Annotated in this window: 98 protein-coding genes (1 of these 98 running past the window's edge); 35 read left to right on the plus strand and 63 right to left on the minus strand. The window is 71.3% G+C overall.

Annotated elements, in window-relative coordinates:
* Nucleotides 1-136 precede the first annotated feature (136 nt).
* Nucleotides 137-1129, plus strand: a complete 993-nt coding sequence (locus AC3ETA_RS25665; protein WP_432195254.1) for a small ribosomal subunit Rsm22 family protein — start codon at nt 137-139, stop codon at nt 1127-1129.
* Between the two features lie 18 nt (nt 1130-1147).
* Here the strand turns inward: AC3ETA_RS25665 and AC3ETA_RS25670 are convergent, their stop codons facing one another.
* Complete coding sequence (locus AC3ETA_RS25670) at nt 1148-1339, minus strand: DUF6243 family protein (protein WP_432195255.1); 192 nt, start codon at nt 1337-1339, stop codon at nt 1148-1150.
* A gap of 106 nt (nt 1340-1445) precedes the next feature.
* Between AC3ETA_RS25670 and AC3ETA_RS25675 the strand changes: the two genes are divergently transcribed.
* Together AC3ETA_RS25675 and AC3ETA_RS25680 are read left to right on the plus strand one after the other, a co-directional pair.
* Complete coding sequence (locus tag AC3ETA_RS25675; protein WP_432195256.1) at nt 1446-2090, plus strand: TetR/AcrR family transcriptional regulator; 645 nt, start codon at nt 1446-1448, stop codon at nt 2088-2090.
* Between the two features lie 165 nt (nt 2091-2255).
* Complete coding sequence (locus tag AC3ETA_RS25680; RefSeq protein ID WP_432195257.1) at nt 2256-2990, plus strand: bifunctional DNA primase/polymerase; 735 nt, start codon at nt 2256-2258, stop codon at nt 2988-2990.
* A 13-nt stretch (nt 2991-3003) separates the two neighbouring features.
* On the opposite strand, the gene AC3ETA_RS25685 is transcribed toward AC3ETA_RS25680, so the two are convergent.
* From AC3ETA_RS25685 to AC3ETA_RS25715, 7 genes are all read right to left on the minus strand, one after another.
* Nucleotides 3004-3996, minus strand: a complete 993-nt coding sequence (locus tag AC3ETA_RS25685) for an SCO2278 family lipoprotein (RefSeq protein WP_432195258.1) — start codon at nt 3994-3996, stop codon at nt 3004-3006.
* Nucleotides 3956-4828 carry an iron uptake transporter permease EfeU gene (efeU, locus tag AC3ETA_RS25690; RefSeq protein ID WP_432195259.1) on the minus strand — a complete coding sequence of 291 codons (873 nt, stop codon included), beginning with the start codon at nt 4826-4828 and terminating at the stop codon, nt 3956-3958. The genes AC3ETA_RS25685 and efeU overlap by 41 nt, the downstream gene beginning before the upstream one ends.
* A gap of 3 nt (nt 4829-4831) precedes the next feature.
* Nucleotides 4832-6094 carry an iron uptake transporter deferrochelatase/peroxidase subunit gene (efeB, locus tag AC3ETA_RS25695; protein ID WP_432195260.1) on the minus strand — a complete coding sequence of 421 codons (1263 nt, stop codon included), beginning with the start codon at nt 6092-6094 and terminating at the stop codon, nt 4832-4834.
* Between the two features lie 10 nt (nt 6095-6104).
* Complete coding sequence (efeO, locus tag AC3ETA_RS25700; RefSeq protein ID WP_432195261.1) at nt 6105-7271, minus strand: iron uptake system protein EfeO; 1167 nt, start codon at nt 7269-7271, stop codon at nt 6105-6107.
* A 126-nt stretch (nt 7272-7397) separates the two neighbouring features.
* Nucleotides 7398-8216 (minus strand): heme ABC transporter ATP-binding protein, encoded by an 819-nt coding sequence (locus tag AC3ETA_RS25705; RefSeq protein ID WP_432195262.1) that lies wholly within the window; start codon nt 8214-8216, stop codon nt 7398-7400.
* 358 nt (nt 8217-8574) lie between these two features.
* Nucleotides 8575-9663 (minus strand): FecCD family ABC transporter permease, encoded by a 1089-nt coding sequence (locus tag AC3ETA_RS25710; protein WP_432195263.1) that lies wholly within the window; start codon nt 9661-9663, stop codon nt 8575-8577.
* Complete coding sequence (locus AC3ETA_RS25715) at nt 9660-10667, minus strand: heme/hemin ABC transporter substrate-binding protein (protein ID WP_432195264.1); 1008 nt, start codon at nt 10665-10667, stop codon at nt 9660-9662. The genes AC3ETA_RS25710 and AC3ETA_RS25715 overlap by 4 nt, the downstream gene beginning before the upstream one ends.
* 110 nt (nt 10668-10777) lie before the next feature.
* Here AC3ETA_RS25715 and AC3ETA_RS25720 point away from each other — a divergent pair, with 110 nt between their 5' ends.
* The 4 genes from AC3ETA_RS25720 (at nt 10778) to AC3ETA_RS25735 (ending at nt 15358) form a co-directional block, all read left to right on the plus strand.
* Entirely contained in the window at nt 10778-12190 is a 1413-nt protein-coding gene (locus tag AC3ETA_RS25720; RefSeq protein WP_432195265.1) for an HtaA domain-containing protein, read from the plus strand.
* An 82-nt stretch (nt 12191-12272) separates the two neighbouring features.
* The gene (locus AC3ETA_RS25725; RefSeq protein WP_432195266.1) at nt 12273-13787 is read left to right on the plus strand and encodes an HtaA domain-containing protein; all 1515 of its coding nucleotides are present in this window, start codon (nt 12273-12275) and stop codon (nt 13785-13787) included.
* A gap of 64 nt (nt 13788-13851) precedes the next feature.
* Nucleotides 13852-14496, plus strand: coding sequence for a PhzF family phenazine biosynthesis protein (locus AC3ETA_RS25730; protein WP_432195267.1), 645 nt, complete (start codon nt 13852-13854; stop codon nt 14494-14496).
* A 40-nt stretch (nt 14497-14536) separates the two neighbouring features.
* Nucleotides 14537-15358 carry a hypothetical protein gene (locus AC3ETA_RS25735; protein ID WP_432195268.1) on the plus strand — a complete coding sequence of 274 codons (822 nt, stop codon included), beginning with the start codon at nt 14537-14539 and terminating at the stop codon, nt 15356-15358.
* Nucleotides 15359-15370: 12 nt separating this feature from the next.
* On the opposite strand, the gene AC3ETA_RS25740 is transcribed toward AC3ETA_RS25735, so the two are convergent.
* Both AC3ETA_RS25740 and map read right to left on the minus strand, forming a co-directional pair.
* Complete coding sequence (locus tag AC3ETA_RS25740; RefSeq protein ID WP_432195269.1) at nt 15371-16018, minus strand: biliverdin-producing heme oxygenase; 648 nt, start codon at nt 16016-16018, stop codon at nt 15371-15373.
* 125 nt (nt 16019-16143) lie between these two features.
* A complete protein-coding gene (map, locus tag AC3ETA_RS25745) occupies nt 16144-17001 on the minus strand; it encodes a type I methionyl aminopeptidase (protein ID WP_432195270.1) in 858 nt (285 codons plus the stop codon).
* 69 nt (nt 17002-17070) lie between these two features.
* On the opposite strand from map, the gene AC3ETA_RS25750 reads away from it, so the two are divergent.
* Nucleotides 17071-17301: a hypothetical protein gene (locus AC3ETA_RS25750; protein WP_432195271.1), complete on the plus strand. Its 231-nt coding sequence runs from the start codon at nt 17071-17073 to the stop codon at nt 17299-17301.
* Between the two features lie 10 nt (nt 17302-17311).
* On the opposite strand, the gene AC3ETA_RS25755 is transcribed toward AC3ETA_RS25750, so the two are convergent.
* Together AC3ETA_RS25755 and AC3ETA_RS25760 are read right to left on the minus strand one after the other, a co-directional pair.
* Nucleotides 17312-18658 (minus strand): MFS transporter, encoded by a 1347-nt coding sequence (locus AC3ETA_RS25755; protein ID WP_432195272.1) that lies wholly within the window; start codon nt 18656-18658, stop codon nt 17312-17314.
* Nucleotides 18659-18842: 184 nt separating this feature from the next.
* A complete protein-coding gene (locus AC3ETA_RS25760) occupies nt 18843-19445 on the minus strand; it encodes a hypothetical protein (protein ID WP_432195273.1) in 603 nt (200 codons plus the stop codon).
* 131 nt (nt 19446-19576) lie between these two features.
* On the opposite strand from AC3ETA_RS25760, the gene AC3ETA_RS25765 reads away from it, so the two are divergent.
* The 3 genes from AC3ETA_RS25765 to AC3ETA_RS25775 are packed head-to-tail and all read left to right on the plus strand — an operon-like array spanning nt 19577 to nt 21652.
* Nucleotides 19577-20650, plus strand: a complete 1074-nt coding sequence (locus AC3ETA_RS25765; RefSeq protein ID WP_432195274.1) for a sialidase family protein — start codon at nt 19577-19579, stop codon at nt 20648-20650.
* Nucleotides 20651-20687: 37 nt separating this feature from the next.
* Nucleotides 20688-21413 carry an NADPH-dependent F420 reductase gene (gene npdG, locus AC3ETA_RS25770; RefSeq protein WP_432195275.1) on the plus strand — a complete coding sequence of 242 codons (726 nt, stop codon included), beginning with the start codon at nt 20688-20690 and terminating at the stop codon, nt 21411-21413.
* Nucleotides 21414-21466: 53 nt separating this feature from the next.
* Nucleotides 21467-21652: a hypothetical protein gene (locus AC3ETA_RS25775; RefSeq protein WP_432195276.1), complete on the plus strand. Its 186-nt coding sequence runs from the start codon at nt 21467-21469 to the stop codon at nt 21650-21652.
* Between the two features lies 1 nt (nt 21653).
* Here AC3ETA_RS25775 and AC3ETA_RS25780 read toward each other — a convergent pair whose 3' ends face one another.
* Entirely contained in the window at nt 21654-22451 is a 798-nt protein-coding gene (locus AC3ETA_RS25780) for a site-2 protease family protein (RefSeq protein WP_432195277.1), read from the minus strand.
* On the minus strand, nt 22448-23995 hold the full coding sequence (locus AC3ETA_RS25785; RefSeq protein WP_432195278.1) for a recombinase family protein: 1548 nt from the start codon (nt 23993-23995) through the stop codon (nt 22448-22450). Before AC3ETA_RS25785 ends, AC3ETA_RS25780 begins: the two co-directional genes overlap by 4 nt.
* Before the next feature lie 121 nt (nt 23996-24116).
* On the opposite strand from AC3ETA_RS25785, the gene AC3ETA_RS25790 reads away from it, so the two are divergent.
* Nucleotides 24117-27557: an AfsR/SARP family transcriptional regulator gene (locus tag AC3ETA_RS25790; protein WP_432195279.1), complete on the plus strand. Its 3441-nt coding sequence runs from the start codon at nt 24117-24119 to the stop codon at nt 27555-27557.
* On the opposite strand, the gene AC3ETA_RS25795 is transcribed toward AC3ETA_RS25790, so the two are convergent.
* The 6 genes from AC3ETA_RS25795 to AC3ETA_RS25820 form a co-directional block, all read right to left on the minus strand.
* The gene (locus AC3ETA_RS25795) at nt 27514-28335 is read right to left on the minus strand and encodes an ABC transporter permease (protein WP_432195280.1); all 822 of its coding nucleotides are present in this window, start codon (nt 28333-28335) and stop codon (nt 27514-27516) included. The two genes, AC3ETA_RS25790 and AC3ETA_RS25795, sit on opposite strands and share 44 nt — an antisense overlap.
* Entirely contained in the window at nt 28332-29357 is a 1026-nt protein-coding gene (locus AC3ETA_RS25800; protein WP_432195281.1) for an ATP-binding cassette domain-containing protein, read from the minus strand. The genes AC3ETA_RS25795 and AC3ETA_RS25800 overlap by 4 nt, the downstream gene beginning before the upstream one ends.
* Nucleotides 29358-29557: 200 nt before the next feature.
* Nucleotides 29558-30781, minus strand: coding sequence for an MFS transporter (locus AC3ETA_RS25805; RefSeq protein WP_432195282.1), 1224 nt, complete (start codon nt 30779-30781; stop codon nt 29558-29560).
* Nucleotides 30782-30927: 146 nt separating this feature from the next.
* Nucleotides 30928-31980, minus strand: a complete 1053-nt coding sequence (locus AC3ETA_RS25810; RefSeq protein WP_432195283.1) for an endonuclease/exonuclease/phosphatase family protein — start codon at nt 31978-31980, stop codon at nt 30928-30930.
* Nucleotides 31981-32168: 188 nt separating this feature from the next.
* Nucleotides 32169-32798 (minus strand): TetR/AcrR family transcriptional regulator, encoded by a 630-nt coding sequence (locus AC3ETA_RS25815; protein ID WP_432195284.1) that lies wholly within the window; start codon nt 32796-32798, stop codon nt 32169-32171.
* Between the two features lie 83 nt (nt 32799-32881).
* Nucleotides 32882-34468, minus strand: coding sequence for an MFS transporter (locus tag AC3ETA_RS25820; RefSeq protein WP_432195285.1), 1587 nt, complete (start codon nt 34466-34468; stop codon nt 32882-32884).
* Between the two features lie 181 nt (nt 34469-34649).
* On the opposite strand from AC3ETA_RS25820, the gene panB reads away from it, so the two are divergent.
* Entirely contained in the window at nt 34650-35525 is an 876-nt protein-coding gene (panB, locus tag AC3ETA_RS25825; RefSeq protein WP_432195286.1) for a 3-methyl-2-oxobutanoate hydroxymethyltransferase, read from the plus strand.
* Between the two features lie 112 nt (nt 35526-35637).
* Here panB and AC3ETA_RS25830 read toward each other — a convergent pair whose 3' ends face one another.
* The 3 genes from AC3ETA_RS25830 to AC3ETA_RS25840 form a co-directional block, all read right to left on the minus strand.
* Nucleotides 35638-37578 (minus strand): S53 family peptidase, encoded by a 1941-nt coding sequence (locus AC3ETA_RS25830; protein ID WP_432195287.1) that lies wholly within the window; start codon nt 37576-37578, stop codon nt 35638-35640.
* Nucleotides 37579-37780: 202 nt separating this feature from the next.
* On the minus strand, nt 37781-38407 hold the full coding sequence (locus AC3ETA_RS25835; RefSeq protein WP_432195288.1) for a DUF305 domain-containing protein: 627 nt from the start codon (nt 38405-38407) through the stop codon (nt 37781-37783).
* Nucleotides 38404-39087 (minus strand): thioredoxin-like domain-containing protein, encoded by a 684-nt coding sequence (locus tag AC3ETA_RS25840; protein ID WP_432195289.1) that lies wholly within the window; start codon nt 39085-39087, stop codon nt 38404-38406. The genes AC3ETA_RS25835 and AC3ETA_RS25840 overlap by 4 nt, the downstream gene beginning before the upstream one ends.
* Nucleotides 39088-39279: 192 nt before the next feature.
* Between AC3ETA_RS25840 and AC3ETA_RS25845 the strand changes: the two genes are divergently transcribed.
* Complete coding sequence (locus AC3ETA_RS25845; RefSeq protein WP_432195290.1) at nt 39280-39714, plus strand: Rrf2 family transcriptional regulator; 435 nt, start codon at nt 39280-39282, stop codon at nt 39712-39714.
* 45 nt (nt 39715-39759) lie between these two features.
* On the opposite strand, the gene AC3ETA_RS25850 is transcribed toward AC3ETA_RS25845, so the two are convergent.
* Entirely contained in the window at nt 39760-40950 is a 1191-nt protein-coding gene (locus tag AC3ETA_RS25850; RefSeq protein ID WP_432195291.1) for a globin domain-containing protein, read from the minus strand.
* A 324-nt stretch (nt 40951-41274) separates the two neighbouring features.
* Here AC3ETA_RS25850 and AC3ETA_RS25855 point away from each other — a divergent pair, with 324 nt between their 5' ends.
* Entirely contained in the window at nt 41275-42636 is a 1362-nt protein-coding gene (locus AC3ETA_RS25855; protein WP_432195292.1) for a glutamine synthetase family protein, read from the plus strand.
* Between the two features lie 90 nt (nt 42637-42726).
* On the opposite strand, the gene AC3ETA_RS25860 is transcribed toward AC3ETA_RS25855, so the two are convergent.
* Both AC3ETA_RS25860 and AC3ETA_RS25865 read right to left on the minus strand, forming a co-directional pair.
* Entirely contained in the window at nt 42727-43170 is a 444-nt protein-coding gene (locus tag AC3ETA_RS25860; protein ID WP_432195293.1) for a VOC family protein, read from the minus strand.
* On the minus strand, nt 43170-43697 hold the full coding sequence (locus tag AC3ETA_RS25865) for a pyridoxamine 5'-phosphate oxidase family protein (protein WP_432195294.1): 528 nt from the start codon (nt 43695-43697) through the stop codon (nt 43170-43172). Before AC3ETA_RS25865 ends, AC3ETA_RS25860 begins: the two co-directional genes overlap by 1 nt.
* 159 nt (nt 43698-43856) lie before the next feature.
* On the opposite strand from AC3ETA_RS25865, the gene AC3ETA_RS25870 reads away from it, so the two are divergent.
* Nucleotides 43857-46856 (plus strand): bifunctional [glutamine synthetase] adenylyltransferase/[glutamine synthetase]-adenylyl-L-tyrosine phosphorylase, encoded by a 3000-nt coding sequence (locus AC3ETA_RS25870; protein ID WP_432195295.1) that lies wholly within the window; start codon nt 43857-43859, stop codon nt 46854-46856.
* 62 nt (nt 46857-46918) lie between these two features.
* Here the strand turns inward: AC3ETA_RS25870 and AC3ETA_RS25875 are convergent, their stop codons facing one another.
* Together AC3ETA_RS25875 and AC3ETA_RS25880 are read right to left on the minus strand one after the other, a co-directional pair.
* Nucleotides 46919-47884 carry a phosphatase PAP2 family protein gene (locus AC3ETA_RS25875; protein WP_432195296.1) on the minus strand — a complete coding sequence of 322 codons (966 nt, stop codon included), beginning with the start codon at nt 47882-47884 and terminating at the stop codon, nt 46919-46921.
* Nucleotides 47885-48026: 142 nt separating this feature from the next.
* The gene (locus AC3ETA_RS25880) at nt 48027-49061 is read right to left on the minus strand and encodes a LacI family DNA-binding transcriptional regulator (protein ID WP_432195297.1); all 1035 of its coding nucleotides are present in this window, start codon (nt 49059-49061) and stop codon (nt 48027-48029) included.
* A 380-nt stretch (nt 49062-49441) separates the two neighbouring features.
* On the opposite strand from AC3ETA_RS25880, the gene AC3ETA_RS25885 reads away from it, so the two are divergent.
* From AC3ETA_RS25885 to AC3ETA_RS25925, 9 genes are all read left to right on the plus strand, one after another.
* Nucleotides 49442-50713, plus strand: a complete 1272-nt coding sequence (locus tag AC3ETA_RS25885) for an extracellular solute-binding protein (RefSeq protein WP_432195298.1) — start codon at nt 49442-49444, stop codon at nt 50711-50713.
* Between the two features lie 127 nt (nt 50714-50840).
* A complete protein-coding gene (locus AC3ETA_RS25890) occupies nt 50841-51845 on the plus strand; it encodes a carbohydrate ABC transporter permease (protein ID WP_432195299.1) in 1005 nt (334 codons plus the stop codon).
* Nucleotides 51846-51858: 13 nt separating this feature from the next.
* Nucleotides 51859-52764 (plus strand): sugar ABC transporter permease, encoded by a 906-nt coding sequence (locus tag AC3ETA_RS25895; protein ID WP_432195300.1) that lies wholly within the window; start codon nt 51859-51861, stop codon nt 52762-52764.
* A 173-nt stretch (nt 52765-52937) separates the two neighbouring features.
* Nucleotides 52938-54614 (plus strand): glycoside hydrolase family 13 protein, encoded by a 1677-nt coding sequence (locus tag AC3ETA_RS25900; protein ID WP_432195363.1) that lies wholly within the window; start codon nt 52938-52940, stop codon nt 54612-54614.
* 125 nt (nt 54615-54739) lie between these two features.
* Nucleotides 54740-55585, plus strand: coding sequence for a tetratricopeptide repeat protein (locus tag AC3ETA_RS25905; RefSeq protein ID WP_432195301.1), 846 nt, complete (start codon nt 54740-54742; stop codon nt 55583-55585).
* Nucleotides 55586-56197: 612 nt separating this feature from the next.
* Complete coding sequence (locus AC3ETA_RS25910; protein WP_432195364.1) at nt 56198-57520, plus strand: alpha-amylase; 1323 nt, start codon at nt 56198-56200, stop codon at nt 57518-57520.
* A gap of 115 nt (nt 57521-57635) precedes the next feature.
* On the plus strand, nt 57636-63050 hold the full coding sequence (pulA, locus tag AC3ETA_RS25915) for a pullulanase-type alpha-1,6-glucosidase (protein WP_432195302.1): 5415 nt from the start codon (nt 57636-57638) through the stop codon (nt 63048-63050).
* 71 nt (nt 63051-63121) lie between these two features.
* A complete protein-coding gene (locus AC3ETA_RS25920; protein ID WP_432195303.1) occupies nt 63122-64825 on the plus strand; it encodes a SpoIIE family protein phosphatase in 1704 nt (567 codons plus the stop codon).
* Between the two features lie 28 nt (nt 64826-64853).
* Entirely contained in the window at nt 64854-65210 is a 357-nt protein-coding gene (locus tag AC3ETA_RS25925) for a 5-carboxymethyl-2-hydroxymuconate Delta-isomerase (protein WP_359096750.1), read from the plus strand.
* A 10-nt stretch (nt 65211-65220) separates the two neighbouring features.
* Here AC3ETA_RS25925 and AC3ETA_RS25930 read toward each other — a convergent pair whose 3' ends face one another.
* From AC3ETA_RS25930 to AC3ETA_RS25950, 5 genes are all read right to left on the minus strand, one after another.
* Nucleotides 65221-65910 (minus strand): TetR/AcrR family transcriptional regulator, encoded by a 690-nt coding sequence (locus AC3ETA_RS25930; RefSeq protein WP_432195304.1) that lies wholly within the window; start codon nt 65908-65910, stop codon nt 65221-65223.
* Nucleotides 65911-65966: 56 nt separating this feature from the next.
* Nucleotides 65967-67025, minus strand: a complete 1059-nt coding sequence (locus AC3ETA_RS25935; RefSeq protein WP_432195305.1) for a PDR/VanB family oxidoreductase — start codon at nt 67023-67025, stop codon at nt 65967-65969.
* Nucleotides 67025-67921 (minus strand): metal-dependent hydrolase, encoded by an 897-nt coding sequence (locus AC3ETA_RS25940; protein ID WP_432195306.1) that lies wholly within the window; start codon nt 67919-67921, stop codon nt 67025-67027. The genes AC3ETA_RS25935 and AC3ETA_RS25940 overlap by 1 nt, the downstream gene beginning before the upstream one ends.
* A gap of 107 nt (nt 67922-68028) precedes the next feature.
* The gene (locus tag AC3ETA_RS25945) at nt 68029-69954 is read right to left on the minus strand and encodes a hypothetical protein (protein ID WP_432195307.1); all 1926 of its coding nucleotides are present in this window, start codon (nt 69952-69954) and stop codon (nt 68029-68031) included.
* A gap of 235 nt (nt 69955-70189) precedes the next feature.
* Nucleotides 70190-70687 carry a tetratricopeptide repeat protein gene (locus tag AC3ETA_RS25950; RefSeq protein WP_432195308.1) on the minus strand — a complete coding sequence of 166 codons (498 nt, stop codon included), beginning with the start codon at nt 70685-70687 and terminating at the stop codon, nt 70190-70192.
* Between the two features lie 122 nt (nt 70688-70809).
* Here AC3ETA_RS25950 and AC3ETA_RS25955 point away from each other — a divergent pair, with 122 nt between their 5' ends.
* The gene (locus AC3ETA_RS25955; RefSeq protein WP_432195309.1) at nt 70810-71208 is read left to right on the plus strand and encodes a hypothetical protein; all 399 of its coding nucleotides are present in this window, start codon (nt 70810-70812) and stop codon (nt 71206-71208) included.
* Between the two features lie 111 nt (nt 71209-71319).
* Here AC3ETA_RS25955 and AC3ETA_RS25960 read toward each other — a convergent pair whose 3' ends face one another.
* The 9 genes from AC3ETA_RS25960 to AC3ETA_RS26000 form a co-directional block, all read right to left on the minus strand.
* Nucleotides 71320-72879: a DUF1996 domain-containing protein gene (locus tag AC3ETA_RS25960; protein ID WP_432195310.1), complete on the minus strand. Its 1560-nt coding sequence runs from the start codon at nt 72877-72879 to the stop codon at nt 71320-71322.
* A 202-nt stretch (nt 72880-73081) separates the two neighbouring features.
* Nucleotides 73082-73735: a LuxR C-terminal-related transcriptional regulator gene (locus tag AC3ETA_RS25965; protein ID WP_432195311.1), complete on the minus strand. Its 654-nt coding sequence runs from the start codon at nt 73733-73735 to the stop codon at nt 73082-73084.
* Nucleotides 73720-74997, minus strand: a complete 1278-nt coding sequence (locus tag AC3ETA_RS25970) for a sensor histidine kinase (protein WP_432195312.1) — start codon at nt 74995-74997, stop codon at nt 73720-73722. The genes AC3ETA_RS25965 and AC3ETA_RS25970 overlap by 16 nt, the downstream gene beginning before the upstream one ends.
* Before the next feature lie 53 nt (nt 74998-75050).
* On the minus strand, nt 75051-76073 hold the full coding sequence (locus AC3ETA_RS25975) for an SDR family oxidoreductase (RefSeq protein WP_432195313.1): 1023 nt from the start codon (nt 76071-76073) through the stop codon (nt 75051-75053).
* A gap of 82 nt (nt 76074-76155) precedes the next feature.
* Entirely contained in the window at nt 76156-76707 is a 552-nt protein-coding gene (locus AC3ETA_RS25980; protein WP_432195314.1) for a winged helix-turn-helix domain-containing protein, read from the minus strand.
* A gap of 291 nt (nt 76708-76998) precedes the next feature.
* Complete coding sequence (locus tag AC3ETA_RS25985) at nt 76999-77919, minus strand: DUF6891 domain-containing protein (protein WP_432195315.1); 921 nt, start codon at nt 77917-77919, stop codon at nt 76999-77001.
* A gap of 106 nt (nt 77920-78025) precedes the next feature.
* Nucleotides 78026-79057, minus strand: coding sequence for a glutamine synthetase (gene glnII / locus AC3ETA_RS25990; RefSeq protein ID WP_432195316.1), 1032 nt, complete (start codon nt 79055-79057; stop codon nt 78026-78028).
* A 271-nt stretch (nt 79058-79328) separates the two neighbouring features.
* On the minus strand, nt 79329-80030 hold the full coding sequence (locus tag AC3ETA_RS25995; protein WP_432195317.1) for an RlpA-like double-psi beta-barrel domain-containing protein: 702 nt from the start codon (nt 80028-80030) through the stop codon (nt 79329-79331).
* Between the two features lie 118 nt (nt 80031-80148).
* Nucleotides 80149-80514, minus strand: coding sequence for an arsenate reductase family protein (locus AC3ETA_RS26000; RefSeq protein ID WP_432195318.1), 366 nt, complete (start codon nt 80512-80514; stop codon nt 80149-80151).
* A gap of 280 nt (nt 80515-80794) precedes the next feature.
* Here AC3ETA_RS26000 and AC3ETA_RS26005 point away from each other — a divergent pair, with 280 nt between their 5' ends.
* Nucleotides 80795-81121 carry a hypothetical protein gene (locus AC3ETA_RS26005; protein ID WP_030956242.1) on the plus strand — a complete coding sequence of 109 codons (327 nt, stop codon included), beginning with the start codon at nt 80795-80797 and terminating at the stop codon, nt 81119-81121.
* Between the two features lie 89 nt (nt 81122-81210).
* Here the strand turns inward: AC3ETA_RS26005 and AC3ETA_RS26010 are convergent, their stop codons facing one another.
* On the minus strand, nt 81211-82401 hold the full coding sequence (locus AC3ETA_RS26010) for a winged helix DNA-binding domain-containing protein (protein WP_432195319.1): 1191 nt from the start codon (nt 82399-82401) through the stop codon (nt 81211-81213).
* A 426-nt stretch (nt 82402-82827) separates the two neighbouring features.
* Between AC3ETA_RS26010 and AC3ETA_RS26015 the strand changes: the two genes are divergently transcribed.
* Entirely contained in the window at nt 82828-84177 is a 1350-nt protein-coding gene (locus AC3ETA_RS26015; protein ID WP_432195320.1) for a DUF2252 domain-containing protein, read from the plus strand.
* Nucleotides 84178-84184: 7 nt separating this feature from the next.
* On the opposite strand, the gene AC3ETA_RS26020 is transcribed toward AC3ETA_RS26015, so the two are convergent.
* A complete protein-coding gene (locus AC3ETA_RS26020; protein ID WP_432195321.1) occupies nt 84185-84907 on the minus strand; it encodes an alpha/beta hydrolase in 723 nt (240 codons plus the stop codon).
* Between the two features lie 252 nt (nt 84908-85159).
* Between AC3ETA_RS26020 and AC3ETA_RS26025 the strand changes: the two genes are divergently transcribed.
* Nucleotides 85160-85459, plus strand: a complete 300-nt coding sequence (locus tag AC3ETA_RS26025) for a hypothetical protein (RefSeq protein ID WP_432195322.1) — start codon at nt 85160-85162, stop codon at nt 85457-85459.
* Nucleotides 85460-85500: 41 nt separating this feature from the next.
* Here AC3ETA_RS26025 and pspAB read toward each other — a convergent pair whose 3' ends face one another.
* From pspAB to glnA, 4 genes are all read right to left on the minus strand, one after another.
* Nucleotides 85501-86085 (minus strand): PspA-associated protein PspAB, encoded by a 585-nt coding sequence (pspAB, locus tag AC3ETA_RS26030; protein WP_432195323.1) that lies wholly within the window; start codon nt 86083-86085, stop codon nt 85501-85503.
* Nucleotide 86086: 1 nt separating this feature from the next.
* Nucleotides 86087-87004, minus strand: a complete 918-nt coding sequence (gene htpX, locus AC3ETA_RS26035; RefSeq protein ID WP_432195324.1) for a zinc metalloprotease HtpX — start codon at nt 87002-87004, stop codon at nt 86087-86089.
* Nucleotides 87005-87120: 116 nt separating this feature from the next.
* Complete coding sequence (locus tag AC3ETA_RS26040; protein WP_432195325.1) at nt 87121-87393, minus strand: SCO2583/SCO2584 N-terminal domain-containing protein; 273 nt, start codon at nt 87391-87393, stop codon at nt 87121-87123.
* A gap of 108 nt (nt 87394-87501) precedes the next feature.
* A complete protein-coding gene (glnA, locus tag AC3ETA_RS26045; RefSeq protein ID WP_330353796.1) occupies nt 87502-88911 on the minus strand; it encodes a type I glutamate--ammonia ligase in 1410 nt (469 codons plus the stop codon).
* Nucleotides 88912-89110: 199 nt separating this feature from the next.
* Between glnA and AC3ETA_RS26050 the strand changes: the two genes are divergently transcribed.
* Nucleotides 89111-89578 (plus strand): RDD family protein, encoded by a 468-nt coding sequence (locus tag AC3ETA_RS26050; RefSeq protein WP_432195326.1) that lies wholly within the window; start codon nt 89111-89113, stop codon nt 89576-89578.
* Between the two features lie 155 nt (nt 89579-89733).
* Here AC3ETA_RS26050 and AC3ETA_RS26055 read toward each other — a convergent pair whose 3' ends face one another.
* The 4 genes from AC3ETA_RS26055 to lipB form a co-directional block, all read right to left on the minus strand.
* Complete coding sequence (locus tag AC3ETA_RS26055) at nt 89734-90435, minus strand: DUF4191 domain-containing protein (RefSeq protein ID WP_030944413.1); 702 nt, start codon at nt 90433-90435, stop codon at nt 89734-89736.
* Nucleotides 90436-90482: 47 nt separating this feature from the next.
* Nucleotides 90483-90683 (minus strand): SCO2195 family GlnR-regulated protein, encoded by a 201-nt coding sequence (locus AC3ETA_RS26060; protein ID WP_432195327.1) that lies wholly within the window; start codon nt 90681-90683, stop codon nt 90483-90485.
* 256 nt (nt 90684-90939) lie between these two features.
* A complete protein-coding gene (gene lipA / locus AC3ETA_RS26065) occupies nt 90940-91929 on the minus strand; it encodes a lipoyl synthase (RefSeq protein ID WP_432195328.1) in 990 nt (329 codons plus the stop codon).
* Between the two features lie 105 nt (nt 91930-92034).
* The gene (gene lipB / locus AC3ETA_RS26070; protein WP_432195329.1) at nt 92035-92832 is read right to left on the minus strand and encodes a lipoyl(octanoyl) transferase LipB; all 798 of its coding nucleotides are present in this window, start codon (nt 92830-92832) and stop codon (nt 92035-92037) included.
* A 281-nt stretch (nt 92833-93113) separates the two neighbouring features.
* Here lipB and AC3ETA_RS26075 point away from each other — a divergent pair, with 281 nt between their 5' ends.
* Nucleotides 93114-94592: an NsdA family TPR-like regulatory protein gene (locus tag AC3ETA_RS26075; RefSeq protein WP_432195330.1), complete on the plus strand. Its 1479-nt coding sequence runs from the start codon at nt 93114-93116 to the stop codon at nt 94590-94592.
* Nucleotides 94593-94695: 103 nt separating this feature from the next.
* Here the strand turns inward: AC3ETA_RS26075 and AC3ETA_RS26080 are convergent, their stop codons facing one another.
* Entirely contained in the window at nt 94696-96084 is a 1389-nt protein-coding gene (locus AC3ETA_RS26080) for an NAD(P)/FAD-dependent oxidoreductase (protein WP_432195331.1), read from the minus strand.
* 172 nt (nt 96085-96256) lie between these two features.
* The gene (locus AC3ETA_RS26085; protein ID WP_432195332.1) at nt 96257-97162 is read right to left on the minus strand and encodes a TIGR01777 family oxidoreductase; all 906 of its coding nucleotides are present in this window, start codon (nt 97160-97162) and stop codon (nt 96257-96259) included.
* Nucleotides 97163-97233: 71 nt separating this feature from the next.
* On the opposite strand from AC3ETA_RS26085, the gene AC3ETA_RS26090 reads away from it, so the two are divergent.
* A complete protein-coding gene (locus tag AC3ETA_RS26090) occupies nt 97234-97746 on the plus strand; it encodes a GNAT family N-acetyltransferase (RefSeq protein ID WP_432195333.1) in 513 nt (170 codons plus the stop codon).
* A 48-nt stretch (nt 97747-97794) separates the two neighbouring features.
* Here AC3ETA_RS26090 and AC3ETA_RS26095 read toward each other — a convergent pair whose 3' ends face one another.
* Entirely contained in the window at nt 97795-98979 is a 1185-nt protein-coding gene (locus tag AC3ETA_RS26095; RefSeq protein ID WP_432195334.1) for a MarP family serine protease, read from the minus strand.
* 1503 nt (nt 98980-100482) lie between these two features.
* On the opposite strand from AC3ETA_RS26095, the gene AC3ETA_RS26100 reads away from it, so the two are divergent.
* Nucleotides 100483-101229 (plus strand): peptidoglycan recognition protein family protein, encoded by a 747-nt coding sequence (locus tag AC3ETA_RS26100; RefSeq protein WP_432195365.1) that lies wholly within the window; start codon nt 100483-100485, stop codon nt 101227-101229.
* Nucleotides 101230-101275: 46 nt separating this feature from the next.
* Here the strand turns inward: AC3ETA_RS26100 and AC3ETA_RS26105 are convergent, their stop codons facing one another.
* Entirely contained in the window at nt 101276-102415 is a 1140-nt protein-coding gene (locus AC3ETA_RS26105; protein ID WP_432195335.1) for a lipid II:glycine glycyltransferase FemX, read from the minus strand.
* Nucleotides 102416-102581: 166 nt separating this feature from the next.
* Here AC3ETA_RS26105 and AC3ETA_RS26110 point away from each other — a divergent pair, with 166 nt between their 5' ends.
* Entirely contained in the window at nt 102582-102785 is a 204-nt protein-coding gene (locus tag AC3ETA_RS26110; RefSeq protein WP_432195336.1) for a hypothetical protein, read from the plus strand.
* 14 nt (nt 102786-102799) lie between these two features.
* Here the strand turns inward: AC3ETA_RS26110 and AC3ETA_RS26115 are convergent, their stop codons facing one another.
* The 7 genes from AC3ETA_RS26115 to AC3ETA_RS26145 all read right to left on the minus strand — a co-directional run bounded on the left by AC3ETA_RS26115 (nt 102800) and on the right by AC3ETA_RS26145 (nt 113443).
* Nucleotides 102800-103318 (minus strand): DUF4240 domain-containing protein, encoded by a 519-nt coding sequence (locus AC3ETA_RS26115; RefSeq protein ID WP_432195366.1) that lies wholly within the window; start codon nt 103316-103318, stop codon nt 102800-102802.
* Nucleotides 103319-103374: 56 nt separating this feature from the next.
* Nucleotides 103375-104370, minus strand: coding sequence for a helix-turn-helix transcriptional regulator (locus tag AC3ETA_RS26120; RefSeq protein ID WP_432195337.1), 996 nt, complete (start codon nt 104368-104370; stop codon nt 103375-103377).
* Nucleotides 104371-104447: 77 nt separating this feature from the next.
* Nucleotides 104448-107150 (minus strand): pyruvate dehydrogenase (acetyl-transferring), homodimeric type, encoded by a 2703-nt coding sequence (gene aceE, locus AC3ETA_RS26125; RefSeq protein WP_432195338.1) that lies wholly within the window; start codon nt 107148-107150, stop codon nt 104448-104450.
* Between the two features lie 261 nt (nt 107151-107411).
* Complete coding sequence (locus AC3ETA_RS26130; protein ID WP_432195339.1) at nt 107412-108041, minus strand: GntR family transcriptional regulator; 630 nt, start codon at nt 108039-108041, stop codon at nt 107412-107414.
* A gap of 356 nt (nt 108042-108397) precedes the next feature.
* A complete protein-coding gene (gene sucB / locus AC3ETA_RS26135) occupies nt 108398-110191 on the minus strand; it encodes a 2-oxoglutarate dehydrogenase, E2 component, dihydrolipoamide succinyltransferase (protein WP_432195340.1) in 1794 nt (597 codons plus the stop codon).
* A gap of 59 nt (nt 110192-110250) precedes the next feature.
* A complete protein-coding gene (gene lpdA / locus AC3ETA_RS26140; RefSeq protein WP_432195341.1) occupies nt 110251-111639 on the minus strand; it encodes a dihydrolipoyl dehydrogenase in 1389 nt (462 codons plus the stop codon).
* A 256-nt stretch (nt 111640-111895) separates the two neighbouring features.
* Nucleotides 111896-113443 (minus strand): leucyl aminopeptidase, encoded by a 1548-nt coding sequence (locus AC3ETA_RS26145; RefSeq protein ID WP_432195342.1) that lies wholly within the window; start codon nt 113441-113443, stop codon nt 111896-111898.
* A 353-nt stretch (nt 113444-113796) separates the two neighbouring features.
* Between AC3ETA_RS26145 and AC3ETA_RS26150 the strand changes: the two genes are divergently transcribed.
* Nucleotides 113797-114686 carry the beginning of a hypothetical protein gene (locus AC3ETA_RS26150; protein ID WP_432195343.1) on the plus strand. Its footprint extends 1144 nt past the window's final position, so 890 of the gene's 2034 nt are visible here — the first part of the coding sequence; it begins with the start codon at nt 113797-113799; its stop codon lies beyond the right edge, outside the window.

The following is a 114686-nucleotide window of genomic DNA, read 5'->3' on the forward strand; positions in this document are numbered from 1 at the left end:
CTGGGTATGTCAGCCCCTCCGGCGTTTGAGGAGCGGGGTCTGGGGCGGAGCCCCAGAGGGACGGGACGGGTAGGGGCGGCGGGGGCGAGAAAAAGCCGGCCGCGACCACCCGCGCCCGCCCTCATAGAATCACCGCGTGAACGCCCCCGTCCCCCCGTCGGCCGAGACCCTGCGCACCGCCCTCGCCGCCCTCCTCGACGACCTCCCGCCCCGCCGGGCCGCCCAGGCCGTCGACCGGCTGATCGCCAGCTACCGGGGCGCCACCCCCACCGACGCCCCCATCCTGCGCGACCGCGCGGACGTGGCGGCCTACGCCGCCTACCGCATGCCCGCCACCTTCGAGGCAGTCCACTCCGCACTGGAGGCGTTCGCCCGGACCGTCCCGGACTGGACCCCCGCGACCCACACCGACGTGGGCGGCGGAACCGGCGCGGCGACCTGGGCCGTCTCCGCCACCTGGCCCGGCGAGCGCAGCGTCACCGTGCTGGACTGGGCCGAGCCCGCCCTGGCCATCGGCCGGGAGATCGCGGCGGCCGACCCCACGCTGGACAAGGCCCGCTGGCAGCGCGCCCGCATCGACTCGACGCTCACCCTGGACCCCACGGACCTGGTCACCGTCTCCTACGTCCTCAACGAACTCACCGCCCCGGACCGCGCCGCCCTCCTCGGCACCGTCGCGTCCGCGGCCCGGACCGTGGTGATCGTCGAACCGGGCACCCCGGACGGCTACACCCGCGTCATCGAGGCCCGCGACCGCCTCATCGCCGCCGGCTTCCGCATCGCCGCCCCCTGCCCGCACAGCGCCGCCTGCCCCATCGTCCCCGGCACCGACTGGTGCCACTTCTCGGCGAGGGTCAGCCGCTCCTCCCTGCACCGCCGGATCAAGGGCGGCTCCCTCGCCTACGAGGACGAGAAGTTCAGCTACGTCGCCGCCACCCGCCTGCCCGCCACCCCGGCCCCCGCCCGGGTCGTCCGCAAACCCCAGATCCGCAAGGGCCAGGTCCTGCTCGACCTCTGCGAGACCGACCCGTCCCTGCACCGCACGACGGTCACCAAGCGGCACGGCGACCTCTACAAGGCGGCTCGCGACACGGAGTGGGGCGACACCTGGCCGCCGGAGGCGCCGTAACACCCCCGGCGGTACCGGCTAGGACGTCTCCTCGCCCTGCGTCTCCGCTTCCGCCCGCCTCTCCTGGAGCTTGCGCAGCAGCTCCCGTTTCTGGGCCTGAGGGTCGAGGCCGCCGCCGATCCTGCCGTTCCGTCCGCCGCCGCGCAGGGCCTTGCGGCCGAGGTTCCGGCGTGTGCCGCCGACTCCGAGCATGTTTCCGCCTCGGGACATGTGAGGCTCCTTTCGGTACCAGAACGTAAACGAGACGTATCGTCTCACTGAGCCCTCCCAGGGTCCGGCGAGACGCTCCGTCTTGTCAACCTGATAAATTCGGGCCATGGCAGCTCAGAAGTCCGCTCCGAAGTCCGAGGCGCCCGCGCCCAGCTCCGCCCGCCGCAGCGAGAAGTCCCGGCGGGCCATCTACGAGGCCGCCCTCGCGCTCGTCGTGGAGGTCGGTTACCCCAGGACCACCATCGAGGGCATCGCCGCCCGGGCCGGGGTCGGCAAGCAGACGATCTACCGGTGGTGGTCGTCGAAGGCCGAGGTGCTGATGGAGGCGTTCCTCGATCTGGGTGAGCAGTCCACGCAGGCCATGGGGCACGAGCCGTACGCCATCCCGGACACCGGCGACCTCGCCGCCGACCTGAAGGCCGTCCTGCGGGCCACCGTGGACGAGCTGAAGGACCCCCGCTTCGAGGCGCCGTCCCGCGCCCTAGCCGCCGAGGGCGTGGTCGACGAGCAGCTCGGGCGGGAGTTCGTGACCAAGCTCCTCGAACCCTCGCTCCAGCTGTACGTCGAGCGGCTGCGCACCGCGCAGGAGGCCGGTGACGTGCGCCCGGACGTCGACCCGCGCATCGCGCTCGAACTCTTCGTGTCGCCGCTCGCCCAGCGCTGGCTGCAGTACACGGGCCCGATCTCGTACGAGTACACGGACACCCTCGTCGACTACGCGCTGCACGGCCTCGCGCCGCGCACCCGGTAAGTCGGGCAAGTCCGTAAATCCTGCCAAAGTGGCGCATAACCCCTGATCGCGGGGCTGCACACACCTCGCCCCACCTGGCCCGGTTGTCCGCTACGGCCCCCCGAGGCGCACGATGGTGGGACCATAGGGCATGCTGTTCCGCACGACAGCGAGGCGAGGGGATAGATGAGCGCGGAGTTGGGCGGCCGGACCGGACTGCAGGGCAAACTCACCCAGTGGCTGCGCGGACGCCGCCCCAAGGACACCGCCGACGACGGCGGCCGGGAGGCCCTGCTGCTCGCCACCGCTGCGGCGGGACTGCCGCTGGCCCCCGCGGCGCACCCGGCCGGCTTCCGCTGCTCCTGCGATCGGGTCGGCTGTCCCACCCCGGCCCGGCACCCGGTGTCCTTCGCCTGGCAGACGCAGTCCACCACCGATCGAGGACAGATCGAGCGCTGGGCCCGGCACCAGCCGCAGGCCAACTTCATCACCGCCACCGGCATGGTCCACGACGTGCTCGACGTCCCGGTCGAGGCCGGGCGCGAGGCGCTGGAGCGGCTGCTCGACGCCGGCATCGAGGTGGGACCCGTCGCCGAGAGCGACGACGGCCGCCTGCTGTTCTTCACCGCCACCCGCGGCACCCCCGAGGACGAGGACGAGTGGTGGCCCTGTGAGCTGGACTGCCACCCCGAGACCATGGACGAGCACCCGGGGCTGCGCTGGCACTGCCGCGGCTCCTACGTCCTCGTACCGCCCGCCAGGCTGCCCGGCGAGGATCGGACCGTGCACTGGGTACGAGGTCCCGAGCACCCGCTGCCCGACCCGCTGAGCCTGCTGGAAGTCCTCACCGACGCCTGCGCCCGCTACGCCGGCGAGGAGCCCGACCACGCATCCGCGGCCTGGCCCCTGCGCCGCCACTGAGCGGGCGCGGGGATCACTCGCCCTTCGCGGACGTCAGCCCCTGGATCCGGCCGAGCACGTTCACCGTCCCGGAGCCCTTCGGATCCAGCGCCACCTGGTTGGAGACGAACTCCATCGTGAGCGACTGCTTGATCTCGCCCTCCGTCAGCGCCTCCACCGCCTTGCCCGGCGAGGGGACCGAGGTGCCCGCGTACGCCGTCCGCTTCTCGTAGTAGCGGGTGGTGAAGAACACCAGCGCCCCGCCGTCCGCGGTGCGCAGCGCCAGCGGGGCGTAGTCCCCGTCGGTGAGCGGCTCGTCGATGAACTGGCTGACCAGGCCGGGCCGTTTGGCGTCCTTCTCCCGGTCCGCGCGCCAGGTGCTGGTGTGCGGGCCCTGCGCGAACTTGTCGCCGCCGTCCTTGAGATAGCCCGCGTAGTCCTTGCTCAAGTCCCCGGGCGGCACGGCCAGTTCGGTCGAGTTCGCGGGCACCGCCTCGGCCCAGCCGTCCTTGTCCGTCTGGAACTTCGGCATGCGGCCGGGGGCCGTCAGCGTCAGATACGCCGCCTCCCACGGATCGTCCAGGCCGCCGCGGGTGAACACGAAGACCCAGCGCGCCTTGCCGCCCTTGTTCGCGGCCGTGTCGGCGACGAACCAGCGCGGCCAGCCCGCCTTCTTCGGGATCGTGATCCTGGCGTCCGACAGCACCAGCGGGGTGTGCGAGGCGTTGCCCTCGGGGCTCAGCGCCTTGCCCGCCTTCAGCCGGGCCCCGTCGATGTCGCTCAGCGCGCCGGTGACGTGGTCGGCGTACAGGGAGTTGTCGTACGCCTTGTCCGCCTTGTTGTACGCGGAGATGAACTCCTTGAGGGCCTCTTCGGCCTCCGCCTTGGTGGCCGAGGGGAGGATCTCCCGCTCCCCGTGGACCACCACGCATCCGCTCGCCGTCAACGACAAAGCGGTCGCGCCGGCCGCTATCAGTGCCCTCCGGTCAAGCCTGCGGAGCCTTAGAGGGCCGCGTTCCCTGCTCATCAGGTTCCTTCACCTTCCCCTTCCCGGAGGCGAACCCTACCGGGGCGAGGAACAGCGCGAGCGTCGGGACCAGGTACAGCAGCCACACCGTGACCTGGAGGACGGTCGGGTCCGGCTGGAAGTTGAACACGCCCTTCAGCAGGGTGCCGTACCAGCTCGACGGGTCGATGGTGTCACTGATGTCGAAGGCCTTGTTGCTCAGGCCCGGCAGCCAGCGCGCCTCCTGGAGGTCGTGGAAGCCGTACGCCAGCACACCCGCCGCCACGACGACCAGCAAGCCGCCGGTCCAGGTGAAGAACTTGGCGAGGTTGATGCGCAGGGCGCCCCGGTAGAACAGCCAGCCCAGGACGACCGCGGTGGCGATGCCGAGGGCCGCGCCGATCAGCGGGCGCGGGGTGCCGTCACCGGCCGCGCGCACCGACGTCCACACGAACAGGGCCGTCTCCAGGCCCTCCCGGCCCACCGCGAGGAACGCGGTCGCCACCAGCGCGCCGGTGCCCATCAGGAGGGCGGCGTCCAGCTTGCCGTGCAGCTCGGCCTTCAGGTGCCGGGCGGTGCGCCGCATCCAGAACACCATCCACGTCACCAGGCCCACCGCGATGAGCGACAGGGACCCGCCGAGGGCCTCCTGCGCCTCGAACGTCAGCTCCTGGGAACCGAATTCGAGCGCGCAGCCGAAGCCGAGCGCGAGGGCGACCGCGACACCGATGCCGGTCCAGACGGGCTTCAGCGCGTCCCGGCGGTCCGTCTTCACCAGATAGGCGATGAGGATGCAGACGACGAGGCTGGCCTCCAGGCCCTCGCGCAGTCCGATCAGGTAGTTGGCGAACACGGGCTACGCCTCCTTGCCGAACAGCGTGCTGCCCCACCAGTCGTCCTTGCCGCGGACGCCGGGCGGGACGGCGAACAGCGCCGAACCCACGTGCTGGATGTACTCGTTGAGCGAGTCGATGGCCAGGTTGCGCTGGATCCGGATGAACCCGGTGCGCGGGTCGCGCTGGTAGGCGAGGAAGAACAGGCCCGCGTCCAGGCGGCCGAGGCCGTCGGTGCCGTCGGTGAAGGAGTAGCCGCGGCGCAGGATCGTCGCCCCCTCGTTGGAGTCGGGGTGCGCGAGCCGGACGTGCGCGTCGGGCAGCATCGCCTTCAGGAACGGCTTGTCACGCTCCTTGGCCTTGCCGACCGGGGCGCCCTCGCCCTTGTCGCGGCCGAAGATGTCCTCCTGCTCCTGCAGCGAGGTGCGGTCCCAGGTCTCGATGTGCATCCGGATGCGCCGGGCGACGAGATAGGAGCCGCCCGCCATCCACTCGGGCCCGTCCTTCTCGCCGACCCACACGAACTTCTTCAGCCGGTCGGTCTCGGTCCCCGCGATGTTGCGGGTGCCGTCCTTGAAACCCATGAGGTTGCGCGGGGTCTGCTCCTCGGGGGTGGTGGAGGAGGTCTTCCCGAAGCCCAGCTGGGACCACTTGATGACGACCTTGCCGAAGCCGATGCGCGCCAGGTTGCGGATCGCGTGCACGGCGACCTGCGGGTCGTCCGCGCAGGCCTGCACGCACAGGTCGCCGCCGCTGCGGTTCCTGTCGAGGTTGTCGCCGGAGAAGTGCGGCAGCTCCACGAGGGCCTCGGGGCGCTGAGCGGCGAGGTCGAACTTCTCGAACAGCGACGGACCGAACCCGATGGTGAGCGTCAGCCGCGACGGCTTCAGGCCCAGTGCCTCACCGGTGTCGTCCGGCGGTGCCTCCGCGAGACCGCCGTACGCGCCCTCGCCGACGGCCTGTCCGGCGGTCATCCGGCGCGCGGCCGCCGTCCAGTCCTTCAGCATCTGCACGAACTGGGCGCGGTCCTCGGTCTTCACGTCGAACGCGGCGAAGTGCAGGCGGTCCTGCACCGGGGTGGCGATGCCCGCCTGCCGCTCGCCGTGGAAGGGGATCGCGGCGCCCGTCCCGGCGGCGGCCGGAGCCACGTCGTCGCCGGTGCGGGTCATCGCCACGGCACCGCCGGCCGCGACGGCGCCGAGCGCGAGCCCGGCACCGCCCCAGCCGATCAGCGAACGCCGGGAGGGAGCGGGAGTGCCCGTGGTCTCTTCGGTCTGTTCCGTCATGACCGTGCCCCTACTTCGCGACTACGGCGGCGGCGAGCTGGGACAGCGGCTCCGCGAGTGCGTTGACGCCGTCCGACAGCTCCTTGCGGTCGTCCTTGCCGACCTTGTCGTACGAGATGAAGTCGTACTGCGCTGCGTTCGAACCGTCCGCACGGAACTTGTCCAGCAGCGTGTTCAGCGCGCCGAACTGCTTGTCGAGCTCGGTGACCAGCGTCGGGTCGTTCTCCTTGGCGACCGGCTTCAGCAGCTCGTACGCCTTCTGCGCGCCCTCGACGTTGGCCTTGAAGTCGACCAGGTCGGTGTGCGAGTAGCGCTCCTCCTCGCCGGTGACCTTGCCGGTGGCGACCTCGTCCAGCAGCTCCTTGGCGCCGTTGGCCATCGAGGTCGGGGTGATCTCGGCCTTGCCGACCCGGTTCTGCCAGTCCTTCAGGTCGGTGATGAGCTGGTCGGCGAGCTCCTTCTCACGGTCGCCGATCTTCTTGTCCTGCCACAGGGACTTCTCCAGCCGGTGCCAGCCGGTCCAGTCCGTGGCCGGGTCCTGGCCGTCCTCCAGGCCGTCCTCGCGCACGTCGACCTTCGGGTCGATGTCGCCGAAGGACTCGGCGACCGGCTCGGTGCGCTCCCAGCCGATGCGGGAGGTGGCGTAGGCCTTCTTCGCGGCTTCCAGGTCGCCGTCCTTGACCGCCTTCGCGAACGCCTCGGCGAGCGGCAGGGTCTCGTCGGCCTGCTCCTGGGCGTACTTGCGGTAGGCGGCCACGGCCTCGTCCAGGCGCGGGTCCCGCTGGGCGGCGGTGTCCTTGCCGGTGGCCTTGACGGTCTGCCGGATGCCGTCGCCCTTCATGCCCGGCTTGCAGGCGATCGTGTACTCGCCCGCCTTCACCTCGGCGGTGACGCGCTGCTTGGTGCCGGGGCCGATGTTCTCGCGCTCGGTGACGATGCGGTCGTCCGGGAAGAGGATGTAGACCTCGGTGACCTTGGAGCCCTTGTTCTCGATGGCGAGCTCGACGTGCCCGGCCGGGAACTCCTTCTTCGAGACCTCGCACTTGTCGTCCGTCGAGGTCACGTTGACCACCCGGTCGCCGCCCTCGGTGCTCCCCTTCTCGGTGCACCCCGTGACGGCGGTCAGAGCCGCCACGGCGGCTATGGCGGTGGTGACGGGGAGTCTGGCGGTGCGCATGAAGGCTCCATGAGGTGGCCGGAAAGAGTGCGTGACGGGCCTCACATACCAAGGTGAGGCTCGCCTAACGGAGATAAGGATTACCTAAGTGGCCAAAATCGACCCCATGGAAAAGTCAAAGGATGGTCAAAGGTTCCGTCGCGGGGTCACCAGCGGCTCTCCTGTCCGAGGATGCGAAAGGACGTCGACCGGCTGGTCGTAGACCTCCGACAGCAGCCGCTCGGAGAACACCTCGGCGGGCGGTCCGTCGGCCGCGACCCGCCCGGCGCGCAGGATCGCGACACGGTGCGCGTACGCGGCCGCGAGCCCCAGGTCGTGGAGTACGACCACCACCGCGTCCCCGGCCCGCGCCCGCTCCCGGCACACCCGCAGCACCGACTCCTGGTGCTTCAGGTCCAGGGCGGCGGTCGGCTCGTCGAGCAGCAGCAGCGGGGTTCGCTGCGCGAGCACCCGGGCGAGCGCCACGCGGGCCCGCTCGCCGCCGCTGAGCGCGGAGAACGGCCGTGGCGCGAAGCCGCTCACCTCGGTGGCCGCCATCGCCTCGGCGACGGCGAGGTCGTCCTCGGCGGGGGAGCCGGCGTGGGGTGCGCGGCCCATCCGCACGACGTCCTCCACCGTGAAGGGGAACGAGAGCGTCGCCGACTGCGGCAGCACCGCCCGACGCAGGGCGAGTTCGGGCGCGGTCCACTCGGCCGCCGGCCGCCCGTGAATCCGTACGACCCCGCCGGCGGCCGGCAGATCCGCGGCGAGCGCACCCAGCAGCGTCGACTTCCCGGCCCCGTTGGGCCCGACGAGCGCGAGCACCTCACCGGCGAGGGCGGCGACGGACACCCCGCACAGCACCTCACGGGATCCGAGCCGGACATGAAGATCCACCGCCTCGGCGAGGGCGTCGCCGGGTTCGGCGGGGGAGGGGTACGAGGGCCGAGGCCGGAGCAGTCTCATGCACGGGCTCCCTGAAGGGTCGGTCGGGGGCGGTTCGGCACCGCCGAAGAGGTCGTCGGGGCTGAGCGCCGTTGCGGCGGAAGGGCGGGGTGGTGCGGGTGAGGGGCGGAAGGGCCGGTTCGGTGGTGGGAGAGGCGGGCCGGAGTCCGTGACGGACGGATCGCTGCCGGCGCCGGGTCGGACAACGCCCGCAAGGGGCACGGGGAACTGCGCGACCAGCGCCCACCGGCCCGCACCCGGCCCGCGACCCGCAGGCCCGCACCCGCCCGCACCCGGCCCGCGACCCGCAGGCCCGCACCCGCCCGCACCCGGCCCGCGACCCGCAGGCCCACACCCGCCCGCACCCGGCCCGCGACCCCTACGCCCACCCCCCTTGCCGCCGCCGGGTCCTCCGCAGCAGCCAGAAGAAGAACGGGCTGCCCAGCAGAGCCGTGAGCACACCGAGCGGCAGCTCCGCCGGCGCCGCCACCGTCCGCGCGGCGAGATCCGCCGCGAGCAGCACCACCGCCCCGCCCAGCGCACTGCCCGGAATCAGGAACCGATGCCCCGGCCCCGCGGCCATCCGGAGCAGGTGCGGCACGACGAGCCCGATGAACCCGATGACCCCGGAGACACTGACCGCCGCGGCCGTCAGCAGGGCGACCACCAGGATCAACGCGACCCGCATCCGCTCCACGTCCACCCCCAGATGCCGCGCGGGCCGGTCGCCGAGCGCGAGCAGGTCCAGCCGGCGTGCGTACAGCGGCGCCACCACCAGCCCGACGACCGCGCACGGCAGGACCGCCGTCACCTTCGGCCACGTGGACTGGGCGAGGGAGCCGAGCTGCCAGAACGTGATCTGGTTCACCGCCGCGGTGTCCGCGAGGAAGATGAACAGGCCGATCAGCGCCCCCGCGAACGCGTTGACCGCGATCCCCATGAGGATCAGGGTCACGACCTCCGTACGCCCGCCCGACCGGGACATCGCGTACACCAGCAGCACGGTGCCGAGCCCGGCGACGAAGGCCATCGCGGGCAGCGTCCAGTTGCCGAGGAAGGTCAGCCCGAGCGAGATCGCGGCGACCGCCCCGACCGCCGCGCCCAGGGAGACACCGATCGTGGCCGGCTCGGCCAGCGGATTGCCGAACACGCCCTGCATCAACGCCCCGGCACACCCCAGCGACGCCCCGATGAGCAGCGCGAGCACGATCCGCGGGAAGCGCACGTTCCACAGCACCGACTCGGCGACCCGGTCCAACTCGCCCCCGCCGAGCCCCGCTCTGTGCTGGATGGACGCGAGGACGTCCCCGACCGGGATCGGGTAGGCGCCGATCCCGGCGGCGACCGGCACGAGGACGAGCAGCCCGAGGCTCAGCCCCACGGTCAGCAGCCAGACCGTGGTGTGCCGGCGGCGCGACGGCGTCCCCGTCACGGCCTCGGACGGCGCGCCCTTCTCCAGTACGGTCATGCCGCGTCCCCCTCGTACAACTGGGCCACGACCGACTTCAGCACCTGGTCGGTGCGCGGCCCGTAGCTCAGCAGCGCACCGTCCTCGATCGAGACGATCCGGCGGTCCGCGCCGGCCGGCGTCTCGGCGACGCCCGGGATCTGCACCAGTCCGTCGACGCCGCCGACCGACTGAAGTCCCTTGCTCATCACGAGGATCGCGTCCGGCGCCGCCTTCGCCAGGGCCTCGCTGGTGATGGTGGTGAAGTCCTTCGCGAGGCCCGAGTCGGCCCCGGCGTCGACCCCTCCGGCCGCCTCGATGAGGGAGGTGGCGCCGGATCCCCTGCCGCCGATGAGATAGACGGAGGCGGAGCCGCGCAGATAGAGGAAGGCGACCCGCGGCTTGTCCTTCTCGCGCGGAACGTCCTTGCGTACGGCGGCGATCCGTCGTTCTGTCCGCTCGGTGAGCGCCTTGCCCGCCGCCGGCACTCCGAGCGCGGCGGCGACGGCCTCGATGCGCGGGTCCACGTCGTCGAGTCCCCGCGCCGGGGCGACGACCAGGACCGGGACGCCCGCGGCGCGGATCTGGTCCATGGCCTCGGCGGGTCCTGTCGTGGTCTCGGCGAGCACCAGGTCCGGCCTGAGCGACAGCACGCTCTCGGCCGAGACGTCATGGCCCCGGGTGACGACGGGCAGCTTCGCCGCCTGCGTGAAGGTGGCGGTGATGTCGCGGGCGACGACGTGGTCGCCGAGCCCGAGCGTGAAGACGAGTTCGCCGAGGCCGCCGGAGAGCGGGACCACGCGGTCCGCCTTCCCGACGGTCACCTTCCCGCCGTCGGCGGAGCGGACGGTGACCGGGAGGTCGGGGTCCGGTTTCCCGGCGAGCGGCTCGACCCGGTTGGCGCCGGCCTTCGCACCGGTGCTCTCCGCGCCGGTCCCCGCCTGGCTCGCGGCTCCGCAGCCGGCCGTCGTGAGGGCGAGCACCGCCAGCAGCGCGCCCGTAAGTCGTGTGCGCAAACGTCGCACGGTCCCGTCCGTTCCTCTCGGTCCACTGCCGTTCCAGCCGGGCAAAGCTTAGGTTAGCCTTACCTTCGTTCGCTACCGGTCGTCGTGTCCGTCGTCTCGGAGGACCACTCATGTCTGCCCACCCACGAGCCCTGGTCGCCGTTCTCTGCGCGGCCGTCCTGGGCGCCCTGCTCCCGGCGACCGCCGCCCGTGCGGCGAGCGGGGCCGTGCAGGGCGGCCGACTGGACTGGGGCGTCAAATCCTCCTTCCAGAGCTATGTCACCGGCCCCATCGCGAAAGGGAGTTACTCCCTGACCGGCGGCGCGGCGACCGTGGGCGGCGGCGGCTTCCGCTTCCACTCGGCCGCGGGGACGTACGACGGCGACACGGGCGCCTTCCGGGCCTCCTTCTCCGGCGGTGTCCACTTCGTCGGGCACCGCACGGACGCCGGTGCCCATCAGCTCGACCTCACGCTGAGCCGTCCCACCGTCCGCATCTCCGGCTCCACCGGAACCCTGTACGTGGACGTCACCAGCAAGGCGAAGGGCACCGGGACGGTCACGACGTCCACTCAGGTGCCCTTCGCCTCCCTCGCCCTCGGCGGGATCGACATGCGCGGCGGCGGCGACGCGGTCGTCCTCAACAACCTCCCCGCCACGCTCACCTCCCAGGGCGCCCGCTCCTTCGCCGGGTACTACACCGCCGGGACCGCCCTCGACCCGGTGAGCCTGTCGGCGGACGTCGTCGCGGCCAGGACCACCGAGCCGAAGCCCGCGCCCAGCGCCACCAAGTCCCCGGCGAAGAAGGAGACTTCGGGCGGCAAGCTGGTGGACGGTGCCGTCGACTGGGGTGTGCGCCGCACCTTCCGGGAGTACGTCACCGGCGACATCGCCCAGGGTGAGTGGACGCTGTCGTCCGGCGCCGAGGACGGCGGGGCGCTGTTCCGGTTCCCCGACGGGCGGGGGACGTGGAAGGACGGCGGCCTTCGGGCGGCGTTCAAGGGCGCGGTCCGCTTCACCGGGGCGCACGGCCTGGACCTGAGGCTGAGCGGCGTCCGGGTCACCGTCGAGGACGGCAAGGGCACGCTCTACGCCGATGTGAGCGCGGCCGGCTTCACCGGCGACAAGGTGCCGCTGGTCACCTTCACGGCCGAGGACCTGAAGGTGAAGGACGGCCTCGCGAAGGTCACCGAGGCCCCCGCGCAACTCACCGCCGAGGGCACGAAGGCCTTCGGCGGGATGTACCGGGCGGGCACCGGGATGGACCCCGTCTCCCTGGCCGTCGCCACCACCGCCGACGCGGAGCTGCCGGCCCTGCCCGACCTGGGCAGCACCCCCACGCCCAGCGTGTCACCGACGCCGTCCGAGCCGTCCGCCGAACCCGTCGCGAGCACCCCCGACGACGACGGCGTCCCCGCTCCGCCGATCGGCCTCGCGGCCGGGTCCCTGCTGCTGGTCGCGGCCGCCTTCGCGTTCGTCGCCGTACGCAGGCGCCGTACCCGTCCGGCCGCCGCGGCCGCCGCCCCCACGTCCGACACGGACTGATCCCCCCATGCCCCATGCCCCGTCCGCCGGGCCGCGATCGGCCGCGGCGGACCACCCACCCAGTGCAAGGAGAACCCCTGCCATGCCCACCAACGACCGCAGACGCCGTCCCGTCGTCCTGGCCGCCGCCGTCGCCACCGCGGCCACCCTGGGCGCCACCGCGCTCGCCGCCCTCGGCGCCGGCACCGCCTCGGCGGCCGAAGTCCCGCTCAGCGGCTACGAGTTGACCTGGGGCATCAAGCAGTCCTACCGGACCTATGTGACCGGCATGGCGGCCGGCACCTTCACCGCGACGGACGGCGCCTCGCAGGCCGCCGGCAACGGCGCGTTCACCTTCACCGAGGGCTCCGGCACCTACGACTCCACCGCCCACACCGTCGACCTCGGCTTCAAGGGCAGCGTGCGGATCGTCTCCCAGGCGCACGGCTTCGACATCACGCTGTCCGACGTGCGGTTCGACAGCGCGGCGGCCGAGATCACCGCCGATGTCACCAAGTCCGGTACGACCACGCAGGACGTGCCGCTCGCCGACGTCACCGTGACCCGGGCGATGACCGACATGACGACCAGGCTGACCAAGGAGGCCGCGGACACCCTCGGCAGCCCGGGGTACGAGGGGGCGGAGGGGGATCCGTTGACGGTGGTGCAGAAGACCTCGCCGTCCCCGACGCCGACGGCCACGGCAACCCGGTCCCCGACGCCGACCGCGACTGCCACGGCCACGGCCACGGAGTCGGCGACCCCGACCGCCTCCGCGACCGAGTCCGCCTCGCCCACCACGAGCACGGCCCCCTCCGAGCCCGTCGCCGAGGCCCCGGCCCGGGGCGGCATAGCCGACGGCACGCTCGGCTGGGGCGTCAAGCAGTCCTTCCGTTCGTATGTCGTGGGCGGTGTCGCCAAGGGCGAGATCACGACGTCGGGCGGCGCCTCGCAGGCCGCGGACAACGGGGTCTTCACCTTCACCGAGGCGACGGGTGAGTACGACACCGATGCCGGCACCCTCTCCGCGGACTTCAAGGGCGCCGTCACCTTCAAGGGCCACCAGGGCCAGGGCGAGGACGGCGGTCACGGCCTCGACCTCACCCTGACCGCCCTCCGCGTGAGCCTCGACGAGGGCGTCGGCGAACTCACCGCCGACGTCACCAGCCTCGGCGAGAAGACCGAGGACGCGGTCCTGGCCGACCTGAAGGCGGACGAGCCGGACCTGGTCGCGCAGGACGACGTCATCACGGCCGACGGCGTGACGGCCATCCTCACCGACGCCGGCGCGAAGGCCTTCGGCGGTTTCTACCCCGCCGGCACCGAACTCGACCCGGTCGACCTGGCGGTGGCCCTCACGGCCGACGCCGAACTGCCGGACGGCGGCGGCGCGGGCGGCCCGACGGGCGGTGGCTCGGGGAACGGCGGTTCGGGCAGCGGCGGTTCGACCGGTGGCTCCGCCGGTACGACGGGCTCGACGACCGGCGGCGTCACGGGCGGTCTGGCCAGCACCGGGTCGGATGTGCCGGTGGCCGCGCTGGGCACGGCGGCCGCGGTCACGGTGGCGGCCGGCGCGGGCGTGGTGATCGCGATGCGCAGGCGGCGTACCGAGGCGTAGGACACCCACCCCCGTGAACCCGGGGCCGGCGCTGCCGGCCCCGGGCAGGTGCTTGAATTCCCTTGTGACTGACTACGACGTCCTCCGCGTCTTCTGCGGGCCGAGCGGCGGGTACGGCAACGAGCTCGGTGTCGTCCGCGAGGGATCCGTGATGCCGGAACCCGAGGAACGACAGGCGTTCGCGGCGAAACTCGCCTTCAGCGAGACCGTTTTCGTGGACGACCCCGAGCGCGGGGTCATCGACATCTACACGCCCTCCGTGCGGATGCCCTTCGCCGGGCACCCGTGCGTCGGTACGGCCTGGCTGCTCGACGTGCCCGAACTCGTGACGCCCGCCGGAGTGGTCGGCGCCCGGATCGACGGGGAGTTCTGCTGGATCGAGGCCCGGCCGGAGTGGGCGCCGCCGCGCACCCTGCGGCAGTACGGCAGCGCGGGTGAGGTCGACGGGCTCGCCGTGCCGCCGGCGGGGGAGTGGGTCTACGCCTGGGCTTGGGAGGACGAGGCCGCCGGGCGGGTGCGTGCGCGGGGGTTCCCCGGGCGGGGCGACGGCGTCGCGGAGGACGAGGCGACCGGTGCCGCGGCCATCCAGCTCACGCATCGGCTGGGCCGCGCGCTCAACATCACCCAGGGCGCGGGATCGCAGCTTCTGACGGCTCCTCAGCCCGGGGACTGGGTCGAGCTCGGCGGCCGGGTGGTCCTGGAGCGCTGACACCTGGTGCGGGTCGCCGGATGCGGTCACACTGGGCCCGTTGGCGGGCACAGGGGGGCATCCGGTGCGGACCGTGATCGTGGTGCTGGTCGTCGTGGGGTGCGGGCTGCTGTTCTGGCTGCTGCGCTATCCGTGTGTGCCGGGGAGACTGCGCTACGCCTTCTCGTTCGGCGCCGAGGAGCGCGCGGCGCGGCGGGCGCTGTCCGACGCCCGCGGTGAACGGCGGTCCGCCTGCGAGAAGGCGGACCGGAGCGTGGCGGAGGCGGAACGGCGCTGGTCGGACCGGGTCGCGCCGTTCCGGCAACGCGTGCGGGAGTTGGAGGCGGCCCGGGCGGCACTGCCGAAGCCCGGGCAGGGCCGGGCGGTGCGTCCGAAGCGCTGGCTGCCGCCGCTGGAACTCCACGAGCACGTCCTGCTGTTCATGAAGAACGAGGCAGCCGGGGGTGAGGACGCCGCCCGGACATCGGTCGAGGAGGAGCTGCCGCTGGCCGGCCTCGCCGTCGACTTCGGCCACACCCGCGACAACGTCCACATCCGGGTGACCCGCCCCGACGGCACCTCCCGCACCGAGCACTACCCGCGGGACCGCGAGGTCGCCGTGTACGACCTGGTGGAGGACGTCCGCAACCAGGTGCTGCGGCACCAGCAGTTCCTTGCCCGGCAGGAGGCCCGGGAGGCCGAGCTGGTCACGGAGACCAAGCGGGCCGAGGCCGATCTGGCGCAGGCCGGGGAGGCGGGCCGGCCCGAGCTCGACACGGTCAGGGAAGCCGCCCGCACCCGCCGGGCCCGCGCCGACGCACTGCTGCGCGCCGCCCGCGACGGCTGGAAGACGGACGCGGGCGGTCTGCGGCCCTGGCGGTGAGGAAGCCGGCGCTCACGCCGACAGCGGGAACTCCTCGCCCAGCGCCCGGAACACCGCCGTGTTCAGCGCGAACGCCCGCTTGCACTCCGCCACGATCCGCTGCTTCTCCAGGTCGTCCGCGCGCACCTCGTCCAGCAGCTCCCGGTAACTCCGCTTGAACGCGGCCGGGTTGGAGATCTCTTCGAAGACGTAGAACCGGACCCCGTCGCCCTTGCGGGTGAAACCCCAGGTCTTCTCGGCCTTGTCGCGGATGATCTGGCCGCCGGAGAGGTCGCCGAGGTAGCGGGTGTAGTGGTGGGCGATGTAGCCGGCCGGCCAGTCGTCGGCGCATTCGCGCACCCGGTCCGCGTAGGCCCGGGTGGCCGGCAGGGCGGACACCAGCGAGCGCCACTCGGGGCCCCGCAGATGCGCCAGGTCCCGCTCCAGCGACGCCAGCCGGAACAGCTCCGGCCGGATGAACGGACCGGCCACCGGATCCGACGCCAGCCGCCCGGCACCGGCCTCCAGCGCCTCGTACACGAACCACAGCTGCTCGGTGTACCGCGCGTACGCGTCCACGCCCAGCCGGCCGCCGAGCATGTCGCTCATGAACGTCGAGGTCTCCGCCTGCACGTGCTCTTCGTGGGAGGCGGTGCGGATGACTGTCGAGAAGGAGTCCATGCGGGTATTTTCTGAGGTTAGGCTTACCTAAGTCAATAGGTTTGCCGACGTCATGTCGGTAAAAGCGTACCGAGAAAACCCGCCCTCCGCAGAGGACGGGTTCCGGTGGTCTTCGAGGGGGTCGGCTACGGCAGCGTGAGGATCTCCGTGCCGGTCTCCGTCACCACCAGTGTGTGCTCGAACTGCGCGGTGCGCCTGCGGTCCTTCGTGACGACCGTCCAGCCGTCGTCCCACATGTCGTACTCGTGCGTGCCCAGTGTCAGCATCGGCTCGATCGTGAACGTCATCCCGGGCTGGATGACCGTCGTCGCGTGCGGGCTGTCGTAGTGCGGGATGATCAGGCCCGAGTGGAACGACGAGTTGATGCCGTGGCCGGTGAAGTCACGGACCACGCCGTAGCCGAAGCGCTTGGCGTACGACTCGATCACCCGGCCGATGACGTTGATCTGGCGGCCCGGCTTGACGGCCTTGATCGCGCGGGTCAGGGACTCGCGGGTGCGCTCCACCAGCAGCCGGCTCTCCTCGTCCACGTCACCCACCAGGTACGTGGCGTTGTTGTCGCCGTGCACCCCGCCGATGTACGCCGTCACGTCGAGGTTGACGATGTCGCCGTCGCGCAGGACCGTGGAGTCCGGGATGCCGTGGCAGATGACCTCGTTGAGGCTGGTGCACAGCGACTTCGGGAAGCCGCGGTAGCCGAGCGTGGAGGGGTAGGCCCCGTGGTCGCACATGTACTCGTGCGCCACCCTGTCCAGCTCGTCCGTGGTCACGCCGGGCGCGATCAGCTTGGCCGCCTCGGCCATCGCCCGCGCGGCGATACGGCCGGCGACCCGCATCGCCTCGACGGTCTCCGGGGTCTGCACCTCCGGACCCTTGTACGGCGTCGGCGCGGGCTTGCCGACGTACTCGGGCCGGCGGATGTTTCCGGGCACGGAACGGGTGGGAGACAGCTCCCCTGGTACGAGCAGCGACTGGCCAGACATGCCAGCGAGTCTAAGACAGCGCTCATGGGGGACCATGACCATGGCGAGCTCAGTCGAAAGGAGCGGGTCATGGCCCTGTTCAAGAAGCGCACGGTCGGCAAGCCGGGTGAGTGGTACTACTGCCTCGTCCACAAGAAGGTCGAGGAGGGCCCGGAGTGCCCGGCCAAGGACCGCTTCGGGCCGTACACCACCCGGGCCGAGGCCCAGCACGCGATGGATCTGGCGCGCGAGCGCAACCTGGAGTGGGAGAACGACCCGAGGTGGCACGACGCGCCGACGGGCCCCCCGGACGAGAAGTGATCCCGGCCGGTCAGCCTCCAGCCGGAGCAGCAGTCGGCGCAGCAGCGGGCGCCGGCGCGGCTGCCGCCGCCCTGCGCTGCTCCCGCAGCCGGACGGCGTGCTCGTTCGTGCGCGCGTCGTACGTCATCAGCTTCGGCAGGCACAGCGCCAGCAGCCCCACCGCGCCCACGCACAGCAGCCCGCCCGACCAGACGGACGTCCGCACGCCCTTCCAGGCCGCGACGCCGCCCGTGTAGGTCTGGCCCAGCTGCGGTCCCACCGAGTACGACAGCAGTTCGATCCCGGCGAGCCGGCCGCGCAGCTCGTCCGGGATCGTCTGGTTCCACATGACCCCGCGGAAGACGCCGCTGACCATGTCGGCGGCGCCGCCGAGCGCCAGGAACAACAGCACCAGCCATACGCTCCGGGAGACACCGGCGGCCGCCACGGCCACGCCCCACAGCACGGCCGCCAGCACCACGGCCCGCCCGTGCCGGTGCACCCGTGAGGTCCAGCCGCTGGTCAGGCTCACGACCATCGCACCGGCCGGCATCGCGGCGTACATCAGGCCCAGCGACCAGGGGGCGTTCAGCTCGTCGGCGAGGAACGGCAGCACGGCGAGCGGCAGCGCGAAGAGCATCGCCGCGATGTCGACGACGTACGTGCCGAGGAGCTCCTTGCGGCTCCAGGCGTAGCGGGCGCCCTCGGCGATGGCCTTCAGGGACGGTTTCGCGGCCTCGTGGGAGGCGGGGGAGGAGGAGAGGCCGACGGCGAGGGCGACGGAGACGACGAACGTCACCAGGTCCGCGCCGTACGCCCAGCCGAGCCCCGCGTACGCGACGACCACGCCGGCCAGGGCGGGACCCGCGACACCGCCGACCTGCCAGCGCAGCGCGTTGAGGGAGGCGGCCGCCGGAAGGTGGTCGTGGGCGACGATCCGGGGCAACAGGGCGTCCAGGGCCGGACGTTGGACCGACACCAGCGCGGAGGACAGGGCGGCGACGACGTACAGCGGCCAGATCGCCGGGGTCGGCAGCAGCGCGTTGACCAGCAGCGCCGCGCTCAGCACCGCTTGGCCGGCCTCCGTCCACAGGATCAGCTTCCGCTTGTCGAGCGCGTCGGCGAGCGCGCCGCCGTACAGCCCGAACACGATCAGCGGCACCAGCTCCACGGCCCCGATCGCGCCGACCGCCGCGGCGGACCCGGTGAGCTCCTTGATCTGCACGGGCAGCGCGACGAACGTCAGAAAGCTGCCGAAGGTCGTCACCAGCCCCGCCAGCCACAGCCGCCGGAAGTCGGCGGAGGCCCGCCAGGGCGCCAGATCGGGGAGCACGGCGCGCAGGCGGGAGCGTGGCGCCGGGGTGGGGGAGTCGGTCACGAGAGGTCATGCTCGGGTCGGACAGGTGGCGAGGGCAACCGGATTTCGAGTGCGGCCGACGTGCTGGCAACGCCCTTTCAGGGGCGCGGGGCTGTGTCGATGTGCGGCTCCGGCGCGTGGGCGTGACCAGCCCCCACAACAGAAGCCCGCCCGACAACAGAAACCACCCCGACCCTCCGGCGCGTCACCACCGCGCCGGTGGCGGTGCCGTCAAGGATTCCGCCAGTCTCGACAACCGGTCCCGGAACCTCCGCCGCCCCCGCCCGGAGGGCACCGTGTTCTCGCCCGCCGCCGCGCTGACCAGGTGCTGCACGGTGTCCAGGTCCAGCTCCGCGCCCTCGGGCACGACCAGCCTCTCGTGGGCCATGGTCGTCAGCTCCCCCTCGCCGGTGCCGAGCGCCAGCACCGTCGCCCCGGCCCGCCGGGCGTCGTGCACTCTTTCCAGCAGCGGCGCCCCCGGCCGGTCCGGCGACACCACCAGCAGCGTCTCGCCGCGCCGGGCCGCCGCCAGCCGCCCGAGCCCGACCGCCAGATGCGCCGGATCCGAGGCGCGCGCGTCATGCCGTACGAGAGTGGGCGCGAGCTCCGGCGTCCCCGACCACGCGGCCTCGTCGACCAGATGCGCCGTCAGATGCCACGGCTCGTACTCCCGTGTGCCGACCAGCAGCAGCCCGCCCCCGTGCGCCACCGCCGACGCCCGCAGCGACCCCGCGAACCGCCGGGTCGCCCCCAACCACTCCGTTCCGGCGAGTACTTCGCGCAGCAACGCGACACGTACGGCATCCATGCGACCGCATCCTGCCGCAACCGACCAGTCGTGACCCGGAGTTCACCACGAATTCGCCCAACCTGGGCAGACGCATTCGTTATCCCGCACAACCACCTTCCGCGGTGATACAGGCCATCCGAGGAGCCCGCATGACAGAGACCAGCGTCCCCTTCCGGGCCGGCCAAGAGGGCTACGCGAGCTTCCGCATCCCGGCCGTCGTCACCACCTCCACCGGCACCGTTCTCGCCTTCTGCGAGGGCCGGGTCGACTCCGCCGGCGACCACGGGCACATCGACATCGTGCTCAGGCGCTCCACGGACGGCGGCCGCACCTGGGGCCCCCTCGCAGTGGTCGCCGACAACGACTGGCACCTCGCCGGCAACCCCGCCCCCGTCGTCCTGGACACCGGCCGCATCCTGCTCGTCCACATCCGCAACCACGCCACCGCCACCGAGGCCGGCATCCTGCGCGGCGAGGTGAGCGACGCCGACGGCCGCCGGATCTGGGTGCGGCACAGCGACGACGAGGGCGTCACCTGGTCGAGCGCGAAGGAGATCACCACGCAGGTCAAGAGGCCGGGCTGGCGCTGGTACGCCACCACGCCCGGCCACGCGATCCAGCTGAGCACCGGCCGGGTCGTCGTCGCCGCCAACCACACGATCCCGCCCGTCGGCGACGACATCGGCACCGAGCCCAGGTACAACAGCGGCCACTGCCTGCTCAGCGACGACCGCGGCGCCACCTGGAGGATCGGCTACGTCGACGAGAACGCCGACGACTACGTCAACGTCAACGAGACCACCGCCGCCGAACTCCCCGACGGCCGCGTCTACTTCAACACCCGCAACGACTCCGTCTCGCCCGGCAACCGCGCCGACGCCTACTCCGAGGACGGCGGCACGACCCTGACCCAGCCCTTCCGCCCGCAGGCCGGCCTGGTCGCCCCCATCTGCGAGGGCAGCGTGCTCCAGCTCCGCGACCCCGACGTGCTCCTGTTCTCCGGCCCCGCCGACCCCGGCGCCCGCGCCCTGATGACGATCCGCGCCTCCACCGACCACGGCGTCACCTGGCGGTCCGCCCATCCGGTGGACGGGCTGCCGGCCGCGTACTCGGATCTGGTCCGCATCGACGAGGACACGGTCGGACTCCTCTACGAGACCGGCGACTTCGGCCCGTACGAGAGCATCACCTTCCGGCGGGTGCCCGTGAACCGGCTCACCTGACTCGTCGGCACCGGCGGGACGGACGTAAAGTCGGCCCATGACCTCTACCGACAGTGCACAGCAGCCCGCCGACGCGCCCGCGAAGGCCCCGGCCAAGGACCCCTGGGACCTCCCGGACGTCTCCGGGCTCGTCGTCGGCGTGCTCGGCGGGACCGGGCCGCAGGGCAAGGGCCTGGCCTACCGGCTCGCCCGGGCCGGCCAGAAGGTGATCATCGGCTCGCGGGCCGCCGAGCGCGCCCGGGCCGCCGCCGAGGAACTCGGGCACGGCATCGAGGGCGCCGACAACGCCGAGTGCGCGCGGCGCAGCGACATCGTGATCGTCGCCGTGCCGTGGGAGGGCCACGGCAAGACTCTGGAAGCGCTGCGCGAGGACCTCGTCGGCAAGCTGGTCGTCGACTGCGTCAACCCGCTCGGCTTCGACAAGAAGGGCGCCTACGCCCTCAAGCCGGAGGAGGGCAGTGCCGCCGAGCAGGCCGCCGCCCTGCTGCCGGACTCCCGGGTGACGGCCGCCTTCCACCATCTGTCGGCGGTCCTGCTGGAGGACCCGGAGATCGACGAGATCGACACCGACGTCATGGTGCTCGGCGAGGTCCGCGCCGACGTGGAGATCGTCCAGGCGCTGGCCGGCCGGATCCCCGGGATGCGCGGCGTCTTCGCGGGGCGGCTGCGGGGCGCCCACCAGGTGGAGGCGCTGGTCGCGAACCTGATCTCGGTGAACCGCCGCTACAAGGCGCACGCGGGGCTCCGCGTCACGGACGTATGAGCTCATGGGGGACACTGTCCGGGTAGCAGTGTCCCCCGAAGGAGCCGAGTGAAATGCCCCGCCTTGGTGTCTATGCCCTGATCGTCTGTGTGCTGGCCGTGGTCGCGGCCGTGGTCTCCTTCGCGCAGGGCAGCTGGCTGGGGATCGTGTGGGTGCTGCTCGCGGGGCTGTCGTCGAACATGACCTGGTACTACTTCAGGCGTGCCAGGGACGAGCGGCGCGGCTCCGCCACCGGCTGAGTCAGCCGGCGACCGAGCAGAGCTCGTTCGAGTCCCGCCAGAAGCGGAACAGGTCGTAGCCGCAGTAGGTGTCGAAGTCGCTGATGCCGAGGCCGCGCAGGACGGCGTCGATCATGTCGAAGAACGCGCTGTTGACCGACGGCACCCACAGCAGCGCGAACACGAACAGCAGGCCGAACGGGGCGAACGGCTCCACCTGGCGCTTGACGTCGTACGACAGCCAGGGCTCGATCACGCCGTAGCCGTCCAGGCCCGGAATCGGCAGGAAGTTCAGGATCGCGGCCGTGACCTGGAGCAGCGCGAGGAAGGCGAGCGCGAAGCGGAAGTCCCGCGGCACGCCGTCGAGCGCGTCCAGCCAGAACGGGGCGGTGCACACGACGGCGAACAGCACGTTCGTCAGCGGGCCCGCCGCCGAGATCAGGCTGTGCCGCCAGCGCCCCCGGATCCGGCCGCGCTCGATGAAGACGGCACCACCCGGCAGACCGATGCCGCCCATGATCACGAAGATCACCGGGAGCACGATGCTGAGCAGCGCGTGCGTGTAGGCGAGAGGATTCAGGCTCAGGTAACCCTTCGTGCCGACAGTGATGTCGCCCGCGTGCAGCGCTGTGCGGGCGTGCGCGTACTCGTGCAGGCACAGAGAGACCACCCAGGCCAGAGTGACGAAGAGGAAGACGGCAAGCCCTGGCGGCGATGCGAAGCCCGTCCACACCGCCCACCCGGTGACCCCTGTGACAGCGGTGATCCCGAGGAAGACAGGGCTGATCCTCTGGTCACTTCGGCGAATGGTCGTGGTCATGGGCGGGGCTCCTGGTCCGTGGCGGCCGATCCGGAGGGGGTATTCGACCGTGATGGTGAACGTGAGGACAACGCTTCGCGAGGCCGTGAGTCCCCGGGAGAGGCGGTCGGAGTGCCTGCCCGCCCGTCGTGGGATCTCGACTGTGCCAGGGATTTGGCATGCCGTTCCCGGAAGTCTTCAGGGATCTCCAGGACATGGCCACCGCGTTCTGCGGGGTGACACCTGACCGTGATGCCCGCGCGGATCAGATCCTTGCCGATCTCTGTGAGCTCCATGCTCCGCCACCGTTCGGCGAAGGTCGTTCCGACCGGCACGAACTGCCAGTGATCCTCGTGGACATCGAATGGTGGATGCTTCAGCTCCCCGCTGGTCTTGGCTCGTTGGACGTATTCACGGCGGGTGACGGGTGTGGCTCCGACTGCGCGGACCAGCATGCCCAGCACAGGGGTGATGATCTCCTCCTCGGGGCGGAACACATACCCGGGGCATGCCGGGGAGCCGACGCGTGAAAGGCAGCGGATCCTTTCGGTGACCCGGTAGGTCCCGTCCTTGCGTCGTTTCCTGGTCGTATGCAGCTGAAGGTTCTTGCCGCAGCCGCCACACTTGATCACATTGAGGAGTGGGGTCCTGGGGTCTGCGGAACGCCGGAGGATCGGGGAGGCGGAATCGGTCAGTGTGTCCTGAAGGCGGTCGAAGGTCTCCTGGTCCAGCACACCTTCGGCCATGCGGACGGGAAGGCCGTCCTGATCGTGAACCAGGACGCGCTGCTTGTATTTCTTGCCGGGAACGTCCTCACTGCGTGTCTTTTGGCCCAGCAGGGTGGGGGAGGTGAGGATTCCCTTCAGCGTGCGGGGGTACCAGACGAAGTCCTTCCCCGACTTGTTGCGCTGATACGTGTCCGCGGGTGAAGGCACGCCCCGTTCTTCGAAGTCCCGGCAGATGGCGTTGACGGGTTCACCATCGATGACGCGCCGAGCGGCTTCACGGACGATATCCGCCGTTGTCGGATTGATCTCCAGGTAACGGGCGCCGTCCTTCGCGTAAGTGCGATAGCCGAAGGGTGGTGAACTGCCGCCCCACCGCGCGGATGTGAGGAGGTGCGCGCGTGATGAGGCGACCCGCTCGGCGGCGGCGTGGGCCTCCATCTGGGCGAAGGTGGCGATCATGGTGGCCATCGCCTTGCCTGTCGCGCTCGTGAGATCGAACGGCTCGGTGGCGGACACCAGCCCCTTCTCTCCGTGCCTCTCGGCCCACGTGATCATTTGGTGCAGGTCACTGACGCGCCGAACGAAGCGATCGAGCCGCCAGAAAACGATGACGTCGAACTCAGGGGCGCGATCGTCGAGCCACCGGGACAGTCCCGGACGTTTCCACGGCGGCACCGCAGTGGCGGACACAGAGAGGTCCCTGGCAACGCCGACGACATCCCACCCGCGCCGCTCACAGAAGGACTTGCACTCTGCGATCTGCCGCTCAGGGCTGGTCGTCGATTCGGTCCGGACGGCCAGCCGGACGGTGATGAGGGCCCGCGGAGGTCTTCCCATGGAACCGGAGGTTAGCGTAACCGTATCTAAGCTCCTTAGAGTTCTCTGACTTATCCCTCTGGTCTCCGACTCTCTGCAGGGCGAGGTATGCCTGGGCCGGCGGGGTTGCGAGAATGCCCCCGTGCGCTATTGCGTCCTCGGTACGACCCAGGCACTCCGCCCCGACGGCACGACCGTTCCGATCGGCGGGGCAAGGCTGCGCGCCCTTCTCACCGTGCTGGCTCTGCGGGGCGGTCGGAGTGTGCCCGCAGGGCTGCTGGTGAACGAGGTGTGGGATGGTGATCCGCCCACCGACGCGCACGGTGCGCTGCAGGCGCTGGTGGGCCGGCTCCGCCGGGCGCTCGGCGCGGACGCGGTTGCCTCGGTCGAAGGGGGATACCGGCTCGTGGCTGCCCCCGACGACATCGACCTGCACCATTTCGAGCGGCTGGTCGGCGAGGGCCTGCGTGCTCTGGCCGACGGCGACCCCGCCAAGGCGGCCGGCGCCCTCGACGACGCTCTCGCCCTGTGGCGCGGCCCCGCCCTCGCCGACCTCCCCGACCGCACCGCCGAGGCGGCCCGCCAGGAGACCCGCCGCCTCGACGCCCTGCGCGCCCGGCACGCCGCCGCCCTCGCCCTCGGTCACGCCGATCAGTCCCTGCCCGAGCTGACCGCCTTGTGCGACACCCATCCGCTCGACGAACCCCTCCAGGCCCTGCGTCTGCGCGCCCTGCGCGACACGGGCCGTACTGCGGAGGCACTTGCGGCCTACGAGGGCGTACGCGACCTTCTGGCGGACCGGCTCGGCTCGGACCCGGGACCGGAACTGCGGTCCCTGCACGGGGAGCTGCTCCGGCCGACGCAGGACGCGTACCGAGGAGGGACCGGTTCGCGTACGCGCGGTGCCATCGCCTACGAATCGGTACACGCCGCTCGCATCCGTCACGACATCGACACCGGAGCAGTGGCTCACGACCCGGGGCCCGCCGACACGGACATGCCCGCACCACCTCCACCCACCGGCAACCTCCGCGCCCGCCTCACCTCCTTCGTCGGTCGCGAGAGCGACATCGATGCCCTTCGTGGCGACCTCACCGCCGCCCGGCTGGTCACCCTGCTCGGCCCCGGCGGTGCCGGGAAGACACGGCTGTCGCAGGAGGCCGCCGAGCGCGTGCGGGACGGGGCGCCGGACGGGGTGTGGCTGGCCGAGCTCGCGCCGGTCGACGATCCCGGGGCCGTGCCGGAGGCCGTGCTCACCGCCGTGGGCGCCCGCGAGACCGTGCTGTACGGCGCCGGCGCCGAGGCCATGCGGGCCGGATCCGACCGGTCCGACGACCCCGTCGAGCGGCTCGCCGAGCACTGCGGCAAACGCCGGATGCTGCTGATCCTCGACAACTGCGAGCATGTCGTCGAGGCCGCCGCCCGCCTGGTGGAGGAGCTGCTGGAGCGCTGTCCGGGGCTGACCGTCATGGCCACCAGCCGCGAACCCCTGGGCGTACCGGGGGAGTTGCTGCGCCCCGTGGACCCGTTGCCCGAGCCGGTCGCGCTGCGGCTGCTCGCCGACCGGGGATCCGCGGCGCGGCCGGGGTTCCGGATCGAGGACGACCCGGAGGGCTGCGCGGAGATCTGCCGGCGGCTCGACGGTCTGCCCCTCGCCATCGAACTCGCCGCCGCCCGCCTGCGCATGCTCACGCCCCGCCAGATCGCCGACCGCCTCGACGACCGCTTTCGGCTGCTCACCTCCGGCAGCCGTACCGTCCTGCCCCGCCAGCAGACGCTGCGGGCCGTCGTCGACTGGTCCTGGGAGCTGCTCGACGAGGACGAACGCGAGGTGCTGCGGCGGCTGTCGGTCTTCGCGGGCGGCTGCGACCTCACCGCCGCCGAGGCCGTGTGCGGGCCGTCCGCCCTGGAGGCGCTCGGCTCCCTCGTCGACAAGTCGCTGGTCGTGGCCGCTCCCTCGGGCGACGGCGAGATGCGCTACCGGCTCCTGGAGACCGTCGCCGAGTACGCCGGTGAACGGCTCGACGAGGCCGGGCAGCGCGCGCAGGCCGGGCGCGCGCATCTGACGTACTACCGCGAACTCGCCCGCACCACCGACCCGCTGCTGCGCGGCCCCGGCCAGCTCGCCGCCGTCGAGCGGCTGGAGCGCGAGTACGAGAACCTGCGCACCGCCCTGCGCCACGCCGTCACCGGCCGCGAGGAGCAGGAGGCGCTGTGCATGATCCTGTCCCTGGCCTGGTACTGGCAGCTGCGCGATCTGAAGATCGAGGCCCGCAACTGGTCCCGGGAGGTCATGGTCCTCGGCCCCGACCCGTTCCCCGCGACCCCCCGCCCCGCCGCCTCCGTGTGGGAGCGCTGCACCGACAGCCCGCCGCCGTGGACCGGGGAGGTCCTCGCCGAGGCCCGGCGCGGTCTGCATCTGGTGCATCTCGCCTGCATGGACACCGAGCTGGACGCCTGGCAGTCCCCCGAGGCGCAGACGAAGCTGCGGTCCATCGCCGCCACCTACGAGCCCGGCCAGCCACAGACCTGCCGCGTCCCCGGCATGCTCTGGTTCTTCGCCGTGATGCTCTCCGGGGACGTGCCGCGGCTGCGCACGGTCGTCGACGCCACCGTCCGCACCTCCCGCGAGACACCCGGCTACGAGTGGGAGCTCGCCTCCGGCCTGCAGTGGCGGGCCAACCTGTACGCCAACCGCAGCGACTGGGCGGGCGACGCGACCCGGGACGCCGAGGAGTCGCTGGAGATCTTCCGGCGGCTCGGCGACCTGTGGGGCACCGCCGAGGCGTTCTCCGCGCGGGCCGAGGCCTACGAACGCAAGGGCCGGCACGACCTGGCGGCCGAGGACTACCGGGCGGCGATCGAGATCGCCGAGCGCCTCGGCGCCCGCGCCCAGCAGTCGGTCCTCAAGGCCCGGCTCGGCAGCGCGCTGATGGAGACCGGCGAGCCCGAGCAGGGCGAACTGCTGCTGCGCGAGGTGATCGCGGGCCAGGAGGGCGCGGCCAACGAGGCGATGCCCGCCGCGCGGCTCTTCCTCGCCGGGTGGCTCGCCATGACCGGCCGGACCACCGAGTCGCGTGAGCAGATCCGGCTGCTGCGCGAGCAGTTCAAGATCGCACACTTCGTCATCTTCGACGGCTTCATCCTCGGCATGGAGGCGTTCGTGGAGGTCGCCGACGACTGCTACGAGGCCGGCCTGGCCAAGATCCGCCTCGCCCTGGAGCGGGCGGAGGAGCCGCTGTCGCAGGCCATCGCCCCGCACATGCCCGCGATGTACCTGCACGTCGCCGCGGTCGCCATGGCCGGCGCCGACGGCGGGAGCCGCGCCCGCGACGGGGCCCGCTGCCTCGCCGCCGGCGACGCGCTGCTGCCGCACAACCACGCCCCGACGACCGTGGAGCGCGAGACCCGCGCCAGGGCCACGAAGGTGCTGCGCGCCGCACTCGGCGAGGAGGCGTTCGAGGCGGCGTACGCGGAAGGCGGCGGACTCTCCCCCCAGGAGGCCGCCGCCCTCGTCCGACCCGTCCGCGAGGACGACGTCAGCTCTTCGTACGGAACTTGTGGATCGCGACCGGCGCCATGACCGCCGTGATCGCCACCGACCAGCCGAGCGTCACCCACAGGTCGTGCGCGACGGGCCCGCCCACCATCAGGCCGCGCGAGGCGTCCGCGAGGGTGGACAGCGGGTTGTAGTCGGTGAAGCGCTGGAGCCAGCCCGGCATCGAGTCCGTCGGCGCGAAGATCGACGAGCCGAACTGCAGCGGGAACAGCACCAGGAAGCCCATCGCCTGCACGGACTGCGCGCTCTTCATGATCACGCCGAGGGTGAGGAACACCCACATGATCGACGAGGCGAACGCCGTGGACAGGGCCACGGTCGCGAACAGGCCGGGCCAGCTGGCGATGTCGAAGCCGACCAGGACGGCGACGATCATCAGTACGGCGGTGGCGAACAGCATCCGCAGCAGTTCCACGGAGATCTTCGCGAAGAGCACCGAGCCGCGCCCGATGGGCAGGGACCGGAAACGGTCCATGACACCGGAGTTGAAGTCCTGGCTGAAGCCGGTGCCGACGCCCTGGGAGAGCGTCATGCTCATCATCGCGATCATGCCGGGGATCACGTACTGCACGTACTGGTCCTGGCCGCCGCCCAGAGCCTGCCCGATCGAGCCGCCGAAGACGAACACGAACAGCAGGGTGAAGATGACCGGCATCAGCAGCGCGTCGGCCATCGACTCCGGGTCCTGCCGGATCCACAGCAGGTTGCGGCGCACGAGCGCGCCGGTGTGCCGCAGGTGCCCGCGCAGCGGGATGCGCGCGTCGCCCTTGATGTCGGCGTGGGTCATGGTGGTGGCGCTCATACGGCGACCTCCTCGCGGTCGTCGGTGGGCACGGTGTCCTGCGGGGCACTGGCGCGGTGGCCGGTGAGGGACAGGAACACCTCGTCGAGGCTGGGCAGTTCGGTGGTGATGGAGGCGAGCGTGACGCCTCGGGAGGTGATGGCGCCGACGACGGCCGTCAGCTGCTCGTCGCTGAGGATCGGGACCAGCAGGCTGCCGCCCGTGGTGTCCACGGTGGTGGCGGCCAGCCCGGTGATGCCGAGGTCGTCGAGGTACCCGGCGAGCGGGCGCAGCTGGAGCGGGTCGACCGGGCGGACCCGGAGCGTGCGCCCGCCCACCTTCGCCTTGAGCTCCTCGATGCCGCCGCCGGCGACGACCTTGCCGCGGTCGACGACGGTCAGCTCGGTGGCGAGCTGCTCGGCCTCCTCCATGTACTGCGTGGTCAGCAGCACGGTCACCCCGTCCCCGACCATGGCCTTGACCTCGTCCCACACCTCGTTGCGGGTGCGTGGGTCGAGCCCTGTCGTCGGCTCGTCGAGGAACAGCACGGCCGGCCGGCCGATCATGGAGGCGGCCAGGTCGAGCCGGCGCCGCATCCCGCCGGAGTAGGTGGAGGCCGGCCGCTTGGCCGCCTCCGTCAGCGAGAACCGCTCCAGCAGTTCGTCGGCACGTGTGCGGGCCTCCTTGCGCGGGAGGTCGAGCAGCCGCCCGATCAGATACAGGTTCTCCCACCCCGGGAGCTTCTCGTCCACGGAGGCGTACTGCCCGGTCAGCCCGATCACGCGGCGCAGCTGCCGCGGCTGGCGCACGACGTCGTACCCGACGACGGTGGCCTGCCCGGCGTCCGGCGCCAGCAGCGTCGACAGGATCCGCACCAGGGTGGTCTTGCCCGCCCCGTTCGGTCCCAGCACCCCCATGACGGTGCCCTCACGTACTTCCAGGTCCACACCGTCCAGAGCCTTGGTCTCGCCGTAGTGCTTGACCAACCCCCGCACGGAGACGGCGCTGGCCGCGCCGCCCGGCTTCATGTCGATTCGCGTCATGGCAACGACAGTGCCAGTCGCCACCGACAAACCACCGACAGCCCACCGACAGACAGCCAAGAGACCTGAGAACAACGCCCCCGAGGGCCCCGCAGGAGCCCAAAAGGGGCGCGGGGAACCGCGCGACCAGCCACGACGGCGCGGCACCCGACCGACGGCTCACCGTGCCACATCCGTAGTCGCGCCCTACCCGGACGACCTCAGCGCTGAACCGTTTCGGCCGGCCGCGGAACCCGCCCGGCAACCACCCGCTCCCGCCCGGAGGACTCAACACCGCGCCGCCGGTCCACGGCATACGCCGCACCGGCCACGCCGAGCCCCAGCACCGCCAGCACCGCCCCCGCCAGCGCCGGGGACGTCACCCCGAAGCCCGCCGCGAGGGCCAGCCCGCCGATCCAGGCGCCGCCGGCATTCGCGAGGTTGAAGGCCGCCTGGTTGGCCGAGGACGCCAGCGACGGGGCCGACGCCGCCTTCTCCATCACCATCAGGTTCAGCGGCGAGCCGGTCACGAACGCCGCCATGCCGAGCAGGGCCACAGCCAGGGCCGCAGTCCACGCCGTGGACATCAGCAGCGGGAACAGCGCCAGGACCGCCGCCAGCGAGATCAGACCCGCGAACAGCGTGCCTCGCATCGCGTGGTCCGCCAGCCGCCCGCCCAGCAGGTTGCCGGCGGTCGCACCCACACCGAACAGCGCCAGCAGCAGCGTGACACTGCTGTCGGCGTACCCGGCGGCGTCCGTCAGCATCGGCGTGACATAGCTGTACGCGGCGAAGAGCGCCCCGAAGCCCGCGACCGTCGTGCCGAGCGCCAGCCACACCGGCACCGAGCGCAGCGCCGCCAGCTCGCCGCGCAGCCCGGCGGGCGGCGCCGCGCTCTGCTGCGCGCGCGGGATCAGCAGCGCCAGCGACGCCATCGCCGCCAGACCGATCGCGCTCACGCCGAGGAACGTGGCCCGCCAGCCCAGGTGCTGCCCCATGAGGGTGCCCGCGGGCACGCCCGCGATGTTGGCCACCGTCAGGCCCAGGAACATCAGCGACACGGAGCGGGCCTTGCGCTCCGGCGCGACCATGCTCGTCGCCACGACCGCGCCGACGCCGAAGAAGGCGCCGTGCGGCAGGCCGCTCAGGAACCGGGCGGCCACCAGCCAGTCGTAGTCAGGCGCGAACGCCGACAGGGCGTTGCCCGCGACGAACAGGGCCATCAGGCCGATCAGCACGGTGCGGCGCGGCATCCGTGCCGTGACCGCGGCGAGCAGCGGGGCGCCGATGACGACGCCGAGGGCGTAGGCCGAGACCAGATGCCCGGCGGTGGGGATCGAGATGTCCAGGTCGTCCGCGACTTCGGGCAGCAGGCCCATCATCACGAACTCGGTCGTACCGATACCGAACGCGCCCACGGCGAGGGCGAGCAGGGCCAGGGGCATGGAGTGCCTTTGCCTTTCGGGGTGTCGAGAGCGGTGTTCCACGACTTCGTATGTTCAAGTACGGAACAAAGTCTCTCAGGCGCAGTATTCCGGGAGATGACAGCCCGGTTGCGCACAGCCGTCCAGACGGCGCTGACCTGGGATTCTCAGGACGCGGATGTGTCGACCTTCACACGCGCGGCGATCGGTAGATGGTCGCTGCCCGTCTCCGGCAGCGTCCACGAGCTCATCGGCTCGATGCCCTTCACCATGATCTGGTCGATCCGCGCCATCGGGAACGAGGCCGGCCAGCTGAATCCCATCCCGCTGCCCGAGGCGCCCTGCGTGGAACGCATCTGGGCGGTGATGGCCCGCAGCGCGCGGTCGTTCATCGTGCCGTTCAGGTCGCCGAGCAGGACGACTTTCTGAAGCGGCTCGTCGACGATGGCCTCGCCCAGCGCGTCGGCGCTCTTGTCGCGCTGCCGGGCGGTGAACCCGGCCTCCATCTTCACGCGTACCGAGGGCAGATGGGCCACGTACACCGCGACCTGCCCGGCCGGCGTGGTCACCGCGGCCCGCATGGCGCGGGTCCATCCCAGCTGGATGTCGACGGACCGGACGCCGTTCAGCGGGTACTTGCTCCACAGCCCGACCGTGCCCTGCACCGAGTGGTACTTGTACGTCGACGCCAGCGCCTTCTCGTACGTCGGCACCGCGTCGGCCGTCAGCTCCTCCAGCGCCACGACGTCCGCGCCGGACGCGGCCACGTCCTGGGCGGTGCCTGCGGGATCGGTGTTGTCGGCGTTGACGTTGTGCGTGGCCACCGTCAGATCGCCGCCGGAGCCGGTCTTGTCGCTGAGCTGGCCGCCGAAGAGATTCAGCCAGACGATCGCCGGGAGCAGCACCGCGATCAGCGCGGTCGCCGACTTGCGCACCAGGCCCAGCAGCACGAGTACCGGGATGAGCAGGCCCAGCCAGGGCAGAAACGTCTCGGTCAGGGAGCCGAGGTTGCCGATGGCGTTCGGGATCCGCGCGTGCAGCCCCATGACCAGGGCGAGGACCACCGCGACGGCGGCCAGCAAGATCCCGCGCCGCCAGATGCGCGGGTCGCCGCGCCAGCCCGAGACCAGGCGTCCTGGCAGGCGCCGGAGCCCGGATTCCCGGCGGCCGGGCTCCGAGCCGCCGCTGTCCGTCTCCGTCACGTACGCCTGCTGCGCCATACCGTCGCCTCACTACCTGCCGTGCACACCGTCGTCCCCCCGCGCCCAAAGAAACCCTAGGGGATGATCGGCTCCGTTCATGCCGTACTCATGACGGCCGTACGGGGGCGAGGACGTACAAGTCGGCTCGCCGAGTTCCAGTGACCGGCGGGGAAAGCGCGCTCTGTGACGAAACGCGCACATGCGTACTACGGAGTGCGCGAACTGACGGGCCGTAGACCTTCGAGCACGGCGTCGACCATCTGCTCCGACAGCCCTTCGGGCAGGTCGGCGTCCGGGCGCATGACGGCACGCACCAGCATCGGGCCGAAGATCATGTCGTTCATCACGTCGACGTCGATGTCCGTGCGCAGTTCGCCGCCCTCCTGCCCGCGGCGCAGGATCGCGTGCTGTGTCCTGCGCCGCGGCTCGACCACGATCGAGTGGTAGGCGTCCCAGATCTTCGGGCTGCGCTTCATCTGGGCGATGACGTTGTGCAGGAGCACCGACGAACGGGTCATCAGGCCGCGCCTGCGCAACTGCTCCAGCAGCGTCACGAGATCGTCGCGCACCGAGGTGCCGGGCAGTTCGGGGTCCGGGGGCTCGGCGGCGCGCACGACGTCGACGAAGAGCTCCTCCTTGCCGTTCCAGCGGCGGTAGATGGTGGCCTTGCCGACGCCGGCGGTGCGGGCGATGCGCTCGATGGACAGCTCCGCGAGCGGCACGCCCTCCTCCAGCAGTCTGATGACGCCCTCGATGATGGACCGCTCCACGGCCTCGCTGCGGGGGCGGCCCAGGCCGGGGCCGCCCGGCCGGGGATGACTGTCGGCGAGGCTCACTTGCTCGGTCCTTTCCGTGGGCTGTGCTGATTGTCCCCCGGGTACGGCACCGTGGCGCGCGCCGGCCGCATGAGCGCGTTGCGCTACTCCGAGGCCACCAACTCCTGCTCCTCCTCGCTCTTCTGGGCGGCGGCGGGCCGCCCCGGCAGGAACAGCGCCACGACCACCGCGCCGAGCACCGCGATCCCGGCGCCCCACAGCGCCGTGATGTGCATGGCGTGCAGGAACGCGTCGTGCGCCGGGCCGATGAGCGCCTCGCCGCGCGGGCCGAGCCGGTCGGCGACGCCGAGCGTGGCCTCGATGGACTCGCCCGCGGTGTGCCGCAGGCCCTCCGGCAGCGCCGTGAGCCGGTCCTCGATGTCGCCCCGGTACGCCGTCGACAGGACCGAGCCGAGGACGGCGATGCCGAGGGCGCCGCCGACCTGGCGGAAGGTGTTGCTCAGTGCGGAGGCGGAACCGGCCTTCTCGCGGGGCAGGGCCTGCATGATGACGACGCTGATGGGCGTCATGATGTGGGCCATGGCGGCGCCCATGAGGAAGAACACGACCTCCAGCAGCCAGATCGGCGTGTCCGCCTCGAAGGTCGCGAACGCGGCCAGCGTGAGCGCGATCAGGAGCATGGCGCCGGTCGTCGTGGCCCGGTTGCCGAACCGGTCGACCAGCAGCCGGGCGCGCGGTGCGAAGATCATCTGCGCGGCGGCCAGCGGCAGCATCAGCAGACCGGTCTCCAGCGGCGAGTAGCCGCGCACGCTCTGGGTGTAGAAGACCGAGAAGAAGGTCACGCCCATCAGCGCGAAGAAGACCAGCGCGATGACGCCGATCGCGGCCGAGAAGACCTTGTTGCGGAAGTAGGTGATGTCGATGGACGGATGGTCGCTGCGCTTCTCGAACACAACGAAGGCGGCGAGCACGGCGAGACCGGCGGCGATCGTCGTGAGGACCGTCACGTCGGTGAAGTCGGCGAGCTGGCCGCCCTTGATGATGCCGTAGACGAGCAGGACCAGGCCGACGACGGAGAGCACCACGCCGACGGGGTCGATCCGGCCGGGGTTCGGGTCGCGCGAGTCCGGGACCAGCCACAGCATCAGCCCGAGGGCGAGCAGCACGATCGGCACGTTGATGAGGAAGACCGAGCCCCACCAGAAGTGGTCGAGCAGTACACCGCCGGTGATGGGGCCGATGGCGATGGCGAGTCCGACGCCGCCGGCCCAGATGCCGATGGCCTTGGGCTGCTCGTCCCGCTCGAAGACGTTCATCAGCACGGCGAGGGTGGCCGGCATGACGAAGGCCGCGCCGAGGCCCATCACCGCGCGGAAGGCGATCAGCTCACCGGGGGAGCCGGAGAACGCGGCGAGCGCGGAGCCGATGCCGAACACGGCGAGTCCGCCGAGCAGCACCTTCTTGCGGCCGAGCCGGTCGCCCAGGATGCCCGCGCTGAACAGCAGGCCCGCGAAGACGAGGGTGTAGGCGTTGATCGCCCACTCCAGCTCGCTCTGCGTGGCGCCGAGGCCGGTGGGCGCGGGGGTCGAGATGGTCTTGATGGCGACGTTCAGGATGGAGTTGTCCAGCACGACGATCAGCAGGCTGAGCATCAGCACGCCGAGGATTGCCCAGCGGCGCCGGTGCACCGCTTCGGGTATGCGGGTTGCTGGAGCGGCGGGAGAAGTCATGCGCTCGAAGCTACCTTATTTACGATACGGAACCGTCTCGTATCTTAATTTCTTACCGAGAACTTACGCGGGGGTGGAACTCACACGAGGGGGCCTGGCCCCGACTGGCACGAGGTGCCACCATGGAGAGGATCCGGGGACGCCGTCAGGGCGCCTCGAGATGACAGAAGGAGCCGTTGCAATGACGCAGCTTTCGGCTGCCCAGACGCCTCAGGCGAAGACCTCCGACGGCAGCAAGGCGCTGTACGGGGGCAAGGGCACGCGGCGCATCACTGTTCGGGACATCGCCCTCGCCAAGGAGCGAGGTGAGAAGTGGCCCATGCTCACCGCCTACGACGCGATGACCGCGTCCGTCTTCGACGAGGCCGGCATCCCGGTCATGCTCGTCGGCGACTCGGCGGGCAACTGCCACCTCGGCTACGAGACCACCGTGCCCGTGACGCTCGACGAGATGACCATGCTCTCGGCGGCCGTCGTACGCGGCACCTCACGCGCCCTCATCGTCGGCGACCTGCCCTTCGGCTCGTACCAGGAGGGCCCGGTGCAGGCGCTGCGCTCGGCGACCCGGCTGGTCAAGGAGGCCGGCGTCGGCGCGGTCAAGCTGGAGGGCGGCGAGCGCTCGCACCGCCAGATCGAGCTGCTCGTCGAGTCCGGCATCCCGGTGATGGCGCACATCGGCCTGACCCCGCAGTCCGTCAACGCCATGGGCTACCGCGTCCAGGGCCGCGGCGAGGAGGCGGCCCAGCAGCTGCTGCGCGACGCCAAGGCGGTCCAGGACGCGGGCGCGTTCGCGGTCGTCCTGGAGCTGGTCCCGGCGGAGCTGGCGGCCGAGGTGACGCGCGTCCTGCACATCCCGACCGTCGGCATCGGCGCCGGCCCGGAGACCGACGCACAGGTCCTGGTATGGACGGACATGATGGGCCTGACCGGCGGCCGCGTCCCCAAGTTCGTCAAGCAGTACGCCGACCTGCGCCGGGCCATGGGCGACGCGGCGAAGGCGTTCGCGGACGACGTCGTGGGCGGCACGTTCCCGCTGGAAGAGCACTCCGTCCACTGAGCCGGACCTTCCGGCACCTCTGAGCTCGGTCCGCCGCCACCCCTGAACCACTGCGGCACCAAGCGCCCCGCCGATCTTCCCCCGTCGGCGGGGCGCCTCCTTCTGCCGGTGATCAGCGGCGCCTGTACGACTCCACATAGCCGCCCGCGGGCGTGCCCACGCCCGTCACGTCGTCGTAGCCCTTCACGGCGCTCAGCGAACTGTCCTTGCCGAGGCTGCGGACGGACGTGCTCAGGCCGCCCGTCGCGTCATGGCCGTTGACGAAGTCGACGCGGGCCACCGCGAGTGACGAGCCCGTCGGGTTGTCCGTGACGTCGTGGTACGCCTTCGAGCCGTACCGCGCGTAGATCGCGGGGTTGGCGAAGCCGAGAGGCTTGCCGGCCGCCTCCTGCGCGAGGGCCTGCACGGCCGCGACGACCGGCGCGGCCAGCGAGGTGCCGCCGAGGCGGTACTCGTCGTAGGCCTGCGTCCTGCCGTCCGGCAGGGTCTGCGTCTGGCCCACCAGGAACCCGGTGTTCGGGTCGGCGATCGCCGCGATGTCCGGCACCACCCGGTTGCCGTCGGCGCTGTTGGCCTTCGCCAGCGCGGGCGGGACGACGCCCTGCTGGTAGTAGGGCTCGGCGACCGTCCTGCTGGTGCCGCCGCCCGCGCCCGAGGTGAACGCGCCCGGGAAGCCGGTCCAGCTCTTCCCGTCGGCCGAGAGGGTCGCCTTCTGCGTGCCCCAGCCGGTCTCCCACAGGTACTTCTCGCCCTTGCCGACCGCCAGCGAGGTGCCGCCGACCGCCGTCACCCAGGCCGAACTCGCCGGGATGTCCGTCTGCTTGGTGCCGCTGGCGGCCACCTCGTCGCCGTCGTCGCCGGAGGAGTAGTAGAAGCCGATGCCCTCCACCGCGCCGAACTGGAAGACCTGGTCGTAGGCGGCCGCCAGGTCCGGGGTCTGCGCGTCCTCGGTCTCGCCCCAGGAGTTGGAGACGATGTCGGCGAGATGGTTGTCGACGATCTTGCTCAGCGAGTCGAGCAGGTCCTCGTCGTAACAGGAGGCGGCGCCCACGTACGTGATCTGCGCACCCGGCGCGACCGCGTGCGCGGACTCGACGTCCAGGGTCTCCTCGCCGTACCAGCCGGCCGCCGAGCACTCCTTGGTCCGTGTGTACTTCGCGGGCAGGACCTGCCGCAGCTGACCGGTGCTCCAGGCCGCGTCCCCGTTGCGCTTGGCGTAGGTGGCCGCGTCGAAGGCGATGGTCGGGGAGGCGTACGCGTCGGTGATGGCGATGCGCACGCCCTTGCCCGTGCGCTTGCCCGCGCCGTACGCGGCGCGCAGCTGCTTGCCGGTGTAGCCCTTCACGGCGTACGGGACCTTCGTGCCGTACGCGTCCGGCAGCGTCTTCGCCACGTTCGAGCCGTGGTACGTCGAGAACGGCCCGGCGTTGCGGAACACCGTCTCCGGCGGCGGGAGCTGGTCCCGGTGGCTCGCCAGGTGCGGCGCGTCGTCGAGGCCGGTGACGGTCAGGACCGCGTCCTTCACGGCATCCGGCACCGAGGCCGCGGTCGCCGGGGCACGGTAGGTCCGGGCGCCCTTGGTGTAGTCGTGCAGCTGGGTGCCGAACGCCTTCTCCGCGGCGGCCACATCGCCGCCGACGGCGACATAGTGCCGCGTGACGCCCGTGACCTTCAGCCCGGCGGCCCTCAACCAGCTCTTGACGGCGCCCACTTGGGCCTTCGTCGCGCCGAAGCGGGCCTGCGCCTGCCCGGCGCTCAGATACTTGCCGTAGGACTCCGAGGCCGGGTCCGACACGGCCTTCGCGTACGCGGCGAGGCCGGCCGCGTCGCGGCCCGCGAGGTAGACACGCGCGGAGACCCGCGCGCTGTCCGAGGTCGCGCCCTTGTCCGCCCGGGCCGTGGCCCACGCGGGCTTGGTGCCGGCGAGCCGGTCGCGGCCCGGGGCGTCGGCGGCGTGCGCCGCCGGTATGCCGATGGCCAGCGCGCCGGTGAGGAGAGGCAGTGTCGCCGCCAGACTCACCGAGGTGCGCAGCGCGGCACGTCGAGATCTCATGGAACCCCCTGTGCGATTCGTGTGCGAGTGGATCACCCGACGGTGGCCACTTAAGCGACGAACCGTTCACGCCAGGGGAATGCGCGGCTCAAGAAGGTCCCAACTAACGCAATGACAAGGCCATTTCAGCAGCTGTGAGCGAGGCTTCGCGGCAGCTGGGTGCGAGGCTTCAGAGGCAGCTAGGAGCGCGGCTTCGAGGCAGCTAGGAGCGCGGCTTCGCGTCCCGCTCCTTCAGCATGTCCGCCATCAGCTCGATCTCCGACCGCTGTCCGTCCACCATGCCCTGCGCGAGCCGCTTCTCCACGCCGACCGCGCACCTGTCGACACAGCCCTCGGCCATGTGGATGCCGCCCTTGTGATGCTCCGTCATCAGCTGCAGATAGAAGACCTCCGCCTGCCTGCCGCTGAGGCCCTGGAGCTTCTTCATCTCCGCGTTCGTCGCCATGCCCGGCATCAGGGATCCGTCCCCGGCGGAGGGCATGTCACCCATGCCCATCCAGCTCATCGGAGGCTTCGACGACACCTTCGGCAGCTCCCACAGATCCAGCCACCCCAGCAGCATCCCGCGCTGGTTGGCCTGCGTCTGCGCGATGTCGTACGCCAGCAGCCGCACGTCCTTGTCGTCCGTGCGGTCGCGCACGATGTACGACATCTCCACGGCCTGCTGGTGGTGCACCGCCATGTCCCGGGCGAACCCGGCGTCCGCGGAGTCCGCGGCCGGCGTACCGCTGGATCCGCCGCCGTCCTGGGCGACGGCGTAGGTGAGCGCGCCGACCGCGACGAGCAGTGCCGCCGCGGCCCCCGCGATCCAACCGACGTGCTGCTTCACTCCGACCTACCGCCCGTGCACGCCGCGCCCGGCTCGGGCGTCTGCTTGCCCTGGACGTAGGTCTCGAAGAACTTGCCGACGTTCGGGTCCTGCGCGCCGGTCACCGTGCGCTGCACGCCCCACGCGGTCAGCACGATCGGATCCTGCTGGCCGTCGTCCGGGCTCATCAGCGTGTACGGCGTCGCCTTCACCTTCGCCGCCAGCGCCTCGACGTCGGCCTTGGGCGCCTTGGAGTTGTACGTCACCCACACGGCGCCGTGCTCCAACGAGTGCACGGCGTTCATGTTGTTGACGGCCTTGGTGTAGACGTCGCCGTTGCAGTTCATCCAGACCCGGTCGTGGTCGCCGCCGACCGGGGGCTCCACCGGGTACTTCACGGTGGTGGTGACGTGGTTGCGGCCCAGCGTCCCCTTCCAGGACTTCAGACCGTCCTCGTCCGCGACGAGCTTGCCCGCGGTCTTGGTCTTGTCGTCCTTCTTGTCCATGCCGTCGTTCGCCTCGGCCTTGTCGGCCTGGGACTGCACGACGAAGACACCGCCGACGACGAGGCCCGCGACCACCACGCCGCTGGCCACTATCGTCAGGATCCGGTTGCGCCGCTCACGGGCACGCTCGGCGCGCCGCATCTCCTCTATGCGCGCCTTGCGCGCCGCGTTGCTCTGGTTCTTGGCGGAGCCCATGAGGTCATGTCCTTCGGGGGGAAAGGGACGGTCGGGTCCGCTGATCGTAATGGGGAAGGAGTGACCTCTCGTAGAGAGGTGACAGGGAAAGGCCGGAACGGGGCGACCCGGTCCACCGGCGGCAGCCCGGCGGCTCCGCGGCCCGGCGGCCATATTTTGAACCGCGGATGCGCATTATCTACGCTTCTTCGCATGCGGCTGTTGCGCTCCACCGATCTGGCACTGCGCCTCCTGATGCGGCTCGCCGTCCTCGGGGACGCCACGCCGACGACCCGTGAGATCGCGGCGGACATGGAGGTGCCGTACACCCATGCCGCGAAGGTCGTCGCCGAGCTCCAGCACATGGGCCTCGTCGACGCCCGCCGGGGCCGCGGCGGCGGGCTCTGGCTCAGAGACAGGGGCCGTACGGCCTCGGTCGGCGCGATCGTGCGCGCCTTCGAGGGGGAGGGCGACGTCGTCGAGTGCGAGGGCGACCACCCCTGCCCGCTCAACTCCGCGTGCCGGCTGCGCGGCGCGCTGCGGCGGGCCCAGGAGGCGTTCTTCGCCTCGCTGGACCCGCTGACGGTGGCCGACGTGACCGCGGACCCGACAGGGCCGCTGCTGCTCCAGATCGGCCGGGCGCCTTAGCCCCGGTGCGGTTTCCCGGCCGCGTGCCCTGCGCCCCCTGCGGCCTCAGGCCGCCCGGGCCAGCCAGAGGTCCGGCCCGAACACCTCGTAGTGGATGTCGGCCGGTGCCACGCCCCGGTCGATCAGCTGCGTGCGCACCGCCCGCATGAAGGGCAGCGGGCCGCATAGGTACGCGCGCGTGCCCCGCGGTACGTCGACGCCGGTGAGGTCGACCAGGCCGGTGCGGTGGGCCGCCTCGGCGCCGTCCTCGTACCAGAAGCGGACCGACGCGTCCGCCAGCTTCCCGGCGTACGCCTCGTGGTCCGCGCGCAGCGCGTGCTCGGCGGGGGAGCGGTCACCGTGCACGACCAGCACCGGACCCTCGTGCCCCTGGTCCGCGAGCTGGCCCAGCATGGCGACCATCGGCGTCACACCGATGCCGGCGGAGGCGAGGAACAGCGGCGCGTCGGCCGCGAGGTCGGTGAGCACGAGATCGCCGTACGGCGCCGACAGCCGCAGCCGGTCACCGGCCGCCACGCGCGCGTGGAGGTGGTTGGAGACCTCGCCGTCGGGCCCCGCCTCGCCGTGCACCCGCTTCACGCTGAACTGGCGGACCGGTGAGCCGGGCGCGGCGGAGAGGCTGTACTGGCGTATCTGCCGGGCCCCGTCCGCCAGCTCCACCTGGACCGATACGTACTGCCCGGCCCGGAAGCCGGGTACCGGGCCGCCGTCGGCCGGGCGCAGCCGGAAGGTGGCGACGTCGGCGGTCTCCTCGACGCGCTCGACGACCTCCCACTCCCGCCACTCGTGCCCGCCCTGCTCCTCGTACAGCCGCTTCTCGATCGCGATCAGCGCGTTCGCCATCAGCCAGTAGACCTCGTCCCAGGCGGCCGCGACCTCGGGCGTGACGGCCTCGCCGAGCACGTCGGCGATGGCGGTGAAGAGGTGCTCGTGGACGATCTCGTACTGCTCCGCCGTGACGCCCAGGGAGGCGTGCTTGTGGGCGATCCGGCTCAGCATCGCGTCGGGCCGCTCGTCGGGGCGGGCCACCAGGTGCGTCGCGAAGGCGGCGATCGACCCCGCGAGCGCCTGGCGCTGGGTGCCGGCCGCCTGGTTGCCGCGGTTGAACAGGTCGCGCAGCAGCTCGGGGCGGGCGGCGAACATCCCGGCGTAGAAGCGCTCGGTGATCTCGCCGATGGCCGCGCCGACGACGGGAAGGGTGGCGCGGACGGTGGCGGCGGACTGCTCGGACAGCATCAGGTCTCCTCAGGCTCGGTCGGGTGCCGTGCCTCCATTAAAACTTGCATCCAAGATGCAAATTAAAGCGGGGTGGGTCCTGGGGGGCCGGGCATTACGAATGGGGGTGCGAGCAGGCAAGATGGGCGGCGGAGCAGTACACCGGCATACCGGGGCCGTGACGGGACACCTGTCGTAGGCCGGACGTTCGACCCGGGGTCGCCCCGGCGATCAAGGTCCGCAACGCGCCTGAAACGGTGTTGTGGTGTGATGCTCAGGTGCCCGACCGCCTCCTGCGGGACACGGAGACAGGCGGCCTGACCAGCAAGGATGGGGAAGCGGAAGATGGACAAGCAGCAGGAGTTCGTGCTCCGGACGTTGGAGGAGCGCGACATCCGTTTCGTACGCCTGTGGTTCACGGACGTGCTGGGCTTCCTCAAGTCCGTGGCCGTGGCCCCTGCCGAACTGGAGCAGGCCTTCGACGAGGGCATCGGCTTCGACGGCTCGGCGATCGAGGGCTTCGCCCGTGTATACGAGTCGGACATGATCGCCAAGCCGGATCCGTCGACGTTCCAGATCCTGCCCTGGCGCGCCGAGGCCCCCGGCACGGCCCGCATGTTCTGCGACATCCTCATGCCGGACGGCTCCCCGTCCTTCGCGGACCCGAGGTACGTGCTGAAGCGCGCCCTGGCCCGCACCTCCGACCTGGGCTTCACCTTCTACACCCACCCGGAGATCGAGTTCTTCCTGCTGAAGGACCGCCCGCTCGACGGCACGCGCCCCACCCCGGCCGACAACTCCGGCTACTTCGACCACACCCCGCAGAACATCGGCATGGACTTCCGCCGCCAGGCGATCACCATGCTGGAGTCCATGGGCATCTCGGTCGAGTTCTCCCACCACGAGGGCGCGCCGGGCCAGCAGGAGATCGACCTGCGCTACGCCGACGCGCTCTCCACGGCCGACAACATCATGACGTTCCGCCTGGTCATGAAGCAGGTGGCGCTGGAGCAGGGCGTGCAGGCGACGTTCATGCCGAAGCCGTTCTCCGAGCACCCGGGCTCCGGCATGCACACCCACCTGTCCCTCTTCGAGGGCGACCGCAACGCGTTCTACGAGTCGGGCTCCGAGTACCAGCTCTCCAAGGTCGGCCGCTCCTTCATCGCGGGCCTGCTGCGGCACGCGGCGGAGCTCTCGGCCGTCACCAACCAGTGGGTGAACTCCTACAAGCGCATCTGGGGCGGCTCGGAGCGCACGGCCGGCGCCGGCGGCGAGGCCCCCTCCTACATCTGCTGGGGCCACAACAACCGCAGCGCCCTGGTCCGCGTCCCGATGTACAAGCCCGGCAAGACCGGCTCCGCGCGCGTGGAGGTCCGCTCCATCGACTCCGGCGCCAACCCGTACCTGGCGTACGCCGTCCTGCTCGCGGCGGGCCTGAAGGGCATCGAGGAGGGCTACGAGCTCCCGCCGGGCGCCGAGGACGACGTCTGGGCCCTGTCCAACGCCGAACGCCGCGCCATGGGCATCGAGCCCCTGCCCCAGAACCTCGGCGAGGCCCTCACCCTCATGGAGAACAGCGACCTGGTCGCCGAGACCCTGGGCGAGCACGTCTTCGACTTCTTCCTGCGCAACAAGCGGCAGGAGTGGGAGGAGTACCGCTCGGAGGTCACCGCCTTCGAACTGAGGAAGAACCTGCCGGTTCTTTAGGGCCTGATCGCCGAAGGGGTGCGGGTCGCAGGGCGAGTGCGGCCCGTCCCTGGGCCGGTCGCGCAGTTCCCCGCGCCCCTTCGAGGCCGGCTAGCTCGACGCCTGCTTCGACAGGTGCTCGTGCAGCGGCTCCGTGGCCCGGCGGCGGTACTCCTGGATCGACCAGCCGTTGCCGTCCGGGTCGGTGAAGTACATGAAGGTGGCGCCGTCGTCGGGGGAGTACTGGACCGGCTCGGAGATGTCCAGGCCGCGTTCGGTCAGTTCGGCACGGGCCGCCTTGATGTCGGCCACGCACAGCTGGAGGCCCTGGTAGGAGCCGGGCTCCGGCTTGGTCTCGCCCTTGGTCATGTCCCAGATGCTGTCGCCGAGGGCGATCGAACAGCCGGAACCCGGTGGGGTCAGCTGGACGATGCGCATGCCCGGCATGACCTCCTGGTCGATGTCGACGTGGAAGCCGACCTTGTCCCGGTAGAAGTCGCGGGCCCGGTCGATGTCGCTCACGGGCAGCGGGATCACTTCGAGGGTGAAGTCCATCAGTGGTGGTCCTCCCTGGTGAATCGCCAGCGGGTCTGGCTGAACGGCTCACCCTTACCGAAGCCGAAAACCGTACGCGGCGCCACCGAAAAGACGTAGGCGTGCCCCGATCCGTGGCGGAATGCGCCGTTCCGCACCTCGAAGTGCCAGAAAGGCCCGTATTTCGTCTGCCACGCCACCGCCAGCTCGTGCAGCCGGGCGTCGTCGGTGATCCGTTCCGCGACCCCCTCCACCACCAGGTCGTAGCCCTCGTTCCAGAGGTTCGTGCCGGTCGTCAGCACCAGATTCGGGTTCTCCTCAAGGTTGCGCGCCTTGCGTTCCTCGGGGCCCGTGCAGAAGTGCAGCGCGCCCCGCGACCACACCGCCGGCAGCGGGGTCACATGCGGACGCCCGTCCGGCCGTACCGTCGAGATCCAGAACAGCTCGGCCTCGGACAGCAGCTTCTCCGCCTCGGACCAGGGGGTCGCCGTGGCCTTCTCGTCGCTGTAACGCGCGTCCAGTCGGGTCTGTGGTTGGTTGTCGGACATCGGGCGCCCTCCAGATGTGTCGCCGGACCTCTGCCGCTACAGGGCAGACCGCTCGCACCGCAGGAACTCATCGGCGCCACTTCCAGGGTCTGCGGATAGGCTCGATCGCGTACGACCTTGATCGGGTGCGTACGACCCCGATCGGACGGGAGGGCGAGCATGACGGCGCCGGGGCGCAGGAGCAGTACCTTCACGCGGCTGCTGCGGCACGGATTCACCGACCCGTCGGCCGCCGAGCGGCTCCTGGAGAGCCCCGAGCTCGCGCCGATCCGCAACGATCCGGTGCTGCTGGAGGCCCTCGGCGCCACCGCCGACCCCGACCTCACCCTGGACGGCCTGGTCCGGCTCGTCGAGGCCCAGCCGGACCCCACCGCACAGCGGGAACTGCTCGACACGGTGATAGCGGCCAAGCCGCTGCGCGACCGGCTGCTCGGCGTGCTCGGCGCCTCCGCCGCGCTCGCCGACCACCTCGCCCGCCACCCCGGCGACTGGCAGGCCCTGGCCATGTACGAACCTCGGGACCTGCACCCCGAGGTCGAGGAGTTCGAGCAGGGCCTCGCCGACGCCACCGACCCGGTGTCGCTGCGCGTCGCCTACCGCCGCTGCCTGCTGTCCATCGCCGCACGCGACGTGTGCGGCACCACCGACCTCGCGCAGACCGCCGCCGAGCTCGCCGACCTCGCCACCGCGACCCTGCGCGCCGCCCTCGCCATCGCCCGCGCCGCCGCGCCCGAGGACGCCTCGCAGTGCCGGCTCGCGGTGATCGCGATGGGCAAGTGCGGCGGCCACGAGCTGAACTACGTCTCCGACGTCGACGTCATCTTCGTGGGCGAGACCGCCGACGGGGCCGACGAGGGCAAGGCCCTGCGCTCGGCCACCAGGCTCGCCTCGCACATGATGCGGATCTGCTCCGAGACCACCGTCGAGGGCTCCATCTGGCCCGTGGACGCCAATCTGCGCCCCGAGGGCAGGAACGGCCCGCTGGTGCGCACGCTCAGCAGCCATCTCGCCTACTACCGGCGCTGGGCCAAGACCTGGGAGTTCCAGGCCCTGCTCAAGGCCCGCCCGGTGGCCGGCGACATCGAGCTCGGCGAGGAGTACGTCGCCGCCCTCGAACCACTCGTCTGGAAGGCCGCCGAGCGGGACAACTTCGTCGCCGACGTGCAGAAGATGCGGCGCAGGGTCGTCGAGAACATCCCCGTCTCGGAGCTGGACCGGCAGCTCAAACTCGGCCCGGGCGGGCTGCGGGACGTCGAGTTCGCCGTGCAGCTCCTGCAGTTGGTGCACGGCCGTGACGACGCCTCGCTGCGCAGCGGCACCACCCTGGACGCCTTGCAGGCGCTCGCCGCGGGCGGCTACGTCGGGCGGGCGGACGCCGCGCAGCTCGACACCGCCTACCGCTTCCTGCGCTCCATGGAGCACCGCATCCAGCTCTACCGGCTGCGGCGCACCCACCTGGTGCCCGAGGACGACGCCGACCTGCGGCGCATCGGGCGCTCGCTCGGGCTGCGCGTCGACCCGGTCGCCGAGCTGAACCGCGAATGGCGACGGCACTCAAGTGTCGTACGGCGACTGCACGAGAAGCTCTTCTACCGGCCGCTGCTCGACGCCGTCGCCCAACTCGCCCCCGGCGAGGCCCGGTTGAGTGCCGGAGCGGCACGCGAGCGGCTGATCGCGCTCGGGTACGCCGACCCGGCCGCGGCCCTGCGGCACCTGGAGGCGCTGGCCTCCGGCGTCACCCGCAAGGCGGCGATCCAACGCACCCTGCTGCCCGTCCTGTTGGGCTGGTTCGCCGACTCGGCCGATCCGGACGCGGGGCTGCTGAACTTCCGCAAGGTGTCGGACGCGCTCGGCAAGACCCCTTGGTATCTGCGGCTGCTGCGGGACGAGGGGGCCGCCGCCGAGAACCTCGCCCGGGTGCTGTCGGCCGGCCGCCTCGCCCCCGACCTGCTGATGCGGGCACCGGAAGCGGTCGCGCTGCTCGGCGACGGCGACGGCGGCACCGGTCTCGAACCCCGCTCGCGGACCCATCTGGAGCAGGAGATCCTCGCCGCGGTCGGCCGCGCGGACGGCGGCGTCCAGGCCGTCACGGCGGCGCGCGGCGTACGGCGCCGTGAACTGTTCCGTACGGCCGCCGCCGACATCGTCGACTCCTACGGCACCGAGACCAAGCCCGCCGAGGCCGACCAGGGCGCACTGGTGGACCGGGTCGGGGCCGCGGTGTCCGACCTGACCGCGGCGACGCTCGCGGGCACCCTGCGGGCGGTCGTCCGGGAGGGATGGGGGGACACCCTGCCGACCCGGTTCGCGATCATCGGCATGGGGCGGTTCGGCGGGCACGAGCTGGGATACGGCAGCGACGCCGACGTCCTGTTCGTGCACGAGCCGCGGGACGGGGTCGACGAGCACGAGGCCGCCGCGGCCGCCAACCGGGTCGTCAGCGAGATGCGGCGACTGCTCCAGGTCCCCAGCGCGGATCCGCCGCTGCTGATCGACGCCGACCTGCGGCCGGAGGGCAAGTCCGGGCCGCTGGTGCGCACACTGAAGTCGTATACGGCCTACTACCGGCGGTGGTCGCTGGTGTGGGAGTCGCAGGCGCTGCTGCGGGCCGTACCGGTCGCGGGCGACGCGGAGCTCGCGGGGCGGTTCATCGAGCTGATCGATCCGCTGCGCTATCCCGTCGAGGGGCTCGGCGACGACGCCGTACGCGAGATCCGGCGGCTGAAGGCCCGCATGGAGACCGAGCGGCTGCCGCGCGGCTCCGATCCCAAGCTGCACTCCAAGCTCGGGCCGGGCGGGCTGTCCGACGTGGAGTGGACCGTGCAACTGCTCCAGCTCCAGCACGGCTGGGCCGAGCCGGGGCTGCGGACCACACGGACCCGGGAGGCCCTCGCCGCCGCCTGTGCGGCCGGGCTCATTCCGGCCGAGGAGGCGGCGATCCTGGACGAGGCGTGGGTGCTGGCCACGCGCGTGCGCAACGCCGTGATGCTGGTGCGGGGGCGGGCCGGGGACACCTTCCCGTCGGACGCCCGCGAGCTGGCGGCCGTGGGGCGGTACCTGGGGTACGAGCCCGGTCATGTGGGCGACATGCTCGACGCGTACCGGCGTACGACTCGGCGGGCCCGGGGTGTGGTGGAGGAGCTGTTCTACGGGGGGTGACGACCGGGGCTGCGGTGATGCCTGCGGCGGACCGTCGCGGTGTGGGCGGGTGCGCCGAGCGCCTACGGTCTTGTGGGGGTGCGGGGCCGCGCCGGGGAGTGTCCGTCCTCGGTCGGGCGGTTGCTGCCGGAGAGGCTGTTCTGTTCCTTGACGCCCGCCGCCGCGGGCGGACACCCCCCGGCACGGCCCCTTCCCGTCGTACGCGGCTTGGGCACCGTCCGGGGAAGCGAGTACGGCAGCGCTCCGTACCATATGCGTGCCACCGTGTAGCCGATCGCCAGGCAGATGAGGCCGCCCACCGCGTCCAGCCAGAAGTGGTTGGCCGTTGCCACGATCACGATGAGGGTGGCCGTGGGGTAGAGCAGACCCAGGATCCGGACCCAGGGGGTCCGCGTCAGGGCGAAGATCGTCAGGCCGCTCCAGACCGACCAGCCGATGTGCATCGACGGCATCGCGGCGTACTGGTTCGACATGTTCTTCAGGTCGCCCGAGGCCATCGAGCCCCAGGTGTCGTGGACCAGGACTGTGTCGACGAAGGTGGTGTTGGTCATCAGGCGCGGGGGAGCGAGCGGATACAGGTAGTAACCGATCAGGGCCGCGCCCGTGGTCGCGAAGAGGACCAGGCGGGTCGCCGCGTAGCGGCCGGGATGGCTGCGGTAGAGCCAGACCAGGACGGCGAGGGTGATGATGAAGTGCAGCGTCGCGTAGTAGTAGTTCATGCCGACGATGAGCCAAGTCACGCCATTTATGGTGTGGTTGATCGACTCCTCCACGGCGAGGCCGAGGTGGTGCTCCAGTTTCCAGAGCCAGTCGGCGTTGCGCAGCGCCTCGGCCCTCTGCTCCGGGACCGCGTTGCGGATCAGTGAGTACGTCCAGTAACTCACCGCGATCAGCAGGATCTCGAACCAGAGACGAGGGCGGCGGGGGGTGCGCAGGCGGCGCAGGAACCCCTGCCCCGTCTCGTCCGCGACGGGGTGCACAACGGCCGCTTCCCGGCCCTCCAGTGTCGTCACGGTCGCGTCACCCATAGGCACAGAGTCTGCCAGAAAAGACTTCCCCGTCCGATCATCCCGCGGTTGGGTCCAGGACGCACGTTCTACTGCCCGGGTACCGGTCCGTTCTCCTGCCAACGCAGGGGCGGGCAGGGTGATTCTCCGTCCTGCGGACGACTTACGGACGAACCCTGTCACCGGGTGCCGAAGCGGTCGAACCGCGCACCACCAGCTCCGGCATGAACACGAACTCGCTGTGCGGTGCGGGAGTCCCGCCGATCTCCTCCAGCAACGTGCGGACCGCGGCCTGGCCCATCGCCGGGACCGGCTTGCGGACCGTCGTCAGGGGCGGGTCGGTGAAGGCGATCAGGGGGGAGTCGTCGAAGCCCACGACCGAGATGTCGGTGGGGACCTCCAGGCCGTGCCGGCGGGCCGCCCTTATCGCGCCCAGCGCCATCATGTCGCTGGCGCAGACCACCGCGGTGCAGCCGCGCTCGATGAGCGCCGTGGCCGCCGCCTGGCCGCCCTCCAGGGTGTAGAGGGAGTGCTGGATCAGCTCGGTCTCGATGTTGTCCGGAGGGAGGTTCAGCTGGTCCTGCACCGCGCGGACGAAGCCCTCGATCTTGCGCTGGACCGGGACGAAGCGCTTGGGGCCCAGTGCCAGGCCGATGCGGGTGTGGCCCAGGGAGGCGAGGTGCGTCACCGCCAGGGTCATCGCCGCGCGGTCGTCGGGGGAGATGAACGGTGCCTGGACCTTGGGGGAGAAGCCGTCCACCAGCACGAAGGGGACGCCCTGGGCGCGCAGCCGCTCGTAGCGCTGCATGTCGGCGGTGGTGTCGGCGTGGAGGCCGGAGACGTAGATGATGCCGGCCACTCCGCGGTCGACGAGCATCTCGGTGAGCTCGTCCTCGGTGGAGCCGCCGGGGGTCTGGGTGGCCAGTACGGGGGTGTAGCCCTGCCTGGTCAGTGCCTGTCCGATGACCTGGGCGAGAGCCGGGAATATCGGGTTCTCCAGCTCCGGGGTGATCAGGCCCACCAGGCCCTCGCTGCGCTGGCGCAGCCTCACCGGGCGCTCATAGCCGAGTACGTCGAGTGCGGCCAGCACGGACTGGCGGGTGGTGGCGGCGACGCCCGGCTTCCCGTTGAGGACGCGGCTGACGGTCGCTTCGCTCACCCCCGCCTGCGCAGCGATGTCCGCAAGCCGTGTGGTCACGGCACTGGACTGTACCGGCCGTATGTCGCCTTGCACACCAATCGGACGCCGTGGGCGACCTGTTGACCGGCCGCGCCCGGGCTGCTGCGTCATCGCGCTCCCTCGTGAAAGTGATGGCAAGAGCTTGCAGAGTCTTGCACAAGCGGTCCGTGTACCGCTCCACCGCTGTAAAGAAGCGTCTCACGGCGGTCGCACAGCGGTCACGTGCCGGTAACTTCCGTGGTCTCTTGCACTTTTTTTCTGCAAGGTCTTTCGCAAGTCTTTCAGCGCTGTTACGTTCACGTCGCCCGGCGGCTCCATCGGCGCAGTCGGCAAGACGGCAGGGCTCGGCAGACGGGGCCGCCCTGCATCACACGGGCTTTCACCCTCAAGGAGAACTCATGCGGCGTGGCATAGCGGCCACCGCGCTGGTGGCGTCCCTCGCCCTGGCGGCGACGGCCTGCGGCGGCGGGGACGACAGTGGCAGCGACTCGAGCGGGCCGGTGACCATCACGTGGTGGGACACCTCCAACGCCACCAATGAGGCGCCGACGTACCAGGCCTTGGTCAAGGAGTTCGAGGCCGCCAACAAGGACATCAAGGTCAAGTACGTCAACGTCCCCTTCGACCAGGCGCAGAACAAGTTCGACACCGCCGCCGGTTCCAAGGGCGCCCCGGACATCCTCCGCTCCGAGGTCGGCTGGACCCCCGCCTTCGCCAAGAAGGGCTTCTTCCTGCCGCTGGACGGCACCGAGGCCCTGGCCGACCAGGCCAAGTTCCAGCCCAGCCTGATCGAGCAGGCCAAGTACGAGGACAAGGTCTACGGCGTTCCGTTCACCACGGACACCCTCGCCTTCGTCTACAACAAGGACCTGTTCAAGAAGGCCGGCGTCGAGGCCCCCAAGACCTGGGACGACCTGAAGAAGGCCGCCGCCACGATCAAGGACAAGACCGGCGTCGACGGCTACTGGGGCTCCACCCAGGCCTACTACGCCCAGACGTTCCTGTACGGCGAGGGCACCGACACCGTCGACGCCGACGCCAAGAAGATCACCGTCGCCGGCGCCGAGGCCAAGAAGGGCTACGGCACCTGGCTGAGCCTCTTCGACGGCAAGGGCCTGCACAAGGCCGACACCACCGCCGACGCCTACGCCCACATCCAGGAGGCGTTCGTCAACGGCAAGGTCGCCTCGATCATGCAGGGCCCGTGGGAGATCACCAACTTCTACAAGGGCTCCGCCTTCAAGGACAAGGCCAACCTCGGCATCGCCACCGTCCCGGCCGGCTCCTCCGGCAAGGCGGGCGCGCCGACCGGCGGCCACAACCTCTCCGTGTACGCCGGCTCCGACGAGGCGCACCAGAAGGCCGCGCTGAAGTTCGTGAACTTCATGACCTCGGTGAAGGCCCAGGAGACCATCGCCCTGAAGAACAACACGCTGCCCACCCGCGACGACGCCTACACGGCCGAGGTCAAGGCCGACCCGGGCATCGCCGGTTACCAGGGCGTCCTCGCCGCCGCCCAGCCGCGCCCGGCGCTGCCCGAGTACAGCTCCCTGTGGGGCCCGGTGGACGCCGAGCTGCTGAAGATCGCCGGTGGCAAGGAGTCCCTGGACAAGGGCCTGAGCACCGCCGAGACCTCCATCGCCAAGCTGGTCCCGGACTTCACCAAGTGATACCGAGTGGCCGCCGGATCTCCCCCGGAGGGGGCACCCCCACCTGATCATGGGGGGAAAGATCCGGCGGCCACCGGCCGTGCGCCGTACACCCTGATCCGTCGATCCTCATGAAGGTTGTCGAACCATGACAGTCGCCATCGACCGCGCGACCGGGAAACCCCGAGGCGAGCGCGGGCCGCGCCGCGGGCTCGGCCAGCGCCTGAAGCAGGGCTACCAGAAGCACTGGTACGCCTACGCGATGATCACTCCGGTGGTGATCGTCCTCGGCGTCCTCGTGCTCTACCCGCTGGTGTACGGCCTGTACCTCACGCTCACCGACGCCAACAGCCTCAACAGCGCCCGCACCATCGGCGCGAACCACATCGACGCCACCTACAAGTTCATCGGCCTCGACAACTACGCCGACATCCTGTGGGGCGACACGGCGTACGACCGCTTCTGGTCGCACTTCATCTGGACGATCTTCTGGACGGCGGCCTGCGTCACCCTCCACTACACGATCGGCCTGGGCCTGGCCCTGCTGCTCAACCAGAAGCTGCGCGGGCGCACCCTGTACCGGCTGATCCTGATCCTGCCGTGGGCCGTGCCGACCTTCGTCACCGTGTTCGGCTGGCGGTTCATGCTCGCCGACGGCGGCATCATCAACTCGTTCCTGGAGACACTGCACCTGCCGACGCCGCTGTGGCTGGAGGACACCTTCTGGCAGCGGTTCGCCGCGATCATGGTCAACACCTGGTGCGGTGTGCCGTTCATGATGCTCTCGCTGCTCGGCGGGCTCCAGTCCATCGACTCCTCGCTGTACGAGGCCGCCGAGATGGACGGTGCCGGCAGGTGGCAGCAGTTCCGGTACGTCACCCTGCCGGGCCTGAGGTCCGTCAGCTCCACCGTCGTACTGCTCGGCATCATCTGGACCTTCAACCAGTTCGCCATCATCTTCCTGCTGTTCGGCGACACCGCCCCGGACGCGCAGATCCTGGTCACCTGGGCCTACTACCTCGGCTTCGGACAGCAACCGCGCGACTTCGCGCAGTCGGCCGCCTACGGCATGCTGCTGCTGGCCATCCTGATCGTCTTCACCTCCTTCTACCGCCGCTGGCTGAACCGCAATGACCAGCAGCTCGCGATCTGAGGCGGGAGTCCCCATGACTACGACCACTGTTGAGAACCCGGTGACCGAGAAGGACTCCGCGAAGCCGGCCCGCACGCGCACGGTGCGCCGCGGCGAGAACAGCCGCGGGACGTCCGTCGTCTCCCACGGCATCCTGATCGTGGCGAGCCTGATCGCACTCTTCCCGGTGGCCTGGCTGGTCTTCCTGTCGCTCGGCCCGGACAAGGACGACTACCTGCACCCCGGCGGCATCTGGAAGAAGATGACGCTGGACAACTACACGTTCGTCCTTCAGGAGACGAAGTTCTTCGACTGGCTGACGAGCACGCTGATCGTCACGCTGGGCACCACGCTGATCGGCGTGGTGATCTCCGCGACCACCGGCTACGCGGTCTCGCGGATGCGTTTCCCGGGCTACAAGAAGTTCATGTGGGTGCTGCTCGTGACCCAGATGTTCCCGGTGGCGGTGCTGATGGTGCCGATGTACCAGATCCTGTCCGAGGTCCAGCTCATCGACAACTACCTCGGTCTGATCCTCGTCTACTGCTCGACGACCGTGCCGTACTGCGCCTGGCTGATGAAGGGCTACTTCGACACGATCCCCTTCGAGATCGACGAGGCGGGGCGCGTCGACGGACTGAGCCCGTTCGGCACGTTCGCGCGGCTGATCCTGCCGCTCGCCAAGCCGGGCCTCGCGGTCGCCGCGTTCTACAGCTTCCTGACGGCCTTCGGTGAGGTCGCGTTCGCGTCGACGTTCATGCTGTCCGACACGAAGTACACCTTCGCGGTGGGTCTGCAGACCTTCGTCAGCGAGCACGACGCGCAGCGCAACCTCATGGCCGCGACGGCGGTGCTGATCGCCATACCGGTGTCCGCGTTCTTCTACTTCGTGCAGAAGAACCTGGTGACCGGACTCACCGCGGGTGGGACGAAGGGCTGACGCGCCGCTGTGGCTGGTCGCGCAGTGCCCCGCGCCCCTGACAGGGCGCTTCGCCCCTGAAGCTCGAGGCGGCCGCCGTGTCCATCCGACCCCGCTGTCACTGCGGCCGCCTCGTCATCCCCGCCGTATGCACACCTGACCCCATGACCCTTCCCCACCGCACCAAGGACGCCATGAGCCAGCAGCACTCCGCCATCGCCCCGGCCCCGAACCCCGCCAAAGCCAAGCGCGGCGACTGGTGGCGGGACGCGGTGATCTACCAGGTCTATCCGCGCAGCTTCGCCGACAGCAACGGCGACGGCATGGGCGACCTGGAAGGCGTACGCTCCCGACTCCCGTACCTGCGCGACCTCGGTGTCGACGCCGTGTGGCTGAGCCCCTTCTACGCCTCGCCGCAGGCCGACGCCGGCTACGACGTCGCCGACTACCGGGCCGTCGACCCGATGTTCGGCAATCTGCTCGACGCGGACGCGCTGATCCGTGACGCGCGCGAGCTGAGCCTCAGGATCATCGTCGACCTGGTCCCCAACCACTCCTCCGACCAGCACGAGTGGTTCAAGCGTGCCGTCGCCGAGGGGCCCGGCTCCCCGCTGCGCGACCGCTACCACTTCCGTCCCGGCAAGGGCACGGACGGCGAACTGCCGCCCAACGACTGGGAGTCCATCTTCGGCGGCCCCGCCTGGACGCGGGTCACCGAGCCCGACGGCACCCCCGGCGAGTGGTACCTGCACCTCTTCGCCCCCGAGCAGCCCGACTTCAACTGGGAGCATCCGGCGGTCGGCGACGAGTTCCGCTCGATCCTGCGGTTCTGGCTCGACATGGGCGTCGACGGCTTCCGTATCGACGTCGCTCACGGCCTGGTGAAGGCTCAGGGGCTGCCCGACCTCGGATCCCATGATCAGCTCAAACTGCTGGGCAACGATGTCATGCCGTTCTTCGACCAGGACGGTGTGCACGAGATCTACCGCCAGTGGCGCACGATCCTCGACGAGTATTCCGGTGAGCGCATCTTCGTCGCCGAGGCGTGGACCCCGACCGTCGAGCGCACCGCCCACTACGTCCGCCCGGACGAGCTGCACCAGGCCTTCAACTTCCAGTATCTCGCGACTAATTGGGACGCGGAGGAGCTGCGCGAGGTCATCGACCGCACCCTGGAGGCCATGCGCCCCGTCGGCGCCCCCGCCACCTGGGTGCTCTCCAACCACGACGTCACCCGGCACGCCACCCGCTTCGCCAACCCGCCCGGTCTCGGTACCCAGATCCGCACCGCCGGCGACCGCGAGCTGGGCCTGCGCCGCGCCCGCGCCGCCTCCCTGCTGATGCTCGCGCTGCCCGGCTCGGCGTACATCTACCAGGGCGAGGAACTGGGCCTGCCGGACGTCGTCGACCTGCCGGACGAGGTCCGCCAGGACCCGGCGTACTTCCGGGGCGCCGGCCAGGACGGCTTCCGCGACGGCTGCCGGGTGCCGATCCCGTGGACGCGCACGGGATCGTCGTACGGCTTCGGCGCCGGTGGCAGCTGGCTGCCGCAGCCGGCGGGCTGGGGAGAGCTGAGCATCGAGGCGCAGACCGGTGACGCCGACTCCACCCTGGAGCTGTACCGCTCCGCGCTCGCCGTCCGCCGTGCCCGGCCCGACCTGGGCGCCGGCGCATCGGTGGAGTGGCTCAAGGCGCCCGAGGGCGTCCTCGCCTTCCGGCGCGGGGAGTTCGTGTGCGTCGCGAACACCACGGGTGAGTCGGTGACGACACCTTCGTACGGCCGTGTCCTGCTCAGCAGCGGCGAGGTGGCGGAGGTCGACGGCGAGGCGAAGGTGCCCGCGGACACGACGGTGTGGTGGGTCACGGCGTAGCCCGAGGCCTCCGCGGCTCTTCCTGCCAGGGCCCGTCGTCCGTTCGCGGGCGGCGGGCCCCTGCCTTTGTCCGGGACGCGGCCGAATCTGTTCTTGACAGGCAACTTCACGTAATCTCGCGGCCCGTGAAGATCGCACGGATGACACGCGGCCGCTCGCGGGCAGTGGCCACCTTGCACCGACTCGGCCACCTGTGGCGGGAGGGCAAGTACGAGGAGGTCGAGGCCGGGGCCCGGGCGCTGGAGGCGGAAGCGGCTCGGCTGCGCCGGCGGGGGCTGCGGCTGTCGGTGGGCTGGCACGCCAAGGCGCTGGCCACGGCAGCGGCCTGTGCCCACGGGCGCGGGGCGCACGTGCTGGCCGAACTGGAGACCCTCGCGGCGGACCTGAAGGGGATGACCGGGGCCGGGCGGACGCTGCTGCTGATGGTCCGGAACAACCGCGTGATGGTTCTCGGCCAACAGGGGCGGTGCGGCGAGGCCGAGGCGGAGGCGCTGGACCTGCTGCGTGAACTGGCCCGCATCAAGCATCTGGCCCCGGTGTGGGAGATCGAGCTGTGCGCGTTGGGCAACCTGGCGGACGCGCTGTACTACCAGGATCGCCACGAGGAGGCCGAGGCCATCGCCCGGGGGAACCTGCCCCGCGCCGAAGGGGCGGCGCTCGCTTCCCTGCACTGCACCCTGGTGCGCAGCCTGAGCGGACAGGGGCGGTACGACGAAGCGCTGACCGAGGCGCGCCGGTTCACCCCGCGGTGGGACCTCGGGCAGAGCGGCAGCCTGGACCTGGCCACGGCCGGCGCCCTGCACGGCCTGGGGCGCCTCGGCGAGGCGGAGGCGGCGGCGCGTCAGGCACTGACCGACTGCGAGCGGTTCCTGCATCCGGTTCACCCCCGTATCCAGGAGGTCCGCGCCCTGCTGGCCCGCATCACCGCCGACGAGCCACCGACATCGGCAGCCGGAGAGGCCGCTCGCTGATCGCACGCCTCTCCGGGAGCGGGGCGGGGCCGGTCACCGCCGGGCGGCGTCGGCGGTGCGACCCGGCGAACTGCCGGTCGTGCAAGAGCGGTCGGTGCCGGACTCCCACGTCAGGACACCGAGTCGGCCGGCGGCAGCACACCCGGGGCCGGCAGTGACTCCAGGTCGCTCACGTTCCCCTGGAACGCCGACTCCACGCGGCTCGTGTACGTGAGGTCCAGGACGTCGTGTCCGTCAACCGCGCCCGGATCGTGTCGAGGCCGGCGACCGGCATGTCCTCGGCCGCGGCGACGCGGAACCCGTCCACGCCCAGCGCGATCCGCCCGAGTAGGGCTGGTCGAGGTCCGGGCCACGGCCCGGATGACGTCGGATGTCGATCGCAGGCCAGAGGGGCAACCACGAGTGAGCGTGCCGGAGTTGAGAAGGGCACGTCAAGGTTGCGGATGAAAGTACTTGCTATGACTTTCAACTCTCTTGCTGTAAACCTTTCGTGGCGGTACGGTCACGCCGGCGCCCGGCAACGACGCCTGGCCGTCATCGCAAGGAGTCACGCCTGTGATATCGAGATGGTCCGTCACCGCAACCGCGCTGGCCGCCACTTCGGCGGCCCTGATGGCCCCCGCCACCCCCGCCTCCGCGGCTCCGCCCGGCACCAAGGACGTCACCGCGGTGATGTTCGAGTGGAACTTCGCCTCGGTCGCCAAGGAGTGCACCAACACCCTCGGCCCCGCCGGCTACGGCTACGTCCAGGTCTCCCCGCCCGCCGAGCACATCCAGGGCTCGCAGTGGTGGACCTCGTACCAGCCGGTGAGCTACCGGATCGCCGGCCGCCTCGGCGACCGCACCGCCTTCCAGAACATGGTGAACACCTGCCACTCGGCCGGCGTCAAGGTCGTCGTCGACACGGTCATCAACCACATGTCGGCGGGCAGCGGCACCGGCACCGGCGGCTCGTCGTACACGAAGTACAACTACCCGGGCCTGTACTCGTCGTTCGACTTCGACGACTGCACCAGCCAGATCAGCAACTACCAGGACCGCTGGAACGTCCAGCACTGCGAACTGGTCGGCCTCGCCGACCTGGACACCGGCGAGTCCTACGTCCGCGGCGCCATCGCCGGCTACATGAACGACCTGCTCTCGCTCGGCGTCGACGGCTTCCGCATCGACGCGGCCAAGCACATGGACGCCGCCGACCTCGCCGACATCAAGTCCCGGCTCGGCAACCCGTCGGTGTACTGGAAGCAGGAGGTCATCTACGGCAGCGGGGAGGCCGTCCAGCCCACCGAGTACACCGGCAACGGCGACGTCCAGGAATTCCGCTACGCCTACGACCTCAAGCGGGTCTTCAACAACGAGAACCTCGCCTACCTGAAGAACTACGGCGAGGGCTGGGGCTACATGAGCAGCGGCGTCTCCGGTGTCTTCGTGGACAACCACGACACCGAGCGCAACGGCTCCACGCTCAACTACAAGGACAACGCCAACTACACCCTGGCCAACGTCTTCATGCTCGCCTACCCCTACGGCGCGCCCGACATCAACTCCGGCTACGAGTTCTCCGACACGGACGCCGGCCCGCCCAACGGCGGCTCGGTGACCGCCTGCTGGCAGAACGGCTGGAAGTGCCAGCACAACTGGCCGGAGATCAAGTCGATGGTCGCCTTCCGCAACGCCACGCGCGGCCAAGCCGTCACCAACTGGTGGGACAACGGAGGCGACGCCATCGCCTTCGGCCGGGGCGGCAAGGGCTACGTCGCCATCAATCACGAGTCGGGCAGCCTGAGCCGCACCTACCAGACGTCCCTGCCGGCCGGGACGTACTGCAACGTGCAGAACAACACGAGCGTGACCGTGAACTCCAGTGGCCAGTTCACCGCCACCCTCGGCTCCAACACGGCACTGGCGATCTACGTCGGCAAGTCGAGCTGCTGAGCGGCCAACTGAAAGTTTTTGCCGATGGTTTCAAGCCTCTTGCTGTAAGTGTTGCGGCGGCGATACGGTCGCGCGGGGTCGGACCCAAAGAGCCGTAATCGCAAGGAGCCCATCTGTGATACCGAGATGGCCGACGCCGTCGAGGCGCCGAACCGCCCATGCCGGACGGGTCGCTGCGGTCACCGTGACCGCGCTGGCCGCAGCGCTCGTCCAGCCCCTCGCGGCGCGGGCCGACACACCGCCCCCGCCTCCCTCCGACGCCAGGCTCGCCGCGGAGCCGGCCCGGCACGACGCCACCCGCGACCAGTTCTACTTCGTTCTGCCGGACCGTTTCGCCAACGGTGACACCGGCAACGACAAGGGTGGCCTGACCGGTTCCCGCCTGTCCACCGGGTACGACCCCACCGACAAGGGTTTCTACCAGGGCGGCGACCTGAAGGGCCTGACGAAGCGCCTCGACTACATCAAGGGCCTCGGCACCACCGCCATCTGGATGGCGCCGATCTTCAAGAACCAGCCCGTGCAGGGCACGGGGAGCGACGCCTCCGCCGCCTACCACGGGTACTGGATCACCGACTTCACCCAGGTCGACCCGCACTTCGGGACGAACAAGGACCTCGAAACCCTCATCTCCAAGGCGCACGCCAAGGGCATGAAGGTCTTCTTCGACGTCATCACCAACCACACGGCGGACGTCGTCGACTACGAGGAGAAGTCCTACGGCTACCTCGCCAAGGGCGCCTTCCCGTACCTGACCAAGGACGGCAAGCCCTTCGACGACGCCGACTACGCGGACGGAAAGTCCGCCTTCCCGGCCGTCGACAAGGACTCCTTCCCGCGCACGCCCACCGTGCCCGCCGCGAAGAAGAACACCAAGGTCCCGTCCTGGCTCAACGACCCGACGATGTACCACAACCGGGGGGATTCGACCTTCGCCGGCGAGAGCTCCGCCCAGGGCGACTTCTCCGGGCTCGACGACCTGTGGACCGAGCGTCCCGAGGTCGTCGGCGGCATGGAGAAGATCTATCAGCGCTGGGTGCGGGACTTCGACATCGACGGCTTCCGGATCGACACCGTGAAGCACGTCAACATGGAGTTCTGGACCCAGTGGGCCACGGCCCTCGACTCCTACGCCGCCAAGCGGGGCCGTGACGACTTCTTCATGTTCGGCGAGGTCTACTCCGCCGACACCTCCATCACCTCGCCGTACGTCACCGAGGGCCGCCTCGACGCCACCCTCGACTTCCCCTTCCAGGAAGCCGCACGGCAGTACGCCTCCCAGGGCGCCGGCGCGGGCAGGCTCGCGGCCGTCCTCGGCGACGACTACAAGTACACGACCGACAAGGCCAACGCCTACGAGCAGGTCACCTTCCTCGGCAACCACGACATGGGCCGCATCGGGTACTTCCTGAACCAGGACAACCCGAAGGCCACGGACGCCGAGCTGGTGAAGAAGGCGAAGCTCGCCAACGAGCTGATGTTCCTCAGCCGCGGCAACCCGGTCGTCTACTACGGCGACGAACAGGGCTTCACCGGCTCCGGCGGCGACAAGGACGCCCGCCAGACCCTGTTCGCCTCGAAGACCGCCGACTACCTCGACGACGACCAGCTCGGCACCGACCGCACCCACGCCGACGACGCCTACGACACCAAGGCCCCGCTCTACCGGCAGATCAGCGCCCTCTCGCAGCTCCGCAAGGCCAACCCGGCCCTCGCCGACGGCGTCCAGACCGAGCGCTACGCGGCCGACGGCGCCGGCGTCTACGCCTTCTCCCGCACCGACGCGAAGACGGGTAGGGAGTACGTCGTCGCGTTCAACAACGCGGGCGACGCGAAGACGGCGACCTTCGCGACCGGTTCGGCCGGAATGACCTTCAAGGCGATCCACGGCACCGACGGCTCCCTGAAGAGCGGCGCCGACAAGAAGGTCACCGTCACCGTCCCGGCCGGTTCGGCCGTCGTCTACAAGGCGGCCGGCAAGCTCGCCAGGCCCGCCACCGCGCCGACGATCACCCTGAAGGGACCGGCCGCCGGAGCCACCGGCACCGTCGAGATCGACGCCGGCGTCGACGGCGGACAGCTCAACCGCGTCGTCTTCGCCGCCCAGGTCGGCGGCGGCAAGTGGAAGACGCTCGGCTCCGCAGACCACGCCCCGTACAAGGTCACCCAGGTCATCGGCGAGGACGTACCCGCCGGCACCGCCCTGCGCTACAAGGCCGTCGTGATCGACTCGGCGGGCCGCACGAAGAGCGCCACGGCGGCCTCCACGACGGGCACCCCGCCCGCGCCGGAGACCCCCATCGCCTCCTCCCGCGACTACGCGGTCGTCCACTACCAGCGCGCCGACGGCGACTACGCGAACTGGGGCGTGTACGCCTGGGGCGACATCGCGGAGGGCGAGTCCACCACCTGGCCGGACAGCCACCCCTTCACCGGCCGTGACTCCTACGGCGCCTTCGCCTACGTCAAGCTGAAGCCGGGCGCCTCGTCCGTCGGCTACCTCGTCATCGACAAGAACGGCAACAAGGACGTCCCCACCGACCGCACGATCGACGTCACCAAGACCGGCGAGATCTGGGTCGAGCAGGGCAAGGAGGCCGTACTCACCGAGAAGCCGGCCGCCGACTACCCGGCACCGGACAAGTCCAAGGCCGTCCTGCACTACCACCGCGCCGACGGCAACTACGACGGCTGGGGACTGCACACCTGGACGGGTGCCGCGAACCCCACCGAGTGGTCGAACCCCCTGAAGCCGGTGAAGACTGACAGCTATGGTGCGGTCTTCGAGGTACCGCTCACCGACGGTGCCACCAGCCTCAGCTACATCCTCCACAAGGGCGACGAGAAGGACCTGCCCGCCGACCAGTCGCTCGACCTCACGGCGAACGGCCACGAGGTGTGGCTGTTGAGCGGCCAGGAGAAGTACCTGCTCCCGCAGCCGGCCGGGTCCGCGGCCGCGCTCGACCTGACCACCTCCAAGGCGGTCTGGATCGACCGGAACACCCTCGCCTGGAACGGCTCCGAGGCCGCCGCCTCCACCCAGCTGCTGTACAGCCGCGACGGCGACATCGCCGTGCGGGACGGCGCGCTGACCGGCGACGCCAAGTGGCTGCGGCTGTCCAAGAGCTCTCTCACCGACGCCCAGAAGGCGAAGTTCCCGCACCTGAGGGACTACACCGCCTGGACCGTCGACCCACGCGACCGCGACCGGGTCCGCGAGGCCCTGAACGGTCAGGTCGTGGCCTCCCAGCGTGCCGTGGGCGGCGCCGTGCTCGCCGCGACCGGTGTCCAGATCGCCGGCGTCCTCGACGACCTGTACCCCGCCGCGACGAAGGCGGACCTCGGACCGGTCTTCGACAAGGGCCGTCCGACCTTGTCCGTCTGGGCGCCCACGGCACAGTCCGTGAAGCTGGAGATCGGCGACTCCACCGTCGCCATGAAGCGCGGCGACAGCACCGGCGTCTGGTCCGTGACCGGCTCCAGGTCCTGGAAGAACAAGCCGTACCGGTACGTCGTGAAGGTATGGGCGCCCAGCGTCCGCAAGGTCGTCACCAACAAGGTCACCGACCCCTACTCGGTCGCCCTCACCGCGAACTCCGAGCGCAGCCTCCTCGTCGACCTCGACGACCGGACCCTGGCGCCCGGCGGCTGGTCCACCTACACCAAGCCCAGGGCCGTGCCGCTGAAGGACGCGCAGATCCAGGAACTGCACGTGCGGGACTTCTCGGTGGCGGACAAGACGGTGCCCGCGCAGGACAAGGGCACCTACCTCGCCTTCACCGACAAGCTCAGCGACGGCTCCAAGCACCTGAGGAAGCTGGCCGAGGCGGGCACGTCGTACGTCCATCTGCTGCCGGCCTTCGACATCGCCACCATCCCCGAGAGGAAGTCCGACCAGGAGAGCCCCGACTGCGACCTGGCCTCCTTCCCGGCCGACTCCGACAAGCAGCAGGAGTGCGTGGCGAAGACCGCCGCGAAGGACGCCTACAACTGGGGCTACGACCCGTACCACTACACCGTCCCGGAGGGCTCCTACGCCTCCGACCCGGACGGCACCGCGCGTACCGTCGAGTTCCGCAAGATGGTCAAGGCGCTGAACGAGGACGGCCTGCGCGTCGTCATGGACGTCGTCTACAACCACACGGCGGCCGCCGGCCAGGCGGACACCAGCGTCCTGGACCGCATCGTCCCCGGGTACTACCAGCGGCTCCTGCCCGACGGCTCGGTCGCGAACAGCACCTGCTGCGCCAACACCGCGACCGAGAACGCCATGATGGGCAAGCTGGTCGTCGACTCCATCGTCACCTGGGCCAAGAAGTACAAGGTCGACGGCTTCCGCTTCGACCTCATGGGCCACCACCCGAAGGCCAACATCCTGGCGGTCCGGGGGGCCCTGGACGCGCTGACCCTCGCCAAGGACGGCGTCGACGGCAAGAAGATCATCCTGTACGGCGAGGGCTGGAACTTCGGCGAGGTCGCCGACGACGCCCGGTTCGTCCAGGCCACGCAGAAGAACATGGCCGGCACCGGCATCGCCACCTTCTCCGACCGGGCCCGTGACGCGGTGCGCGGCGGCGGCCCCTTCGACGAGGACCCGGGCGTCCAGGGCTTCGCGTCCGGGCTGTACACCGAGCCCAACTCCTCGGAGAACAACGGCACCGAGGCGGAGCAGAAGGCACGCCTGCTGCACTACCAGGACCTGATCAAGGTCGGGCTGTCCGGCAACCTCGCCGACTACCGCTTCACCGACACCGACGGCAAGGAGGTCAAGGGCTCCGAGGTCGACTACAACGGCGCACCCGCCGGCTACGCGGCCGCCCCCGGCGACGCCCTCGCCTACGCGGACGCGCACGACAACGAGTCTCTGTTCGACGCGCTGACGTACAAGCTGCCCGCGACGACGAGCGCGGCCGACCGCGCCCGGATGCAGGTCCTCGCCATGGCCACCGCGACCCTGTCGCAGGGCCCGGCACTCTCCCAGGCCGGCACCGACCTGTTGCGCTCCAAGTCGCTGGACCGCAACTCCTACGACAGCGGCGACTGGTTCAACGCCATCCACTGGAACTGCGCCGACGGCAACGGCTTCGGGCGGGGGCTGCCGCCGGCGGCCGACAACGCCTCCAAGTGGCCGTACGCGGGGCCGCTGCTCGGCACCGTGAAGGTCGGCTGCGAGCAGATCGACGGCGCGTCGGCGGCCTATCGCGACCTGCTGCGCATCCGTTCGACGGAGAGCACCTTCTCCCTCGACACCGCCGAGCAGGTGCAGTCGAAGCTCTCCTTCCCGCTGTCCGGCAAGGAGGAGACGCCCGGCGTGATCACCATGCGGCTCGGTGACCTCGTCGTCGTCTTCAACGCGACGCCGGAGCGGCAGGAGCAGCGCGTGGCGTCACTCACCGGCGACGGGTACCGGTTGCACCCGGTGCAGAGCTCGGGCGCGGACCCTATCGTCAAGTCCGCCTCCTTCGACGGGAAATCGGGCACGTTCGCCGTTCCGGGGCGTACTGTCGCGGTCTTCACCCGATCCCTCTGATACGGCACTAGCTTGAGTGGGGCGGGCCCGGTCACCGGGTCCGCCCCACTCGTATCCGAGGGCTGCCGCGGATGAACAATGACGTCAAGCAGTCGGGCACGACCGTGATGGTCGTCGACGACGTCCCGACCAACCTCCCCCACGCTCGGCTTCGCTCGCGCGGGGGGACCCCCATCGCCATGGGCGCGGTGCTGCGCAGCGCGGGCCACCATGTCGTACCGGTCGCCAGCGCGGGCGAGGCACTGAGCGAACTGGACGTACGGCTGAGAGCGGGCGCCCTGCCGGACGTGGCCCTCGTCAACGTCGGACTGCCGGACATGAGCGGCTTCGAACTGTGCCGCCGGGTCAAGTCCATGCCGTCCACGGCCGCGCTGCCCGTCGTCCACTTCTCCGCGACGGCCGTGGACGCGAAGGACCGGTGCCGGGGACTGGACGCGGGCGCCGACGCGTTCCTGCCCGTGCCGGCCGAGCCGAGGGAGATCCAGGCGGTCGTCCACGCGGCGGTCCGCAGGGCGCGCCGGCGCACCGACGCCGAGGCACTCGCCCGCCGGCTGACGCTGCTGTCCCAGGCCATCATCACCGTGCAGACCGCACGCTGCCCGGGTGATCTGGCTGATGCGGCCGCGTCGGGCGCGGACCGGCTCTCGGGCACGCCCGCGGTGGTCTTCGTCATCGGCCCGGACGGGGAGACCCATTGCGGGACGTCTCGCAGCAGGCTCGCACTTCCCGACGCCACGCGGTTGATCACTCGGCTCGCGGAGTGCCGCACCGTGGGGCGCGCCGGCGTGCACAGCACCGTGGTCCCGGCACCCCTGTGCCCGACGGGCCTCTTCCGTCCCGGCACCCAGGACGCCCTCCACCTGGTGCTGGCTTCGGCCAAGGAGGGCCGGGTCCGGGTCGGCGTGGCAACACCGGCCTCCGCAGCGTCCCGAAGGGGCGCGGGGAACTGCGCGACCAGCCGCAACGGACCCGCGGACACGCGACGGCATGACGTGGCACCCCCGGTGGCGCTCCTCGTGGCGCGTCTCGCGCAAGCCACCGCACTCGCGGCCGAACCACTCCTGATGTACCAAGCGGAGCGGGAAGTCGCCCTCACGCTCCAGCACAGCTTCCTGCCCCAACCGCACCGGCTGCCCGACCTGCCGGGTGTCGGCCTCGTCGTCCGGTACGTGCCCGCCTCCCGCCAGACCGAGATCGGCGGGGACTTCTACGCCGCCCTGCCCACCCGCGACGGCGTGCTCACCGCGGTCGGGGACGTCGTGGGGCACTCACTGGACGCGGCCACCGTCATGGTCGAGATCCGCCACGCGCTGCGCGCCTACTGCGTCGAGGAGAGCGATCCGCGGGCCCTTGCCGAACGGCTCGACCGGATGCTGCTGCACTACCACCCGGAGGTCACTGCCACGGTCTGCCTGGTCCTGGTCGACCCCGGCACCGGGCGGGTCCGGATCGCGAACGCGGGCCACATTCCGCCGGTGGTCGTGCGGGCGGAGGGCAGGGCCGAGTACGTGGACGTGGGCGGTCCGCTGCTCGGGCTCGCCCTCGAAAGGCCCGAGCCGAGCGAACTGGTGCTGAACCGGGAGGACCGGCTCCTCATGGTCACCGACGGACTCATCGAGACCCGCGGCATCGACCTGTCCACCTCCATGGAGCAGCTGCGCACGGCCGCCGCGGGGGCACCGCCCGGCCTCGACGCGCTGTGCGACACCCTGCTGGGCTGCTTCGGGCAGGACAGGGAGGACGACATCGCGTTGCTGGCGCTGCGGTTAGGGTGAGCGCTGCCGACGTAGAACAGGAGTGCTCATGCCGCAGATCACCGTCGACCACTCGAAGACGATCTCCTTCGACCGGGCCGCCTTCGCCCGCGACCTGCACACCGCGACCGTCGAGATCGCGGCGGCCAAGCCCGAGGCGTGCAAGACGCAGTTCCGGCCTGGCGACTTCACTGCCTTCGGCTACGAGGACCCCGAGGAGCAGCGCCACGCGGTCGTCCACGTGACCCTCGGCCTGCTCGCCGGCCGCAGCGACGAGACCAAGGCGAAGCTCACCGAGACGGTCCTGGAACTGCTGCGGGGACACATCGAGGACGACGGCATCGTGCTGCACGCCTCCGCCGAGATCCGCGACCTCGACCCGTCGTACCGCAAGTTCGAGCGCTAGGTAGGGCTGTCTAGGACGCCAGCGAGATCAGCCGGGTGACCAGGTCCGCGAACGGGCCGTCGGCCGGCTCGTCCTTGAGCATGCCGCGCAGCAGCGTGCCCATCTCCTCGTCCTGAGCGGCGCTGACGGCGGCCAGCGCGGCGAAGTCGTGCACGAGCTGGACCTCCAGCTCGCCGCGCGGGATGCGCCGGCCGTCCAGCCAGATCAGCGCCGTCGACTCGGCGAGCGAGATCCAGGAGCGGACGACCAGTTCCAGCCGCGCGGGCGGATCCTGCACGCCCAGATGCGAAAGGATCTGGACATACGCGGCCTGCCGCACGGAGTCGATGAGCGCGTTGGTCGCCGAGGAGCCGACGGCCGGGCCGCCGCGCATCAGCGCCGAGAAACCGGGGCCGTGCTCGTCGACGAAGTCGAAGAACCGCCGCATCACCCGCAGCAGCCGCGCCCCCAGCGGCCCCTCGTGCGGTTCGACGAAGCGGCCCGCGAGATCCTCCGAGGCACGCTTCAACGCGGCTTCGTACAAGCTGAGTTTGCCGGGGAAGTAGTGGTAGACCAGCGGGCGCGAGATGCCGGCGGCCGACGCTATCTCGTCGATGGAGACAGCGTCGGGCGAGCGCCGGCTGAACAGGTCGAGAGCGACGCCGATCAACTGCTGCCGTCGCTCCTCGACGCCCATCCTTCGCCGCACCCCGGTAGTCATGCGAACACCTTACCGATCGATTCCGGCCCCGAACGGACCGGACCGACCATGGACGTTCACATGTCCAGTACGAGTCGATCACCCCGGGCCCGGGACACGCAGATCAGCATGGAGTCGGCGCGCTCCGCGTCGGTCAGCAGTTCGTCCCGGTGGTCGACCTCGCCCTCCAGCACCCGCTGTTGGCAGGTCCCGCAGAAACCCTGCTCGCAGGAGTACAGGGTGTCCGGCAACTCGGCGCGCACCGCGGCCAGTACGGTCGAGTCGGCGGCGACGCTCAACGTCCTTCCGCTGCGGCGCAGTTCGACCTCGAAGGCGTCCCCGCCCGAGGCGCGGGGCGCGAACCGCTCCAGCCGGACCCGCGGGACGCGCTCCTCCACCGCGGCCATCAGCCCTTCAGGGCCGCAGCAGTAGACGGCGGCGCCCTCGGGCACGTCCGCGAGGAACCCGTCGAGGTCCGCCGGCCCCTCCACGACCGTCACCCTTCCCCACTCTCGGCTTCGCTCGAGCGGGGGGACCCCCATCCGGCCCAGCTTCCCGATGTCCTCCAGGAACGGCATCGACGCCCGGTCCCGCCCGCAGTACAGCAGCCGCCACTCCACGCCGTCCGGCAGCGCCCGCAGCATCGGCAGGACGGGCGTGATCCCGATGCCGCCCGCGACGAAGACGTACGACTCCGCCTCGACGAGCGGGAACCGGTTCCGCGGCCCCCGCACCTCCAGCTCCATGCCCGCCCGGATCTGCTCGTGCACCTCGCGCGAGCCGCCCCGCCCGTCCGGCACCAGCCGGGTCGCCACGGTGTACGACGAGTCGTCCTCCGGGTCGCCGCACAGCGAGTACTGCCGCACGAGGCCCGACGGCAGCACGAGGTCGAGATGCGCGCCGGGCTCCCAGCCCGGCAGATCGTGCCCCTCCAGCCGGAGTTGTACGACCCCCTCGGCGACCTCCTCGCGCGCGGCCACCAGCACGCGCAGCGCCCGCGAGCGCGGCCGCCCCGAGACCGGCTCCTGCAGGGCGGGCATCGGCCACAGCGGCGAGGTCCGGACACGGCGCCGCATCGCCCGCCGGACGAGCAGGGCGGTACCGGCGACGACGGCCACGGTGCGGAGCTTCGGCATCAGGCGGCACCCTTCGCGGACTGCTCGGCCCTCGCGGCGGCCAGAGCGGCGGGGGAGGAGGCCAGATAGGCGACGGCCCGCTCGGTGGAGCCCTCGTGCGAGGGGTGGTACGCGCGGCTCAGGTACCGCGGGATGGACTTGAGCATCTCCCCGGTCGCGGGCAGCGTGCCGTGCCGGCCCCGGATGTAGAAGTCCTTGAAGGTGGCGCGGCCGTCGATCAGCGTCGGGTCGTTCTCCATGAAGAACCGCGCCCCGCGCTGCCAGAGGAAGACCAGGGCCGTGAACGCGGTCGCCCAGGTCCGCACCCGGCGCCGGTAGCCGCCGTCGACGTGCATGAACAGATCGAAGGCGACCGAGCGGTGCTCGACCTCCTCGGCGCCGTGCCAGCGCAGCAGGTCCAGCATGGTCGGGTCGGCGCCGCGGCGGTCCAGCTCCTCGGCGCCCAGCACCCAGTCGCCGAGGAAGGCGGTGTAGTGCTCGATGGCGGCGATCAGCGCCACGCGCTCCATCAGCCACCAGCGGCGGGCCCGGCCCGGCGGCAGCGTACGGTCGCCCAGCAGCTTCTCGAAGAGCCAGTCGACCTGCGCGGTGTACGGCGTCGGATCGAGCCCCTGCTCCCGCAGATGCGGCAGCACCTCGTCGTGGGCCTGCGAGTGCATCGCCTCCTGCCCGATGAACCCGAGCACGTCCTCGCGCAGCTGATCGTCGCGTATGTACGGCAGCACCTGCTTGTAGACGTGCACGAACCAGCGCTCACCGGCCGGCAGCAGCAGATGCAGCACGTTGATGGTGTGCGTGCTGAACGGGTCCCCCGGCACCCAGTGCAGCGGGGTGTCGTCCCAGGAGAAGGACACCTTGCGGGCCTTGAGGGGCACGCGGTCCGGCGTGTTAGACATGGCGTCAATGTACTGACGGGTAGGGCTCTGGTGAACCCTCCTGCACGCCCTTATTTACATTTCCGTCAGCAGGGCGGGTTCCCGTGTCGCACCGGGGCGCCCCGGTCTCACTGGAGCCCGTTGATCACGCGGCCGCTGTTCAGCGTGCCCTTCAGCTTGGCCTGGGCGCCCTGCTTCGCCTCGGTGGCCAGGAGGTTGTTCCGCGCGGTGCCGCGGACCCCGCCCGTCGCGGTGATCGACGCGGTGTCGGCGGTGCCGGCCGCCAGCAGGTACCAGCCGCCCGCCTTCGCCTTCCACAGCACCCCGGCCAGCACATGCGGGTCACGCGCTCCGCACGCCGGAACGTTCTGCGCCTTCGCCGCCACCGCCCCGAGCTTCGAGCCCGGCGTGCGGAACTGCGCCAGCACCCGCTCACCGCCGCCCCGCCAGGTCTCGGCGCGGGTGCACACCCAGTCCGCCGCACCGGTGCCGTCGGGCAGCGGCTGCGCGGCGAACGACCAGGCGTTCACCGAGCGCACGCCCGCCGAGCGCATCGCGCCGAGCCAGCAGGAGTACGGCGCCCACGTGTGCAGCGCCTTCGCCCCGGTCACGTCCTCGGCCGCCCCGGGACGGCCCGTGGTGAGCCGGGCCGGCACCAGTTCGGCGAGGTCGGTCAGCAGCCGTGTGCCCGAGCTGTCGGTCACCTGAAGGACGTTCCACGACGAGCACGCCCCGGTCTGCTGGCGGATCGGGCTGGACAGCGGCGAGGTGATGCCGTCCCGCACCCCGAGATCCATCGCCCCGGCACCCGGCTTCAGCAGGTCCCGCTCCGCCGCCTCCTTCACCCAGGGCGCCAGCAGATAGCGGACATTGCCGTCGGCCCGGCTCAGCACCACCGCGCTCGCCTCCGCCCGGCCCGCGCCGTCGACCCGGGAGAAGTCCAGGGCGGCGCCGGCCGTGCCGTCCGTCGGCTCGGCATAGCGGGCGATGCGCAGACCGTCGTAGAGGATCACCACGCGCGCGGTGTCGACCGTCCCCGCGTACAGCAGCTGCGGTGCGCCGGGCGGGCCGCCCGCCGGGGTGCCGGGGGTGGCCGAGACGGTGACCGTCGCGCCGGGGCGGGCCCACACGGCGAGGGCGCGGCGCAGCAGGGCCGAGTCGCCGGTGAGGTCGCCGCGCGCCGGCCACACGGAGAAGTCGGTGCGGGTGGCGGACTGCCAGGCCAGCGCCGGGACCTTGGTCAGCTGGGCCGGGTCGAGAGCGGCCTCGGCCGCCGGGTTCTGCGCGTACGAGGGCGCGGCGGGACCGTCGGGGGCCCAGCCCTCGCCGGGCAGCCCGAGCAGCGCCCCGCACACGAGCAGGGCGGCCCCGGCGGCGAGCGCGGCCCGCAGATGCTGCCTGCGCCGCATCAGATCGGTGGGCCGGGCCTGGAGCGAGCAGGGGTCGAACTCGGGGGAGTCGAGCAGCGCGTACTGCGCCGGTACGGCGTCGGCCTCCTCCAGCGCGTCGTCCGCGTCCCCGACGCCGGCCGCGGTCAGCACCTCGCGTACGTCACCGTCCGGGAGCTTCTCCAGGCCGCGCAGGACGTACGCCGCCCGTGCCGGGCCGGACAGCGCCGACAGCCGCTGGTCCAGGGCGAGTTCGTCGGCGCCGCCCGACCGGGGGAAGAGGCGCAGACCCCAGACCTGGGGCAGCAGGGGCGGCAGTTGGGAGCGCTTGGGCCAGGCCGCGCGCTTGAGCGTCCAGCCCGCCTCCAGCGCCGTGCGCAGCACGCGCAGCCGCAGGAAGGCGTACCCGGGGTCGCTGTCGCGGCCGGTCGACTGCGCCGGGATCACGGGAGTCGCCGCCGTCCGGCCGCGGGGCAGCGCGCGCTGGGTGAGGGAGTGCGCGGTCACCACGCGCCGGTTGCGCCCGAGGCTCGGCGGCAGCACCAGGTAGGCGAGCCGGACCAGCCGCGGGTAGTGCTCGACGAGCGCGGCCTCGGCCCGTTCGAGGTCGACGACCGGATCGACGGACTCGGGTGCGGGGCGCGGGGCGACATCCTGTGACTGCACGTTCAGCAGAACGAGCGAATGGACGGTAAGTCACCACCCGCGGTTCCGGCGGAGCCGGTCAGGGGCGCGGGGAGCTGCGCGATCGACCGCGACGGTCCCGCAGACGCCCGACGGCCTGCCGCGGCACATCCCGAGGCGCACAGACCACGGTGCGGCAGCGCCGCCAAGGGGTGCGGGGAACTGCGCGAGCAGCCGCAAGCACCCGCAGACGCCGAAGAAGCAATCCCGGCCATTCCTACGGCGTGGCCACCAGCGCCCGAGCGTAATGCGCCATGGAGCGCTGATATCGGGGCAAATGCGCGGCAAGCGCACCCAGCACCAGCGACAGCCCCTCCCGGTCCCGCCCGAGACTCGACAGACACAGCGCCAGCGTCGCCCGCACCGCGTCGTCCAGTTCGTCCGGGGCCGCGTCCAGCTCCGGCGTCAGCAGCGCGACCCCCTCCTCGGCCTTGCCGATGTTCCGCAGCGAGCTGGACAGCTGGATCTTGGCCCGCCGCCCCTTGTAGCCGCTCAGCCCGAGCTTCAGGGCCTCCCGGTACAGCGGCACCGCCTTGTCCGGGCGGCCTGTCGAGTCCCACGCGCAGGCCTGCTCGAACGGCCCGAGCGGGCTGCGGTCGGGCAGTTCGGCGACGAGGGCGTCGACGACGGCGCGGAAGTCGGCCGCCTCCGCCTCGGCGTAGGTGTCGAAGGACGCCCATGCGGCGGCCACGCGGTCTTCCCAGTCCTGGTTCACCCGGCCCACACTCGCACACCCGTGCCCATGAGAGCCTGCTGTTTGAGCGCATCGCCCGCCACAGCCGTATGGGAGACAAGGGCCCCTGCCAGGGCTCCGTGCGGCATGGACCGGAGGAACAGATGACATTGACCCGACCGATGCTCGCCCTGACCGGCGCGGTGGCAGTGCTCGCGCTGGCCGGCTGTGGCGCCGGCGGCGACAAGGCGGCCGACATGCCCGAGACGGCGACCGGCAGTCTGGAGCATCTGGCATCTACGGCCAAGTGCGACCCGAACATGCAGACCGACGCCGACGAGATCCGCCAGGCCATCTGCAAGAGCGGCAAGGAGAAGTACATCCTCGCCACCTTCGCCACCGACCGCGGCCAGCGAGAGTGGATCAACACGGCCAAGGACTACGGCGGTTACTACCTCGTCGGCCGCAAATGGGTCGCCGTCGGCGACGAGGACGTGGTGACGTCGCTGCGCGACAAGCTGGGCGGGGACATCGAGATCGGGACCGACCACTCCGGTCATTAGAGGAGCGGCTCACGAGCCGTTCCGTGAGCCGCGAAGGCCGACCGCACATACCGGACCGGCATGCGAAAGCCGGCGGTGGGAATCTCCCACCGCCGGCTTTTCAGCGAGGTGCTACTGGCAGTCCTGGCCGGAGTTGATGCACTGGACCACCTGGTTCATCAGGTCCTCGTCCATGACGTTGATGAAGTCGTTGTGGTCGGTGATCGGTTTGTGCAACTGCTCCGGGAAACCGTCCACGGCGTACGGGTTCTGCACCTGACCGTTCTCGACGGTCGGGGCCTGCACGTCGTAGACCAGGCGGACCTGGAGCTGGGGGATGGCCTGGAAGCCGTTGCCGCAGCTGCCGTCCGCCTGCACGAAGGAGACGTGCGTGCGGTGGTTGGCGCTGTCGATGTTCTGGCCGTCCCAACAGCTCTGGAAGTTGGACGTCCGCACCACGGAGCTGCCCTCGGGGCAGATCACGTACTTGTCCGTCACCTGCCGGTCCTCGAAGCCGGTGCAGCTGAACGAGGTGTTGGCGTTGGCGAGACCGTTGGTGAAGGCCTTGGCGTCACCGGTGATGATGCGCAGGAACTTCGGCATCGCGACGACGTCGCCCTGCTTGTTGCCGACGAACCTCATGTCCGCCTCGCTGGCCTCCAGGATCGTGCCGACGTTGCCCTCGGCCCCACCGCCGGCCTGCTCGGCGTCGAACTCGTTCGAGCCGTCCTGAAGCCTGAGCACCGGCCAGTAGTAGGTGGACTTGTCCGCCTGGTTCTGGCAGGTGGTGTCCGCGTTCGCGAGGTCCTCGTCGCTGGAGAAGGCGTTGTTGTCCTGGTTGCCGACGTAGTCGTGCGTGTGGTGCGCGCCGTTGCCGACACCGGGGGCGACGATCAGGTTGTCGGTGTTGAACAGGTTGTTCTCGTTCGTGCCGCACTTCGCGGTGAACGAGCCGGTCGAACCGCTGTCCCCGTTCGCGGCCAGACCGTTCGGGAGGTTGCGGGAGTTGGGCTGGACGTCCTCGATGTTGACGAAGTCGGCAGCCACCGGACCGTTGCCGGCCTGGCCTCCGTTGCCCTCGGGTACGGGGTCGAGACCGTTGTCCTGGCCGTTGTCCTGGCCCTGGTCCTGACCGTCGTTGTTCTGGTCCTGGCCGTCATTGTTCTGGTCCTGGCCGTCGTTGTTCTGGCCGTCACCGTCGCCGTCGTTCGTCTCCGGCTGTTCGGCCGGGACACCCTGGCACTGGGCGAACCGGTCGAGTCCCCGCGGGCGCTGGCCGCCGGCCCGGTTGATGTTGATACCGATCCGGTCGAGGGTGGCCACACGCTTGGACTTCAGCGGGCCGAGGATGGCGTTGTCGACGTAGTTGGCGTCCCCCGCCTGGGCCTGCCGCGTCTCGGCGAGACGCGTGTAGGCCTCCGTGATCTGCTTGTCGAGCAGCGCCAGCTCCTTGGCGACGCCCCTGCGCGCGCTCCGCGGCACCTTCGTCAGCTTCTGGCCGACATCAGGGCAGTTGATCGTCGCGACGCGAGCGTTCGTGGACTTCGTCCGGTTCCACCCGGAGTTGTCCTCGTGTGCCGAAGCATAGAAGTTGGCCCAGACAAGCCCGCCCCCACCGAGCGCTAGGGCCGCCGATGCGGCTATGGCCTTGGTGGCCAGCGGCGTACGGCGTTTTCGAATGTTGCGTCCCATGGAACTCCTCTGACTTCCTTTTTCGGGGCATCGAGGCGCCCGACAGGAGTGAAGCGGCTCCCTTTCATACGCAGGGGGTCCCAGGGGTGTTCAGCCGTCACGGAAATTGTTGAGAGATTCGTGAGAACACTGTGTCCCCAACAACCCCTGAAATACCGCGAGTTGTTGATCCCGTACGGCGGGTGAATAAGCGGGTCCGGTTTTACCGGCCATGGTCGAGATACGCGAGAACCGCCAGCACGCGGCGGTTGTCGTCGTCCGACACCTCCAGGCCCAGTTTGGCGAAGATGTTGGCGGTGTGCTTGGCGATGGCCCGTTCCGTGACGACCAGCCGCTCGGCGATCGCCGCGTTGGACCGCCCCTGCGCCATCAGCTCCAGCACCTCCGTCTCGCGGGGCGTGAGCCTCGCCAGCGGCTGGTCGTCGGCCGCGCGCCGGCTCAGCAGCTGCTGGATCACCTGCGGGTCCATCGCGGTGCCGCCCGCCGCGACCCGCCGTACGGCGTCGACGAACTGGTCCGCGTCGAACACCCGGTCCTTCAGCAGATACCCCACCCCGCCGCTGCCGTCGGCGAGCAACTCCCGCGCGTAGAGCTGCTCCACGTGCTGCGACAGCACCAGCACCGGCAGCCCAGGCTTCCTGCGGCGGGCCTGAAGCGCGCACTGGAGGCCCTCGTCGGTGTGGGTCGGCGGCAGGCGTACGTCGACGACGGCGACGTCCGGCTCCAGTTCGGCCAGCGCCCGGGACAGCTCGGGCCCGGTCTCGACGGCCGCCGCGATCTCGAAGTCGTAGGCCTGAAGGAGCCGGACGAGCCCGTCGCGCAGCAGGAACAGGTCTTCGGCTAGGACAACGCGCAAGGAATCTCCATGGTGACCATGGTGGGGCCGCCCGCGGGCGAGCTGACGGCCAGGACGCCGTCGAATGTACCCAGTCGCCGCTCGACCCCGGCCAGGCCCGAGCCGGCCCCGATCACGGCGCCGCCCTTGCCGTTGTCGGTGACGCTGATCCGCAGCATGTCGTCCGAGTGGTGCAGGTCGATCCAGATCCGGTCGGCGCCCCCGTGCTTGACCGCGTTGGTGAGCACCTCGCTGATCGCGAAGTACGCCGCCGACTCCACGGGCGCCTCCGCCCGCCCGGGCACCTCCACGTTCACCTCGGTCGTCACCGGCAGCCGCAGCGCCAACGCCCGCACGGCGTCGCCCAGTCCGCGTTCGGCGAGGACGGGAGGGTGGATGCCGCGCACCAGGTCGCGCAGCTCCGAGAGCGCGTCGGCGGACGACCTGCGGGCCTGCGCGACGAGCTGCCTGGCTTTCTCCGGGTCCTTGTCGAGCAGCGTCTCGATCGTCCCGAGGTCCATGCCCATCGCCACCAGCCGCGCCTGCGCCCCGTCGTGCAGATCCCGCTCGATACGGCGAAGTTCGGCGGCCGAGGTGTCGACCGCGTCCCGCCGCGTCTCCGTCAGTACCCGCACCCGCTCCGCCAGTTCGCCCTGATCGGTACCGAGGACCACCCGGGTGAGCCGGAAGTGGGCCCGGAGCAGGCTCGGGGTGTAGAAGTGCGCCAGGAGGAGCAGGCCGACGCCCAGGGCGGCGGCGCCGAACGCGGACGTCTGGTCGGTGACCGGCACGAAGCCGTACCAGTACGTGCCGCCCGCGTCCGTGAAGACCCGCCACAGGCCCGCCGCGATCACGAACCCCTCCAGCGGGTAGAACAGCAGCACGGCCGGCAGCAGCGCGGTGAAGAACCCCGCCGTCATGTCGACCGGCAGCCACAGCAGGTCCCGCCAGGTCGCCGGGTCGCCCAGCATCCCGAAGGTGCGGGTCCACGGATTGGCGTCCTTCGGCAGCGGCCGGTACGCGGGCGGGATCCGCACTCCGCCCCACTCGGCCGCGAGGATCCGCCGCCAGTCGGCGAACGCCCGTACCCCCGTCAGCGCCCACGGCGTCGTGACGATGCCGACGCCGATCGGTATCAGCGCGACGGAGACGAGGGAGAGGACGAGACAGAGGACGGATCCCGGCAGGGACACCAGCGCCAGCGCCAGCCCGCGCACCGCGGCGACCCCCATGCCCCGCGCCCTCGAACCCGCACCGGGGCCGCTCTTCGTGTCGTTGGTCATGCCGCTCAGTCTCGCCGAGCCGGCAGCGGTGGTCACTGGGCCGGGCCCCCGGCTCAGGGGGTGGTGCCAGGTACACCCTCCGCCGACGCCGCGAGCACCTTCGCCTCCACCTCCGGATCGAGTCCCTTCTCCGTCCGGTCGGGCCGCATGGGCGCGGTCCCCCCGATGTCCTGGAGCCAGCGCCAGGTGTCGGCGACGGTCTCGGTGACGGGACGGCAGCGCAGCCCCGTCGTGACGGCCCGGGACACATCGGCACCGTGCAGGGCGTCGTGCAGGTCGCTGCCCGGCGGCACCCACACCGGCAGCTGAGTCCAGGGCTCGATGCCCGCGTCCAGGATCACGTCCGGGTCGGTCCAGCGCAGTTCGGCACTCCCGCCGACGGCGGCCACGCAGGCGTCGAGCAACTCGCCCATGGTGGCGTGGCCCTGCGGGCTCATGAGGTTGTACGGCCCGCTCAGCTCCCGCTCCACGGCGCCGAGGATCCACTCCGCCAGGTCGCGGACGTCGATGTACTGGAGGGGCAACTCCCGCGGCCCCGGCGCCAGCACCGGCCCTCCGCGCCCGATCCGCCCCAGCCACCACGGCAGCCGTCCGACGTTCTCGTACGGCCCGAGAATCAGCCCCGACCGTACGAGCACGCAGTGGTCCGCCCCGAACTCCTCGACGGCGGCCAGCTCCCCGCCCCGCTTGTCCCGGGCGTAGTCGGTCTGCTCCGCGCCGGCCTCGGCGCCCTCGACCACCGTGGCGTCCTCGCCGTACCCGGCCGGCGGGGCCCACTCGTACACCGAGCAGCTCGACACGTACACATACCGCCCGGCGCGGCCCCGCAGCAGCCGCGCCGAGTCCCGTACGGCACGCGGCGCCGCCGACCAGGTGTCGACGACGGCGTCCCACTCACCCTCCGCGAGCGCGGCGAGCCCGTCCGGCGCGGTGCGGTCACCGTGCAGCGACCGCACCCCGGCCGGGGGCTCCTGCTGCCCCCGATGGAAGACGGTGACCTCCCATCCTCGCCCGAGGGCCGCCTCCACCACTGCCCGTCCCGCGAACCTCGTACCACCCAGCACCAGAAGTCTCATACGGCCGACTCTGCACCGTGGGCACGCGGGACGGAACAGCACTCTGCCGACAGCAGAAGCCCTGACGGCCCCGGCGGGGGGTTCAGCGCCCGGTCGGCGGGGCGTACTTGTACCCCACCCGGCGCACCGTCCGGATGGTGTCGCGGTGCTCGGCGCCCAGCTTGCGGCGCAGCCGGGCGATGTGGACGTCGACCGTACGGCCGTCTCCCCCATGCCCGTAGCCCCACACCGTGGTGACCAGCTGGTCGCGGCTGTGCACCCGGTGAGGGCTGGCCACCAGGTGGGCGAGCAGCTCGAACTCCAGGTAGGTGAGGTCGAGTTCACGCCCGTCGACGGCGGCGGTGCGCCGCACGGAGTCGATCCGGACGAGCGGCTCGGCCTCGGTGTCGACGGCGGCCGGGACCGGCGGCCGCCGGTCGGCCGGGACGAGCACCAGGTAGCCGATCATCGGCGGCTGCCCCGGCAGCGTGGGCAGCGAGTGCTGGGGAGCGGGCAGCCAGGTGGCCCCCGGCGGCAGAAGGTCCGCCACGTCGATCACCTCGTCCCCGTCCACGGCACGCAGATGATGCCGTGGCGCGTCCGGGGCGGAGGCGGCGTCGAACGGGGCGGTGGACAGGGAACGAGTGGTCGCCATGAGAGGTCAGCTCTTTCGCGCGAGAGGTCCGTCGTGGGGAGGAATGTCGTTCGCGCTGGCCGAAGGCCGGGCTACGGCTTTAGAGGGCCCGCGCGTTCATCGCGAGGCAACACACCCGGTCGAAGTCGTGGTGCTGACGGGAAGGCCAGAAGGGCTCCAGGTCATGGCGACCTGTCGCGGAGTGCTTCTGGATGCCGACCATGCCCCCATTGAAGCAGAAGGCGTCCAGGGGAAGGACCCTTCTCCCACTGGCCGGACGCTTCCGCGACGCCGATCCGGGTGTCGTGTACCTCACCCCTCCAGCCGTCTGCGCCAGTCCAGCGGTGTGACGCTGATCGATGTGCCCGGCGACCCGTCCCACCGCGTGGACAGCCCGGCGGCGTCCAGTGCCGCGACGACCTCCTGCCCGATGCCGGCGGTGGTCTCCTCGGAGCCGTCGAACCCGCCGTAGTACAGGGCGAGCCCGTGCCCCTCGGCGGCGTGCTCGACGACCTGCCCGTGGAAGAACACGAACCCGCGCGCGTCCTGTCGCTCCGCGCCGATCTCCGCCGTCCCGCAGCCCCGGCAGCAGGTGAAGTTCTCGCGGGCCGTGATGCCGCTCGCCTCCAGCGCCCGGAAGGCCGCGGTGAGCCGCTCCGGGTCGGTCATGCCCTCCCAGGCCGCCTGCTCGTCGAGCCTCTCCAGCCACAGCCGGTCGACCAACTCCCGGGCCTGCGCCTCGGATACGGGCCGGCTGTCGCCGTCGACCAGATACTCCTCGGCGGCCTCGGCGAGCGCCGCCCGGTCGTCGTACCCGCACCGCAGCAGCGCACGCACCCGGTCCTCCACCTCCGCGCGCACGGTGGGCGCAAGCGCGGGCACCTCCTGCGGCGGATCCGCCTCGACCGGCGACCAGGCGAACCCGCCGTCCCAGCCGCCCCGCTGCCGGGCCCACCCCAGCAGCGCCTCGGTCACCGCCGTGGCGTCCGGGACGGCCGCGGCGACGAAGCGCTCGCGGCTCTCGCGGTGTTCCAGCCGGTAGTCCGAGCCCCGCTCGTGCCACACCTGGGCGAAGACGTCCGGCACGTCCGGTATCCGCTGGATCACCAGCCAGTGGTCCCCGCGCCCGCCGAGCCGGTGCACCAGGTCGCGCAGCTGCTCCTCGGACGGCCGGACGTACGTCTCGCCGTGCTCCGTCTGCACCTTGACGGCCAGAGCCTCGTCGTTCTGCATGCCCCCACGATGGCATCCGTCACTGACAACGGGGCCGACGTACGGCGAAGGGGCGCCCACCCGTCGGTGGACGCCCCTTCACGGAGCTTGCGAGGCCCTGCCGGGATCAGACCTGGCCGGCCTTCTCCAGCGCGGAGCAGCAGGTGTCGACGAGCAGCCGCGTCACGACGTACGGGTCGACGTTGGCGTTCGGGCGGCGGTCCTCGATGTAGCCCTTGCCGTCCTTCTCGACCTGCCACGGGATACGGACCGAGGCACCGCGGTTGGAGACGCCGTAGGAGTACTCGTTCCACGGGGCGGTCTCGTGCAGGCCCGTCAGACGGTCGTCGATGCCGGCGCCGTAGTTCTTGACGTGGTCGAGCGGCTTGGAGCCCTCGCCGAGCGACTCACAGGCGGTGATGATGGCGTCGTAGCCCTCACGCATCGCCTTGGTGGAGAAGTTGGTGTGCGCGCCGGCGCCGTTCCAGTCGCCCTTCACCGGCTTCGGGTCCAGCGTCGCGGAGATGCCGAAGTCCTCGGCGGTGCGGTAGAGCAGCCAGCGGGCGACCCACATGTGGTCGGAGACCTCCAGCGGGGAGACCGGGCCGACCTGGAACTCCCACTGACCGGGCATGACCTCGGCGTTGATGCCGGAGATGGCGAGACCGGCGGCCAGACAGTTGTCCAGGTGGGCCTCGACGACCTCACGGCCGAAGATCTCGTCGGCGCCGACACCGCAGTAGTAGCCGCCCTGCGGGGCCGGGAAGCCGCCCTTCGGGAAACCGAGCGGGTAGCCGTCCTGGAAGAAGGTGTACTCCTGCTCGATGCCGAAGATCGGCTCCTGGGCGGCGAACTTCTCGGCGACCTCGACCAGCGCGGCACGGGTGTTGGACTCGTGCGGCGTCATGTCGATGTTGAGGACCTCGCACATGACGAGGACGTCGTCGCCGCCGCGGATCGGGTCGGGGCAGGTGAAGACCGGCTTCAGGACACGGTCCGAGGAGTGGCCCTCGGCCTGGTTCGTGGAGGACCCGTCGAAGCCCCAGATCGGCAGCGCGTCCAGACCGGCGGGCGCACCCGCGATGATCTTGGTCTTGGAGCGGAGCTTGGCCGTCGGCTCGGTGCCGTCGATCCAGATGTACTCAGCCTTGAAGGTCACGGGCCACATCCTTCGGGGTGGGTCTAGGCGCACTTGCGGGTGCTGGCGGCGCTGCGGCACTGGGGCGCCGCGCTGATGCCCGCGAGCCTGTCAACAGGCGATTTCCCGGTCATTGCTCCCATGTGAACCCCGTGTTACCTGGTGTTCGTGTGACGTGGTTCGCGTGGCGTGCGTGGCGTGTACACATACGCCGGCACAGGTACGCGGGCCCTGCCACTCGTGGCCGCGAGTGGCAGGGCCCATGACACGTACGAAGTCGCCTCTTCGGGCGTCACCCCACCTTCTCGATCACCGCACGGCGGATGAGGAACTTGCCGGGCTCGCGCACCTGCTCGAAGGCCGCGTTGTTCAGCAGCACACAGCTACCGGAGACCGAGGTGACCTCCACCGTCGTGGACTTGTTGTTGTCCAGGTTGGTGACCTTCAGCTTGGTACCGGCCGGGAACTGGTTGCTGGACGCGGCCGGAGCCCCGCCCTCGCCGGAGAGCGTGACGGTGGAACCGTTGCAGACCTGCTGCCCGGCCGCGGCATCACCGCCGGCGTTGCCCGCGTTCTGGTCGCCCCCGGCGTCTCCGGCACCCGCGTTTCCGGTGTTCCCGGCACCCGCGTTCCCGGCGTCGTCCGCGGGAGCGCTCGGCTGCGCGGCCTGGGAGTCCTGAGCCGACTCCCCGGCAACGCAACCGGACGCTTCCTGCTGGACCTTGATCTGCGCGATGACCGCCTCGCGGTTGGCGATCCGGGCCGCGGACTGGGCGTCGGGGTCGGCCTTCTGCCCGTCGATGAACTTCTGGTTGTTGCCGAGGGCGGTGGCGAGCCCCTGGCACACGGTCGAGTCCGCGGCCGACTTGACGGTCGGCGCCTGTGAGGCGTTCGAGGTGCTCGCCATGACGAAGGCGCCGCCACCCGCCACCGTCGCCGCACTGACCAGCAGAGCGATCTTCTTCTTCGTACCGAGAGTTCTCCTGCGCGACATGCGCGCCTCCTGAGCGGTAGGGGAGCGTACGCCGCTATGTACGAGATACCGAACGGAGTTACTCAGCGGTTACGAGAGTCTCTGAAGTAACGTGCGTCACACCGGATCTGACGGAGCCTCAGTTCTTGCGGGACACGGCGTCCTGGACGGCTTCATCCGTGCGTCCGACTACGGCCGTGCCGTCGTCCGCGGTGATGATCGGCCGCTGGATCAGCTTCGGGTGCTCGGCGAGCGCCTTCACCCAGCGGTCCCGCGCAGACTCGTCCCGGGCCCAGTCCTTGACCCCGAGCTCCTTGGTGACGGCCTCCTGGGTGCGGGTGATGTCCCACGGTTCGAGTCCCAGCCGGTCCAGCACCCGGCGGATCTCGTCCTGGCCCGGGACGTCCTCCAGGTAGCGCCGGACCGTGTAGTCGGCCCCCTCGGCGTCGAGCAGGGTGAGGGCGCTGCGGCACTTGGAACAGGCCGGATTGATCCAGATCTCCATACGGCCCACGGTGGCCCGCACTCCCTGCGGGTCCTTCGTCGGACCGGACGCCGATCACGCTTCGGCGTGCGTCCGCGGAAGGGCTTTGTTCGAATTCTCCGGCGCCTCTCGCGCACCCCCCGGATCCGGTGTGACACGGCGACAGTTTAGTTGCTGACCTGGGGATTTCCTGGCCGCATCGGGTTCGTCGATTGTCAGTGGCGGGCACTAGACTGTAAGCAGTGTTCGAGAGTGTCGCCGGGGAACCCGGACGGCGCTCGACCGCGACAGGAGGATGCCTGTGCCCGCTGCCGCACTGAAGCCGAAGCCGACCCGCAAGCCGTTGCCCACCCAGTCCACCGCCAAGCACCCGGTGCTGCTCGACCTGCCGTACGCGCCGGTGGAGAAGCGACCGCTGCCGCCGGGACGTCCGCGCGAGTGGTACGTCACCCACAACCGCCGTCTCAAGGCCATGCGCCTGGCGATAGCGCTGCTCGACTCGGGCGTCTACATGCCGAACCAGGCGCGCAACGACACGATCAGGACCGCCGCGGAGACCATCGGCGTCCACCCGCCGTCGGACACGACCTGCCACATGGTCAGGGCGCTGATGAGGTACTCCAGGTAGGCCCGGACGCCGGGTGCGCCGAGTCCTGGGGCGCGCCCGGTGTTCGCGTGTCGGCGGGGGCGAGGCGGACCGGCCCTTTGAGGGGGCTGTCAGGCCGAGAGCTCCTTCTCCATCGGAGTCCGGAACCGGGGCGTCACCCGGGCCGCCCCCACCCACCCCCGCAGTCGCTCGGCCTCCGCCGCGACCGCCGTCTCGGCCGCCTGCCGCTCCTGGCTCCCGAGGTCCGCCGGCAGCCGCCAGACGATCTCGCCGTCCCCGCGCCGGGCCCAGCCGCCCACGACACGGCCGTTCCACCACACCGTCGGGCCGACGTTGCCGCTCCTGTCGAACAGCGACGGCCGCAGCTCCGGCGCCAGGTACCAGTCCCGCTGCTGCCAGCCCATCGCCGTGGGGTCGAGCCCGGGCAGCAGCGCCGCCCACGGCTCGGCGGGGCCGTCCACCGGACCGGCGTCGCCCGCGACGACGTACCCCGTCCCCTCGTCCACGGAGACGGCCTCGGCCGCGATCGCCGTGAGCGCCCGGCGGACCTCCGTGACCTTCCACCCGGTCCACCACTTCAGGTCGGCCTCCGTCGCCGGCCCGCACACGGTGAGCCAGCGCCGCAGGAGCTCCGCCTGGGCGGCGGCCGCGTCCAGCTCGGGATGGTCGGGTGCGACGGCCCACCGGAACCGGGAGGAGGTCCAGGAGCCCAGCGGCCGGCCGCGCACGACCTTCCCCTCGACGCCGAGCACCCTGAGCAGCCGTGCCGAGACGGTGTGCACGCCCTCGTAGCTCTTCCCGGCCGCGTACACGAACCGCTCCCCCAACCGCGGCTCGTCCTGGGCGAGTTCGGCCGCCGTGGCCTGTCCGCGCCGGGCGAGCGCGGCGAGCGCCGACTGCTCGACCTCCGCCAGCCAGGCCGCGTCCGGAGCCCCGGCCCTCGCCATGTCCTTGACCAGCGAGGCACGCTCCCTCGCGGCGACCGTGAGGCCCGTGGAGGCGTGCACCACGGCGGTCAGCTCCGTGGGGAAGACGAACACGGTGTGCCGCATGCCGTGCATCCGGACCAGCTCCCGGTCCTCGTACAGCGCACGCTCGGTCGCGACGACGGTCTTCGCGGCGTCGGCCAGCCGCGCGCCGACGGCCAGGTACACGGTCGCCGGATCGGAGCCGTGCAGCGCGACCAGCGAGTCGGCGACCCCGGCCGGGTCCTCCGCCCGCGTGACGCCGGTCAGCCGGTGCCGCAGCCCCAGCCGGGCCCGCCGCTCCGCCGCGCCGATGTACCGCACCCCGTCACCCATCCCGGCCTCCACCCGTCACACCCTCGCTCCGCCGCGGCGCTGAACGGTCACGCCCCCGGCCCGCACACCACTGCCCGCATCCTCGCGGACGCCACTGACAACGCCCCGTACCCGCTCCTCCGCACGCCCTCGCTCATCCTCCGCCGTCACCTGAGACAACGCCCCGTACCCGCTCCTCCGCACGCCCTCGCTCACCTTCCGTCACTTGAAACAACGCCCCGTACCCGCTCCTCCGCACGCCCTCGCTCACCCTCCGCCGTCACCCGAAACACCTCCCCGACGTGCGCGGGCCCGTCGCGCCGCTTTCACTGCGATCAGGAGGTGGCGGACCTCCCCAACGGGCGGCGGGGCAGTGGGAGGTGCGATGGGCAGGTTCGGCGGGCGACAGCCACGGCGCACCTCGGTCGGACCCGGGGCCCTCGTCCCATGACCAGCCCGACCACGCCCGCCGACCGGTTTTTGCGCGGAAAGGCCGCCCGCAAGCGCGCCCCGCGCTCCGCGCACGCCGCCTGGATACCGTCCGTCGACCGCCCCGACCCCGTCGCCGTGCTGGAGCGCCAGGGCCGCGACCGGCTGCCGGAGCTGCTGCCGATCCGGTACGGGCGGATGACGGCGTCCCCGTTCGCCTTCCTGCGCGGCGCCGCCGCCGTGATGGCCGGCGACCTCGCCGCCGCCCCGCACACCGGCCTCACCGTGCAGCTGTGCGGCGACGCCCATCTGCTCAACTTCGGCCTGTACGCCTCCCCGGAACGCACGCTGCTCTTCGACCTGAGCGACTTCGACGAGACCTTCCCCGGCCCGTTCGAGTGGGACGTCAAACGGCTCGCCACCTCGGTCGCCGTGGCCGCCCGCGAGAACGGCAACCCGGATCCCGCGGTCGCCCGCGCGGCCCGCGAGTCCGCCGCCGCGTACCGCACCGCGATGCGCCGGCTGGCCAGGCGCGGCGAGCTCGACGTCTGGTACACCCGCATCGAGGCCGAGCAGCTGCTGCCGCTGCTCCGCGCCGGCCTACGGCACCACCGCGTCGAGGCCAGCCTCGGCCGCGCACGCCGCCGCACCAGCCTGCGGGCCTTCGGCAGGCTGACCGAGACCGTCGACGGGCACCGGCGCATCATCCACGACCCGCCGCTCCTCGAACGCGCGGGCACCTCCGACATGGCCGCCCTGCGCAAGACCTTCAGCGACTACCGATCGACCCTCTCCGAGGAGCGCCGCCTGCTTCTGGACCGCTACCGCTTCGTCGACGCCGCCCGCAAGGTCGTCGGCGTCGGCAGCGTCGGCCTGCGCTGCTTCATCGTGCTGCTCGCCGGACGCGACGCCGGCGACCCCCTGTTCCTCCAGATCAAGGAGGCCCGGCAGTCCGTACTGGAGGAGCACCTGCCGAGCGGGCCGTACGTCCACCCCGGTCACCGTGTCGTCGCCGGGCAGCGGCTGTTGCAGGCCGCAGGCGACATCTTCCTGGGCTGGATGTCGGGACCGCAGGGGCGCGCGTTCTACTGGCGTCAGCTGCGCGACACCAAGGGCTCGGCGGACGTGGCCTCGATGGGCCCGGCCGACCTGTGCACCTACGCCCGCCTGTGCGGCACCGCCCTCGCACGGGCCCACGCCCGCTCCGGCGACCGTATCGCCATCGCCGGCTACCTCGGCGGCGCCGACACCTTCGACCGCGCGGTGGCCGACTTCGCGCTGGCCTACGCCGACCAGACCGTCAACGACCACACGGCCCTGGGCACGGCCGTCGAGGCGGGCGTGGTGAGGGCCGTACCCGGCGCCTGACCGGCGTTCAGCCGGTGCCGGCCAGTACGGCGGTGACGAACTCCCGCCGGTCCTCGGCGTGTTCCTCGAACCACATCCCCAGCATGTGCTCGGCGCCGGGCACGTCGAACCGCGTGAACCGCGCCTTGGCGGAGAGGGCGTCCCGCACCGCCTCCGTCACCTCCGGCGGGATGATCGCGTCCATCTCCGGCACCGCGAGCACCGCCCGGCCCTCGTACGCCCGCAGCACGTCCAGGGCGGGCGCCCCGCGCCAGCCGTCCGGCCTGCGGATGATCTCGCTGAACCGCCCGTCCCCCTCGCCGAAGGGCACGTCCCACGCCTCCGCGGCGTACACGGCGGGCGCGCACAGGCCCACCGCCGTCACGCGCTGCCCGTAGTGCCCCACGAGATCGGTCACTGTCTGTCCGCTCATGCTGAACCCGACGAAGACCAGCGGGCCGTTCGCGGGCACCCGTGCGTCGATGACCGCGACCGCCTGCTCGAAGCGCCGGCGCAGGCTCAACTCCCTCGGTTCGCCGCTGCTCTGGCCGTGCCCCGAGAAGTCGAAGGCGAGTCCGTGACAGCCCCGGGACACGAACTCGGCGAGCATCGGGAGCAGCCGTTCCTTGCTGCCGATGCCCGCGCCGTGCAGCAGCACGGCGGTGGCCGCGGTGGCGTCGGCAGCACCGCCGTGGACCCCGCTGAGGAGTTCGCCGTCGTGGGGGTGGGTGAAGGAGGAGAGCTCGGTCATGGGCTCATTCACTCACACCGGACACCGGCCGAACTCCCGCCCGCGGAAAAGGAGATGCACGCGCAGTGACCGGCTCCCTACCCTGGACACGCGTAACGGAGCAGTTCACGCCGGTTCCCGCAGGGAAGGCGTCACCCTGCGGACTCGGGGCTACTCTCTACGCACCGACGGACGGTCGCCCGTCCCCCAGCGCCCCGTCGGGGAGATGTGCACGCACCGCTCAGTACCGACCCACGCCCACGGAGGCCCGTGATGGGCACCATCGTCATGTCCGGGACTGTCGTCCTGGTGATCCTAGGATTCGGAAACCACGTCTACTGGCTGGCCGCGGTCGCCGTGCTCTTCCTCTACCTCCAGTACGGCCGCAGCCCCTCCGCGCCGAGCGGCAGGCCCGGGGGAGGGCCCGGCCGAGGATCCTCGTCCGGAGGCGCCATGCCCGCGGACTACCGCTCCTACCGTGACCGTCGCGACATGCAGGCCAAGTGGGAGCGCCGCTACCGCCGCGAGCGCCCCCTGGAGTCCCGTCGCCAGGAGCGCGAGAAGAGCAAGTGAGACCACCTGTGGTGGTGACCCGAGGCTGAGGGTGCCCCCGGTCAGAGGCCGGGGGCACCCCACACCGGGAACCAGCGGTTCAGGTCCTGCTCGATCCGCAGGTCGCCCGCGAGGGCGGCCTTCACCCGCAGCTCCAGCGGGTTGTCACGTCGCTCGGCCGCACCGGGAAGCGGCGCGAACGGATAGAAGGTGCCGCGCTTGTAGAGATAGACCAGGGCGAGCCTCCGGTCCCTGTCGTCCTCGAATCCCACCAGGGAGCACAGCAGCTGCGGGCCGAAGCCGTTGACCTCCATCGCGCTGTTCACCGCGTGCAGATCGTTGACCAGGTCCGGGAGCTGGTCGGGCGAGCGCTGCGAGACCAGCCACGAGTAGCCGTAGTCGTCCCTGGTCAGCCGCACCGGCCGGCCGTCGCGCCCGGCGTCCGCGTCGAGCAGCGCCTGGACCTCGCGGTGCGTCTGGTCGAAGGCCGCGCCCTCGACCGTGGCGAAGCACACCGCCCCGCTGCCGGTCGGCCGGAACCCGGCCGCCGCCTCCAGCGTCACCGCCGCCGACGGCAGCGCGAACAGCCGGTCGAGATCGGGCGCGACCGGCTTCGTACGGCCGAGCAGGATGTCGAGCAGCCCCATCTCACGCCCCTTCGGGAGTCGCCGCCTCGCCCAGCTCGCCGGAGATCCGCCCCAGCTGGTCGAGCCGCTGCTCCAGGCTCGGGTGGGTGGAGAAGAGCTGCGCGATGCCGGGGTCACGGCCCAGCGCGGGGGTGAAGTAGAAGGCGTTGAAGGCCTGCGCCGTCCGCAGGTCCTTCGTCGGGATCCGGGCGATGTCGCCGGAGACCTTGGTCAGCGCGGACGCCAGGGCCGACGGCCGCCCGGTGAGCAGGGCCGCGGCCCGGTCGGCGGCGAGCTCCCGGTACCGCGACAGGGCCCGGATCAGCAGGAAGCTGATCGCGTACACGGCCGCGGACACCCCGAGCACAGCGGCGAAGATCACGGCGGTGTTCTGGTCCCGCCGCCCGCCTCCGAACAGCTGGCTGTAGAAGGCGAACCGCACGATCAGCCCCGCGATCACCCCGAGGAACGAGGCGACCGTGATCACGGCGACGTCCTTGTGCGCCACGTGCGACAGCTCGTGCGCCAGCACACCCTCCAGCTCGTCCGGCGCCAGCCGCCGCAGCAGTCCCGTGGTCACGCAGACCACGGCGTGATCGGCATTGCGCCCGGTCGCGAACGCGTTCGGCATGTCCATGTCCGAAACGGCGACGACGGGCTTCGGCATGTCGGCGATGGCACACAGCCGGTCGACGACCCCGTGCAGCTCGGGATACTCCTCCCGCTCCACGACCCGCCCGCGCATCGCGAACAGCGCGACCCGGTCGGAGAACCAGTACTGGGCACCCAGCAGCCCGGCCGCCACGACCACCACGAGCACCCAGGACTTCAGCAGCACGATCAGCGCGGCCACGAAACCCACGTACAACAACCCGAGCAGAAACAGCGTGACGCCCATACGAGCGGTCAACCGCCGATCACTCCGGAAGCGGCTCTGCATCTTGCATCACCCCGCAGTCAGGCACTCGTCCCACTGCCAGTGTGCATCCACCGGCCCCCATGAAGCGGTCCCGAAGGTCCCTGGGAGCGGCAAAGGGTCCCTATGGATCCGTGTGGCTAGTACGGCGCTCGGAAGTTGATGTATCCCAGCAGGACGATCACCGCGGCCACGCAGCCGAGGATCACCGTCGTCGACACCCACGACGAGCGGCCGCGGGAGCGGGAGGTGACGTGGTCCGGGTCGGCTCGGAAGGGCTGTGGCTCGGGAGGGTTCTCCTTCCAGCGGGCGGCGAGCATGCGGGCCCGTGCCGAGGGCTCCTTGTGCTCGGCGTCGTCCGCCCACCTCAGGTCGAACTCCCGCTCGTGATCGTCCTGTCCGCGCTCAGACATCCCGTCCACCCCCGTGTCGTGTCACCGGCAGAATAGAACATACGCCCGCGCCCCCGCCGTCGGTACGACGGCGGGGGCGCGGGCGTGGTTGCCTCGGTCAGGCGCCGATCACACGTCGAAGTACATCTCGAACTCGTGCGGGTGCGGACGCAGCTGCAGCGGGGCGATCTCGTTCGTGCGCTTGTAGTCGATCCACGTCTCGATCAGGTCCGGCGTGAAGACGTCGCCCTGGAGGAGGAACTCGTGGTCGGCCTCGAGGCGGTCGAGGACGGCCGGGAGGGAGGTCGGGACCTGGGCGACGCCCGCGTGCTCCTCGGGAGCCAGCTCGTAGAGGTCCTTGTCGATCGGCTCGGCCGGCTCGATCTTGTTCTTGATGCCGTCCAGGCCCGCCAGCAGCAGGGCCGAGAACGCCAGGTACGGGTTGCCGGAGGAGTCGGGCGCGCGGAACTCGACGCGCTTGGCCTTCGGGTTCGAGCCCGTGATCGGGATACGCATCGCGGCGGAGCGGTTGCGCTGCGAGTACACCAGGTTGATCGGCGCCTCGAAGCCCGGCACCAGACGGTGGTACGAGTTCACCGTCGGGTTGGTGAAGGCGAGCAGCGACGGGGCGTGCTTGAGGATGCCGCCGATGTAGTAGCGGGCGGTGTCCGACAGACCCGCGTAACCGGCCTCGTCGTAGAAGAGCGGCTGGCCGCCGGTCCACAGCGACTGGTGGACGTGCATGCCCGAGCCGTTGTCACCGAAGATCGGCTTCGGCATGAAGGTCGCGGTCTTGCCGTTGCGCCAGGCGACGTTCTTCACGATGTACTTGAAGAGCTGAAGGTCGTCGGCCGCGGCGAGCAGCGTGTTGAACTTGTAGTTGATCTCGGCCTGGCCGGCGGTGCCCACCTCGTGGTGCTGGCGCTCGACCTGGAGGCCGGAAGCGGCCAGCTCCAGGGAGATCTCCGCGCGCAGGTCGGCGAAGTGGTCGACCGGCGGGGCGGGGAAGTAACCGCCCTTGTAGCGGACCTTGTAACCGCGGTTGTCCTCCAGCGCGCCCGTGTTCCAGGCACCCGCCTCGGAGTCGATGTGGTAGTACGCCTCGTTCTCGGCGGTCTTGAAGCGCACGCTGTCGAAGACGTAGAACTCGGCCTCGGGGCCGAAGTACGCGGTGTCGGCGATACCGGTGGAGGCGAGGTAGGCCTCGGCCTTCTTCGCCACGTTCCGCGGGTCACGGGAGTACTGCTCGCCCGTGATCGGGTCGTGGATGAAGAAGTTGATGTTGACCGTCTTGTCGCGGCGGAACGGGTCGACGCGCGCGGTGGACAGGTCGGCGCGGAGCGCCATGTCGGACTCGTGGATGGCCTGGAAGCCGCGGATCGAGGAGCCGTCGAACGCGAGCTCTTCGGCCGGGTCGAAGGCCGTGGCCGGGATCGTGAAGTGCTGCATCACGCCCGGCAGGTCGCAGAACCGCACGTCAATGAACTTGACGTCCTCGTCCGCGATGAACTTCTTGGCCTCGTCAGCGTTCTGGAACATCCAGCTCCTCCTACTCCCGGCCCGTCCGTGCCGGGGTGGTAGTTCGTTCGTGCGGCCAGTGCGGTGGCACACGCTGACCTCGACCCTAGGGACGGGTGATTTCTCGGGCGTGACCCATTTGTTTCGCACACGTTAACCGGACATCCCGCTCCTCACCCCTCCTGTCCACATCCCAGAACGGGCGCAGTACCGTGGTCGCGTGGACAAGAGGCAAGCAATCGGATCCTGGCTCTCGGGCCCTCGCGCGGCCGCTGAGGACGCCGGTGTCGACTTCGGATACAGGGGTCAGCAGCTCGGCCTCCCGGAGGAGGGGCAGGGCTCCATCGCCCGCCCGGGGCGACGGCTCGGGGCACTCGCCGTGGACTGGGGCCTCTGTGTCTTGATCGCATACGGTCTCATCACCGACGGCTACGGCCAGGCGACCGGCAACTGGGCGCTGCTGCTGTTCTTCGTGCTGGGCGTCCTGACCGTCGGCACGGTCGGCTTCACCCCGGGCAAGCGCCTCTTCGGCCTGCGCGTGGTCGCCCTGGAGACCGGCACGGTCAACCCGCTGCGCGCCCTCCTGCGCACGGCCCTGCTGTGCGTCGCCATCCCGGCCCTGATCTGGGACCGCGACGGCCGCGGCCTGCACGACCGGCTCGCACAGACGGTGGAAGTCCGCATCTGACGGCACCACGACGAAGACGCCCGCACGGCGAGAAGGCGCCCGCACGGCGAGAAGGCGCCCGCACGGCGAGAAGGCGCCCGCACGGCGAGAAGACGGCCGTACGACGAAGGGGGCGCCCGGTGTGAACCGGGCGCCCCCTTTCTCGTACGGGGTGATCAACGGGCCTTCGGCCCGCCCTTCGGCAGCTTCATGCCCTTGGGCATGGGGCCCTTCGGCAACGGCATGTTGCTCATCAGGTCGCCCATGGCCTTGAGCCGGTCGTTGGTGGCGGTCACCTGGGGGCCGGTGAGCACGCGCGGCAGCTTCAGCATGGTGGTCCGCACCTTCTTCAGCTCGACCTGGCCCTCGCCCGTGCCGACGATGATGTCGTGCACCGGCACGTCCGCGACGATGCGGTTCATCTTCCTCTTCTCGGCGGCCAGCAGGGTCTTCACCCGGTTCGGGTTGCCCTCGGCGACCAGCACGATGCCGGCCTTGCCGACGGCCCGGTGGACCACGTCCTGGCTGCGGTTCATCGCCACCGCGGGGGTCGTCGACCAGCCCCGGCCGATGTTGTCCAGTACGGCCGCTGCTGCGCCCGGCTGGCCCTCCATCTGACCGAATGCGGCCCGCTCGGCCCGGCGCCCGAACACGATCGCCGTCGCGAGGAAGGCGAGCAGCAGGCCCAGGATGCCGAGATAGATGGGGTGACCGATCAAGAAACCGATCGCGAGGAAGACACCGAAGGTGACGATTCCGACAGCCGCGAGTACAAGACCGATCTTCTTGTCGGCCTTGCGGGTCATCTTGTAGGTCAGAGCGATCTGCTTGAGTCGCCCGGGGTTCGCAGCGTCCGCTGCCGTGTCCTTCCTCGCCATGCCACGAAGTCTACGTGGCCGCACAAGCGCCTTCGACGGCAGCGCCCTCAGAGGCGGGGAGCGGGGGCCTGCTCCAGGACGCGCTCGGCCTCCACGCGGTCCTTCGCGCGGCGGCGGTCCTCCAGGACGGACGTCCAGGCGTTGCGGCGGGCGGTGCGCTGGCCGCCGCTCATCAGCAGCGACTCGACGGCGCGCAGTGCAGTGGTGAACGACGGGATTGCGGTGGCGCGAACCGGCGCGGCCTGCATGGTGGAGGTCCCCCCTCGGGATGGCGGCTTCGGTGGGTGGTGCACGGGGTGTACAACCAGGGTCACTGATTGGTGTTACCAGGGCGTGACCGACCGGTCAAACACCAATGAAGCCCCGATGCGCCGTCCGAAAAACTTGACGCGGCCCTGATGAGGCCCCCATCTGCGAGGACGTCCAGGACCGCGTCAGGCCGCCTCCGTCTGCAGGCGGTTGCTTGTGCGCAGATTCACATGCGCCGAGTGGCACTCCGTGCCATCAGACGGCCTGCGAGGCGACGTACGCGCCGCCCCGCTGCGGAGCGGCTGATTGACGCAGCTCGACGGCCATCTGGTACAGCCGCCCGGCGCGGTAGGAGGACCGCACCAGCGGGCCGGACATCACACCGGAGAAGCCGATCTGCTCGGCCTCGTCCTTCAGCTCCACGAACTCGTGCGGCTTGACCCAGCGCTCCACGGGGTGGTGGCGCACGCTCGGGCGCAGGTACTGCGTGATGGTCACGAGCTCGCAGCCGGCCTCGTGCAGCTGCTTCAGTGCCTCGCTGACCTCCTCGCGCGTCTCGCCCATGCCGAGGATCAGGTTGGACTTGGTGACCAGGCCGTAGTCGCGGGCCTCGGTGATGACCTTCAGGGAGCGCTCGTAGCGGAAGCCGGGGCGGATCCGCTTGAAGATCCGCGGCACCGTCTCGACGTTGTGCGCGAAGACCTCGGGGCGGGAGGAGAAGACCTCGGCCAGCTGCTCGGGGACCGCGTTGAAGTCGGGGGCGAGGAGTTCGACCTTGGTGTGCCCGCCCTCGCGGCCGGCCGTCTGCGCGTGGATCTGGCGCACGGTCTCGGCGTACAGCCAGGCGCCGCCGTCCTCCAGGTCGTCGCGGGCGACGCCGGTGATGGTGGCGTAGTTCAGGTCCATGGTGACCACGGACTCACCGACGCGGCGCGGCTCGTCACGGTCGAGCGCCTCGGGCCTGCCGGTGTCGATCTGGCAGAAGTCGCAGCGCCGGGTGCACTGGTCGCCACCGATGAGGAAGGTCGCCTCGCGGTCCTCCCAGCACTCGTAGATGTTGGGACAGCCGGCTTCCTGGCAGACCGTGTGCAGGCCCTCGCTCTTCACGAGGCTCTGCATCTTCGTGTACTCGGGACCCATTTTCGCCCGCGTCTTGATCCACTCGGGCTTGCGCTCGATGGGGGTCTGGGCGTTCCGGACCTCCAGGCGCAGCATCTTGCGTCCGTCCGGTGAGACTGCGGACACGTCGGCTCCCTGTGCTTCGATTCGTCGGCGTACACCAGGGTACGCCCGTGTTTACTCAGCCCTGTCGTCAGGCCAACCCCATGACTTCCGGGCTGATTCCCATCCTCAGGCGGTCGCGGTCTCGATCTCCCGCGGCTTCAGCTCCGCGTTCTCCAGTACGTCCCGCAGACGCCGCTCCACGACCGGCAGCACCTCGTCGATGGTGACGTCGCGGCCGAGTTCGGCGGCCAGCGAGGCGACCCCCGCGTCCCGGATCCCGCACGGGATGATCCGGTCGAACCACTTGTTGTCCGGGTTCACGTTCAGTGCGAAACCATGCATGGTCACACCCTTGGCGACCCGGATCCCGATCGCCGCGATCTTGCGGTCCTCGCGCCGCTGGCCGGCGTTGGAGGGCGCGTACTCGGGGCCGTTCAGCCGCGGGTCGAACTCCTCGTCGGTCAGCCGCGGGTCGAAGTCCAGGGCCAGTCCTCCGAGCGCGGGGCGCCGCTCCACCGGGTCGCCCAGCACCCATACGCCGCTGCGGCCCTCGACCCGGGTGGTCTCCAGGCCGAACTCCGCGCACGTGCGGATCAGGGCGTCCTCCAGCCGTCGTACGTGCGCCACGACGTCCACCGGACGGGGCAGCTTCTGGATCGGGTAGCCGACCAGCTGGCCCGGGCCGTGCCAGGTGATCTTGCCGCCGCGGTCCACGTCGATGACCGGCGTGCCGTCCAGGGGCCGCTCGTTGTCCGCCGTGCGCCGGCCCGCCGTGTAGACCGGAGGGTGTTCGAGCAGCAGGACCGTGTCGGAGATCTCGTCCGCGAACCGCGCCGCGTGCACCCGGCGCTGCTCGTCCCACGCCAGCTGGTACTCGACGGCCTCCGCGCCGAATCCCATGCGGACGAACCGCAACTCACTCACGGCAAGCGCCTCCCTGGAAGAGCCCAGAACGTCGTAAGGCACAAAGTGTGCCTACGCCACTGTACGACCGGCCCGTTCGAGTGCGATCCCGCGGCCCGCGTCAGCCCGGTAGGGCAATCCTCACACGATCGGATGAATGGGCGCCGAGATGTGCGATCGGCTGCTTACTCTCCGCTACATTCGCGCCGTTCGAGAGGCCAAAATGGCTGCTCACCGGCAATCCGGGCACTCGCCGGGCACATGGCCCCGTGAGGCCCGAAAGGCAGGAGACCACACCGCAGATGACGGAACGACCCGCGCAGCGCACTCCCAACCGCCAGCTCGCCGCGCTCATCGCAGAAGCGGGATTCTCCAACGCGGGTCTCGCCCGCCGGGTGGACCAGCTCGGCCTCGAACACGGGCTTGATCTGAGATACGACAAGACATCGGTCACTCGCTGGCTGCGCGGGCAGCAGCCGCGCGGCACGACCCCGGCCCTGATCGCCGAGGTCTTCACCCGGCGCCTGGGCCGCCGGCTCAGCGCCCAGGACCTGGGCCTCGACGCCTGCGCGCCCGTGTACGCGGGCCTGGAGTTCGCCGCGACCCCCGAGGAGGCCGTCGACATCGTCAGCGGCCTGTGGCGCAAGGACTCCGGCAGCCACGCCGAACTGCGCAAGATCGCCTTCACCCCCGCCGGACTCGTCGTGCCCAGCCGGGACTGGCTGATCGGCCGCGCCGACGACAAGGTCGCCCGCGGCGAGCCGATCGCCCGCATCCCGGCCCAGAGCCGTCCCGTCGCCTCCCCGAAGTTCCCGGCCTCGCTCGAACCGGGGGGAACCCCGTCCCGCCAGCGGGTCCAGGCCGAGCGCGGTCCCGGGCAGAAGGTCACCGGCGGTGACATCGCCGCCCTGCGCTCGGTCGGCGAGCTGTTCCGCTCCCTCGATGACATGTACGGCGGCGGCCACGCCCGGCAGGCGCTGGTGCGCTACCTGGAGCACGAGTGCGAGCCGATGCTGCGCGGCACCTATGGCGAGCAGACCGGCCGGCGCCTGTTCGCGGCCGCCGCCGACCTGACCCGGCTCGCGGGCTGGACGTCGTACGACATCGCCGCGCACGGACTCGCGCAGCGCTACTTCGTGCAGGCGCTGCGGCTCGCGCAGGCCGCCGGGGACCGGCCCTACGGCTCCTACGTCCTCGTCACGATGAGCCGCCAGGCCGTCTACCTCGGGCACGGCCGGGAGGCCGTCCAGCTGGCGCGGGTGGCCCAGCAGGGCGTGGGCACGAGTGCGCCGCCGGTCGTCCAGGCACTGCTGCACGCGTGCGAGGCGCGCGGGCACGGCGTGCTCGGCGAGGTGCGTGCCTGCACCGCCTCGCTGGTCCGTGCCGAGCGCTCCCTGGAAGGGGCCCGGCCCGGCGACGACGTCCCGTACTGGGCCCGCTTCTTCGACGAGGCCCAGCTCGCCGACGAGTTCGGGCACTGCCACCGGGACCTGCAGCAGTTCCGCGCGGCGGCCCAGCACGCCGAGCGCTCCCTGCAACTGCGCGCCCCCGCCTACGCCCGCAGCAGGCTGTTCAGCCGGGTCGTCCTCGCCTCGGCCCGGCTCGGGCTCGGGGAGCTGGACCAGGCCTGCGCGCTGGGCGCGGAGGCGGCGGGCGCCGCCTCCGAGATGCGGTCGGTGCGGGCGGTCGAGTATGTCCGGGACTTCGAGCGGAGGCTGGAGCCGTATCGGGACGCGGCGCCGGTACGGGGGTATCGCGACAAGGTCGCCGCGCTGCTGTGACGGGGCTCGCCGTAACCCCGACGGGTTGATTGCCGGGTGCGGGCCTGTGGTGGTTGATCGCGCAGTTCCCCGCGCCCCCGGAAGGGCGCGGGGTCCCCGAGATCTATGCCGCCGCCCGTAACGGTTCCGCCCGGTGCAGCGAGCCCGCCGCTCCCAGGTCCGCCAGGACGGCCGCCGCCGCCCTGTGGGCCGAGTGGAGGGCGCCCTGGACCGTGCTGGTGTCGCGGTGGTCGCCGCAGACGTACAGGCCCGCCAGGAGGCGCACCGGGCGGCGCAGGTCGTGCGGTGGGCGCATCGCCGGGACGGCCTCCGGCGTGTGGTGCACGGCGAGCGTCTCCCAGCGCGCCGTGGAGGTGCCGTAGAGCCGGGAGAGGTGCATCCGTACCGCCGTGTCGATGTCGGGCGGCGGGGTGCCCAGGACCGTCGAGGAGATCAGGGCCCGGCCCGCCGGCGCGCGGGTCGGGTCGACCTGGCTGATCAGCGCCGTGTGTGCGACCGGGCCGCCCCGGTCGGCGTCCAGGAGCAGCAGGGCGCCGGTCGTCGGCGGCTCGTCGGTCGTGTGGTGGACGACGGTGACCGGGTGGAAGTCGGGTACGCGCAGGCCCGGCAGCAGTTCGGCGGCGGTCCGCGCGTCCGTCGCCAGCAGCACGGCCCGGCACCGTATCTCGCCGTGTTCGGCGGTGGTCACCGATGTCGTGGCGATCGACGTCACCCGTACCCCGGTGTGCACCGTGCCCGGTGGCAGCGAGCGTGCCAGCAGCTCGGGCAGCGCCTCGGCGCCGCCCTCGGGCACGCACAGCCGTCCGCTCGCGAAGGCGCGCAGCGCGAGGTCCGCGCACCGGCTGGACGTCGTCAGCTCGGGGTCGCACAGCAGGGCGGCCAGCAGCGGCCGCAGGAAACCGTCGACCGTCCGCGCCGGAACCCCCCGCTCCGCGAGCGCCCGGCCAGCCGGCAGCTCCGGCCGGGCCAGCAGCCGTTCGACGGGGGAGGAGGCGAGCCGGGCCAGCGCGGCACCGAGCCGGGCCTGGTCGACGGCGCTGCCCAGCGGGGCGCCCGCGCGCACCCTGGGGGCGGAGGACTGTCCCGGGCCCCGTGCGGCCCCCGTCCGAGGGGCGCTCGCCAGGGCGCGCACCGCGTGCAGTGCGCCCCTCGCGCGCCTTGCGCCCATCGCGCTCGGCACCGCGCCCGCGCGCTGCCGGCGTCCGTCGCTGTGCAGCAGCACGCCGGGGGCGAACGGGCGCAGCGCGAGTGCGTCGAGGCCGGGTGCCGGGCGTAGATCGGGGTGTGCCGTCGAGGGCATGGTCAGGAGTTGCCCGATCCGGTCGAGTCGGAACCCGTCGACCTTCTCGGTCGACATGCGGCCGCCCGGGTAAGGGGCGGCCTCCAGGACTGCGGTCGTTACTCCTGCGCTGGTCAGCCGATGCGCCGCGGAGAGTCCGGCGACCCCGGCTCCCACGATGACGACGTCCGCCTGGTACGCGGGCTCAAGCACGTGCCCCTCCTCGAGGTTGCGCGGCCGGTGGAGACGTCATGCCCCCAACAGGCTCCGGGGATACCCGAGTTCGGGACGAGGTTAGGGCCGTGATCGGTCAGGAACAGTCGCGCATCGACAGAGCACGGTCGCACGGTGGTCGCATACCGACCCCGGGTGTCCGCCCGGTCTGCTACCCGGCGGCCGCCCTGATCGCACCCTCGATCTCCGGGAACGCGAAGACGAACCCCGACTCCAGCAGCCGCGCCGGCAGCACCCGCTGACTGCCCAGCACATCCCCCGCCATCTCGCCGAGCACGGTCCGCAGCACCGGCGCGGGGACCGCGAACAGGGTCGGCCGGCGCAGCACCCGGCCCATGGCCTCGGTGATCTCACGGTTCGTCACCGGCTGCGGCGCGGTCACGTTGAACGGCCCCGACAGGCCGTCGGTGTCGAGCAGATGCCGGATCGCGGCCACCTCGTCGTGCAGGGCCACGAACGACCAGTACTGCCGCCCGTCGCCCATCCGCCCGCCGAGCCCCGCTTTGAACAACGGGAACAGCCGCTCCCAGGCCCCGCCCTCGCGGGCCACCACCAACCCCGTGCGCGGGAACACCGTCCGCACGCCCGCCTCCTGGGCCGGGGCCGCCGCGGCCTCCCAGTCGACGACCAGCGAGGGCAGGAAGCCCTCCCCGGCCGGGGCGCTCTCGTCGACGGCGCGCCCGCCGGTCTCGCCGTAGTAGCCGATCGCGCTGCCGTTGACGAAGACCCGCGGTCGCTCCTCGGGCTTCAGTGAGGCGATGGCCTGCGCCAGCGCCGCCGTGCCCCGCACCCGGCCGGACCGCAGCATCGCCTTGTACTCCTCCGTCCAGCGCCGCGAGCCCACGTTCGCCCCGGCGAGGTTGACGACCGCGGCGCACCCGGCGAGCCCCGCCGCGTCCACCGAGCCGTTCTCCGGGTCCCAGCGCACCTCGTCCCTGGACCTGGGCGCCCGGCGCACCAGCCGGACGACCTCGTGGCCGTCGGCCGTCAGGGAGCGCACGAGTGCCCCGCCGATGAGTCCGGAGGAGCCCGCCACGGCGATCCTTGAAAGTTCCATAACCCCATCCTGCCCTCTGACCACATAAAACCCCGGTCGGGTTCGCGCTCCCGGGACTTAGGGTGACGCTCATGCCCGAGCCCCACCAGCCGCCGTACATACGCATCGCCCTGCCGGACGACGAGGAGGAACTCTCCCTCCTCGACCGTCGCACGTGGTCGCATCTGCACGCGGTCACGCCGCGCCCGCAGGCGCCCCACTCGCCGTTCTTCGACGAGCGCCACGCCCCGGGCGACCATCTCGTCGCCGAACTCGACCGCCGCATCGTCGGCTACGTCCGTCTCGGATTCCCCACCGCGCTCGCCTCGAACGCGCATGTGCGTGAGATCCAGGGCCTCGCCGTCTGCGACGAGGCGCGGGGGCACGGCGTCGGGCGGGCGCTGATCCGCGCGGTCGTCGAGGAGGCCCGCCGCAGGGGAGCGCGCCGGCTCACCCTGCGCGTCCTCGGCCACAACACACCGGCCCGCAAGCTGTACGAGTCCGAGGGGTTCGTGGTCGAAGGAGTGCTGCCCGAGGAGTTCTTCCTGGAGGGCCGATACGTGGACGACGTGATCATGGGGCAGACGCTGTTCAAGCCGGCTTGACGGGCCGTCAACCGATCCCGCATGCCTTTCGCACGCCTCGGGGCGGCCTCAGGAAGTGACCAGCTCGCCCGTGTCCACCGGTTGGGTCGCGTTCGCCGCGCGCCCGGCGTCGGAGGCGACCTCGGCCGCGGTCAGGACGTAGCCGGTCTCGTCGTCGGAGGTGGAGCGGGCGAAGACCACCCCGAACACCTTGCCGTCGGTGGTCAGCAGCGGGCCGCCGGAGTTGCCGGGGCGGACGGTGGAGCGGATCGAGTAGATCTCGCGGGTGACGGTGTCGTCGTTGTAGATGTTCTGGCCCGTCGCCCGCACGCGGTTCGCGACGGTCGCCGCCTGCAGGTTCAGGTCGCCGTCCTCGGGATAGCCCGCCACGACCGCCGAGTCGCCGCGGCCGGCCTCGTCGTCGAACTTCAGGACGGGGGCGCGCAGTTCGGGGACGTACAGCACGGCCACGTCCCGCTGCGGGTCGAAGAGCACCACCCGTGACTCGTGCGACCGCCCGACGCCGCCGACGCGGACGCTCGGCTCGTCGATGCCGGCCACCACGTGGGCGTTGGTCATCACGTGCCGCGGGGAGTAGACGAAGCCGCTGCCCTCGCGGCCCTGGGTGCCCGAGGAGCCCTCGATCTTGACGGTGCTGAGCTTGGCGGCGTTCGTCGCGGCGGCCGTGACACTGTCGCCGGTGGGCTTGGCGACCTCGGCCGTCGACTCGTTCTCGAACGGGTTGAAGACCTGCGGGAAGCCGGCCTCGGTGAGGGCGGAGGTGGCGCGCGAGAACCACGCCGGGGTCGTGTCCGGCATGACGTCCTGGACGGTGCCGAGCAGGCGGGAGTCCCGGATCGCCGAGGTCAGCAGCGGGGAGGAGGAGGCGGCGAGGACGCTGGCGGCGACCCAGGCGACGATCAGTACGGCCACCGAGTTGGCCACGGCCCCGCCGACGCCGTCGGCCACCCTGAGCGGGCCGCGGTCCAGCTCCCGGCGCAGCCTGAGGGCCAGCCGGCCCGCGACCTCGTGCACCGCCACGGCCGGGACCAGCACGGTGAGCACCGCGGTCACGGTGGCCTGCGTCGTACCCGGTGTGACCAGGTCCATCATCCACGGCAGGATCCATACGCCGATCACCGCGCCGCCGACGAAACCGGCGAGCGAGACGCAGCCGGCGACCAGGCCGCGGCGGTAGCCGGACGCCGCGTAGGCCAGGATCACCAGCAACAGCAGGATGTCGAGCAGGTCCACAGAGCCGCCTTTCCCTAGGACCACTTAGTACGTGCGGAAAGCCCCTGTTGATCAGCACACACGCCGACGCCGCCGGGATCGGCCACGCCGCGTGCACCTGGAGAAACGCCCCGGACCGGGACGATGGTTCCACTGCGTGTGACACCACACATCGCGGGCGGACCGGATCCGTCGGACAGTAGGACCATGTCTGTCTTCCGACGGGTCACCCGAAGGGTCTTCCGGAGAACACGGGGGAGACGAAGACCCCGAGCCGTACGAATACCTTGGGCTGCGCGGATACCGGGGGCCGGGTGGGGTGCGCGGGGCGCTTCCGGCGGCGGCGTGGGGCGAGTGCGGGATGGTTCCGGCGGGGGCGTGGAGGGTGCCGGCGCGCGGGATGGTTCCGGCGGCGGCGTGGAGGGTGCCGGCGCGCGTAATGAGGCGACCGGGGCTGCGAGGGGCCCGGTCGGCGGGGTCGTGGCGGCGTGGCGGCCCGAGTCTCCCGGGGTGGAGGGGGCGGGCAGGACCGGCGCGGGGCCTGTGGAGCGGGCGTCGTCGGACACGGGGGCGTCCGGGGCTTCGCGGGCGGTGGAGGGCGACCGGGGGAAGGCGGTCGGGGCGGAAGCCCCGGCGGGGCCGGATCAGGCGGTGCCGGGCGAGCGAGGCGTCGAGCGGCAGGGGCCTGCTCCGCAGGAGCGACCGGTCGTGCGGGATGAGCCGACTCCGCACGGGCAGCCCTCCGGGCCGGAACGGTCGGCCCAGCGGGAGCGGCGCCTCACGTCGGAAAAACCGGCCCCGCAGGCCGGGCCCCTCGCGTCGGAGGAGTCGGGCCCGCAGAGGTCGCCTCTTGGGCCGTGGCGGTTGGCTGCCCCTCAGGCTGGGCCCCGCTCACCGGAGCAGTCGGTACCGCAGACTCCGTCCCTCTCACCGGAGGAGTCGGCCCCGCAGAGGTCGCCCCTCGGGTCGCGGCGGTTGGCCGCGCCTCAGGCCGGGGCCGTCGCGTCGGAGGAGTCGGGCCCGCAGACTCGGCCCCTCTCACCGGAGGAGTCGGCCCCGCAGACGCCGCCTCTCGGGCCGTGGCGGTCGGCTGCCCCTCAGGCTGGGCCTTTCTCACCGGAGGAGTCGGGCCCGCAGACTCCGGCCCTCGCGTCGGAGGAGTCGGCCCCGCAGACGCCGCCCCTCGGGTCGCGGCGGTCGGCCGCGCCTCAGGCCGGGCCCCGCTCACCGGAGCAGTCGGAAGCCCCGCGGAGCGGACCCTCTGGCGTCCCGGCCCATGCCGAGCGGCGGGCTCGGCGGCGGGTGTTGCGGGGAGGTGTGCGGGCGTCGGTCGGGAAGGTGAGAGGGGAGCGGCGGGCGGCCGTCGAACCGGGCCCGGCTCGGGAGTCGGTCCATGCCCGGCGGCGGCTGCGGGCGCAGCGGTGGGGGCGGATTCGGGGGCACGGGGGAGTCAGGGCCCAGGGCCGTGTCCGGCGGCCGGGGGCGGGGTGGTGGCAGGGTGCTGACGCGGCGCGGGTGTCCGGCGTGCTGGTCGTGCTGCTCGCCTGTGTTCCCGGGCTCGCCGCCGTTCTCGCGTTGCTGCTGTGCGCGCAGGGGGTCGAGCGGAGTGTCGCCGAGGAGGAGCGGCCCGTTGCGGCTCGGCCCGTCGGGGCGTATCAGGCGGCCCGGCCGGAGATCGTGCCCAGGTCCGCCTGGCTGGACGGCGACGTCCGGCGCGCTCAGCCGCCTCCGCGTTACGACGACAAGGTCGTCGCCGTGTTCGTCCATCACACCGACTCGCCCAACGGCTACGACTGCGCCGACACGCCCCGCATCATCCGGTACCTGTACGCGGGCCAGACCGGCTCCCGCGACTGGGACGACATCGGCTACAACTTCCTCGTCGACCGGTGCGGCTCGATCTACGAGGGCCGTGCGGGCGGCGCCGACCGCGCCGTCACCGGCGCCCACACCCAGGGCTTCAACCACCGCACCGCCGGCATCGCCGCCATCGGCACCTTCACCGCGGGTGTCCCCGTCCCCGCGGCCATGGCCGACGCCATCGCCGCTGTCGCCGCGTGGAAACTGGGCCTGTCCGAGACGGACCCCCGGTCGACGGTCCCGCTGACCTCCAGCAACAACCTCAGCCGCTACTCCAGGGGCACCACGGTCCGGCTCCCGGCCGTCGCCGGCCACAACGAGGGCTACATGACCACCTGCCCCGGCGCCGCCCTGAGCGCCCGCCTGCCGGACATCAGAGAAACAGCCGCCCGCCTCCAGGGCAGACGCTGACCGCGCACACCGCCCGCACGCGCCGGCGGCAGACCCCGCTCAGCCCTCACCGCCGCCCCAGATACACCCCCACCGCCCGCTGAAGCGCCTTCCCCTGGCTGCCCACCGGGCGTTCCCACTCGCCCAGGTACTCCACGGCCCTGCCGCCCGCGCCCGTCTTGAACAGGAGGCGGCCGAGGAGGCGGTCCTCCGTCAGGGTCGGGGTGATGGAGCGCAGGTCGTACGTGTGTGCCCCGGCCTGTCTCGCGTCGCCCAGCATTCGCCACAACAAGGCGCTGCTCGGGCGCAGTTCGCGGCCCCGGCGCCCGGAGGCCGCGTAGGAGTGCCAGACGCGGGAGCCCACGCTGATCATGAGCGCGGCGGAGAGGACCTCGCCGTCGTACTCGGCGAGGTAGACGCGCACCCGGTCGCCGTCCACCGCGTTCAGGGCCGCCCACAGGCGCTGGAAGTAGATCAGGGGCCGGGCCCGGAACCCGTCGCGTTCGGCGGTCGCGGTGTACAGGCGGTGGAACTCCGGCAGGTCCGCCGCCGTGCCCCAGGACACCAGGACCCCCGCCCGCTCGGCGGTGGCCAGGGACTGCTCCCAGCGCGGCGCGAGGGCGTCCCGCAGATCGTCCGTCGAGCGGCCCGCCAGCGGCACCTGACAGCCGTAACGCGGCTGACCGAGACCAAAACCGCTGCCGTTGCCGTCCGCGCACCGCCGCCACCCGAGCCGCCCCAGCCGCTCCGCCAGGTCCAGCGCGTATCCGTCGAGACCGTCCGCGGGCAGGTCGTGCAGATGTCGTACGGCGGGGTCGGCGACGCCCGCCGCGACGGTGTCCGCCTCCCAGTGCCGCACCACCAGCGGCGGGCCCATCCGCAGCGAGAAGGCCCCGCGCCGCTCCACATGGGCGACCAGGGCGTCCAGCCACCGGTCCACCCGCGGGGCCTGCCAGTCGATCCCCGGCCCGTCGGGGAGGTAGGCCAGGCAGCGCCGGGTACCGGGCAGCGGCCGGTACAGGACCAGCGCCGACGCGATCAGGACCTCCCCGGCGGGCCCCTCCTCGAACCAGCCGACGCTCTCCGCCCGCCAGTCGGGCTTCACATCGCCCCACTCGGGGATCTGGAGATGGCTCGCGTCGGGGTACAGCCGCAGATGCGACAGATGGTCCTCGCGCGTGATCTCCCGTACGTACGGGCTGGTCATGGACTCGATGCTCCTGTTCGGGGCGGCCACCGTAAGCCGCGGATCACGCAACCGGTCAAGAGACCGCGGGTGAACCTTCTCCACAGGTTTCTCGTAGCCGGCTCAAGGACCCTCCCGAGGTGCCCTCCCTAGGGTCATGAACACGCACTGACCGGAGGTGGGGATCATGAGCAGCAGCAACAGCGGGCACGGCGGCAAGCGGGTCTGGACGGTCGTCTGCGCGGTCGCGACCGTCGTCCTGGGACCGGCCGCCGTCACGGCGTCCGCGCTGGACCAGGCCAACAAGGCACCGATGCACCACACGGTGACGGTCGAGCAGACGCAGGCGTACATCCCGTCGGACCCGGGCCGCAGGCGGGCCGTGGCCTGAGACCCAGGGGCGGCTCAGTCCTTGAACCGCTCCCACAGCTTGGGGAACCGCGTCGCCAGCACCCGCGCGTTCTCGAAGTCCACCGGCGTGCCCTCCGGCTCCGGGGGCGCGGGCGGGATGCCGAGGTCGGGGGCGACCGTGCCGGTGAGCTGCTCGTAGGCCTCGTCCGCGGCGTAGCCGAGCTCCTCGCCGTCTCCGTCGAACTCCTCGTCGAAGTCGTCCAGCAGGTCGGCCAGCGAGTCGGGGTCGTGCACCCCGCCCTCGTACACCTCACGGCCCTGGCCGATCAGCCAGCACCGGAAGAAGTCGAACGCGTCGTCGCTGGCCCCGTCCAGCAGCACCCAGGCGGCGCCCCACAGGTCCCAGGTGTACGCGCGGTGGTAGCGGGCCTCGAAGTGACGGGCGAAGTCGAGCACCGCGTCGGGGTCCAGTTGGAGCAGCCGGTCCACGAGCAGGTCGGCCTGCTCCTCGGGGTCACCCTCGGCGCCCTCACGCGCGCCGTCCACCAGCTCCCAGAACTCCGTCTCGTCCATCACGGGTCAAGCATCGGCCCTGGACGGGTGGGGCGCACGTGGAGTGTGGCGGATTGTTATGCGCCGACGTCCCGTCCGCCGTACAGCGCCGCCAGCCGTGTCGCGTCGCCCGCGAAGCGCTCGCGCAGCGACGGCGGCTGAAGCACCTCGATCTCCGGGCCGAGCGACGCGAGCTGGGAGTGGGCGACCTCCTCGGACTCCACCGGCAGCGTCAGCGTCACCCAGCCGTCCGCGTCCGGGGCGCCCGCCGCCTCCACCGCCTCCCGCGCGGACTGCGGATCCACGGTGTACGGCAGTCTGCGCACCCCGCCCGGGGACACTCGCGCCACGACCTCGGCCCGCAGGATGGACCGCGCGAACTGCTCGGCCCGCTCGTCCCAGAACTCCGGCAGGTCGAACTCCCCGTCCCGCTCGAACCGCTCGCCGGCGGCTTCCACGGCCGTGAACCGGTCGATGCGGTACACCCGGTACGACCCGTGCCCGGCGACCCGGGCGCACAGATACCAGACCCCCGCCTTCAGCACGAGCCCGTACGGCTCCAGCTCACGCTCGGCCTCGCCCTCCGCCTCCCCGCGCCGGTAGCGGGCCACGATCCGCCGGTCGTCCCACACCGCGTCGGCGACCGCGGGCAGCAGCTCGGGGGTCTTCGGTTCCTTGAACCAGTTCGGGGCGTCCAGGTGGAAGCGCTGGGCCGCCGTACGGGAGGCGTCGCGCAGGGACGGCATCAGGGCGGCGGACACCTTCAGCCGGGCCGCGGACGCGGCGTCCTCCAGCCCCATCTCCCGCAGCGCCCCGGGCACCCCGGAGAGGAACAACGCCTCGGCCTCACTGCGCCCGAGTCCCGTCAGCCGGGTCCGGTACCCGCCGATCAGCCGGTACCCCCCGGCCCGCCCCCGGTCCGCGTACACCGGGACGCCGGCCTCGGACAGGGCCTGCGCGTCCCGTGTGACGGTCCGTTCGGACACCTCCAGCTCACGCGCGAGTTCGGCGGCGGTCATGGAGGGCCGGGACTGGAGCAGCAGGACCATCTTGATGAGCCGGGCAGCACGCATACGGCCATCATGCCGGGGCCCACTGACAACGAAGGGGTACGGCCGCAGCCGTACCCCTTCACCGTCGTCACTCGGGCTCAGAGGCCGTACTTCTCCCGGGCTTCCTTCACCGCCGTCGCCTTGACCTCGCCCCGCTTCGCGAGCTGGGCCAGGGCCGCCACGACGATCGACTCGGCGTCGACGCCGAAGTGACGGCGGGCTGCCTCACGGGTGTCGGAGAGACCGAAGCCGTCGGCGCCGAGGGAGGAGTAGTCCTGCTCGACCCACTGGGCGATCTGGTCCGGGACCTGGCGCATGTAGTCGGAGACCGCGAGCACCGGGCCGTCGGCGCCCTGGAGCGCCTGCCGGACGAACGGGACGCGCTCCTCGCCGCGCAGCAGGGCCGCGTCGGCCTCCAGCGCGTCGCGGCGCAGCTCCGTCCAGGACGTCGCCGACCAGACGTCGGCCGCCACGCCCCACTCCTCGGCGAGCAGCTTCTGCGCCCGGAGCGTCCAGTGGATCGCCGTGCCGGAGCCCAGCAGCTGGATCCGCGGGGCGTTCGCGACCGGGGCGAGGCCCGCCGACTCCGCCGTGTTGAAGCGGTACAGGCCCTTGACGATGCCCTCGTCGATGCCGGGCCCGGACGGCTTCGCGGGCTGCGGCAGCGGCTCGTTGTAGACGGTGAGGTAGTAGAAGACGTTCGGGTCCTCACCCGGCGCGGCCTCGCCGTACATCCGGCGCAGACCGTCCTTGACGATGGCCGCGACCTCGTAGGCGAAGGCCGGGTCGTACGTCAGCGCGGCCGGGTTCGTGGCCGCGATCACCGGCGAGTGGCCGTCGGCGTGCTGCAGGCCCTCGCCCGTCAGCGTCGTGCGGCCCGCGGTGGCGCCGACGAGGAAGCCGCGGCCGAGCTGGTCGCCGAGCTGCCACATCTGGTCGGCCGTGCGCTGCCAGCCGAACATCGAGTAGAAGATGTAGAACGGGATCATCGCCTCGCCGTGCGTCGCGTACGCGGTGGACGCGGCGATGAAGTCGGCCATCGAACCGGCCTCGGTGATCCCCTCGTTGAGGATCTGGCCGTTCTTGGCCTCCTTGTAGTACATCAGCTGGTCACGGTCGACCGGCTCGTACGTCTGGCCCTTGGGGGAGTAGATCCCGAGGGACGGGAAGAGCGACTCCATACCGAAGGTGCGCGCCTCGTCGGGGACGATCGGCACCCAGCGCCTGCCCGACTCCTTGTCGCGGACCAGGTCCTTGACCAGGCGGACGAAGGCCATGGTGGTGGCCACGTTCTGCGAGCCGGAGCCCTTGTCGAAGGACGCGAACGCCTTCTCGGCCGGGGCCGGCAGCGGGGCCACCGGGTGGACGCGGCGGGCCGGGGCCGGGCCGCCGAGGGCCGCGCGGGTCTCCTGGAGGTAGCGGACCTCGGGGGAGTCGGCGCCCGGGTGGCCGTAGGGGACCTGCCCGTCGACGAACCGGCTGTCCGAGATCGGCAGCTCCAGCAGGTCGCGCATCGTCTTGAACTCGTCCACCGTCAGCTTCTTCATCTGGTGGTTGGCGTTCTTCGACGCGAAGCCCTCACCGAGGGTGTGGCCCTTGACCGTCTGGGCCAGGATCACGGTCGGCGCGCCCTTGAACTCGACGGCGGCCTTGTAGGCGGCGTACACCTTGCGGGCCTCGTGGCCACCGCGCGAGAGGTGGAAGCAGTCGAGGATCTTGTCGTCGCTCAGCAGCTTCGCCATCTCGACCAGCGCGGGGTCGGCCCCGAAGAAGTCCTGGCGGATGTAGGCGGCGTCGCGGGTCTGGTACGTCTGCACCTGCGCGTCGGGTACCTCGCGCAGGCGGCGTACGAGCGCGCCGGTGGTGTCGAGCTGGAACAGCTCGTCCCAGGCCGTGCCCCAGAGGGTCTTGACGACGTTCCAGCCAGCGCCGCGGAACTGCGCCTCCAGCTCCTGCACGATCTTGAAGTTCGCGCGGACCGGGCCGTCGAGGCGCTGGAGGTTGCAGTTGATGACGAAGGTCAGGTTGTCCAGACCCTCGCGGGAGGCCAGGGCGAGTGCCGCCGTGGACTCCGGCTCGTCCATCTCGCCGTCGCCGAGGAAGGCCCACACGTGGGAGTCGGAGACGTCCTTGATGCCGCGCGCGGTCAGATAGCGGTTGAAGCGTGCCTGGTAGATCGCGGACAGCGGGCCGAGGCCCATGGACACCGTCGGGAACTCCCACAGCCAGGGCAGCCGGCGCGGGTGCGGGTACGACGGCAGGCCGTTGCCGCCCGCTTCCTGGCGGAAGTTGTCGAGGTGCTGCTCGTTCAGGCGCCCGTCGAGGAAGGCGCGGGCGTAGATGCCGGGGGAGGCGTGGCCCTGGATGTAGAGCTGGTCGCCGGACCCGTCGGCCTCCTTGCCCTTGAAGAAGTGGTTGAAGCCGGTCTCGTAGAGCCAGGCCGCGGAGGCGAAGGTGGCGATGTGGCCGCCGACGCCGTATTTGGAGCCGCGGGTCACCATGGCGGCCGCGTTCCAGCGGTTCCACGCGGTGATCTTCCGCTCCATCTCCTCGTCACCGGGCACGGACGGCTCGGCGGCGGTCGGGATGGTGTTGACGTAGTCGGTCTCGAGGAGCTTCGGCAGCGCGATGCCGCCCGCCTCGGCCCGCTCCAGCGTGCGGCGCATCAGGTATGCGGCGCGGTGCGGGCCTGCCGCCTTGGCGACCGCGTCCAGCGAGGCCTGCCACTCGGCGGTCTCCTCCGGATCACGGTCGGGGAGCTGGTCGAGCGCGCTCGGCTGGATGGCGTTGGGGTCGGTCATGTCGCCGCCTTCCTCAGTCGAAGGGGGTTCCCTCATCGGTAAGGGTTCGGGGTTGCCCTTTGTCTTTGGCAGGACAGGGCGGGGACCTCGGTGGAGGTCCGTCGGCGACAATAACTCTCTGATCGATGATCGATCAAAGGATTGAGGGCGAAAACTTCTTGATCACGAGAAAGTAGGCACCCGGTGCCTTTCGGGCAGGCACCGGGTGCCGCGTTTTCCCGGGGTTTTCGCAGGTGAGGCCACGTATGAGCGGGGTCGCGCTCAGGACTCGTGCCGGGGGGCGCAGCCGAGCACATGCGCCTTGACGATCTCGGCGATCCGCGGGTCCCGCCGCCGGAAGGCCGCCACCAGCTCCTCGTGCTCCTCCGCGTACGACTGCTGCACGGTGCCCAGCCAGCGGATGGACAGGGCCGTGAAGACCTCGATGCCGAGGCCCTCCCAGGTGTGCAGCAGCACGGAGTTGCCGGCCGCACGGACCATCTCGCGGTGGAAGGCGACCGTGTGCCGCACCTGGGCCGTGCCGTCGGAGTTGCGGTCGGCGTCGTACAGCGCGGTGACGTGCGGGTCCAGGGCGGAGCAGTCCTCGGCGAGGCGGTCGGCGGCGAGCTCGGCGGCGATGGCCTCGAGGCCCGCCCGGACCGGGTAGCTCTCCTCCAGGTCGGCGGCGGTCAGGCTGCGGACGCGCACGCCCTTGTTCGGCGCCGACTCGATCAGGCGCAGGGACTCCAGCTCGCGCAGTGCCTCGCGTACGGGGGTCTGGCTGACCTCCAGCTCGGTGGCGATACGTCGCTCCACGATCCGCTCGCCCGGCTGCCAGCGACCGCTGATGATCCCCTCCAGGATGTGCTCGCGGATCTGTTCGCGCAGCGAGTGGATGACGGGGGCGGTCATGAGGGCTCCTTAGGGCGCGTTGACGTTTTAGACAATACGGCGGGTGCGCTCCGCTGGGAGGGCCGACAGGGGGGCTTTGGTGCAGGTGAGACGAGACTTACACGGGGTTTGGGGTGGGGGCGCCCAGTGGGGTGGGGGATGTGTGGTTCGGAGGGCGCGGGTCGTTCGTGGCTGGTCGCGCAGTTCCCCGCGCCCCTTGGGGGCGTCGACTGCACCCACCTCAAGGGGCGCGGCCGGCCCACGACTACCCGCACCCGCCCGACAACCCCACACCCCGGGCTCTCGGGCGCCCCACAACGCGGCGCCCCGCCCGGAGGAGTTCCGGACGGGGCGCCTTACTGCCGAACAAGAGGGGATCAGAGGCCGAGCTCGACCTCGAACTCGCCCGCCTCCAGGATCGCCTTGACCGCCGTCAGGTAGCGGGCCGCGTCGGCGCCGTCGACCAGGCGGTGGTCGTAGGAGAGGGTCAGGTAGGTCATGTCGCGGACGCCGATGACCGTGCCCTCCTCCGTCTCGATGACCGCCGGGCGCTTGACCGTGGCGCCGATGCCGAGGATCGCGACCTGGCCCGGCGGCACGATGATCGTGTCGAAGAGCGCACCGCGCGAACCGGTGTTGGAGATGGTGAAGGTAGCGCCGGACAGCTCGTCGGGCGTGATCTTGCTGGCGCGGACCTTGCCGGCCAGGTCGGCCGTGGCCTTGGCGATGCCGGCGATGTTCAGGTCGCCCGCACCCTTGATGACCGGGGTCATCAGGCCCTTCTCCGAGTCCACCGCGATTCCGACGTTCTCGGAGTCGAAGTAGGTGATCGTGCCCTCGGCCTCGTTGATCTTGGCGTTGATGACCGGGTGGGCCTTCAGCGCCTGGGCCGCCGCCTTCACGTAGAACGGCATCGGGGAGAGCTTGACGCCCTCGCGCGCGGCGAACGAGTCCTTGGCCTGCGTACGCAGACGCATCAGGCGGGTCACGTCGACCTCGACGACCGAGGACAGCTGCGCCTGCTCGTGCAGCGCCTTGACCATGTTGTCGCCGATGACCTTGCGGATGCGCGGCATCTTGACGGTCTGACCGCGGAGGGGAGAGACCTCCAGGGCCGGCGCCTTCTTCGCGGCGGCCGGAGCAGCGGCGGCGGCCGGAGCCGGAGCGGCAGCGGCGGCCTTCGCGGCCTCGGCGGCGGCGACGACGTCCTGCTTGCGGATGCGGCCGCCGACGCCGGTGCCCTTGACGGTGGCCAGGTCGACGCCGTTCTCGGCGGCGAGCTTGCGCACCAGCGGGGTGACGTAGGCGCCCTCGTCGGTCGCCTGGGCGGCGGCCGGAGCTGCCGGAGCGGCCGGAGCCGGGGTGACCGGGGCCGGAGCGGCCGGCGCGGGAGCCGGAGCCGCGGGGGCGGCCGGCGCCGGGGCGGGCGCGGCCGGAGCGGCGGGGGCTGCCGGGGCCGCGGGCGCGGCCGGGGCGGCCGGAGCCGGGGCAGCGGGGGCCGGGGCGGGAGCCGCCGGGGCCGGGGCGGCCGCCGGAGCGGCACCCGCGACGCCGATGACGGCCAGCTTGGCGCCGACCTCGGCCGTCTCGTCCTCGCCGACCACGATCTCCAGCAGCGTGCCGGAGGTGGGGGCGGGGATCTCGGTGTCGACCTTGTCGGTCGACACCTCCAGCAGCGGCTCGTCGGCCTCGACGCTGTCGCCGACCGACTTCAGCCAGCGGGTGACGGTGCCCTCGGTGACGGACTCGCCGAGCGCGGGCAGGACGACGTCCGTGCCCTCGGCGGAGCCGCCGCCGGAAGCGGCCTCGGCGGTGGGAGCGGGGGCCGGGGCGGCCTGCTCGGGGGCCGGGGCAGCGGCCTGCGGGGTCGGCTCGGGCTCGGCGGCCGGGGCGGGCTCGGCAGCGGGGGCCGGGGCGGCGGCGGGCGCGCCGGAGCCGTCGTCGATCAGGGCCAGCTCGGCGCCGACCTCGACCGTCTCGTCCTCGGCGACCTTGATGGAGGCGAGGACACCGGCGGCGGGCGAGGGGATCTCGGTGTCGACCTTGTCGGTCGACACCTCCAGCAGCGGCTCGTCGGCCTCGACGCGCTCGCCCTCGGCCTTCAGCCAGCGGGTGACAGTGCCCTCGGTGACGCTCTCGCCGAGCGCCGGAAGGGTTACGGAAACCGCCATGGTTTCGGTTGCTCCTTACGAATTGCGGAAGTCTGTGTCGTCGCTTCGTCGACCGAGGGTCAGTCGTGCGAGTGGAGCGGCTTGCCGGCCAGGGCCAGGTGGGCCTCGCCGAGCGCCTCGTTCTGCGTCGGGTGGGCGTGGACGAGCTGGGCGACCTCGGCCGGCAGCGCCTCCCAGTTGTAGATCAGCTGGGCCTCGCCGACCTGCTCGCCCATACGGTCGCCGACCATGTGGACGCCGACCACCGCACCGTCCTTGACCTGGACGAGCTTGATCTCGCCCGCGGTGTTCAGGATCTTGCTCTTGCCGTTGCCCGCCAGGTTGTACTTCAGAGCGACGACCTTGTCCGCGCCGTAGATCTCCTTGGCCTTGGCCTCGGTGATACCGACGGAGGCGACCTCCGGGTGGCAGTAGGTCACGCGGGGGACACCGTCGTAGTCGATCGGAACGGTCTTCAGACCGGCCAGACGCTCCGCAACCAGGATGCCCTCGGCGAAGCCGACATGCGCGAGCTGGAGCGTGGGCACCAGGTCACCGACGGCGGAGATGGTCGGGACGTTGGTGCGCATGTACTCGTCGACGAGGACGTAGCCGCGGTCCATGGCGACGCCCTGCTCCTCGTAGCCGAGGCCGGCGGAGACCGGGCCGCGGCCGACGGCGACCAGCAGGACCTCGGCCTCGAACTCCTTGCCGTCGGCGAGGCTGACCTTGACGCCGTCCTGCGTGTACTCGGCCTTCTGGAAGAACGTGCCCAGGTTGAACTTGATGCCGCGCTTGCGGAACGCGCGCTCAAGAAGCTTGGAGGAGTTCTCGTCCTCGACCGGGACGAGGTGCTTCAGGCCCTCGATGACGGTGACCTCGGAGCCGAAGGACTTCCACGCCGAGGCGAACTCGACGCCGATGACGCCGCCGCCCAGGATGATCGCGGACTTGGGCACGCGGTCCAGGACGAGGGCGTGGTCGGAGGAGATGATCCGGTTGCCGTCGATCTCCAGGCCCGGCAGCGACTTCGGCACGGAGCCGGTCGCCAGCAGGACGTGGCGGCCCTGGACGCGCCGGCCGTTCACGTCGACGGAGGTGGGGGAGGACAGCCGGCCCTCACCCTCGATGTACGTCACCTTGCGGGAGGCGACAAGACCCTGGAGGCCCTTGTAGAGGCCGGCGATCACGCCGTCCTTGTACTTGTGCACACCGGCGATGTCGATGCCCTCGAAGGTGGCCTTCACGCCGAACTGCTCGCTCTCACGAGCCTGGTCGGCGACCTCGCCCGCGTGCAGCAGGGCCTTGGTGGGGATGCATCCCCGGTGCAGGCAGGTGCCGCCGACCTTGTCCTTCTCGATCAGGGCGACGTCCAGGCCCAGCTGCGCCCCGCGCAGGGCCGCGGCGTAACCACCGCTACCACCGCCGAGGATCACTAGGTCGAAAACGGTGCTGGCGTCGTTCGCCACGTCACGTCCTCCATGCATGTGCGCCGTACGCCGGTCAGCGTTGACCGGGCGGCGGCTGGTGTCCGGCCGCTCTTTCTTCGGCCCTGTGGTGGGGGCCCTGTCCTGCCGAGCCCCATCTTCGCACTTGTCCACACCGAACGAGACGCCGGGCCGGTGTGTGAGACGTCCCACGTTCAGCTGAGCGCACGGGAACGGCAGGCATGGAAGAGGGGGCTCCGCCCTACCCGCGCGCGGAGCCCCCTCACCCTCGACGACGTCAGCCCAGGTCGCCCGCGGCCGTCAGCTCGGCCAGCCGGACCAGGGTGCGCACCGCGGACCCGGTGCCGCCCTTGGGCGTGTATCCGAAGGGACCGCCCTCGTTGAACGCCGGACCCGCGATGTCCAGGTGCGCCCAGGTGATCCCCTCGCCCACGAACTCCCGCAGGAACAGACCGGCGACCAGTCCGCCGCCCATGCGCTCACCCATGTTGGCGATGTCGGCGGTGGGCGAGTCCATGCCCTTGCGCAGGTGCTCCGGCAGCGGCATCGGCCACGACGGCTCCCCGACCTCCTCGGCGGCCTCCACGATCGCGGAGCGGAACGCGTCGTCGTTGGCCATCACGCCGAAGGTGCGGCTGCCGAGCGCCAGCACCATGGCCCCGGTCAGCGTCGCCACGTCCACGATCGCGTCCGGCTTCTCCTGAGAGGCCGCCCACAGCGCGTCGGCGAGCACGAGGCGGCCCTCGGCGTCGGTGTTGAGCACTTCCACGGTCTTGCCGCTGAACATGCGCAGCACGTCACCGGGGCGCACCGCGGATCCCGAGGGCATGTTCTCGGCCAGCGCCAGCCAGCCGGTGACGTTCACCTGGAGCCCGAGGCGGGCGGCGGCGACCACGGCGGCGAACACGGCGGCCGCGCCGCTCATGTCGCACTTCATCGTCTCGTTGTGGCCGGCCGGCTTCAGCGAGATGCCGCCCGAGTCGTAGGTGATGCCCTTGCCGACGAGCGCGAGGTGCTTGCTCGCCCTGGAGTGCGTGTACGTCAGCTTCACCAGCCGCGGACCCGCCTGCGAGCCGGAGCCGACGCCGAGGATGCCGCCGTAGCCGCCCTTGGTCAGCGCCTTCTCGTCGAGCACCTGGACCTTGATGCCGTGCTCCTTGCCGGCCGCCGTGGCGATCGCGGCGAACGACTCGGGGTTGAGGTCGTTGGGCGGGGTGTTGATCAGGTCGCGGGCGCGGTTGAGTTCCTCGGAGACGGCGGTGGCGCGCTCGATCGCGGCCTTGTGCTCCTTGTCGCGGGGCTTGCCGCCGAGCAGCGCGGCCTCGGCGAGGGGGGCCTTGCCGTTCTTCTTGTCCCGGGCGCCGGAGTCCTTGCCGTTCTCCTTGTACACGTCGAAGGAGTACGCCCCGAGCAGCACGCCCTCGGCGACGGCGCCGATGTCGCCGGCGTCGCCCAGCGGCAGCGCGAACGCGGCCTTCTTGGAGCCGGCGAGGGCGCGGGCGGCGACACCGCCGGCCTTGCGCAGCACCTCGGCGTCGTAGTCGGCGTCCTTCTCGGGCTCGGCGCCCAGCCCCACCGCCAGCACGAGCGGGGCCTTGAAACCGGCGGGGGCGGGGAGCTTCGTCACCTCGCCCTCGGCGCCGGAGGCACCGAGGGTCTCCAGGACGCCGGCGAGCCTGCCGTCGTACGCCTTGTCCACGGCCCCTGCGCCCGGTGCGACGACGAGTCCGCCGGACTTGGACGCGGCGCCCTTGGCGACACCGATCACGATCGCGTCGGCCCGCAGGCCGGGCGCCGCGGCGGTGCTGAGAGTGAGAGCAGTCACGGTGGTGAAATCTCGCTTCCGATGTGAAGTTGCGATGGCCGAATAGTGTGGGTCGACCGGGCCCGACGGCCGACCCTAGTTCCGACCTGCGGATGCGGTGGCAGCGGGGCCTTCCCCGGTACGGCGAACACTCGGGACGAGCCTACGCTCGTGTGAGCGTTCGCTCATTCCTCCGGGCGTTCACCCGTGGGTGGCGTCGCGGCCGTTTCCTGATCCTCGCCCCCCTTGAGCTGAGCCACACTCGTCTGGTTCCGGCGAGCCGCTCGCTCGCCGATTTGCATGATTTCCACGGATCCTGCGCCGATTCACCGCACTCGGCCCGCAGCAGGATCTTCTGGGGGGAAGGACATTCAATGGCGCACACCGCGCACAGATGGAGAAACACGGCCGCCGTCGCCGCGGCCACCGGTCTGCTCACGCTGGGCCTTTCGGTGCCCTCCGCCACGGCCGCGGAGGACCCGCGCATCGACCTCAGGGTCCTGGTCGTGGACAACGGCGACAGCTCCGTGCAGGCCATCACCGACCAGCTGAAGAGCACCGGCATCCCGTACACCACCGTCGACCTCGACGCCGCGAACCGCCCGACCATCACGCCGGCGTTCCTCAGCGACACCGTCAACGGCAGGCCCCGCGCCAGGTTCCAGGGCGTCGTACTGCCCAACGAGGCCCCGTTCGGGGCGGGTTCCGCCGAGCAGACCGCGCTGGAGAGCTACGAGCGGACCTACGGCATCCCGCAGGTCGACGCCTACACCTGGGCCCACCCGGGCGTCGGCCTCGACTACACCACCGAGGGCGGCTGGGCCGGCTCCCTCGACGGGCACGAGGCGTCCGTGACGGCCGAGGGCCGGGCAGGCTCCTTCGGCTATCTCGACGGCGCCTTCGCCTTCGAGGACAACGACCCGACCGTGCCGGAGAGCTACGGCTACGCGGCCCGGCCCCGTGCCGGCTTCACCAGCTACGTCGACGTGCCCGTGCCCGGCGGCACCGGGCGCGGCAGTCTGGTCGGCGAGTACAGCCACGACGGACGCCGCGAGCTGGTGGTGACCTTCGCCTACAACCGGTACCAGCAGCAGTTCCGCCTCCTGGCCCGCGGCATCGTCGAATGGCTGACCCAGGGCATCCACCTCGGCCAGGCGCGCAACTACTTCGCCGTGCACGTCGACGACGTCTTCGCGCCCGACGCCCGCTGGGACACCGAGCGCAACTGCACCCCCGGTGACATCGACTGCGTGGGCGGTGGCGG

This window comes from Streptomyces sp. bgisy027 (assembly GCF_057710365.1).

Coding starts and splice junctions, on each gene's coding strand:
- AC3ETA_RS25670 (WP_432195255.1), bottom strand. CDS start 1,339: ATGTCCCGAGGCGGAAACATGCTCGGAGTCGGCGGCACACGCCGGAAC.
- AC3ETA_RS25675 (WP_432195256.1), top strand. CDS start 1,446: ATGGCAGCTCAGAAGTCCGCTCCGAAGTCCGAGGCGCCCGCGCCCAGC.
- AC3ETA_RS25680 (WP_432195257.1), top strand. CDS start 2,256: ATGAGCGCGGAGTTGGGCGGCCGGACCGGACTGCAGGGCAAACTCACC.
- AC3ETA_RS25685 (WP_432195258.1), bottom strand. CDS start 3,996: ATGAGCAGGGAACGCGGCCCTCTAAGGCTCCGCAGGCTTGACCGGAGG.
- efeB (WP_432195260.1), bottom strand. CDS start 6,094: ATGACGGAACAGACCGAAGAGACCACGGGCACTCCCGCTCCCTCCCGG.
- efeO (WP_432195261.1), bottom strand. CDS start 7,271: ATGCGCACCGCCAGACTCCCCGTCACCACCGCCATAGCCGCCGTGGCG.
- AC3ETA_RS25705 (WP_432195262.1), bottom strand. CDS start 8,216: ATGAGACTGCTCCGGCCTCGGCCCTCGTACCCCTCCCCCGCCGAACCC.
- AC3ETA_RS25710 (WP_432195263.1), bottom strand. CDS start 9,663: ATGACCGTACTGGAGAAGGGCGCGCCGTCCGAGGCCGTGACGGGGACG.
- AC3ETA_RS25720 (WP_432195265.1), top strand. CDS start 10,778: ATGTCTGCCCACCCACGAGCCCTGGTCGCCGTTCTCTGCGCGGCCGTC.
- AC3ETA_RS25725 (WP_432195266.1), top strand. CDS start 12,273: ATGCCCACCAACGACCGCAGACGCCGTCCCGTCGTCCTGGCCGCCGCC.
- AC3ETA_RS25740 (WP_432195269.1), bottom strand. CDS start 16,018: ATGGACTCCTTCTCGACAGTCATCCGCACCGCCTCCCACGAAGAGCAC.
- map (WP_432195270.1), bottom strand. CDS start 17,001: ATGTCTGGCCAGTCGCTGCTCGTACCAGGGGAGCTGTCTCCCACCCGT.
- AC3ETA_RS25750 (WP_432195271.1), top strand. CDS start 17,071: ATGGCCCTGTTCAAGAAGCGCACGGTCGGCAAGCCGGGTGAGTGGTAC.
- AC3ETA_RS25760 (WP_432195273.1), bottom strand. CDS start 19,445: ATGGATGCCGTACGTGTCGCGTTGCTGCGCGAAGTACTCGCCGGAACG.
- AC3ETA_RS25765 (WP_432195274.1), top strand. CDS start 19,577: ATGACAGAGACCAGCGTCCCCTTCCGGGCCGGCCAAGAGGGCTACGCG.
- npdG (WP_432195275.1), top strand. CDS start 20,688: ATGACCTCTACCGACAGTGCACAGCAGCCCGCCGACGCGCCCGCGAAG.
- AC3ETA_RS25775 (WP_432195276.1), top strand. CDS start 21,467: ATGCCCCGCCTTGGTGTCTATGCCCTGATCGTCTGTGTGCTGGCCGTG.
- AC3ETA_RS25780 (WP_432195277.1), bottom strand. CDS start 22,451: ATGACCACGACCATTCGCCGAAGTGACCAGAGGATCAGCCCTGTCTTC.
- AC3ETA_RS25785 (WP_432195278.1), bottom strand. CDS start 23,995: ATGGGAAGACCTCCGCGGGCCCTCATCACCGTCCGGCTGGCCGTCCGG.
- AC3ETA_RS25795 (WP_432195280.1), bottom strand. CDS start 28,335: ATGAGCGCCACCACCATGACCCACGCCGACATCAAGGGCGACGCGCGC.
- AC3ETA_RS25800 (WP_432195281.1), bottom strand. CDS start 29,357: ATGACGCGAATCGACATGAAGCCGGGCGGCGCGGCCAGCGCCGTCTCC.
- AC3ETA_RS25805 (WP_432195282.1), bottom strand. CDS start 30,781: ATGCCCCTGGCCCTGCTCGCCCTCGCCGTGGGCGCGTTCGGTATCGGT.
- AC3ETA_RS25810 (WP_432195283.1), bottom strand. CDS start 31,980: ATGGCGCAGCAGGCGTACGTGACGGAGACGGACAGCGGCGGCTCGGAG.
- AC3ETA_RS25820 (WP_432195285.1), bottom strand. CDS start 34,468: ATGACTTCTCCCGCCGCTCCAGCAACCCGCATACCCGAAGCGGTGCAC.
- panB (WP_432195286.1), top strand. CDS start 34,650: ATGACGCAGCTTTCGGCTGCCCAGACGCCTCAGGCGAAGACCTCCGAC.
- AC3ETA_RS25830 (WP_432195287.1), bottom strand. CDS start 37,578: ATGAGATCTCGACGTGCCGCGCTGCGCACCTCGGTGAGTCTGGCGGCG.
- AC3ETA_RS25840 (WP_432195289.1), bottom strand. CDS start 39,087: ATGGGCTCCGCCAAGAACCAGAGCAACGCGGCGCGCAAGGCGCGCATA.
- AC3ETA_RS25845 (WP_432195290.1), top strand. CDS start 39,280: ATGCGGCTGTTGCGCTCCACCGATCTGGCACTGCGCCTCCTGATGCGG.
- AC3ETA_RS25850 (WP_432195291.1), bottom strand. CDS start 40,950: ATGCTGTCCGAGCAGTCCGCCGCCACCGTCCGCGCCACCCTTCCCGTC.
- AC3ETA_RS25855 (WP_432195292.1), top strand. CDS start 41,275: ATGGACAAGCAGCAGGAGTTCGTGCTCCGGACGTTGGAGGAGCGCGAC.
- AC3ETA_RS25860 (WP_432195293.1), bottom strand. CDS start 43,170: ATGGACTTCACCCTCGAAGTGATCCCGCTGCCCGTGAGCGACATCGAC.
- AC3ETA_RS25865 (WP_432195294.1), bottom strand. CDS start 43,697: ATGTCCGACAACCAACCACAGACCCGACTGGACGCGCGTTACAGCGAC.
- AC3ETA_RS25870 (WP_432195295.1), top strand. CDS start 43,857: ATGACGGCGCCGGGGCGCAGGAGCAGTACCTTCACGCGGCTGCTGCGG.
- AC3ETA_RS25875 (WP_432195296.1), bottom strand. CDS start 47,884: ATGGGTGACGCGACCGTGACGACACTGGAGGGCCGGGAAGCGGCCGTT.
- AC3ETA_RS25885 (WP_432195298.1), top strand. CDS start 49,442: ATGCGGCGTGGCATAGCGGCCACCGCGCTGGTGGCGTCCCTCGCCCTG.
- AC3ETA_RS25890 (WP_432195299.1), top strand. CDS start 50,841: ATGACAGTCGCCATCGACCGCGCGACCGGGAAACCCCGAGGCGAGCGC.
- AC3ETA_RS25895 (WP_432195300.1), top strand. CDS start 51,859: ATGACTACGACCACTGTTGAGAACCCGGTGACCGAGAAGGACTCCGCG.
- AC3ETA_RS25900 (WP_432195363.1), top strand. CDS start 52,938: ATGAGCCAGCAGCACTCCGCCATCGCCCCGGCCCCGAACCCCGCCAAA.
- AC3ETA_RS25910 (WP_432195364.1), top strand. CDS start 56,198: ATGGCCCCCGCCACCCCCGCCTCCGCGGCTCCGCCCGGCACCAAGGAC.
- AC3ETA_RS25920 (WP_432195303.1), top strand. CDS start 63,122: ATGAACAATGACGTCAAGCAGTCGGGCACGACCGTGATGGTCGTCGAC.
- AC3ETA_RS25925 (WP_359096750.1), top strand. CDS start 64,854: ATGCCGCAGATCACCGTCGACCACTCGAAGACGATCTCCTTCGACCGG.
- AC3ETA_RS25930 (WP_432195304.1), bottom strand. CDS start 65,910: ATGACTACCGGGGTGCGGCGAAGGATGGGCGTCGAGGAGCGACGGCAG.
- AC3ETA_RS25935 (WP_432195305.1), bottom strand. CDS start 67,025: ATGCCGAAGCTCCGCACCGTGGCCGTCGTCGCCGGTACCGCCCTGCTC.
- AC3ETA_RS25940 (WP_432195306.1), bottom strand. CDS start 67,921: ATGTCTAACACGCCGGACCGCGTGCCCCTCAAGGCCCGCAAGGTGTCC.
- AC3ETA_RS25955 (WP_432195309.1), top strand. CDS start 70,810: ATGACATTGACCCGACCGATGCTCGCCCTGACCGGCGCGGTGGCAGTG.
- AC3ETA_RS25960 (WP_432195310.1), bottom strand. CDS start 72,879: ATGGGACGCAACATTCGAAAACGCCGTACGCCGCTGGCCACCAAGGCC.
- AC3ETA_RS25970 (WP_432195312.1), bottom strand. CDS start 74,997: ATGACCAACGACACGAAGAGCGGCCCCGGTGCGGGTTCGAGGGCGCGG.
- AC3ETA_RS25975 (WP_432195313.1), bottom strand. CDS start 76,073: ATGAGACTTCTGGTGCTGGGTGGTACGAGGTTCGCGGGACGGGCAGTG.
- AC3ETA_RS25980 (WP_432195314.1), bottom strand. CDS start 76,707: ATGGCGACCACTCGTTCCCTGTCCACCGCCCCGTTCGACGCCGCCTCC.
- AC3ETA_RS25985 (WP_432195315.1), bottom strand. CDS start 77,919: ATGCAGAACGACGAGGCTCTGGCCGTCAAGGTGCAGACGGAGCACGGC.
- AC3ETA_RS25995 (WP_432195317.1), bottom strand. CDS start 80,030: ATGTCGCGCAGGAGAACTCTCGGTACGAAGAAGAAGATCGCTCTGCTG.
- AC3ETA_RS26000 (WP_432195318.1), bottom strand. CDS start 80,514: ATGGAGATCTGGATCAATCCGGCCTGTTCCAAGTGCCGCAGCGCCCTC.
- AC3ETA_RS26010 (WP_432195319.1), bottom strand. CDS start 82,401: ATGGGTGACGGGGTGCGGTACATCGGCGCGGCGGAGCGGCGGGCCCGG.
- AC3ETA_RS26015 (WP_432195320.1), top strand. CDS start 82,828: ATGACCAGCCCGACCACGCCCGCCGACCGGTTTTTGCGCGGAAAGGCC.
- AC3ETA_RS26020 (WP_432195321.1), bottom strand. CDS start 84,907: ATGACCGAGCTCTCCTCCTTCACCCACCCCCACGACGGCGAACTCCTC.
- AC3ETA_RS26025 (WP_432195322.1), top strand. CDS start 85,160: ATGGGCACCATCGTCATGTCCGGGACTGTCGTCCTGGTGATCCTAGGA.
- pspAB (WP_432195323.1), bottom strand. CDS start 86,085: ATGGGGCTGCTCGACATCCTGCTCGGCCGTACGAAGCCGGTCGCGCCC.
- htpX (WP_432195324.1), bottom strand. CDS start 87,004: ATGCAGAGCCGCTTCCGGAGTGATCGGCGGTTGACCGCTCGTATGGGC.
- AC3ETA_RS26040 (WP_432195325.1), bottom strand. CDS start 87,393: ATGTCTGAGCGCGGACAGGACGATCACGAGCGGGAGTTCGACCTGAGG.
- glnA (WP_330353796.1), bottom strand. CDS start 88,911: ATGTTCCAGAACGCTGACGAGGCCAAGAAGTTCATCGCGGACGAGGAC.
- AC3ETA_RS26055 (WP_030944413.1), bottom strand. CDS start 90,435: ATGGCGAGGAAGGACACGGCAGCGGACGCTGCGAACCCCGGGCGACTC.
- AC3ETA_RS26060 (WP_432195327.1), bottom strand. CDS start 90,683: ATGCAGGCCGCGCCGGTTCGCGCCACCGCAATCCCGTCGTTCACCACT.
- AC3ETA_RS26075 (WP_432195330.1), top strand. CDS start 93,114: ATGACGGAACGACCCGCGCAGCGCACTCCCAACCGCCAGCTCGCCGCG.
- AC3ETA_RS26085 (WP_432195332.1), bottom strand. CDS start 97,162: ATGGAACTTTCAAGGATCGCCGTGGCGGGCTCCTCCGGACTCATCGGC.
- AC3ETA_RS26090 (WP_432195333.1), top strand. CDS start 97,234: ATGCCCGAGCCCCACCAGCCGCCGTACATACGCATCGCCCTGCCGGAC.
- AC3ETA_RS26105 (WP_432195335.1), bottom strand. CDS start 102,415: ATGACCAGCCCGTACGTACGGGAGATCACGCGCGAGGACCATCTGTCG.
- AC3ETA_RS26110 (WP_432195336.1), top strand. CDS start 102,582: ATGAGCAGCAGCAACAGCGGGCACGGCGGCAAGCGGGTCTGGACGGTC.
- AC3ETA_RS26115 (WP_432195366.1), bottom strand. CDS start 103,318: ATGGACGAGACGGAGTTCTGGGAGCTGGTGGACGGCGCGCGTGAGGGC.
- AC3ETA_RS26120 (WP_432195337.1), bottom strand. CDS start 104,370: ATGCGTGCTGCCCGGCTCATCAAGATGGTCCTGCTGCTCCAGTCCCGG.
- aceE (WP_432195338.1), bottom strand. CDS start 107,150: ATGACCGACCCCAACGCCATCCAGCCGAGCGCGCTCGACCAGCTCCCC.
- AC3ETA_RS26130 (WP_432195339.1), bottom strand. CDS start 108,041: ATGACCGCCCCCGTCATCCACTCGCTGCGCGAACAGATCCGCGAGCAC.
- sucB (WP_432195340.1), bottom strand. CDS start 110,191: ATGGCGGTTTCCGTAACCCTTCCGGCGCTCGGCGAGAGCGTCACCGAG.